At 44.2% G+C, this 115343-nt stretch carries 115 protein-coding genes, 2 pseudogenes and 2 other annotated features (2 of these 119 cut by a window edge); of the genes and pseudogenes, 93 read left to right on the top strand and 24 right to left on the bottom strand.

Going from position 1 to position 115343, the window contains the following annotated elements:
* Positions 1 to 208 carry the 5' portion of a YtzH-like family protein gene (locus NSQ09_RS20740; RefSeq protein ID WP_003237926.1) on the bottom strand. The gene continues 71 nt to the left of window position 1, outside the view, so only the first 208 of its 279 coding nucleotides appear in the window; the start codon lies at positions 206 to 208; the stop codon falls past the left edge of the window.
* Positions 209 to 414: 206 nt separating this feature from the next.
* Here NSQ09_RS20740 and trmB point away from each other — a divergent pair, with 206 nt between their 5' ends.
* The 3 genes from trmB to NSQ09_RS20755 all read left to right on the top strand — a co-directional run bounded on the left by trmB (position 415) and on the right by NSQ09_RS20755 (position 3755).
* Positions 415 to 1056 carry a tRNA (guanosine(46)-N7)-methyltransferase TrmB gene (gene trmB, locus NSQ09_RS20745; RefSeq protein ID WP_014477684.1) on the top strand — a complete coding sequence of 214 codons (642 nt, stop codon included), beginning with the start codon at positions 415 to 417 and terminating at the stop codon, positions 1054 to 1056.
* Positions 1057 to 1126: 70 nt separating this feature from the next.
* Positions 1127 to 1972 carry a YtnP family quorum-quenching lactonase gene (locus tag NSQ09_RS20750; RefSeq protein ID WP_014477683.1) on the top strand — a complete coding sequence of 282 codons (846 nt, stop codon included), beginning with the start codon at positions 1127 to 1129 and terminating at the stop codon, positions 1970 to 1972.
* Positions 1973 to 2054: 82 nt separating this feature from the next.
* Positions 2055 to 3755, top strand: a complete 1701-nt coding sequence (locus tag NSQ09_RS20755; RefSeq protein ID WP_003229258.1) for an NAD-dependent malic enzyme — start codon at positions 2055 to 2057, stop codon at positions 3753 to 3755.
* Between the two features lie 52 nt (positions 3756 to 3807).
* Here NSQ09_RS20755 and NSQ09_RS20760 read toward each other — a convergent pair whose 3' ends face one another.
* Entirely contained in the window at positions 3808 to 4125 is a 318-nt protein-coding gene (locus NSQ09_RS20760) for a PepSY domain-containing protein (protein WP_014477682.1), read from the bottom strand.
* A 158-nt stretch (positions 4126 to 4283) separates the two neighbouring features.
* On the opposite strand from NSQ09_RS20760, the gene NSQ09_RS20765 reads away from it, so the two are divergent.
* Positions 4284 to 5357, top strand: a complete 1074-nt coding sequence (locus NSQ09_RS20765) for a M42 family metallopeptidase (protein WP_341032605.1) — start codon at positions 4284 to 4286, stop codon at positions 5355 to 5357.
* A gap of 54 nt (positions 5358 to 5411) precedes the next feature.
* Here NSQ09_RS20765 and NSQ09_RS20770 read toward each other — a convergent pair whose 3' ends face one another.
* On the bottom strand, positions 5412 to 5858 hold the full coding sequence (locus tag NSQ09_RS20770) for a YtoQ family protein (protein ID WP_003229263.1): 447 nt from the start codon (positions 5856 to 5858) through the stop codon (positions 5412 to 5414).
* A 78-nt stretch (positions 5859 to 5936) separates the two neighbouring features.
* Here NSQ09_RS20770 and NSQ09_RS20775 point away from each other — a divergent pair, with 78 nt between their 5' ends.
* The 13 genes from NSQ09_RS20775 (at position 5937) to motS (ending at position 18037) form a co-directional block, all read left to right on the top strand.
* Positions 5937 to 6053, top strand: coding sequence for a hypothetical protein (locus NSQ09_RS20775; protein WP_004399150.1), 117 nt, complete (start codon positions 5937 to 5939; stop codon positions 6051 to 6053).
* A 38-nt stretch (positions 6054 to 6091) separates the two neighbouring features.
* Positions 6092 to 6415: a thioredoxin family protein gene (locus NSQ09_RS20780; RefSeq protein WP_003229265.1), complete on the top strand. Its 324-nt coding sequence runs from the start codon at positions 6092 to 6094 to the stop codon at positions 6413 to 6415.
* A 14-nt stretch (positions 6416 to 6429) separates the two neighbouring features.
* The gene (locus tag NSQ09_RS20785) at positions 6430 to 7239 is read left to right on the top strand and encodes a DUF1444 domain-containing protein (RefSeq protein WP_326045833.1); all 810 of its coding nucleotides are present in this window, start codon (positions 6430 to 6432) and stop codon (positions 7237 to 7239) included.
* Between the two features lie 15 nt (positions 7240 to 7254).
* Positions 7255 to 7860, top strand: coding sequence for a YtpR family tRNA-binding protein (gene ytpR / locus NSQ09_RS20790; protein ID WP_041339760.1), 606 nt, complete (start codon positions 7255 to 7257; stop codon positions 7858 to 7860).
* Positions 7861 to 8019: 159 nt separating this feature from the next.
* Positions 8020 to 10878, top strand: coding sequence for a DNA translocase SftA (gene sftA, locus NSQ09_RS20795; RefSeq protein ID WP_341032608.1), 2859 nt, complete (start codon positions 8020 to 8022; stop codon positions 10876 to 10878).
* 249 nt (positions 10879 to 11127) lie between these two features.
* Positions 11128 to 12426: a UDP-N-acetylmuramate--L-alanine ligase gene (gene murC / locus NSQ09_RS20800; RefSeq protein WP_003229274.1), complete on the top strand. Its 1299-nt coding sequence runs from the start codon at positions 11128 to 11130 to the stop codon at positions 12424 to 12426.
* A 161-nt stretch (positions 12427 to 12587) separates the two neighbouring features.
* Complete coding sequence (locus NSQ09_RS20805) at positions 12588 to 13010, top strand: DUF948 domain-containing protein (RefSeq protein WP_003229276.1); 423 nt, start codon at positions 12588 to 12590, stop codon at positions 13008 to 13010.
* A 30-nt stretch (positions 13011 to 13040) separates the two neighbouring features.
* Positions 13041 to 13496, top strand: coding sequence for a YtxH domain-containing protein (locus tag NSQ09_RS20810; RefSeq protein ID WP_004398549.1), 456 nt, complete (start codon positions 13041 to 13043; stop codon positions 13494 to 13496).
* 23 nt (positions 13497 to 13519) lie between these two features.
* Complete coding sequence (gene ytxJ, locus NSQ09_RS20815) at positions 13520 to 13846, top strand: bacillithiol system redox-active protein YtxJ (RefSeq protein ID WP_015714529.1); 327 nt, start codon at positions 13520 to 13522, stop codon at positions 13844 to 13846.
* Positions 13847 to 14081: 235 nt separating this feature from the next.
* The gene (locus NSQ09_RS20820) at positions 14082 to 15158 is read left to right on the top strand and encodes a bifunctional 3-deoxy-7-phosphoheptulonate synthase/chorismate mutase (protein WP_003223454.1); all 1077 of its coding nucleotides are present in this window, start codon (positions 14082 to 14084) and stop codon (positions 15156 to 15158) included.
* A gap of 275 nt (positions 15159 to 15433) precedes the next feature.
* Positions 15434 to 16438 carry a catabolite control protein A gene (gene ccpA, locus NSQ09_RS20825; RefSeq protein ID WP_017695488.1) on the top strand — a complete coding sequence of 335 codons (1005 nt, stop codon included), beginning with the start codon at positions 15434 to 15436 and terminating at the stop codon, positions 16436 to 16438.
* A 62-nt stretch (positions 16439 to 16500) separates the two neighbouring features.
* The gene (gene motP, locus NSQ09_RS20830; RefSeq protein ID WP_014477672.1) at positions 16501 to 17319 is read left to right on the top strand and encodes a flagellar motor protein MotP; all 819 of its coding nucleotides are present in this window, start codon (positions 16501 to 16503) and stop codon (positions 17317 to 17319) included.
* On the top strand, positions 17309 to 18037 hold the full coding sequence (gene motS / locus NSQ09_RS20835; protein ID WP_017695489.1) for a flagellar motor protein MotS: 729 nt from the start codon (positions 17309 to 17311) through the stop codon (positions 18035 to 18037). Before motP ends, motS begins: the two co-directional genes overlap by 11 nt.
* A gap of 10 nt (positions 18038 to 18047) precedes the next feature.
* Here the strand turns inward: motS and NSQ09_RS20840 are convergent.
* From NSQ09_RS20840 to acuA, 3 genes and pseudogenes are all read right to left on the bottom strand, one after another.
* Positions 18048 to 19210: pseudogene (locus tag NSQ09_RS20840) on the bottom strand (acetoin utilization protein AcuC).
* Positions 19207 to 19851 (bottom strand): acetoin utilization AcuB family protein, encoded by a 645-nt coding sequence (locus NSQ09_RS20845; protein WP_017695491.1) that lies wholly within the window; start codon positions 19849 to 19851, stop codon positions 19207 to 19209. Before NSQ09_RS20845 ends, NSQ09_RS20840 begins: the two are co-directional and overlap by 4 nt.
* Before the next feature lie 26 nt (positions 19852 to 19877).
* Positions 19878 to 20510: an acetoin utilization protein acetyltransferase AcuA gene (gene acuA / locus NSQ09_RS20850; protein WP_003229296.1), complete on the bottom strand. Its 633-nt coding sequence runs from the start codon at positions 20508 to 20510 to the stop codon at positions 19878 to 19880.
* 160 nt (positions 20511 to 20670) lie between these two features.
* Between acuA and acsA the strand changes: the two genes are divergently transcribed.
* The 3 genes from acsA (at position 20671) to sr7p (ending at position 24259) form a co-directional block, all read left to right on the top strand.
* Positions 20671 to 22389: an acetate--CoA ligase gene (acsA, locus tag NSQ09_RS20855; RefSeq protein WP_004399030.1), complete on the top strand. Its 1719-nt coding sequence runs from the start codon at positions 20671 to 20673 to the stop codon at positions 22387 to 22389.
* Positions 22390 to 22443: 54 nt separating this feature from the next.
* Positions 22444 to 22680 (top strand) — a binding site (T-box leader).
* Positions 22681 to 22730: 50 nt separating this feature from the next.
* Positions 22731 to 23999 (top strand): tyrosine--tRNA ligase, encoded by a 1269-nt coding sequence (gene tyrS, locus NSQ09_RS20860; protein WP_014480566.1) that lies wholly within the window; start codon positions 22731 to 22733, stop codon positions 23997 to 23999.
* Positions 24000 to 24130: 131 nt separating this feature from the next.
* Complete coding sequence (gene sr7p, locus NSQ09_RS20865; RefSeq protein WP_014480565.1) at positions 24131 to 24259, top strand: small protein SR7P; 129 nt, start codon at positions 24131 to 24133, stop codon at positions 24257 to 24259.
* Positions 24260 to 24280: 21 nt separating this feature from the next.
* Here the strand turns inward: sr7p and rpsD are convergent, their stop codons facing one another.
* Positions 24281 to 24883 (bottom strand): 30S ribosomal protein S4, encoded by a 603-nt coding sequence (gene rpsD, locus NSQ09_RS20870; protein ID WP_003229304.1) that lies wholly within the window; start codon positions 24881 to 24883, stop codon positions 24281 to 24283.
* 294 nt (positions 24884 to 25177) lie between these two features.
* On the opposite strand from rpsD, the gene NSQ09_RS20875 reads away from it, so the two are divergent.
* On the top strand, positions 25178 to 26917 hold the full coding sequence (locus NSQ09_RS20875; RefSeq protein WP_041340255.1) for a diguanylate cyclase domain-containing protein: 1740 nt from the start codon (positions 25178 to 25180) through the stop codon (positions 26915 to 26917).
* Between the two features lie 52 nt (positions 26918 to 26969).
* On the opposite strand, the gene NSQ09_RS20880 is transcribed toward NSQ09_RS20875, so the two are convergent.
* Positions 26970 to 28159 (bottom strand): IS3 family transposase gene (locus tag NSQ09_RS20880; protein WP_088272564.1). Its coding sequence is split into 2 segments (ribosomal slippage): positions 26970 to 27859 and positions 27859 to 28159, totalling 1191 coding nucleotides; the frame shifts between segments, so codons are not numbered across the junction.
* 109 nt (positions 28160 to 28268) lie between these two features.
* Positions 28269 to 28760 carry a GAF domain-containing protein gene (locus NSQ09_RS20885; protein ID WP_014477664.1) on the bottom strand — a complete coding sequence of 164 codons (492 nt, stop codon included), beginning with the start codon at positions 28758 to 28760 and terminating at the stop codon, positions 28269 to 28271.
* Positions 28761 to 28886: 126 nt separating this feature from the next.
* Here NSQ09_RS20885 and refZ point away from each other — a divergent pair, with 126 nt between their 5' ends.
* Positions 28887 to 29510, top strand: a complete 624-nt coding sequence (refZ, locus tag NSQ09_RS20890) for a transcriptional regulator RefZ (RefSeq protein ID WP_014477663.1) — start codon at positions 28887 to 28889, stop codon at positions 29508 to 29510.
* Here refZ and hisJ read toward each other — a convergent pair.
* A complete protein-coding gene (hisJ, locus tag NSQ09_RS20895; RefSeq protein ID WP_017695724.1) occupies positions 29507 to 30313 on the bottom strand; it encodes a histidinol-phosphatase HisJ in 807 nt (268 codons plus the stop codon). The genes refZ and hisJ overlap by 4 nt on opposite strands.
* A gap of 196 nt (positions 30314 to 30509) precedes the next feature.
* Here hisJ and ezrA point away from each other — a divergent pair, with 196 nt between their 5' ends.
* On the top strand, positions 30510 to 32198 hold the full coding sequence (ezrA, locus tag NSQ09_RS20900) for a septation ring formation regulator EzrA (protein ID WP_032726414.1): 1689 nt from the start codon (positions 30510 to 30512) through the stop codon (positions 32196 to 32198).
* Between the two features lie 95 nt (positions 32199 to 32293).
* On the opposite strand, the gene brnQ is transcribed toward ezrA, so the two are convergent.
* Complete coding sequence (gene brnQ, locus NSQ09_RS20905; RefSeq protein WP_017695726.1) at positions 32294 to 33631, bottom strand: branched-chain amino acid transport system II carrier protein; 1338 nt, start codon at positions 33629 to 33631, stop codon at positions 32294 to 32296.
* A 194-nt stretch (positions 33632 to 33825) separates the two neighbouring features.
* On the opposite strand from brnQ, the gene NSQ09_RS20910 reads away from it, so the two are divergent.
* The 5 genes from NSQ09_RS20910 to NSQ09_RS20930 all read left to right on the top strand — a co-directional run bounded on the left by NSQ09_RS20910 (position 33826) and on the right by NSQ09_RS20930 (position 39859).
* Positions 33826 to 34971 (top strand): cysteine desulfurase family protein, encoded by a 1146-nt coding sequence (locus NSQ09_RS20910; protein ID WP_021480314.1) that lies wholly within the window; start codon positions 33826 to 33828, stop codon positions 34969 to 34971.
* A 3-nt stretch (positions 34972 to 34974) separates the two neighbouring features.
* A complete protein-coding gene (thiI, locus tag NSQ09_RS20915) occupies positions 34975 to 36180 on the top strand; it encodes a tRNA uracil 4-sulfurtransferase ThiI (protein ID WP_017695728.1) in 1206 nt (401 codons plus the stop codon).
* 93 nt (positions 36181 to 36273) lie between these two features.
* Positions 36274 to 36483 carry an alpha type acid-soluble spore protein SspA gene (sspA, locus tag NSQ09_RS20920; RefSeq protein WP_095843875.1) on the top strand — a complete coding sequence of 70 codons (210 nt, stop codon included), beginning with the start codon at positions 36274 to 36276 and terminating at the stop codon, positions 36481 to 36483.
* Between the two features lie 177 nt (positions 36484 to 36660).
* On the top strand, positions 36661 to 38250 hold the full coding sequence (gene mbcS / locus NSQ09_RS20925; protein ID WP_017695730.1) for an acyl-CoA synthetase MbcS: 1590 nt from the start codon (positions 36661 to 36663) through the stop codon (positions 38248 to 38250).
* 19 nt (positions 38251 to 38269) lie between these two features.
* On the top strand, positions 38270 to 39859 hold the full coding sequence (locus NSQ09_RS20930; protein WP_041333685.1) for an amidohydrolase: 1590 nt from the start codon (positions 38270 to 38272) through the stop codon (positions 39857 to 39859).
* Between the two features lie 31 nt (positions 39860 to 39890).
* On the opposite strand, the gene NSQ09_RS20935 is transcribed toward NSQ09_RS20930, so the two are convergent.
* Positions 39891 to 40694 (bottom strand): NAD kinase, encoded by an 804-nt coding sequence (locus NSQ09_RS20935; protein WP_341032614.1) that lies wholly within the window; start codon positions 40692 to 40694, stop codon positions 39891 to 39893.
* Between the two features lie 185 nt (positions 40695 to 40879).
* Between NSQ09_RS20935 and sppA the strand changes: the two genes are divergently transcribed.
* From sppA to NSQ09_RS21005, 14 genes are all read left to right on the top strand, one after another.
* Positions 40880 to 41887: a signal peptide peptidase SppA gene (gene sppA / locus NSQ09_RS20940; RefSeq protein ID WP_017695733.1), complete on the top strand. Its 1008-nt coding sequence runs from the start codon at positions 40880 to 40882 to the stop codon at positions 41885 to 41887.
* A 12-nt stretch (positions 41888 to 41899) separates the two neighbouring features.
* On the top strand, positions 41900 to 42394 hold the full coding sequence (locus NSQ09_RS20945) for an RDD family protein (RefSeq protein WP_076458259.1): 495 nt from the start codon (positions 41900 to 41902) through the stop codon (positions 42392 to 42394).
* Positions 42395 to 42468: 74 nt separating this feature from the next.
* Positions 42469 to 43149 carry a DUF2953 domain-containing protein gene (locus NSQ09_RS20950; protein ID WP_041333691.1) on the top strand — a complete coding sequence of 227 codons (681 nt, stop codon included), beginning with the start codon at positions 42469 to 42471 and terminating at the stop codon, positions 43147 to 43149.
* 13 nt (positions 43150 to 43162) lie between these two features.
* The gene (ytfJ, locus tag NSQ09_RS20955; protein WP_041053350.1) at positions 43163 to 43609 is read left to right on the top strand and encodes a GerW family sporulation protein; all 447 of its coding nucleotides are present in this window, start codon (positions 43163 to 43165) and stop codon (positions 43607 to 43609) included.
* A gap of 108 nt (positions 43610 to 43717) precedes the next feature.
* Positions 43718 to 44221: a thiol peroxidase gene (gene tpx / locus NSQ09_RS20960; RefSeq protein ID WP_003223506.1), complete on the top strand. Its 504-nt coding sequence runs from the start codon at positions 43718 to 43720 to the stop codon at positions 44219 to 44221.
* Positions 44222 to 44281: 60 nt separating this feature from the next.
* Complete coding sequence (locus tag NSQ09_RS20965; protein WP_041333695.1) at positions 44282 to 45271, top strand: class I SAM-dependent methyltransferase; 990 nt, start codon at positions 44282 to 44284, stop codon at positions 45269 to 45271.
* The gene (locus NSQ09_RS20970) at positions 45243 to 45446 is read left to right on the top strand and encodes a hypothetical protein (RefSeq protein ID WP_121591055.1); all 204 of its coding nucleotides are present in this window, start codon (positions 45243 to 45245) and stop codon (positions 45444 to 45446) included. Before NSQ09_RS20965 ends, NSQ09_RS20970 begins: the two co-directional genes overlap by 29 nt.
* Before the next feature lie 172 nt (positions 45447 to 45618).
* The gene (locus NSQ09_RS20975) at positions 45619 to 46806 is read left to right on the top strand and encodes an acetate kinase (RefSeq protein WP_003223511.1); all 1188 of its coding nucleotides are present in this window, start codon (positions 45619 to 45621) and stop codon (positions 46804 to 46806) included.
* A gap of 84 nt (positions 46807 to 46890) precedes the next feature.
* The gene (locus NSQ09_RS20980) at positions 46891 to 47403 is read left to right on the top strand and encodes a MogA/MoaB family molybdenum cofactor biosynthesis protein (RefSeq protein WP_041333697.1); all 513 of its coding nucleotides are present in this window, start codon (positions 46891 to 46893) and stop codon (positions 47401 to 47403) included.
* A 169-nt stretch (positions 47404 to 47572) separates the two neighbouring features.
* Positions 47573 to 48784 carry an argininosuccinate synthase gene (locus tag NSQ09_RS20985; protein ID WP_017695739.1) on the top strand — a complete coding sequence of 404 codons (1212 nt, stop codon included), beginning with the start codon at positions 47573 to 47575 and terminating at the stop codon, positions 48782 to 48784.
* Positions 48781 to 50166 (top strand): argininosuccinate lyase, encoded by a 1386-nt coding sequence (argH, locus tag NSQ09_RS20990; protein ID WP_017695740.1) that lies wholly within the window; start codon positions 48781 to 48783, stop codon positions 50164 to 50166. The genes NSQ09_RS20985 and argH overlap by 4 nt, the downstream gene beginning before the upstream one ends.
* 61 nt (positions 50167 to 50227) lie before the next feature.
* A complete protein-coding gene (locus tag NSQ09_RS20995) occupies positions 50228 to 50362 on the top strand; it encodes a hypothetical protein (RefSeq protein ID WP_004399018.1) in 135 nt (44 codons plus the stop codon).
* A 126-nt stretch (positions 50363 to 50488) separates the two neighbouring features.
* Positions 50489 to 51256, top strand: a complete 768-nt coding sequence (locus NSQ09_RS21000; protein ID WP_017695741.1) for an SDR family oxidoreductase — start codon at positions 50489 to 50491, stop codon at positions 51254 to 51256.
* Positions 51257 to 51318: 62 nt separating this feature from the next.
* Positions 51319 to 52002 (top strand): metal-dependent hydrolase, encoded by a 684-nt coding sequence (locus tag NSQ09_RS21005; RefSeq protein WP_003245964.1) that lies wholly within the window; start codon positions 51319 to 51321, stop codon positions 52000 to 52002.
* Between the two features lie 50 nt (positions 52003 to 52052).
* On the opposite strand, the gene ytlI is transcribed toward NSQ09_RS21005, so the two are convergent.
* The gene (gene ytlI / locus NSQ09_RS21010; protein ID WP_004398915.1) at positions 52053 to 52979 is read right to left on the bottom strand and encodes a LysR family transcriptional regulator YtlI; all 927 of its coding nucleotides are present in this window, start codon (positions 52977 to 52979) and stop codon (positions 52053 to 52055) included.
* A 152-nt stretch (positions 52980 to 53131) separates the two neighbouring features.
* Here ytlI and snaA point away from each other — a divergent pair, with 152 nt between their 5' ends.
* The 13 genes from snaA (at position 53132) to NSQ09_RS21075 (ending at position 64617) form a co-directional block, all read left to right on the top strand.
* The gene (snaA, locus tag NSQ09_RS21015) at positions 53132 to 53668 is read left to right on the top strand and encodes an N-acetyltransferase SnaA (protein WP_015251464.1); all 537 of its coding nucleotides are present in this window, start codon (positions 53132 to 53134) and stop codon (positions 53666 to 53668) included.
* Positions 53669 to 53681: 13 nt separating this feature from the next.
* A complete protein-coding gene (tcyJ, locus tag NSQ09_RS21020; RefSeq protein ID WP_015251465.1) occupies positions 53682 to 54491 on the top strand; it encodes a sulfur-containing amino acid ABC transporter substrate-binding protein TcyJ in 810 nt (269 codons plus the stop codon).
* Between the two features lie 13 nt (positions 54492 to 54504).
* Positions 54505 to 55317 carry a sulfur-containing amino acid ABC transporter substrate-binding protein TcyK gene (gene tcyK, locus NSQ09_RS21025; RefSeq protein ID WP_144452700.1) on the top strand — a complete coding sequence of 271 codons (813 nt, stop codon included), beginning with the start codon at positions 54505 to 54507 and terminating at the stop codon, positions 55315 to 55317.
* 21 nt (positions 55318 to 55338) lie between these two features.
* Positions 55339 to 56058: a sulfur-containing amino acid ABC transporter permease TcyL gene (gene tcyL / locus NSQ09_RS21030; protein ID WP_004399112.1), complete on the top strand. Its 720-nt coding sequence runs from the start codon at positions 55339 to 55341 to the stop codon at positions 56056 to 56058.
* Between the two features lie 29 nt (positions 56059 to 56087).
* Positions 56088 to 56795: a sulfur-containing amino acid ABC transporter permease TcyM gene (tcyM, locus tag NSQ09_RS21035; protein ID WP_015714510.1), complete on the top strand. Its 708-nt coding sequence runs from the start codon at positions 56088 to 56090 to the stop codon at positions 56793 to 56795.
* Entirely contained in the window at positions 56792 to 57571 is a 780-nt protein-coding gene (gene tcyN / locus NSQ09_RS21040; protein WP_004398701.1) for a sulfur-containing amino-acid ABC transporter ATP-binding protein TcyN, read from the top strand. The genes tcyM and tcyN overlap by 4 nt, the downstream gene beginning before the upstream one ends.
* Positions 57568 to 58572 (top strand): LLM class flavin-dependent oxidoreductase, encoded by a 1005-nt coding sequence (locus NSQ09_RS21045; protein WP_017695744.1) that lies wholly within the window; start codon positions 57568 to 57570, stop codon positions 58570 to 58572. The genes tcyN and NSQ09_RS21045 overlap by 4 nt, the downstream gene beginning before the upstream one ends.
* Positions 58573 to 58586: 14 nt before the next feature.
* The gene (locus NSQ09_RS21050; RefSeq protein WP_017695745.1) at positions 58587 to 58868 is read left to right on the top strand and encodes a glutaredoxin family protein; all 282 of its coding nucleotides are present in this window, start codon (positions 58587 to 58589) and stop codon (positions 58866 to 58868) included.
* The gene (locus tag NSQ09_RS21055) at positions 58865 to 60193 is read left to right on the top strand and encodes an LLM class flavin-dependent oxidoreductase (protein WP_341032618.1); all 1329 of its coding nucleotides are present in this window, start codon (positions 58865 to 58867) and stop codon (positions 60191 to 60193) included. Before NSQ09_RS21050 ends, NSQ09_RS21055 begins: the two co-directional genes overlap by 4 nt.
* Before the next feature lie 46 nt (positions 60194 to 60239).
* A complete protein-coding gene (gene ribR / locus NSQ09_RS21060; protein WP_041351308.1) occupies positions 60240 to 60932 on the top strand; it encodes an RNA-binding riboflavin kinase RibR in 693 nt (230 codons plus the stop codon).
* Between the two features lie 17 nt (positions 60933 to 60949).
* Positions 60950 to 62200: an S-alkyl-N-acetyl-metabolite deacetylase SndA gene (sndA, locus tag NSQ09_RS21065; protein ID WP_121591051.1), complete on the top strand. Its 1251-nt coding sequence runs from the start codon at positions 60950 to 60952 to the stop codon at positions 62198 to 62200.
* An 18-nt stretch (positions 62201 to 62218) separates the two neighbouring features.
* Positions 62219 to 63121 (top strand): sulfite exporter TauE/SafE family protein, encoded by a 903-nt coding sequence (locus tag NSQ09_RS21070; protein ID WP_341032621.1) that lies wholly within the window; start codon positions 62219 to 62221, stop codon positions 63119 to 63121.
* A gap of 176 nt (positions 63122 to 63297) precedes the next feature.
* Entirely contained in the window at positions 63298 to 64617 is a 1320-nt protein-coding gene (locus tag NSQ09_RS21075) for a CBS domain-containing protein (protein ID WP_004398641.1), read from the top strand.
* An 18-nt stretch (positions 64618 to 64635) separates the two neighbouring features.
* On the opposite strand, the gene NSQ09_RS21080 is transcribed toward NSQ09_RS21075, so the two are convergent.
* Positions 64636 to 64938: a YtpI family protein gene (locus NSQ09_RS21080; RefSeq protein WP_003229401.1), complete on the bottom strand. Its 303-nt coding sequence runs from the start codon at positions 64936 to 64938 to the stop codon at positions 64636 to 64638.
* 130 nt (positions 64939 to 65068) lie between these two features.
* Between NSQ09_RS21080 and nrnA the strand changes: the two genes are divergently transcribed.
* Entirely contained in the window at positions 65069 to 66010 is a 942-nt protein-coding gene (nrnA, locus tag NSQ09_RS21085) for a bifunctional oligoribonuclease/PAP phosphatase NrnA (protein ID WP_004398971.1), read from the top strand.
* Between the two features lie 17 nt (positions 66011 to 66027).
* Here the strand turns inward: nrnA and NSQ09_RS21090 are convergent, their stop codons facing one another.
* The 3 genes from NSQ09_RS21090 to ytrH all read right to left on the bottom strand — a co-directional run bounded on the left by NSQ09_RS21090 (position 66028) and on the right by ytrH (position 67162).
* Entirely contained in the window at positions 66028 to 66219 is a 192-nt protein-coding gene (locus NSQ09_RS21090; RefSeq protein ID WP_003229407.1) for a hypothetical protein, read from the bottom strand.
* A gap of 101 nt (positions 66220 to 66320) precedes the next feature.
* On the bottom strand, positions 66321 to 66824 hold the full coding sequence (gene ytrI / locus NSQ09_RS21095) for a sporulation membrane protein YtrI (RefSeq protein ID WP_003229408.1): 504 nt from the start codon (positions 66822 to 66824) through the stop codon (positions 66321 to 66323).
* A complete protein-coding gene (ytrH, locus tag NSQ09_RS21100; protein ID WP_003229410.1) occupies positions 66821 to 67162 on the bottom strand; it encodes a sporulation membrane protein YtrH in 342 nt (113 codons plus the stop codon). The genes ytrI and ytrH overlap by 4 nt, the downstream gene beginning before the upstream one ends.
* Before the next feature lie 139 nt (positions 67163 to 67301).
* Between ytrH and dnaE the strand changes: the two genes are divergently transcribed.
* The 7 genes from dnaE to NSQ09_RS21135 all read left to right on the top strand — a co-directional run bounded on the left by dnaE (position 67302) and on the right by NSQ09_RS21135 (position 77606).
* Entirely contained in the window at positions 67302 to 70649 is a 3348-nt protein-coding gene (gene dnaE, locus NSQ09_RS21105) for a DNA polymerase III subunit alpha (protein ID WP_341032623.1), read from the top strand.
* A gap of 136 nt (positions 70650 to 70785) precedes the next feature.
* Positions 70786 to 72018 carry an NADP-dependent malic enzyme gene (gene maeB / locus NSQ09_RS21110; RefSeq protein WP_014664951.1) on the top strand — a complete coding sequence of 411 codons (1233 nt, stop codon included), beginning with the start codon at positions 70786 to 70788 and terminating at the stop codon, positions 72016 to 72018.
* 334 nt (positions 72019 to 72352) lie between these two features.
* A complete protein-coding gene (gene accD, locus NSQ09_RS21115; RefSeq protein WP_017695750.1) occupies positions 72353 to 73225 on the top strand; it encodes an acetyl-CoA carboxylase, carboxyltransferase subunit beta in 873 nt (290 codons plus the stop codon).
* Positions 73210 to 74187 (top strand): acetyl-CoA carboxylase carboxyl transferase subunit alpha, encoded by a 978-nt coding sequence (accA, locus tag NSQ09_RS21120; protein WP_003229417.1) that lies wholly within the window; start codon positions 73210 to 73212, stop codon positions 74185 to 74187. Before accD ends, accA begins: the two co-directional genes overlap by 16 nt.
* A gap of 183 nt (positions 74188 to 74370) precedes the next feature.
* Positions 74371 to 75330 carry a 6-phosphofructokinase gene (gene pfkA, locus NSQ09_RS21125; RefSeq protein WP_017695751.1) on the top strand — a complete coding sequence of 320 codons (960 nt, stop codon included), beginning with the start codon at positions 74371 to 74373 and terminating at the stop codon, positions 75328 to 75330.
* Positions 75331 to 75372: 42 nt separating this feature from the next.
* Entirely contained in the window at positions 75373 to 77130 is a 1758-nt protein-coding gene (gene pyk / locus NSQ09_RS21130; protein ID WP_024573339.1) for a pyruvate kinase, read from the top strand.
* Positions 77131 to 77222: 92 nt separating this feature from the next.
* Positions 77223 to 77606, top strand: a complete 384-nt coding sequence (locus tag NSQ09_RS21135; protein ID WP_014480543.1) for an FxsA family protein — start codon at positions 77223 to 77225, stop codon at positions 77604 to 77606.
* A 32-nt stretch (positions 77607 to 77638) separates the two neighbouring features.
* Here NSQ09_RS21135 and ytvI read toward each other — a convergent pair whose 3' ends face one another.
* Entirely contained in the window at positions 77639 to 78754 is a 1116-nt protein-coding gene (ytvI, locus tag NSQ09_RS21140) for a sporulation integral membrane protein YtvI (RefSeq protein WP_004399115.1), read from the bottom strand.
* 96 nt (positions 78755 to 78850) lie between these two features.
* Here ytvI and NSQ09_RS21145 point away from each other — a divergent pair, with 96 nt between their 5' ends.
* Positions 78851 to 79315 carry a DUF441 domain-containing protein gene (locus NSQ09_RS21145; protein WP_004398695.1) on the top strand — a complete coding sequence of 155 codons (465 nt, stop codon included), beginning with the start codon at positions 78851 to 78853 and terminating at the stop codon, positions 79313 to 79315.
* 129 nt (positions 79316 to 79444) lie between these two features.
* Here the strand turns inward: NSQ09_RS21145 and NSQ09_RS21150 are convergent, their stop codons facing one another.
* Positions 79445 to 80797: an IS1182 family transposase gene (locus NSQ09_RS21150; RefSeq protein WP_014478984.1), complete on the bottom strand. Its 1353-nt coding sequence runs from the start codon at positions 80795 to 80797 to the stop codon at positions 79445 to 79447.
* Between the two features lie 428 nt (positions 80798 to 81225).
* Between NSQ09_RS21150 and citZ the strand changes: the two genes are divergently transcribed.
* The 9 genes and pseudogenes from citZ (at position 81226) to coaE (ending at position 92575) form a co-directional block, all read left to right on the top strand.
* Positions 81226 to 82344, top strand: coding sequence for a citrate synthase (citZ, locus tag NSQ09_RS21155; protein WP_004398810.1), 1119 nt, complete (start codon positions 81226 to 81228; stop codon positions 82342 to 82344).
* A gap of 164 nt (positions 82345 to 82508) precedes the next feature.
* Positions 82509 to 83780, top strand: a complete 1272-nt coding sequence (gene icd / locus NSQ09_RS21160) for an NADP-dependent isocitrate dehydrogenase (RefSeq protein ID WP_014477637.1) — start codon at positions 82509 to 82511, stop codon at positions 83778 to 83780.
* Between the two features lie 43 nt (positions 83781 to 83823).
* A complete protein-coding gene (mdh, locus tag NSQ09_RS21165; protein WP_003237775.1) occupies positions 83824 to 84762 on the top strand; it encodes a malate dehydrogenase in 939 nt (312 codons plus the stop codon).
* Between the two features lie 211 nt (positions 84763 to 84973).
* The gene (phoP, locus tag NSQ09_RS21170; protein WP_003229442.1) at positions 84974 to 85696 is read left to right on the top strand and encodes a two-component system response regulator PhoP; all 723 of its coding nucleotides are present in this window, start codon (positions 84974 to 84976) and stop codon (positions 85694 to 85696) included.
* Complete coding sequence (gene phoR / locus NSQ09_RS21175) at positions 85689 to 87428, top strand: sensory box histidine kinase PhoR (RefSeq protein ID WP_121591048.1); 1740 nt, start codon at positions 85689 to 85691, stop codon at positions 87426 to 87428. The genes phoP and phoR overlap by 8 nt, the downstream gene beginning before the upstream one ends.
* A 243-nt stretch (positions 87429 to 87671) precedes the next feature.
* Positions 87672 to 90314: a DNA polymerase I gene (gene polA, locus NSQ09_RS21180; protein WP_129134348.1), complete on the top strand. Its 2643-nt coding sequence runs from the start codon at positions 87672 to 87674 to the stop codon at positions 90312 to 90314.
* A 22-nt stretch (positions 90315 to 90336) separates the two neighbouring features.
* Positions 90337 to 91167: a DNA-formamidopyrimidine glycosylase gene (gene mutM, locus NSQ09_RS21185; RefSeq protein ID WP_341032629.1), complete on the top strand. Its 831-nt coding sequence runs from the start codon at positions 90337 to 90339 to the stop codon at positions 91165 to 91167.
* 148 nt (positions 91168 to 91315) lie between these two features.
* A pseudogene (gene ytaF, locus NSQ09_RS21190) lies at positions 91316 to 91966 on the top strand (sporulation membrane protein YtaF); the annotation flags it as partial.
* Between the two features lie 15 nt (positions 91967 to 91981).
* A complete protein-coding gene (gene coaE, locus NSQ09_RS21195; RefSeq protein WP_017695757.1) occupies positions 91982 to 92575 on the top strand; it encodes a dephospho-CoA kinase in 594 nt (197 codons plus the stop codon).
* Between the two features lie 38 nt (positions 92576 to 92613).
* Here coaE and ytbE read toward each other — a convergent pair whose 3' ends face one another.
* On the bottom strand, positions 92614 to 93456 hold the full coding sequence (gene ytbE, locus NSQ09_RS21200) for an aldo/keto reductase YtbE (RefSeq protein WP_341032631.1): 843 nt from the start codon (positions 93454 to 93456) through the stop codon (positions 92614 to 92616).
* A 23-nt stretch (positions 93457 to 93479) separates the two neighbouring features.
* Entirely contained in the window at positions 93480 to 94670 is a 1191-nt protein-coding gene (locus NSQ09_RS21205; protein WP_041338058.1) for an MFS transporter, read from the bottom strand.
* A gap of 183 nt (positions 94671 to 94853) precedes the next feature.
* Between NSQ09_RS21205 and NSQ09_RS21210 the strand changes: the two genes are divergently transcribed.
* The 9 genes from NSQ09_RS21210 to thrS all read left to right on the top strand — a co-directional run bounded on the left by NSQ09_RS21210 (position 94854) and on the right by thrS (position 104233).
* Positions 94854 to 95234 carry a winged helix-turn-helix transcriptional regulator gene (locus NSQ09_RS21210; RefSeq protein WP_003229458.1) on the top strand — a complete coding sequence of 127 codons (381 nt, stop codon included), beginning with the start codon at positions 94854 to 94856 and terminating at the stop codon, positions 95232 to 95234.
* Between the two features lie 205 nt (positions 95235 to 95439).
* Positions 95440 to 96462, top strand: coding sequence for a glyceraldehyde-3-phosphate dehydrogenase (locus NSQ09_RS21215; protein WP_003229459.1), 1023 nt, complete (start codon positions 95440 to 95442; stop codon positions 96460 to 96462).
* A 238-nt stretch (positions 96463 to 96700) separates the two neighbouring features.
* On the top strand, positions 96701 to 97081 hold the full coding sequence (speD, locus tag NSQ09_RS21220; RefSeq protein WP_003223584.1) for an adenosylmethionine decarboxylase: 381 nt from the start codon (positions 96701 to 96703) through the stop codon (positions 97079 to 97081).
* 273 nt (positions 97082 to 97354) lie between these two features.
* Positions 97355 to 97813, top strand: a complete 459-nt coding sequence (nrdR, locus tag NSQ09_RS21225; protein WP_003223586.1) for a transcriptional regulator NrdR — start codon at positions 97355 to 97357, stop codon at positions 97811 to 97813.
* A gap of 114 nt (positions 97814 to 97927) precedes the next feature.
* Positions 97928 to 99346 (top strand): replication initiation membrane attachment protein DnaB, encoded by a 1419-nt coding sequence (gene dnaB, locus NSQ09_RS21230; RefSeq protein WP_341032632.1) that lies wholly within the window; start codon positions 97928 to 97930, stop codon positions 99344 to 99346.
* A gap of 27 nt (positions 99347 to 99373) precedes the next feature.
* Complete coding sequence (gene dnaI, locus NSQ09_RS21235) at positions 99374 to 100309, top strand: primosomal protein DnaI (protein WP_003229466.1); 936 nt, start codon at positions 99374 to 99376, stop codon at positions 100307 to 100309.
* Positions 100310 to 100341: 32 nt separating this feature from the next.
* Positions 100342 to 100983: a TVP38/TMEM64 family protein gene (locus tag NSQ09_RS21240; RefSeq protein ID WP_041336283.1), complete on the top strand. Its 642-nt coding sequence runs from the start codon at positions 100342 to 100344 to the stop codon at positions 100981 to 100983.
* A gap of 78 nt (positions 100984 to 101061) precedes the next feature.
* Positions 101062 to 101907, top strand: a complete 846-nt coding sequence (gene ytxC / locus NSQ09_RS21245) for a putative sporulation protein YtxC (RefSeq protein WP_048654956.1) — start codon at positions 101062 to 101064, stop codon at positions 101905 to 101907.
* Between the two features lie 394 nt (positions 101908 to 102301).
* Complete coding sequence (thrS, locus tag NSQ09_RS21250) at positions 102302 to 104233, top strand: threonine--tRNA ligase (protein ID WP_014480529.1); 1932 nt, start codon at positions 102302 to 102304, stop codon at positions 104231 to 104233.
* Between the two features lie 40 nt (positions 104234 to 104273).
* Here the strand turns inward: thrS and NSQ09_RS21255 are convergent, their stop codons facing one another.
* Positions 104274 to 105056, bottom strand: coding sequence for an HAD family hydrolase (locus NSQ09_RS21255; protein WP_341032635.1), 783 nt, complete (start codon positions 105054 to 105056; stop codon positions 104274 to 104276).
* A gap of 166 nt (positions 105057 to 105222) precedes the next feature.
* Here NSQ09_RS21255 and lytS point away from each other — a divergent pair, with 166 nt between their 5' ends.
* The 4 genes from lytS to lrgB all read left to right on the top strand — a co-directional run bounded on the left by lytS (position 105223) and on the right by lrgB (position 108998).
* A complete protein-coding gene (lytS, locus tag NSQ09_RS21260; protein ID WP_015251492.1) occupies positions 105223 to 107004 on the top strand; it encodes a two-component system sensor histidine kinase LytS in 1782 nt (593 codons plus the stop codon).
* Positions 106982 to 107707, top strand: a complete 726-nt coding sequence (gene lytT / locus NSQ09_RS21265) for a two-component system response regulator LytT (protein ID WP_015251493.1) — start codon at positions 106982 to 106984, stop codon at positions 107705 to 107707. The genes lytS and lytT overlap by 23 nt, the downstream gene beginning before the upstream one ends.
* A gap of 133 nt (positions 107708 to 107840) precedes the next feature.
* Complete coding sequence (gene lrgA, locus NSQ09_RS21270; protein ID WP_014477620.1) at positions 107841 to 108281, top strand: antiholin-like murein hydrolase modulator LrgA; 441 nt, start codon at positions 107841 to 107843, stop codon at positions 108279 to 108281.
* A gap of 21 nt (positions 108282 to 108302) precedes the next feature.
* Complete coding sequence (lrgB, locus tag NSQ09_RS21275) at positions 108303 to 108998, top strand: antiholin-like protein LrgB (RefSeq protein WP_003229482.1); 696 nt, start codon at positions 108303 to 108305, stop codon at positions 108996 to 108998.
* Between the two features lie 31 nt (positions 108999 to 109029).
* Here the strand turns inward: lrgB and NSQ09_RS21280 are convergent, their stop codons facing one another.
* Positions 109030 to 109659: a hypothetical protein gene (locus tag NSQ09_RS21280; RefSeq protein ID WP_014480525.1), complete on the bottom strand. Its 630-nt coding sequence runs from the start codon at positions 109657 to 109659 to the stop codon at positions 109030 to 109032.
* A 256-nt stretch (positions 109660 to 109915) separates the two neighbouring features.
* Positions 109916 to 110046 (top strand) — a sequence feature (ribosomal protein L20 leader region).
* Between the two features lie 58 nt (positions 110047 to 110104).
* Here NSQ09_RS21280 and infC point away from each other — a divergent pair.
* From infC to NSQ09_RS21300, 4 genes are read left to right on the top strand one after another with little or no spacing between them, the layout of a single operon-like run.
* Complete coding sequence (gene infC, locus NSQ09_RS21285; protein WP_010886591.1) at positions 110105 to 110626, top strand: translation initiation factor IF-3; 522 nt, start codon at positions 110105 to 110107, stop codon at positions 110624 to 110626.
* Between the two features lie 12 nt (positions 110627 to 110638).
* Positions 110639 to 110839, top strand: coding sequence for a 50S ribosomal protein L35 (gene rpmI, locus NSQ09_RS21290; RefSeq protein ID WP_003222418.1), 201 nt, complete (start codon positions 110639 to 110641; stop codon positions 110837 to 110839).
* A gap of 31 nt (positions 110840 to 110870) precedes the next feature.
* On the top strand, positions 110871 to 111230 hold the full coding sequence (rplT, locus tag NSQ09_RS21295; protein ID WP_003222420.1) for a 50S ribosomal protein L20: 360 nt from the start codon (positions 110871 to 110873) through the stop codon (positions 111228 to 111230).
* 56 nt (positions 111231 to 111286) lie between these two features.
* Positions 111287 to 111556, top strand: coding sequence for a DUF1294 domain-containing protein (locus tag NSQ09_RS21300; RefSeq protein ID WP_003229490.1), 270 nt, complete (start codon positions 111287 to 111289; stop codon positions 111554 to 111556).
* A gap of 15 nt (positions 111557 to 111571) precedes the next feature.
* Here NSQ09_RS21300 and ysdB read toward each other — a convergent pair whose 3' ends face one another.
* A complete protein-coding gene (gene ysdB, locus NSQ09_RS21305; protein ID WP_003229493.1) occupies positions 111572 to 111964 on the bottom strand; it encodes a sigma W pathway protein YsdB in 393 nt (130 codons plus the stop codon).
* A gap of 183 nt (positions 111965 to 112147) precedes the next feature.
* On the opposite strand from ysdB, the gene NSQ09_RS21310 reads away from it, so the two are divergent.
* The 3 genes from NSQ09_RS21310 to araA all read left to right on the top strand — a co-directional run.
* On the top strand, positions 112148 to 113233 hold the full coding sequence (locus tag NSQ09_RS21310) for a M42 family metallopeptidase (RefSeq protein ID WP_003229495.1): 1086 nt from the start codon (positions 112148 to 112150) through the stop codon (positions 113231 to 113233).
* Between the two features lie 196 nt (positions 113234 to 113429).
* Positions 113430 to 114401 carry an arabinan endo-1,5-alpha-L-arabinosidase AbnA gene (gene abnA, locus NSQ09_RS21315; RefSeq protein ID WP_015251497.1) on the top strand — a complete coding sequence of 324 codons (972 nt, stop codon included), beginning with the start codon at positions 113430 to 113432 and terminating at the stop codon, positions 114399 to 114401.
* Positions 114402 to 114578: 177 nt separating this feature from the next.
* A protein-coding gene (araA, locus tag NSQ09_RS21320; protein ID WP_134156533.1) for an L-arabinose isomerase crosses the window boundary here: on the top strand, positions 114579 to 115343 show its 5' portion. The gene runs 726 nt beyond the window's last position; the window shows 765 of its 1491 coding nt (coding positions 1-765); its start codon is at positions 114579 to 114581; its stop codon lies off the right edge, out of view.

The raw sequence follows: 115343 nt of genomic DNA on the forward strand, positions 1-115343 counted from the left end.
TGGATTTGGACGATATTCCTGATTGGCTGTAGCGGTAAACATCTTCAAGCACGTTTTTGAAATTTGAATCAAGCTCGGTGTTTGCCATCAGTGATTTAATCACACGCTCAAGCTGCTCGTACTCTGCGACTGTTCCGCAGCAGTCCAATTGATGGTCAGTCAATATATCCTTCAATAAATGAACTTGATGCTCATAATGTAAACCCATAACGGTACACATCCCTTCAGTATCATACGGGTTAAATTGTTCAAAACAGAGCGTTTTTATACATGTGAAAGGAGTGTTCCAGCAGATGGGACCCTCTTTTTTTATGCGCTCGGCCTTAAGAGAGATACACTGGAAAAACGAGCTTGCGGGTCTTTTTAATTCATGGTATGTTGTTAGTCGAAATAATAGATAGAGGTGTCAATCATATGAGAATGCGCCACAAGCCTTGGGCTGATGACTTTTTGGCTGAAAACGCAGATATTGCCATCAGCAATCCTGCTGATTATAAAGGGAAATGGAACACAGTGTTTGGCAACGACAATCCGATCCATATCGAGGTTGGTACAGGAAAAGGCCAATTTATTTCTGGTATGGCCAAACAAAATCCCGACATCAATTATATTGGTATTGAGTTATTTAAAAGCGTCATCGTGACAGCCGTCCAAAAAGTAAAAGACAGCGAAGCGCAGAATGTAAAGCTTCTGAATATAGATGCGGACACGCTGACGGATGTGTTTGAGCCGGGGGAAGTGAAACGGGTCTACTTGAACTTTTCTGATCCTTGGCCGAAGAAACGGCATGAAAAACGCCGCCTGACATATTCCCACTTCCTCAAAAAATATGAAGATGTAATGGGCAAAGGCGGAGCGATTCATTTTAAAACGGACAACCGAGGTTTGTTTGAGTACTCTTTGAAGAGCTTCTCTGAGTACGGCCTCCTGCTGACATACGTCAGTCTCGATTTGCATAACAGCAATCTGGAAGGCAATATTATGACAGAATATGAAGAAAAATTCTCTGCACTCGGCCAGCCGATCTATCGGGCTGAGGTTGAATGGAGAACGTAAAGACAGACTCTGACAGGAGTCTGTTTTTTTTATGGGCCGTTTGCTACCATGATGACAGGGGGGGATGAAAATGGAAACAATGAAAATTGGAAACATCACGTTGACCTGGCTTGACGGAGGCGTGACGCATATGGACGGAGGCGCCATGTTCGGCGTTGTGCCAAAGCCGCTTTGGTCTAAAAAATATCCAGTCAATGAAAAAAACCAGATTGAACTAAGGACAGACCCTATTTTGATTCAAAAGGATGGGCTCAATATCATCGTTGACGCCGGAATTGGGTCCGGCAAGCTGACTGATAAACAAAAACGAAACTATGGTGTGACACAAGAGTCGAACGTGAAACCCTCATTAGCTGCACTCGGATTAACGGTTGCCGATATAGATGTGATCGCAATGACACACCTTCATTTTGATCATGCATGCGGCTTAACGGAGTATGAAGGTGAACGGCTTGTCTCTGTCTTTCCGAATGCAGTGATTTATACATCAGCTGTTGAATGGGACGAAATGCGCCATCCGAATATCAGGTCGAAAAATACGTATTGGAAAGAAAATTGGGAGGCTGTAGCTGGCCAAGTCAAAACCTTTGAAGACACCTTAACGATCACAGAGGGTATTACAATGCATCACACCGGAGGCCATAGCGACGGACACAGTGTCCTGATATGCGAGGATGCAGGTGAAACTGCCGTACATATGGCAGATCTGATGCCGACACATGCCCACCGCAATCCGCTATGGGTGCTGGCTTACGATGATTATCCGATGACCTCTATCCCGCAAAAGCAGAAATGGCAGGCGTTCGCAGCAGAAAAAGACGCTTGGTTTATTTTTTACCATGATGCCGAGTATCGCGCCCTTCAATGGGAGGAGGACGGAAGCATCAAAAAGTCAGTTAAGCGAATGAAGCAATAGCATATTTTTAAGTTTACCCTGCATGTTTTCCGGCTAATAATGCAAACCTAGTACTAATTATGCTCAGAAAGGAAGAGGCAGGGTGAAACAATTCAGAGTAACAAACGAAGGAGACATTCAAACAACATTAAGAGGCCTTGAAGTGCTCTCTGTTCCTTTTTTGAACAAAGGTGTTGCTTTTACTGAGGAAGAAAGAAAAGAACTTGGCTTAAAAGGCTTTCTGCCGCCCAAGGTATTAACAATTGATGATCAGGCGAAAAGAGCGTATGAACAATATTCCGCACAGCCTGACGATTTGAGCAAAAATGTCTATTTAACGGCGCTGCACGATCGGAATGAAACGCTGTTTTACCGCCTGTTAAATGACCATTTAGGGGAAATGCTCCCGATTGTCTACACACCGACAGTCGGAACGGCAATCCAGAGATACAGCCATGAATACAGAAAACCACGAGGGCTCTATCTGTCAATCGATGACCCGGACGGTATGAAAGAAGCATTTAAACAGTATAAAGATCAAAGCGATACGATCGATTTAATTGTTGCAACTGATGCGGAAGGAATTTTAGGAATCGGTGACTGGGGCGTCGGAGGAATCGCGATTTCTATTGGCAAGCTGGCGGTTTATACAGCGGCTGCGGGCATTGATCCGAGCAGAGTGCTGGCTGTTGTTTTAGATGCGGGGACAAATCAGGAGAGCCTATTGAACGACCCGCTTTATGTCGGCAACCAGCATTCTAGAGTGCGCGGGGAACGCTATGACCAATTTATTGACGACTACGTTGCGCTGGCGAGAGAAACATTTCCGAATGCATTGCTGCATTGGGAGGATTTCGGGGCGAAAAACGCGCGAAGCATTTTGAAACGCTATAAAGATAAAGTGTGTACCTTCAATGATGATATCCAAGGAACTGGCGCTGTTTCTTTGGCCGCAGTCTTATCCTGTGCAAAAGCGTCTAAAGTTCCATTGAGGGATCACAGAGTTGTTATATTCGGAGCGGGAACGGCAGGAATCGGAATTGCCGAACAGCTGCGGGAAGCATTGGTGCGCGAGGGACTGAGTGAAGAAGAATCATACAAGCGCTTCTGGTGCATAGACAGAAACGGGCTGTTAACAGATGATATGGATCAGCTTCTTGATTTCCAAAAGCCGTATGCTCGTTCGGCTGATGAAGTGAAGGATTATCAGCGGAACGGAGACGGCGGAGGCATTGATCTTCTTGAAGTGGTCCGGCAGGCGAAACCGACGATCCTGATCGGCACATCTACGGTTTCCGGCGCTTTCACTGAAGAAATTGTAAAAGAAATGGCGTCACATGTGAAACGGCCCGCGATTTTGCCAATGTCAAATCCGACAACTCTTTCTGAAGCAAAACCGGAGGATTTAATCGAATGGACAGAAGGCCGTGCGCTGATCACGACAGGAAGCCCGTTCCCGCCAGTTGAATATAACGGAGTTACGTATCATATCGGGCAGGCAAACAACGCGCTTGTCTTCCCTGGTCTCGGTCTTGGAACGATTGTTACCAAATCAAAATTAATTACCGACGGCATGTTTGAAGCATGTGCCCGGGCAATCGCAGGTATGGTCAATGTCGGGGTGCCTGGCGCGCCGATGCTTCCGAAAGTTGAAGATTTGCGCACTGTTTCGGCAACCGTTGCGGTTGAAGTCGCAAAAACCGCGATGAAGGAAGGCGTTGCTACGGAAGAGCCAGAAGACATTATACAGGCAGTGCAGGATGCGATGTGGTATCCGGTATACAAACCGATTCGCGCGATATAATTAAAAAGAGCCTCTGCGTTGGCAGCGGCTTCTATTTTTTGCTTGTCCGGTGTTAAGAGGCGATTGTATCAATGACATCAACAATTTCTCCCGTTTTCGCATCCACCATGACTTCATACTGTTCTAATTCTCCGAAAGCTGATCGTGTAATGCCGGTTTTGTATACCTGTACCGTTTCTCCGTTAATATTGTAAGGCTCCGGCTGGGTGTAAATCCATGATCCGTCAATCGGGCCCCGCTGCTTAAAAGCAGATTTTACAATTCGAAGCGCTTTTTCTGAAGAAATATAAGGCTTCATCACATATTGTTTCACAACGACAGCCGTACAAATTCCAAGTCCTGCTCCTAAAAGAAGATGACGCAATTTCAAAATAAAGCACCTCCTGGTTGATCGTACTTTTCATTATACAGAAACAGCCAAATCCTGTTAAGCAATACGCGGGTGATCGAGCAGATTGGGTCAGGGTGCTTGGAAAACTTCATTGTTTCTAATAAAATAAAAGGACTACATAGAAATGAGGGGAAAACATGAATCAAGAAACGAAAGCGCTTTTCCAAACACTGACGCAGCTTCCCGGCGCGCCGGGCAATGAGCATAAGGTTCGTGCTTTTATGAAGCAGGAGCTAGCCAAATATGCCGATGACATCGTTCAGGACAGACTGGGAAGTGTTTTCGGAGTCAGACGAGGCGGAGAGGACGCACCGAGAATTATGGTAGCCGGGCACATGGACGAAGTCGGCTTCATGGTGACATCCATTACAGACAACGGGCTGCTCAGATTCCAGACGCTCGGAGGCTGGTGGAGCCAGGTTTTGCTTGCGCAGCGGGTTGAAATTCAAACAGATAACGGGCCGGTTCCGGGTGTGATTTCAAGCATACCGCCGCATTTATTGACAGATGCGCAGCGAAACCGTCCGATGGATATCAAAAACATGATGATCGACATTGGAGCGGATGATAAGGAAGACGCCATCAAAATCGGCATTAAACCGGGACAGCAGATCGTGCCTGTTTGTCCGTTTACGACGATGGCGAATGAAAAGAAAATTTTATCAAAAGCATGGGATAACAGATATGGATGCGGCTTAAGCATTGAACTTCTGAAGGAATTACACGGTAAAGAGCTTCCGAATACACTCTATGCGGGTGCAACGGTTCAGGAAGAAGTAGGGCTAAGGGGCGCGCAGACGGCTTCTCATATGATTAAACCGGACTTGTTTTTCGCCCTTGACGCCAGCCCGGCAAACGATATGAGCGGAGACAAAAATGAATTCGGCCAGCTTGGAAAAGGCTTTTTGCTGCGCATTCTTGACAGAACGACAGTCATGCATCGCGGAATGAGGGAATTCGTTCTTGATATGGCTGAAACGCATGATATTCCATATCAATATTTTGTATCCGGCGGGGGAACAGACGCAGGCAAGGTTCATATTTCGAACAGCGGTGTGCCGTCAGCGGTTATCGGAATATGTTCCCGCTATATTCATACAAACGCTTCTATCATTCATATTGATGATTATGCTGCTGCTAAAGAAATGCTCATCAAACTTGTAACAGCCTGCGATAAGCAGACGGTGGATGCGATTAAAGAAAATATGTAGGTTTCATAAAAGCTTGTTGAACGAGCAGTAAGCCCGGATCGACAAGCTTTTTTCTTATTCTGTTTCAAATAGATAGGAAAGGGCCTTAATGGCTTGGTTAACGGTTTCAACCGTAATATTCGCTTTATTGGAAAGCTCTTTTAAAGGATGGTGGAGCGATTCCGGCCGGATGATAATCAGGGGTTTTCCTTTTGCGATCGCATATGATGCATCCATTGCCGTGTTCCACTGTTTGTACTTTTCGCCAAACAGGGCGATCACAAAGTCTGCTTTATTCATCAGGACGGCGGTTCTGAAGTTGTTGATGTCAGAGGCTTTGTCATCCTTTAAAACGGCATTTGGCTGTACGCCCATAATTTCTTCACCAATATTGTCTGAGCGGTCATGATTCTCCATCGGGCCAACAAACGTAATCGGGAGCTTCAGTGATTTTGTTTTCTCTTTAATTTCCTCGCGCCAATTGCTGTGGATTTCTCCTGCTAAATAGACGATAAACTCCATATAAAAATCCCTCCTTATGTATGTCCATCTGTAAATTTTACCCTCATGTACACGATGTTAAACGAAACGAGCTTGATAATGCAAATAAAATATGATAATGATAATGGGAAAGCCAATCTTACATATTCATTCGTTGCATATAAGTGGTTTTGCCTCAAGCAGTTTGGTATGATCCAAATGGACGAGTATCGATAAAAAACATGTAAGAACATAAACAACTGGAGGGATATGAAATGAAAAAAATTGAATCAACTCAAGAGCTGGAAAAAGCGGTAAAGGATGATTGGTCTGTATTTATGTTTTCAGCCGATTGGTGCCCGGATTGCCGTTTTGTAGAGCCTTTCCTGCCTGAATTGGAAGCGAATTTCCCTGAATTCACCTACTACTACGTAGACCGTGACAAATTCATTGATACATGTGCAGAGTGGGAAATTTACGGAATCCCAAGCTTTGTGGTGTTTAATGAAGGAAAAGAAGTAAATCGTTTTGTGAGCAAAGACCGCAAAACAAAAGAAGAAATTGAACAGTTTTTAACAGACTCTCTCGCTAAAGCGTAAAGGAGGACATCGGTTTGAAAATGACCTCAAGGAAGCTGTCAAATATACTAAAGCAGCGCCTTCAGCACGAGAATCGCTCCTTTCTGTTTGACAGAGAAAAAGACACCCTCCGTGTTGAGGATCAAACGACTAAAAAAGGGATTACACTCGATTTGCCGCCGATTATTGCAAAATGGGAACTAAAAAAAGACGAAGCCATTGATGAGATCGTGTACTATGTCTCCGAAGCGATGACGGCAATGGAAGGGAAGGCTCAGGAAATGACCGGGAAAGAAACTCGCATTTATCCGGTCATCCGCTCGACTTCCTTCCCGGACAAGTCCAGCGAAGATATCCCGCTCATTTATGACGATCATACCGCAGAGACAAGAATTTATTACGCGCTAGATCTCGGGAAAACCTACCGTTTAATTGACCAGCGCATGCTTGAGAAAGAAAACTGGACAAAAGAGCGGATCAGAGAGACGGCCGCATTTAATCTCCGTTCCCTGCCGACGGTTGTCAAAGAGGATACGGTTGCCGGCAATTACTTTTATTTCTTCAGGGCAAACGACGGATACGATGCAAGCCGGATTTTGAACGAAGCGATCTTAAATGAGTATAAGCAGCATGCAGAAGGGGAGCTGGCGATCTCTGTTCCTCATCAGGACGTTTTGATTCTTGCTGACATCCGGAATGAATCGGGGTATGATATTCTAGGACAAATGTCGATGAGCTTCTTTGCAGGCGGCACCGTCCCGATTACCGCCCTTTCATTTTTGTACAATGAAGGAAAGCTGGAACCGGTGTTTATCCTGGCGAAAAGCCGTCCGAAAAAGGATTAGAAAGGATTTTTACTTATGAACGCTTTTTATAATAAAGAAGGTGTGGGAGACACGCTCCTGATCTCTCTTCAAGATGTGACACGCGAACAATTAGGCTATGAAAAACACGGCGACGTCGTCAAAATTTTCAATAGCGAAACAAAAGAAACAACGGGCTTCAACATTTTCAACGCGTCTTCTTACTTGACCATTGATGAAAACGGCCCTGTTGCGCTCTCAGAAACATTCGTGCAAGATGTGAATGAGATTTTAAACAGAAACGGCGTTGAAGAAACATTAGTCGTTGATTTATCTCCGAAGTTTGTTGTGGGGTATGTAGAATCAAAAGAAAAACATCCGAATGCGGATAAATTAAGCGTATGTAAAGTCAACGTAGGAGAAGAAACGCTTCAGATCGTCTGCGGCGCGCCTAACGTTGACCAAGGCCAAAAAGTTGTCGTCGCCAAAGTCGGTGCTGTGATGCCTAGCGGACTTGTCATTAAGGATGCAGAGCTTCGCGGCGTTCCGTCAAGCGGGATGATCTGCTCAGCGAAAGAGCTTGATTTGCCGGATGCCCCTGCTGAAAAAGGAATCCTTGTGTTAGAAGGAGACTATGAGGCGGGAGACGCATTTCAGTTTTAGACTCCCATAAATCCGCTAAAAAAAACGAATCATGTGAAAAGCCGCTAAGCCCTTGTTTAGCGGCTTTGTTTCTGCTGATAGCTTAATCTTTTCTGGGCCGACCAGCAGTGGTATACTAAAAACCGTCCCAGAAAACTATAAGGGAGTTAGAGATAAATTATGAGTTGGCTTCATAAATTTTTTGATTTGTTTTTAGGCGAAAGCGAAGAGGATGCTGAACGGGAGACAAAACCCGCTCAAATTCCGCAGCAACAAGAAGTACATCATCCTGAAGGACAATTAAAAAGATTGGAAGATCCTAAAATATATTATGAATATCCAAAAGGCAAATTTCGTTTTCCAGTCGTGCCTGACGGATACAAAAATCATGACCTGAGAAGGCGCCGCACATCATCGGACGAACCGAAATCCGCGCCTCGTCCAAGTGCTGCACCTTACAGAGAGCGTCCCAGAAATGAAGAAGAGCAGCATACATATCAAGCAGCAGAGCCGGCGAAGAAACCGTTTAAACCGACAAATATCCCTTCGCCTGTCTATGGATTCAATCAAAAACCATCTGTTAAAAAGGATGTGCCGAAAAAGCCTTCTGAAACATTGCACGAACCGGATAAATCGGTAAAAGAGAAGGTAACACTGCTGTCAGAAGAGATCGAACGTGAACGCGGCTATCCTGCTTCAGACACACAGGCGCATTCCAAAAAAGAAAGTCCTTTCTTCCCGGATACCCAATTTGAAAAACAGCCTTCTGGCGTTTTAAACAGAAAGGATACGGAGAATGATGAGGCGCTGGCGAAACGGCCAGCCGAGCCGTCAGGTAACAAAGTGCCATTTGAGTCAGGCGTTCAACAGCCGGAAAAAGAGGAGCCTTCCTTCCCAGCTGAACATGCCGAAGAGCAAACACCGTCTGAGATGCTCACAGATACGGCGGCTGAAGGGCTTTCAGACAGTGAAGTAGGCCGCGAAGAGCCTGCAACGGCTAAGGAAGAACAAAGGGAGCAGCAGTCAGAGACATTTGAAGAGCCTGTTTTCTCCGCTGAACTTGATGAAGAGCAAACAGCTCCTGAATCTCAGACTGAGTCAGTATCTGAGGATGAAAAAGCAAAAGAGCCGTCAGACAGCTCAGTATACAATCATCATGAAAACGCGGCAGAAGGTGCTGAGTCCCCGTTCGTTCAAGAAGAACAAATGGACATTCGTCAGGAAGAGCCTTTATTTACTGATCATGAGTATTCATCAGAGGCTCTGGCTCAAGCAGAAGCTGTGGCAAAAGAAACAGAAGAGCCATCAGACAGCATAATAAATAATCATTATGACATCCTGGGAGAGGCTCAGGAAACGAAGATAGATGTTCAACCAGACAGCCATACAGAGCTTGAGAAAACTGAACACATGGAGCAGGGTTCCAAATCGTTTTCTGCAACCCTTGAAAACCAGCAGGAAATTCGCGCAGACAAACCTCGCGAAGCTTCAGAAGAGCCGAAAAAAAGGCCTGGTGTACAGGAGAAATGGACTGAACAAAGCGCATCTTCTCAAAAAGGGCCATCCGTTCCTTTTAATGTGATGATGCTGAAAAGAGATACGCATAAACAGCAAAAAGCAGAGGAGCGCCGCGGCAGCTATGTATTTCCGAATGTTGCACTGCTTGATGTCCCGCCAGCGCAGGTTCAAGATGATACTGCGTGGATCGAAGAACAGCGTCAGCTTCTTGATTTAACCTTGAAAAACTTCAATGTCCGCGCCAATGTGGTCCATGTAACCCAGGGGCCGTCTGTCACGAGATTTGAAGTGCATCCTGAACCAGGTGTAAAGGTGAATAAAATCACCAACTTGTCCGATGATATTAAACTCAGTCTCTCAGCTAAAGATATTCGGATTGAAGCGCCGATTCCGGGGAAAAACACGATCGGAATTGAAGTGCCGAACCGCACGAGCAAGGTGGTTGATTTGCGCCAAATGATTCGCAGCTCAGCTTTCAGGACAAGCAAGTCACCGCTCACAGCTGCGCTGGGATTAGATATTTCAGGAAATCCTGTTGTTATCGACTTGAAGAAAATGCCGCATGGCTTGATTGCCGGCGCTACAGGCTCCGGAAAAAGCGTATGTATCAATACAATATTAGTCAGCCTGCTTTATAAAGCTGACCCGAGTGAGGTAAAGGTGCTGCTGATTGATCCGAAAATGGTAGAGCTGGCCCCTTACAATAAAATTCCTCACCTCGTCAGCCCGGTCATTACTGATGCTAAAGCGGCTACAGCTGCTTTGAAATGGGTCGTTGAGGAAATGGAGCGCCGCTATGAGCTTTTTGCCCATTCAGGTGTCCGCGACATTGACCGCTTTAATCAATTAACCGCTGAACACCAAATGGGTGAAAAGCTGCCATATTTAGTTGTCATTATTGATGAGCTTGCAGATTTGATGATGGTGGCTCCAAACGATGTGGAAGAAAGCATTGCGCGGATCGCCCAAAAAGCCAGAGCGTGCGGTATCCATCTTCTCGTCGCCACTCAGCGTCCGTCAGTCGATGTCATTACAGGTCTGATTAAGGCGAATATCCCAACGAGAATCGCCTTTTCTGTTTCAAGCCAGGTTGATTCCCGAACAATTATTGACATAGCCGGTGCAGAAAAGCTTCTCGGAAAAGGGGATATGCTCTTTTTGGAAAACGGATCGGGAAAACCGGTACGTCTGCAAGGTAACTTTGTGTCAGACCGGGAAATCGACCGCGTCGTTTCCCACGTCAGAAGCCAAATGCCGCCGACCTATTTATTTGAACAAGAAGAGCTCGTAAGACAAGGATCAGCCCTGAAAGAAGAGGACGAACTGTTTTACGAAGCGTGTGAGTTTGTTGTAGAGCAAAACAGTGCGAGCACTTCAAGCCTGCAAAGAAGATTCAGAATCGGTTACAATCGTGCGGCAAGGCTGATCGACATGATGGAAGCGGAAGGCATGATCTCTGAGGCAAAAGGAAGCAAGCCTCGAGAGGTGCTGATCACAGCAAGTGATTTAATAAACGAATAATATGGGTTCATTTTCACACCAAACATGGTATGATAGTGTTTAGAGCATTTAACAGCTATGCCGCTTTACAGCAGCTGTGCATAGACAAATCTTGATATCTGGGTTTAATCGGAAAGAAATAACCTGATACTAAACATAACAAAACATATAAAATACGCCGCTAAGGGAGGCTTTTCAGCCGCCGCGGTCGCAAATTGAAATGAGCGTCATATACTGGGGAACAGATAGACGTTTGTTGGAGGTACAATTATGACTGTTTATCATTTTGTTGGAATAAAAGGGACCGGTATGAGTCCGCTTGCCCAAATACTTCATGATAATGGATATACTGTCCAAGGATCGGATATCGAAAAATTTATTTTTACGCAAACAGCGCTTGAAAAAAGAAATATTACGATTCTTCCTTTTAGCGCGGAAAATATTAAACCCGGCATGACAGTCATCGCCGGAAACGCATTCCCAGACACGCATCCTGAAATAGAAAAAGCGATGTCTGAGGGAATTCCGGTGATACGTTATCATAAGTTTTTAGGCGACTACATGAAAAAATTCACGAGTGTTGCCGTTACGGGCGCACACGGCAAAACGTCGACTACGGGTCTGCTGGCTCACGTGATCCAAAACGCAAAACCGACGTCTTTCTTAATCGGAGACGGAACAGGCCAGGGAAATGAAAACAGCGAATACTTTGTGTTTGAAGCGTGCGAATACCGCCGCCATTTCTTAAGCTATCAGCCGGATTACGCGATTATGACGAATATTGATTTTGATCATCCTGATTACTTCTCAAGCATTGACGATGTATTTGACGCTTTCCAAGAGATGGCTCTTCAGGTCAACAAAGGCATTATTGCCTGCGGAGACGATGAGCATCTGCCGAAAATCCATGCGAACGTCCCGGTTGTGTATTACGGCACGGGGGAAGAAAATGATTTTCAAGCCAGAAACATCGTAAAAAGCACGGAAGGGACAACTTTTGATGTCTTTGTCCGCAATACGTTCTATGATACGTTTTATATTCCTGCGTACGGCCACCACAATGTATTAAACTCATTGGCGGTCATTGCGTTATGCCATTATGAAGAAATTGATTCCAGCATCATTAAGCATGCTCTCAAATCCTTTGGGGGCGTCAAACGCAGATTCAATGAGAAGCAGCTTGGGGATCAAGTGCTGATCGATGACTATGCTCATCATCCGACAGAAATAAAAGTGACAATCGAGGCGGCAAGACAGAAATATCCTGATCGGGAAATTGTCGCGGTATTCCAGCCTCATACATTTACACGGACGCAGCAGTTCCTTGACGAATTTGCAGAAAGTCTGAGCGGCGCTGACTGTGTGTATTTATGCGATATTTTCGGCTCAGCCCGTGAGAATGCCGGAAAGCTGACGATCGGCGATCTCCAGGGAAAAATTCATAATGCCAAGCTGATTGAAGAAGATGACACATCTGTTTTAAAAGCTCATGATAAAGCCGTTCTCATCTTCATGGGAGCAGGAGATATCCAAAAATATATGAGAGCCTACGAAAACGTCATGGCATAATAAAAAGCAGTGATCTCACTGCTTTTTATTTATCTGATGGAAAAGCTTATTAAAGGATTTTCTTACATAACGGAGAATAGTATGTATACAGCCCAGTACACATGTTTATGATTGAAGAAAACGGGTAAACAGCAGTATATCCTGCAGCAAGGAGGTTTGAGATGATTATTATTCTTTATTTGAGCGTTGCACTCATCGCAGTTGCATTTCTCGTATTAGTGATCTACTTGTCTAAAACATTGAAGTCACTGCAGCTGACACTAAAAAACGTCGCATCCACTCTTGAAGGGCTGGAGGGACAAATGAAGGGCATCACAACTGAAACAGCCGAGCTTTTACATAAGACCAACCGCCTGGCTGAAGATATTCAGGAAAAATCAGAAAAGCTGAACACGGTCGTTCATGCTGTTCAAGGAGTGGGAGCTTCTGTACAGCAGTTCAATACATCCATGAAACAAGCGGCAGGGTCTGTATCGGCATCAGTTAGAGAAAATCAAGATAAGATCAATCAAGTTGTCACATGGAGTCAAGCAGCAATGGAAATTTGGGAGAAATGGAAGCAAAAGAAAAAATCAGCCCTGTAAGAGAAAAAAATACTAAGAGGAGGAATAATGATGAGCAAAGATGGAATTAATAGTAAAGATTTTTTAATCGGAACTTTAATCGGGGGAATCATCGGTGCCACTACAGCTCTTTTTCTAGCGCCTAAATCAGGCAAAGAACTTCGCGACGATCTCGGCAGCCAAGCTGTTGCTTTACGGGACAAAACTGATAAAATGACGGCAGATGCGAAGGAAAAAGGCACGCAATATGTCAGCATCGCAAAAGACAAAACTTCCAACATCACACAGCTTGTAGCGGATCAGTCTGGGCAGATCATGAACAAGGTAAAGGATTTAAGAGACCGTTCCAAATCTGACAAAACGGATTCATCGACTGCAATGCAAGATATGAGGGAAGAAGCGATGCAGGCGGCTGATGAAACAAAAGATCAAGTCCTCCAGACGAAAGAAGATGTAAAAGACGAACTGAAAGATGCACAAAAACAGGCTGAGCAGTTGAATCGCTGAGCAGGGAAGGAAGAGCTTGAGTCATGGCTAAACAGCTTATTCAATCTGAGGAAGAATTTAAACGGATTGCAGAACAGGAAGGCGTTTTCGTCTTCTTTAAACACAGCACCACATGCCCGATCAGCCAGGCAGCATTTCATGAGTTTGATGCCTTTGCAAATCAGCATGAGGATGTGCCGGCTTACTATCTTCAAGTACAAGAAGCCCGGCCGCTGTCCAATTTCATTGCAGAAACATATGGGGTCAAGCATGAAAGCCCTCAGGTATTCATCATTCAGAACGGTGAAGTGAAATGGCATACCTCACATTCACAAATTACAGAAGCCGCTATTGAGCAGCATTTGTCATAGAAAAAAGCGTCCAGATATCATCTGGCGCTTTTTTTTGTAAAAAACCCTTGAACATTGCCCTCACATCATGTAGGATAGCTTCATAGATTACTTTATCACTTAAAAGCGTTTGGGTAATAAAGTAGAGTTTTTATAAAATTTTTTGTATTTCAGTATTTCCATTTGGAATTACTTATAGTAAGATGCATGATAACTACAAAATAAAAAATGAATGTGCAGGGAAAGGATGAAAAAAATGAGCAACACAGAGTTAGAGCTTTTAAGGCAGAAAGCAGACGAATTAAACCTACAAATTTTAAAACTAATCAACGAACGCGGAAATGTTGTAAAAGAGATCGGTAAAGCGAAGGAAGCACAGGGTGTCAACCGATTTGACCCTGTCAGAGAACGCACAATGTTAAACAATATCATTGAAAACAATGACGGGCCGTTCGAAAATTCAACCATCCAGCACATTTTTAAAGAGATATTCAAAGCCGGTTTAGAGCTTCAGGAAGAAGATCACAGCAAAGCGCTGCTTGTCTCCCGCAAGAAAAAACCTGAAGATACAATTGTTGATATCAAAGGCGAAAAAATCGGAGACGGCCAGCAAAGATTCATTGTCGGCCCATGTGCGGTAGAGAGCTATGAGCAGGTAGCTGAAGTCGCTGCAGCTGCGAAAAAACAAGGGATTAAAATTTTGCGCGGTGGAGCCTTTAAGCCTCGTACGAGCCCATACGATTTCCAAGGACTCGGTGTTGAAGGCCTTCAAATTTTAAAACGTGTAGCGGATGAATTTGATCTGGCGGTTATCAGTGAAATCGTAACTCCGGCTCATATCGAAGAAGCGCTGGACTACATTGATGTCATTCAAATCGGAGCGCGCAACATGCAAAACTTCGAATTGCTGAAAGCGGCCGGCGCCGTGAAAAAGCCAGTGCTTCTGAAGCGCGGTCTTGCTGCAACGATCTCTGAATTCATCAATGCTGCTGAATACATCATGTCACAAGGAAATGACCAAATTATCCTTTGTGAGCGCGGAATCAGAACATATGAAACAGCAACGAGAAACACGCTGGATATTTCAGCTGTGCCGATTTTGAAACAAGAAACGCATTTGCCAGTCTTTGTTGATGTTACGCATTCAACAGGCCGCCGTGACCTCTTGCTTCCGACAGCTAAAGCCGCTTTAGCGATCGGTGCAGATGGCGTAATGGCTGAGGTTCACCCTGATCCGTCAGTCGCACTTTCTGACTCTGCTCAGCAAATGGCGATTCCTGAATTCGAAAAATGGCTGAATGAACTGAAGCCAATGGTGAAAGTCAACGCTTAATTGAACAATCCAAAAGGCCGCGCCTGCGGCCTTTTTTTATGCTTTCTCGTTTATTTAGTTATAAAAACCAAGTATACGTTTTCATCATCTATAAAAACGTGTATAATTTCATGAGAAGTAATTAAATTTGATGAATAATGAAAAATAATGTACACTACTGACTTACGCTTACAAATCATAAACGACATAAATTCGGACATTATGACATTTCTCTACATAAAGTGTTTATGCTATAGATAAGGATAAGTGTATCCAGTAAAAGGAGTGGTTTTAGGATGAGCAATATTACGATCTACGATGTAGCGAGAGAAGCTAATGTAAGCATGGCAACCGTTTCCCGTGTCGTGAACGGCAACCCGAATGTAAAACCGACAACGAGGAAAAAAGTCTTGGAAGCCATTGAACGTCTCGGTTACCGTCCAAACGCGGTGGCAAGAGGACTGGCAAGTAAAAAAACAACAACTGTAGGTGTCATCATTCCCGATATCTCAAGCATTTTCTATTCAGAGCTTGCGCGCGGAATTGAAGATATCGCGACAATGTATAAATACAATATTATTTTGAGCAACTCTGACCAAAACATGGAGAAAGAGCTGCACTTGTTAAACACAATGCTCGGCAAACAAGTGGACGGCATCGTGTTTATGGGCGGAAACATTACGGACGAGCATGTGGCGGAATTTAAGCGTTCCCCAGTGCCGATTGTACTTGCCGCTTCTGTAGAAGAGCAGGAGGAAACACCGTCAGTCGCTATCGATTACGAACAGGCGATTTATGATGCTGTGAAGCTTTTGGTTGATAAAGGACATACAGACATCGCGTTCGTTTCCGGACCAATGACAGAACCGATCAACCGTTCGAAAAAACTCCAAGGCTACAAACGTGCGCTTGAAGAAGCGAACCTTCCGTTTAATGAACAATTTGTAGCTGAAGGGGATTACACATATGATTCCGGACTCGAAGCACTGCAGCATCTGATGAGCCTGGATAAAAAACCGACAGCCATTCTTTCTGCAACTGATGAAATGGCACTCGGCATTATCCATGCCGCTCAGGATCAGGGCTTATCCATTCCGGAGGATCTCGACATTATCGGCTTTGATAATACAAGATTAAGTCTCATGGTTCGTCCGCAGCTGTCGACAGTTGTTCAGCCGACATACGATATTGGCGCCGTTGCGATGAGACTGCTGACGAAGCTCATGAATAAAGAGCCGGTTGAAGAGCATATCGTCGAACTGCCGCACCGTATAGAGCTAAGAAAGTCAACCAAGTCATAAGAAAAACAAAGAGCAAGCTTCACCTTTATGGTGAATTCTTGCTTTTTTCATGGGGAGAAATGATGAAACGTTTTGATTATCTTACACCTGTTGGATTTGTGTTAGGAACGATTATTATTGTTATCGGGATTATTTCGGGATCGGGAGTAAGCGGTTTCCGCTCTTTTCTTGATCTGACCTCTTTCTTCATCGTAACAGGGGGACTTTGCGCCGCTGTTTTTATCAGTTTTCCGCCAAGAGAGCTGAAAAAAGCGCCCTCTGTGTTAAAGCAGGCATTCATCCGCCAGGAAGACAATGTGAAAGATCTTGTGAAAACCTTTGTCTCCCTTTCCGATCACGCGCGAAAACACGGGCTTTTATCATTGGATGATCAGGCTCGGGAAATCAAAGATCCATTCTTGAAAAAAGGGCTGCTTTTAGCGATTGACGGCTGGGATGAAGAAACGATTCGGCTCGTCATGGATTCAGAAATCGCAGCAATGGAGGAACGGCACCGAAAAGGGCGGCGAGTTTTTGAAAAAGCGGGAGAATTCGCTCCGGCGTGGGGAATGATCGGAACACTCGTCGGGCTTGTGCTGATGCTCAAAAACTTAAATGACCCGCATATGCTTGGACCAAATATGGCCATTGCGCTTCTGACGACTTTGTATGGTTCATTACTGGCAAATATGGTCTTCAACCCGATCGCGGCTAAGCTTGAAGAGAAAACAGAAAGTGAAATTTTCATCAAGCAGGTAATGGTGGAAGGGATTATCGGTGTTCAATCCGGAAAAAACCCGCGCAACCTTGAAAGCCAGCTGGTCGTTTTCAGCTCACGGGAAGAATGGCAGAAGCAGCCAAAACAAGTAAAAACAAAAAAGGGATCTGTACATGAAGCTTAGAAGAGAACGTTTTGAAAGAAGGAATGGAAGCGCAAAAAACAGTCAATCTTCATCCAGTTGGATGGTAACCTTTACAGATCTGATCACCTTGATCCTTGTGTTCTTTATTTTACTCTTTTCAATGTCCCAAATCGATCTGCAAAAATTCAAAGCGGCAGTGGACTCGATCCAGAAGGAAGGCAACGGGCTTCAGCCGGACCAAACATCCATAGAAAAAAAGAATACATCCCCATCTGATACGAAGAAGCAAGAGGATCAGCAGGATCAGCTTCTCAAGAAAGTAAATACATATATAAAAGACAATCATTTGAAGGCCCAAATGACAGCCAAACGGGATGAACGCGGTGTCGTGCTCGTTCTTCAGGAGGCTGTGCTGTTTGATACAGGTGAGGCAAAGGTGCTGAAAAATGCCGAAACACTTCTTCACCAAATTGCTGTTCTTCTTCAAACAATTCCAAATGACATTCAGGTGGAGGGGCATACAGACAGCCGAAACATTTCGACATACAGATACCCGTCGAATTGGGAGCTATCAGCAGCACGGGCAAGTGGAGTGATTCAATACTTCACGTCAAAAGAGAAGCTTCCCTCCAAGCGCTTTATTGCTGTCGGTTATGCGGATACAAAGCCGGTGAAGGATAACAAGACAAATGAACACATGAAGGAAAATCGGCGTGTGGAAATAGTGATCAAAAAATCAAAAACGACCTCTTCGTAAAGGTCGTTTTTTACTTTGTTCTTTGCTGTTCAGAACGTATCGCATATAATGCTTTGCTGACAGTTTGGGCATTTTTTTCTGTAATTTCAGGCTTGCGGGGAATCGGAGGATATAAATCAGCCGGATCGCTCCAGCTCGACGGAAGGGCCACGGGGCATTGTTTTTGCCATTTAGCAATCCATTCCGGCGGGATCTCGTATCCCGGATCAATTCCCTTCATTTCAAGCCATATTCTGGCCCAGGCGCGGGGCACGACACGCCAAATATCATATCCGCCGCCTCCGACTGCAATCCATTTCCCTCCGCAATATTGATGAGCCAAAGTGTGTGCAAGACGGGGGATTTCTTCGTATATATTGATTGTTGCTGATAAATGCGTCAGCGGGTCGTAGTAATGGGCATCGGCGCCGTTTTGGCTGATAATGACATCAGGCTCGAAATACGCGGCGACTTCTGAAGCTGCTGTCCGGTAAGCCTCAAGAAAAGAATCATCCTCTGTAAAAGCGTCAAGCGGAATATTAAAGGAATAGCCATATCCTTTTCCGCTGCCTTTTTCTTGGATCTGACCGGTTCCAGGGAATAAATACCTTCCTGTTTCATGAATGGACAGCGTGCATACGTCAGGATTATCGTAAAATGTAAATTGCACACCGTCCCCGTGGTGGGCGTCCGTATCAATATAAAGCACTCTGGCGCTATATTTTTTCTGGATATATTGAATAGCCACAGCGCTGTCGTTGTATATGCAGAATCCTGATGCTCTCCCGCGAAAGCCGTGATGAAGCCCTCCGCCAAGGTTTGCCGCATGCAGGGCTTGTCCTGACATGACCCAGTCTGCGGCCGTTAAAGTGCCGCCGACCAAGAGTGATGCCGCTTCGTGCATGCCGGCAAAGACGGGTGTGTCTTCAGTGCCGAGCCCGTAGCTTTCTCCTTCTTCAGCGGGAAGCTTTCCGGCGCCCGCAAGCTTTACGGCCTGAATGTAATCGTCCGTGTGGACAAGGGAAAGCTCCTCTTCTGAAGCGAGTCTGGGGTGACAATGTCTCCATCATCAAAGGCATTGATCGTCTTAAGCAAATCATATGTTAACAGAACCCGCTGCTGATTAAAGGGATGCTCCTGATGAAACATATAGGTTTGGTAGGATGGAGAATAGATAAATACACTGTCTCTCATAGCAGATCCCTTTGCTCTGACGGCCATACGACGTGGTGTCCATTTCTTTGTAATGCCTGCAAAAACGGCAGCGGATTCATCGTTTTTACACGGAAGACAAGGACTTTTACACCGGGATCGTCATGCGGATAAACAAGCACGCTTAATATTTTGACTTGAAGGTCTTGGCAAAGACTGCTGATCTCAGCGAGGCTTTTGGTGATGTCGTTTACTTTTATCTCAATTTGCGAGCCCGGCTGGTCAGCGCCTGTCAATTTGACAAACGTCCGCAGCAAATCGGTTTTTGTTAAAATGCCTATTAATTTTTGATGGTGTACCACTGGAAGGCAGCCGATGCCATGCTCGTAGAACACGGCTGATATTTCTTCGACAAAATCTAACGGATGGGCGCAGACAACATCCTTTTTCATAATTGAATCTACGCTTCGTGTGAGAAATAGGCTTCGTTTGTTTTCTTCAAAAATACTCGGGCTGGCCTGTTTCATGTCCCTGTCTGTAATCATGCCGATCACGTGTCGTTCTTCATCTACAACAGGCAGATGCCTGATATGGTATTCCTTCAGTTTGCATATGGCTGTTTCAAGCGTATCCGTCTTCGTTAATGTAATGACATCTCTTTTCATGATTTGCTCAACAATCATTATTTTTTCCCCTTTGTCAGTGTCAGTTAATACATATAACGATGATAAAAACGGAGCCTGTCAAATTGCTCAATTGATTCTTGGCTGACGTTTTTTCCAATGCGGGCCATCAGACAGTTTGCAGGGTGGGAGCTGATCTCCGGCTCATCCGTTGCAAACCAGACCAATCCGCCTGCATTCATCATCTTTTCCATGATCTTTCTGTATTCCCACACATCTTTTTTCATCCCTTTTAAATCCCAATGCCAGTAATATTCTGTCGTCATCACAATGTAGTTTTCCATTTGTTCATCCATCATGCTGACGGTCAGGAGCGTCTTTCCGACAGCGCATCCCCGATAGTCCGGCGCTACTTCGATGGCTCCGAGCTCAATCAAATCCTCCATATTTCCTTCAGACCATCTTTCGAGCGGGTCAGGATATAAATACGTGACATAGCCGACAATGGTTCGGCCGTCTCTGGCAATAATAATGCGCCCTTCGGGAAGGCCTGCAATGTCGACTAGCGCTTCATGCTGCTCGCGAGGCGGGCGAAATGCGGTTAAATCTTTATGAAACTCATAACCTGCCAAATCCTCTGGAGAGACAGGCCCTTCTATCAGTAAAGAGCCGGTTGCTGTTTTGATGTTTGCTGAATGGTATGTTTTATGATGTTCCACTAATTCACCGTCCCATCAATTCTTATCAAAAATAGATGCCTTCTTTAAGAATACCAAATTATAAAGCGTTTTCAACATGGTTTATATTTTAAAAATTGAGAACAATATGAATATATACTATAATAATTGTGACAACTTCAGCAAAGGGGGATGTTTGGGCATGAATTTGAAAGCGTTACCAGCAATAGAGGGGGATCATAACTTAAAAAACTATGAAGAAACGTACCGGCATTTTGATTGGGCCGAGGCAGAGAAACATTTCTCTTGGCATGAGACAGGGAAACTGAATGCGGCGTATGAAGCGATTGACCGCCATGCCGAATCGTTTCGAAAAAACAAAGTAGCGCTTTATTATAAAGACGCAAAAAGGGATGAAAAATACACATTTAAAGAAATGAAGGAAGAATCAAACAGAGCCGGGAATGTGCTGAGACGGTATGGAAATGTGGAAAAAGGGGACCGCGTTTTTATTTTTATGCCGAGATCACCCGAGCTTTATTTTATTATGCTTGGCGCAATCAAAATTGGCGCCATCGCCGGGCCGCTGTTCGAAGCATTTATGGAGGGAGCGGTGAAAGACCGGCTTGAAAACAGTGAGGCAAAGGTTGTTGTCACAACACCTGAGCTGCTGGAGAGAATACCGGTAGACAAACTGCCTCACTTGCAGCATGTCTTCGTAGTCGGGGGAGAGGCTGAGAGCGGCACGAATATCATCAATTATGATGAAGCAGCGAAACAGGAAAGCACAAGACTGGATATCGAATGGATGGATAAAAAAGACGGCTTTCTGCTTCACTATACATCAGGTTCCACTGGTACGCCAAAGGGCGTGCTGCATGTCCATGAAGCGATGATTCAGCAATATCAAACAGGAAAGTGGGTCCTTGATTTAAAGGAAGAAGACATTTATTGGTGCACGGCTGATCCAGGCTGGGTGACAGGTACGGTATACGGCATTTTTGCACCGTGGCTGAACGGAGCGACAAATGTCATCGTCGGCGGACGTTTCAGCCCGGAAAGCTGGTATGGTACGATTGAACAGCTTGGCGTCAATGTCTGGTACAGCGCGCCGACTGCTTTTCGGATGCTGATGGGAGCGGGAGATGAAATGGCTGCGAAATATGATCTAACTTCACTCCGGCATGTGCTCAGTGTCGGTGAGCCGCTAAATCCGGAAGTCATCAGATGGGGACATAAAGTTTTTAACAAACGAATCCATGATACCTGGTGGATGACCGAAACGGGCAGTCAGCTCATCTGCAACTATCCTTGCATGGATATTAAACCGGGTTCAATGGGTAAGCCGATTCCAGGAGTGGAGGCGGCGATCGTTGACAATCAAGGCAACGAGCTTCCGCCGTACCGAATGGGCAATCTCGCCATCAAAAAGGGCTGGCCTTCCATGATGCATACCATTTGGAATAACCCTGAAAAGTATGAATCGTATTTCATGCCGGGCGGCTGGTATGTGTCTGGGGATTCTGCTTACATGGATGAAGAGGGATACTTTTGGTTCCAAGGCAGAGTTGATGACGTCATCATGACCTCCGGTGAGCGCGTCGGCCCATTTGAAGTGGAAAGCAAGCTGGTCGAACATCCGGCTATTGCAGAAGCAGGCGTAATCGGAAAACCTGACCCGGTGCGTGGAGAAATCATTAAAGCCTTTATTGCACTCAGGGAAGGATTTGAGCCTTCTGATAAACTGAAAGAAGAGATCCGCCTATTCGTAAAGCAGGGTCTTGCAGCCCATGCGGCTCCGCGTGAGATCGAATTTAAAGATAAGCTTCCGAAAACCCGAAGCGGAAAGATCATGAGGCGCGTGCTGAAGGCATGGGAGCTTAATCTTCCTGCTGGAGATCTGTCAACAATGGAGGATTAAAAGGCGGCGTTGACACAGGATTTTATTTATGTTAAAAATGATATAGCTTCATATGAAAAGGTAAAGATTGAGACAAGTAGAATATCCTTACGTTCCAGAGAGCTGATGGCCGGTGAAAATCAGCACAGACGGATATATCGAATACACTCATGAACCGCTTTTGCAAACAAAGCCGGCCAGGCTTTCAGTAGTGAAAGAACGGACCTGATCCGTTATCAGGCAAAGTGATAAGACGAATGTTTGCATTCTCTTATTAGTAGGGTGGTACCGCGATAATCAATCGTCCCTTCGTGTAAACGAAGGGGCGTTTTTTATTTTAATCAAAAAAGGAGCTTTATCTTATGACAAACTTACTTGAAGACTTATCCTTCCGCGGATTGATTCAGCAAATGACAGATGAAGAAGGGTTAAATAAACAGCTGAATGAAGAAAAAATCCGCTTGTACTCAGGCTTTGACCCGACAGCAGACAGCTTGCATATCGGACACCTGCTGCCTATTTTAACACTTCGCCGTTTTCAGCTTGCGGGGCATCATCCGATTGCGCTTGTGGGCGGCGCGACGGGCCTCATCGGTGATCCAAGCGGAAAAAAAGCAGAGCGTACATTAAACACTGCTGACATCGTATCCGAATGGTCCCAAAAAATCAAAAACCAGCTGTCCAGATTTCTAGATTTTGAAGCAGCAGAAAACCCAGCTGTCATCGCGAACAACTTTGACTGGATCGGCAAAATGAATGTGATCGATTTCCTTCGTGACGTTGGTAAAAATTTCGGCATCAATTACATGCTGGCAAAAGATACGGTCAGCTCAAGAATTGAATCAGGCATCTCGTACACTGAATTCAGCTACATGATTCTTCAATCTTATGATTTCTTAAATCTTTACAGAGACAAAAACTGTAAACTGCAAATCGGCGGAAGCGATCAGTGGGGCAATATCACAGCGGGTCTTGAACTGATCAGAAAATCAGAAGAAGAAGGAGCAAAAGCGTTCGGCCTAACGATTCCGCTTGTCACAAAAGCAGACGGCACGAAGTTCGGAAAAACGGAAGGCGGCGCGATCTGGCTTGATAAAGAAAAAACATCGCCATATGAATTCTATCAATTCTGGATCAACACAGACGACCGTGACGTTGTCAAATACTTGAAATACTTTACGTTCCTTTCAAAAGAGGAAATTGAAGCATACGCTGAAAAAACAGAAACGGCGCCAGAAAAACGTGAAGCGCAAAAACGCCTGGCAGAAGAAGTGACATCACTTGTTCACGGACGCGAGGCGCTGGAGCAAGCCATCAACATCTCCCAAGCGCTGTTCAGCGGCAATATTAAAGAGCTTTCTGCTCAAGACGTAAAAGTAGGCTTTAAAGATGTTCCTTCTATGGAAGTTGACAGCACCCAAGAGCTTTCACTTGTAGATGTGTTGGTGCAATCTAAATTATCTCCTTCTAAACGCCAAGCGCGTGAAGACATCCAAAACGGAGCTGTTTACATTAACGGCGAACGCCAAACAGAAATAAATTATACCCTATCGGCTGAAGACCGCATCGAAAATCAATTTACTGTTCTGCGCCGCGGGAAGAAAAAATACTTCCTTGTGACGTATAAATAAGAAAAAGATCCTTTGCCACTGAAGGCAAAGGATCTTTTTGTTTACCGCATAAGAATGAAAGGAAAAGAGTATATTAGATAGGGCAAACACGATCAACCACATCACCTTTTAAAAGAAAGGAGCGCTAAAGCGTGAATCTCATGTGCACGATTGCAAAAGAACGGATACAGCGGGATTATTGGGAGCGGCAGGCGCAAGATAGTGTTGGCCAGCAAGAGGCGAATGACGAAACAGACGATAAAAAAACCCCGACCGCATAGCGGCAGGGGTTTTTAAAACGATTAACGAGAGTAGAACTCAACGATAAGCGCTTCGTTAATTTCCGGAGCAAGTTCAGAACGCTCAGGAAGACGAGTGAAAGTACCTTCAAGCTTTTCAGCGTCGAAAGTAAGGTATTCAGGAACGAAGTTGTTCACTTCAACAGATTCTTTGATGATAGAAAGGTTTCTTGATTTTTCGCGAACACCGATTGTTTGACCAGGTTTCACTAGGTAAGACGGGATGTCAACGCGGCTTCCGTCTACAAGAATGTGACCGTGGTTAACCAATTGGCGAGCTTGACGGCGAGTACGTGCTAAACCTAGCTTGTACACAACGTTATCAAGACGAGAATCTAAAAGAATCATGAAGTTTTCACCGTGTTTACCAGCTAGTTTGCCAGCTTTGTCAAACAAAGTGCGGAATTGACGTTCGTTTACACCGTACATGTGACGAAGCTTTTGCTTTTCTTGCAATTGCAAACCGTATTCTGATAATTTTTTACGTTGTCCTGGGCCGTGTGGACCTGGAGCGTAAGGGCGTTTTTCTAATTCTTTTCCTGTACCGCTAAGAGAGATTCCTAGACGGCGGGACAGTTTCCAAGATGGACCTGTATAGCGAGCCATAATGTGACTCCTCCTTTGGTTTTATTTTTGTGGAAAATAAAAACCGTCTGCTCTATTCGACCATGCACATTTTGTTTTCATGTATCCTCGCTCCAGCAGCAGAGAGTTACACGATACACCTTATTGATAAGGAACAAAATGAAAACATAGAAGCTGAACAAAAAGGCTGCAATATTTCACACAAAGGTCATTATATAATTTATTTGTTTTGAAGTCAACCATTTCTCCATTATTGCTTCACCGTTTATGATATAATAAACAAAAATTAGTGGTAAACTTTTAGGTGATAAAAACATGGTAGAACAAACTAAAGATCAATTATCCGCCTTTCATTATCATATGCTTGATTTTTTATTAACCAAATCTGAAAAAGTCACATTCACCGACTCTTTAATATGGCTGACTTCGGCTATTCAAACCTATTTTTCAACCCTTTGTGTTTCGCTTACACCGTCATCATCAGACTTTGTGACAAAACAGGCAGATGGAGAAGCGCGTTTTTCCGCTTCAAAAATAAACGCTTCATGTTACCTGATTGAGGACGGCTCCGGCAGGTGTTTCCATCTTGCGTGCAGGCAGGATGAAGAGATTCCTGAAGGGCTTCCGGACGTGGTTGCTTCGTTTTTAAACCAGTCGATGAAACAGGAAAGACTCTATAATAAAACGATCTACCAAAAAAAGATATACAAAATGACGGAGCTGTTCCATTCACTGCTTGATCAGACAGATGTGCTGAAGCAGCTTTTAGAAAGCTTGACCAGCACATTTTCTCTTTTTGAGTTTTCTTTATTTATATCGCACGATCAAGACCAATGTTTAGGGATTCCTGCAAAAGAGCTGTATATGGAAGGGGAAAAATCCGATTCCTTTGCGCTCAAAGTGTATTTGTCCGGAGACATTTTGCGGAAAAATGAATCTGCCGCCTATATTCCGATCAAAGGACAGCAGGGCACATACGGGGTGTTGAAGGCTGAAGGAACGGGTGACAGCTTTCTTGCTGATGCCTGCCTTGATGAAATGTCGATGTTAGCAAACGCCGCGGGAAAAGCGTTTGAAAATGCCCAGCTCTACGAACAATCCAAAGCAAGCATCGCAAATTTGGAATTGATTAATGAAACATCACGACGCCTGAATCAGCGGCTGACATTGACTGATACAATGAATGATCTGGCTGTGAGAATGGCAGAATCGTTTCAGGCAGAAGAAGTGGGATTTTTTCATATAGACCATTTTGAAAACCTAACATTGCTCCCAGGCAGCACAGCATTTTTTAAAGAAGCGAAGCAGTCAGATTTTTATAATGAGCTGAAAGAAAAGCTGTATGAAGGTGAAAAAGGGGTTTTCATCGGGAATGGCCAGTCTGTTTTTGGGAAGGCGGGGTACGGCTCGCTGATGGCTGCTCCGATGATTCAAAACGACCGGCTTTTAGGCTTTGCGGTTTTATTGAAACAGGAGCTGTACGCTTTTACATTTGAAATGTACAAGCTGTTTCAGGCGCTGATTCATCACGCGACACTGGCTGTAACCAATTCAATGCTTCGCGACCGCCTTGAGCATCTCGTGAAAACAGATCAGCTGACTGAACTGTTTTCACGAGCGTATTTAGATGAAAAAATCCAATACAGCATGAAAATCCACCAAAAGGGTGTTTTTATTCTTGTTGATATTGATAATTTTAAAAATGTAAATGATACGTACGGCCATCAGACTGGGGACGAGATTTTAATTCAAGTCGCTTCAGTGATTAAAAGCAACATCCGAAAGCATGATGTCGGTGCCCGCTGGGGAGGCGAGGAACTGGCGATTTATTTGCCAAATGTGCCGGTTGCAGTGGGGAAACGGATTACCGAGCGACTGGTTTACGCAGTCAGAAAAAATACGAAACCCGAGGTAACCATTTCCTGCGGTATATCCTGCTGGACGACAGAAACAAAAAAGTCGCTGAAAGAGCTTGTGCATGAGGCAGATGAAGCGCTCTACAGCGCGAAACGGAGCGGGAAAAACCGCTTGATGATTCATGACTCAATAAAATAAAAAAAGCCCAAAACGTGGTCTTACCCCTGTCAAGTAGACAGCCATAAAAAGCCTAAGCAACCAGTGTGTTACGGTATTCTACCGGAGCACACTGGTTTAATTTTTTCTGGAATCGTTCGTGATTATAGAACTGGATGTAATCTTTAATGCTTTTGTGGAGCTCTTTTTCAGTTTGGCATGAAGAAAAGTATGTATTCTCTGTTTTGAGGTGCGAGAAAAATGATTCGATACAGGCGTTATCCAGGCAGTTTCCCTTACGGGAATGGCTGCCCTTCAAACCAACGGTTTCAAGTCGCTTTTGATATGCTTTTGTTGTGTATTGGAATCCTTGATCAGAGTGGAGAATGGCCCCTTGGACATCCCGTTGAGCTGTTAAACTTTCCACTGTTTTCATCACCAGTTCAAGATCATTTCGCTTTGACAGTTTCCATGCGACAACCTCATTGTTGTAAAGATCTTGTACTGCAGAAAGATAATAGAATCGTTGTCCGCAAGCAATATAGGTAATATCGGTTACATATAACTGATTAGGCTGATTGGTTTGAAATTCTCGGTTAAGCCGGTTTGGCAGGACAACCGATGCCTTTCTTCCAAAATAACGACGCTTTTTTCGAATAATCGAGTGGATGTTCATCTCTCTCATCAATCTGTAAACACGCTTATGGTTGACGCAGAAACCTTCTTTCTTTAAAGCGACAGTAATCCGAGGATAGCCATAGAAAGGGCGTGAATGATGAATCGCCATGATGTGCTCTTTTATGATCTGATCTCTCTGTTGCCTTGCCATTCGAAACCTTTGAGCCTTGCGCCATTTATAGTACCCTGACCGTGACACTTTGGCGATACATACCAGCCATGTAATCGGATAACGGTCCTTCAATTCGTGAACAGCTTCAAATCGTGCTGCCTTCAAAATCCGTCCTCCCCATGCAGATTTGGATAGCGCTTTTTTAGGTATTCGACCTGTGCCTTTAAATAATCTCGTTCTTCCTCAACACTTTTAAACGTTGTTTTAGGGCGTCCAATAAAAGGATTGTCTGACTTTGTATCTTTTCCCCTTTGATCATCAAAAGACTTGCCTTCCCGATATGTTTTCACCCAATTTTTGAGCTGGGTTGAACTTCGAAGCCCTAATTCTTCAGCTAACGTGTTATAGCTTTTGTTTCCTTCCTCGTACATTTTGACAGCTTTCATCTTAAATTCTTTCGTATAGTTCTGAAAGTGTTGCCCTTTTCTCGCCATAAAAAATCCCCTCCACGTATAGTGTAACAGCCACTTTTGAAAAGCGGGCTTTTTACACTGTCTACTTAGAGGGGATAATATCAAACGATATCAGTTTTGGGCTTTTATATTACTGCGCTAACGCTTTTTCTAGCGTTTCGGCAAATTGAGTTAAGTATTTTTCATCAATTTCGTCGAAACGGTTTTTCACTGGGCTGTCGATGTCCAAGACGCCGACAATTTTTCCGTCTACACGAATCGGAAGCACAATTTCTGATTGAGACGCTGCATCGCAGGCGATATGTCCGGGAAACGCGTTTACATCCTCAACACGTTCCACTTTTCCGTTTGCGTACGCTGTGCCGCAAACCCCTCTGCCGAAAGGAATCCGAACACATGCCGGCAGGCCTTGGAACGGACCTAACACAAGCTGTCCATCCTCTTCTTTGGCAAAATAGAAACCCGCCCAGTTGACTTCAGGCAGCGAATGATACAGCAGTGCTGAGGCATTTGCATAGTTAGCTATTTGGTCTGTTTCGTCTTCGGTCATAGCTTCGAGCTGTTTTAGCAGAAGCTGATAGTCTTTTTCTTTATCTCCAGATTGTTTTTCGACATGGAACATGGAAAACCCTCACTTTTTCTATAATATAAAACAAAGTTCCGGCTTTTCTGCCGGCATTTGTCGATAAGTTCTTACAGGAACAGCGGCTTTCTGCTTGAATAGTATCAAGAGGAAGGAGTGAGCCGTATGAAAGTAAGCACCAAAGACAAAATTATTGAATCTGCTGTCATGCTTTTTAACCAAAAAGGATTTTCTGGCACGTCTGTCCGTGAAATCGCAAAGTCAGCTGATGTAAATGTTGCGCACATCTCCTACTATTTTAAAGGCAAAGGAGGCTTGATGGAACACTTAGTTTCAGAGTTTTACGAAGGCTACAGCAAAACGCTTGAAACAGCGGCAAGCAATATCTCTTCTCAAAGCACGCAGGAACAGCTTCTTCAATTGGTTTTCGATATTTTATCCTATCAGCATAATCATCGTCAATTAACTCGTTTTGTCTACCGGGAAGTCACAATTGACTCCACATTAATCAGGGAAATTATGTCGACATATCTAATGAAGGAAAAGTATATCTTCCAGCTGATCATTGAGGAAGGAGAAAAACAGCGTGAATATTTAACGCTGCCGCTGCCTCATTTTATTCTCCAATTAAAATCTCTCTTGATGATGCCCTATCTCCAGCCTCAATATATTTCAGAAGTACTCTACATGCAGCCGCACGAGCCGTATTTTTATAAAATGTATTTTGAAGAAATCAAGATTTGGATCAGAAGCGTCTTCAGGACAGGAGACGTGGCGCTCACCAACTAGCACCGTTCCAAAAACGCCTCATACGCGTATCCGACATCTCCCGCTTGATGGGCATCTGACCCAAACACAAGCGGGATCTTCTTTTGCTTCGCTTCATTCAGCATCCAATCCTCGATATAAATACCGCCAGCGTAAGTTTTTCTTAAGCCGGAAGTATTGAAGTCGAGCTCCATTCCGTTTTCTTCAATGGCATTCAGGCACAGGGAAACGAGGCCGCGAATATGCTCTGACATGCTGTATGGAAACAGCTTGATGAATTTTTGGACGAGTGTGATGTGACCGACTCTTTTTGGCTTATAGCTGCCGAGAGATGCTACAATGGAAGAATATACACTCCGGTAATATTGTTCGTATACAGCTTCAATGCTTCCGCAGGCTGAAATCAGCTCTTTGAAGGTATGCTCGTCATAATCAAGGCATAGATAGGAAGAGTCTGTGCGCAAAAAATGAACGGATAAGATGCTGTCATCTAAATATGGCCCGTATGTGTCCAGGAATAATGTAATTTCGTCTTCAAATTCAGCGATATAATCGACTTCAAGACCTGTCCGTATGCTAAGCTGTCCGCGATATTCTTTTTTTAATCCGGAAATTTCATGAATATAGCGTTCCAAAGAAGCTTGCGCCATCGCGCTGTCTTTCAGCGGCGTGGGATCGGTAAAAGAGGGCGGCAATGGGGCGTGTTCGGTAAAAGTAATCGATTCGAACCCTTTTTTTAAGGCTTCTTCTGCATATTGTCTGAGTGTGTCATTGGAGCCGTGAGGGCAAAATGGTGTGTGAATATGTCCGTCTCGCTTTTGCATTGATGTCACCCCATGAAAAAATAGTCAAATCCTGCCGATTTTGCACAAAAAGTTTTTGATTTCTGGTCAAAAAATGTTTGTTACATGGTATCATAATAACAATGAAAACGACAGTTTTTCTCAATACATATCCTGAAATCTTTCTGAATAAATAAAACACCCTGACAGATTAAGGTAAACAGCAAGGGGGCTCATTATGGAGTTTGTCATTGGATTATTAATTGTACTGCTTGCGCTGTTTGCGGCAGGCTACTTTTTCAGGAAAAAAATCTACGCCGAAATCGACCGGCTGGAATCGTGGAAGATTGAAATTCTGAATCGGTCGATCGTGGAAGAAATGTCTAAAATAAAACATTTAAAAATGACGGGTCAGACAGAAGAGTTCTTTGAGAAGTGGCGTGAAGAATGGGACGAGATTGTCACAGCCCACATGCCGAAAGTTGAAGAGCTCCTTTATGATGCCGAGGAAAATGCAGACAAATACCGGTTTAAAAAGGCCAATCAAGTGCTCGTTCATATCGACGACCTGCTGACAGCGGCTGAATCAAGCATTGAAAAGATTCTTCGGGAAATCAGCGATCTTGTCACAAGTGAGGAAAAGAGCCGTGAAGAGATTGAACAGGTGAGGGAGCGCTATTCGAAATCTCGAAAAAACCTGCTGGCTTACAGCCACCTTTACGGGGAGCTTTATGACAGCCTTGAAAAGGATCTGGACGAAATTTGGAGCGGCATCAAACAATTTGAAGAAGAAACAGAAGGCGGAAACTATATTACTGCACGAAAAGTACTGCTTGAGCAGGACCGCAATCTTGAACGGCTTCAGTCATACATAGATGATGTGCCGAAGCTGTTAGCTGACTGTAAACAGACGGTGCCCGGGCAGATTGCAAAGCTCAAGGATGGCTATGGCGAAATGAAAGAAAAAGGGTACAAGCTTGAGCATATCCAGCTTGATAAGGAATTAGAAAATCTGTCAAACCAGCTGAAACGAGCGGAACATGTCCTGATGACTGAGCTGGATATTGATGAAGCATCAGCAATCCTGCAGCTCATTGACGAAAATATTCAATCTGTTTATCAGCAGCTGGAGGGCGAAGTTGAAGCCGGTCAATCCGTACTAAGCAAAATGCCTGAATTGATTATTGCTTACGACAAGCTTAAAGAAGAGAAAGAGCATACGAAGGCGGAAACTGAGCTGGTGAAGGAAAGCTACAGGCTGACAGCCGGTGAGCTCGGCAAACAGCAGGCTTTTGAAAAGCGCCTTGATGAAATTGGGAAGCTGCTATCATCCGTTAAAGATAAGCTCGATGCAGAGCATGTCGCCTACTCACTTTTAGTAGAAGAAGTTGCTTCAATAGAGAAGCAAATTGAAGAAGTGAAAAAAGAGCATGACGAGTATCGTGAAAATCTGCAAGCGCTGAGAAAAGAAGAGCTTCAGGCGAGGGAGACGCTCAGCAATTTGAAAAAAACAATTTCTGAGACAGCAAGACTGCTGAAGACTAGCAACATTCCAGGCATTCCGAGCCATATTCAAGAGATGCTGGAGAACGCGCATCATCATATTCAAGAAACAGTCAATCAACTAAACGAACTTCCATTAAATATGGAAGAAGCCGGAGCCCATTTGAAACAAGCAGAAGAAATCGTCAACAGGGCAAGCCGGGAATCAGAGGAACTTGTCGAGCAGGTCATCCTCATTGAAAAAATCATTCAGTTCGGAAACCGGTTCAGAAGCCAAAATCACATTTTATCTGAACAGCTGAAAGAAGCGGAAAGACGTTTTTATGCTTTTGATTATGACGACTCTTATGAAATTGCAGCTGCCGCTGTAGAAAAGGCTGCGCCAGGTGCAGTTGAAAAAATCAAAGCTGACATATCCGCTTAGATAATCACGACCATGAAAAAGAGCCCGCAGTGTAATGAGCAGGCTCTTTTTTTCATTACAAAACGCCTGCGCAATAACGCAGGCGTTTTGTGACATTAACTTATTTCATTAAGCTGTTTGGATGGTCCGATGAATAAGGTCAGCACATAGCCGATAACCGCTCCGACGATTCCTGGAAGCACCCAGCCGATGCCGAGGCTGTAAAGAGGAAGATTCGCATTTAGAAACGCATCTAAAGATCCAAGTGAAAAACCGGCTGCTTTGATACCGTCTAAAATACTGAAAAGTCCTGTACCGATCAAGCATGCGATGTACACTTCGCGTCTTTCTTTAAAGATCTTATCGATGAAGGAAAGAACGATAATGACAATGGCAAGCGGATAGATAGCTGATAAAATAGGAACAGAAAACGCGATAATTTGCGCGAGTCCGAAATTCGCAATGATCAAGCTGAATAACGTGACAATCGTAACGACAATTTTATATGATAATGCCGGAATAAGTTTTGAAAAATATTGGCCGCAAGATGTGACAAGGCCGATGCTTGTTGTTAAACATGCGACTGTAATCGCTGCTCCGAGTACGATGTTGCCTAATGAACCGAATAAATAATGGGAAGACGCAGATAAAATTTTAGCTCCTTCACCAACAGGACCGATGGCATTTGTGCTTGTTGCACCTAAATAAGCAAGGGATACATAAATGAAAGTCAGCCCTAAAGCGGCAATCACACCTGCTTTAATGCATGCTGCAGCAAGAGCTTTAGACTGTGTAACGCCTTTGCTTTTTACAGCATTTACAACGACAACGCCAAATACAATTGAAGCAAGTGCGTCCATTGTTTTATAGCCTTCTAAAAATCCTTTAAAAACCGGTGTTCCTTTATATGCTTCTGTCACGGCGCCCAATCCGCCCATCGGCGTGAAGATGGCTTTGAGAACAATGATTAAAATAATTGTGAATTTGATGGGAGTCAGAATTTTTCCGACTCGATCGACAACCTTGGATGGGTTTAACGCTAAATAGTACGTAACGCCGAAAAAGATAAGTGTAAATATTAATAAAGAAAGTCTTTCTGGTACGCCAGTCAAAAACGGAACAGCGCCAATTTCATATGAAACAGTTCCTGTTCTCGGGATGGCGAATAATGGTCCGATTGATAAATAAAGCACCACAGTAAAGATTGTGCCGAAAACAGGGTGCGCTTTGTCAGCAAGGCCTTTAGCGTCCTTACCGGTTAATGCGATGGCGATAATGCCGAGAAGCGGCAGGCCTACCCCTGTCAGTAAAAATCCGCCGATGGCCTTCCAGACGTTGTGTCCGGCTGCTTGTCCAAGTTCCGGCGGATAAATCATATTTCCTGCTCCAAAGAATAACGCAAATAGCATGAAACCAATAATAATGGTATCTTTGACAGGCAGTGAGTGTTTCATGAAAAAAATCCTCCTAATAATTATGTTAAAATATTCTGTCAATTAATTGTCAGATAATATGACGAAACGAACAAATCTTATTATATGGTAAAAAAATTAGAAGTCAATACTAGTTTTTCGTAATTTTCTATTAAATTTTGTTATGGTAACATAAATATCATACCTTGTACCGCTTTCATAAAGGAGTAAAAAAGATGATATATTTAGATAATAGTTCAACGACGAAGCCTTACGATGAAGTCTTGAACGTATATGAACAGACAAGCAGCCGATACTTTGGCAATCCTTCATCTTTGCACCGATATGGAGCCGAAACGGAACAGCTGCTTCAAGCAGCCAAAAATCAAATCAAAAGGTCCTTAGGCCTAAAAAAATATGATATTGTATTTACGTCAGGCGCCACAGAAGCCAATAATGCGGCTTTAAAAGGAGCGGCTTTGTCAAAGATAAAAACAGGCAAACATATCATTGCCACTTCTATTGAACATCCATCCGTTACGGAATCGTTAGAACAGCTGAAAGAATTGTTCGGGTTTGATATCACTTATCTTTCTGTGAATGAAGACGGATTTGTTTCTATTGAAGATCTAAAAGCAGCCATCCGTCCCGATACCGTGCTTGTCAGCATGATGCATGTGAACAATGAAGTCGGTTCCGTGCAGCCGATTGAAGCGGCAGGGGAAGTGCTGAAGAAGCACCCGAACATTTTGTTTCACGTCGATTATGTGCAGGGCATCTATAAAGTGCCCTTGGCAATTGAAAAAGCCGGCATTGATCTATGTTCAATTTCCGGGCATAAATTTCACGGCCTAAAGGGGACAGGCGCACTTATTGTAAAAGAAGGAACACGCCTTATTCCGCTCATAACGGGAGGCTCTCAGCAAAAAGGCATACGGGCCGGAACAGAACATACTGCTGGTGCGGTTTCGCTTGCCAAGGCCATTAATCTTGCCTCTGCTGATTTTGACACACGGCTTGACACGATGACTGCCGCAAAGGAATTGTTTATGAAAAGGCTGAGTGAAATTGAGGGCGTCGTTATCAACACGCCTCAAATGAATAGCGCGCCGCACATTATTAATTTCTCTGTACCGGGGATTAAAGCGGAAGTGCTTTTACACATGCTTGAGGAACAGGATATTTTCGTCTCCACAACATCGGCTTGCTCGGCAAAAGAACATAAACCCAGCAAGGTTCTCTTAGAGATGGGCAAAGGTGAGCAGATTGCCGGAAGCAGCATCAGAATCAGTTTAAATTACAGCCAGACAAGCGATGTGGCAGAACCGTTTATGAACGCGCTTCGTCCTGGCATCAAAAAATTAAGGAAAATGATGAGGTAGAACATGAATTACGATCATATATTAATTCGTTTTGGGGAAATTTCGACCAAAGGCAAAAACAGAAAAAGCTTTATTGAGCGCTTAAAACAAAACATCAGACTCGTTTTGAAAGACTATCCGAATTTAAAATACTTTTCCAACAGGGATCGTATGACGATTACATTAAATGGAGAGGATCCTGAGGCTCTTTTTCCTCATTTAAAGCAAGTGTTTGGGATTCAAAGCTTCAGCCTGGCAATTAAATGTGACAGCCGCCTTGATGATATTAAGGCAACCGCACTAAAGGCTATCAAAGATCAGTATAAACCAGGTGATACGTTTAAAGTCGCGACAAAGAGAGCGTATAAACAATTTGAATTAGATACAAACCAGGTGAACGCTGAAATCGGCGGCCATATTTTGCGAAATACAGAAGGATTGACGGTCGATGTTCGCAACCCAGACATCCCGCTCAGAATCGAAATCAGGGAAGAAGCAACATTTTTGACAATTCGTGATGAAAAAGGTGCAGGCGGGCTGCCAGTTGGTTCAGCAGGAAAAGCGATGCTGATGCTTTCTGGCGGTTTTGACAGCCCTGTGGCCGGTTTTTATGCGATGAAACGGGGACTGTCGGTAGAAGCTGTTCATTTCTTCAGCCCGCCATACACGAGCGAGCGCGCAAAGCAAAAGGTAATGGATCTGGCGAAATGTCTGTCCCGTTTTGGGGGAAGCATGACACTTCATATTGTTCCATTTACAAAAACGCAAGAGCTCATCCAAAAACAAATTCCTGAAAATTACACAATGACGGCAACCCGCCGCCTCATGCTTCAGATCGCCGACAGAATCAGAGAAAAGAGAAACGGGCTTGCCATTATTACGGGAGAAAGCCTCGGTCAGGTAGCGAGCCAAACGCTTGAAAGCATGTATGCAATTAATGCGGTGACGTCAACACCGATTTTGCGTCCGCTAATCGCCATGGACAAAACAGAAATCATCGAAAAATCACGGGAAATTGGCACATATGAGACAAGCATTCAGCCGTTTGAAGACTGTTGCACGATCTTTACACCGCCAAGCCCGAAAACACGCCCTAAAAAAGAGAAAATTGAACACTTTGAAAGCTTTGTTGATTTCGAGCCGTATATTCAAGAAGCGGTAGATAACATTGAGACAATGACCCTGTATAGCGAACAAGAAGCTAACGATAAATTCGCTGAACTCTTTTAAATCAATTTTCAGCTCCTGTATACAATTACCAAAGTTTTTCTGAATGAAGCCATGTGTTTTGACACATTCTATACTCACAAGGAGGTGAGACACATGGCTAACAATAACTCAGGTAACAGCAACAACCTTTTAGTACCAGGAGCTGCTCAAGCGATCGACCAAATGAAATTAGAAATCGCTTCTGAATTCGGTGTAAACCTTGGAGCAGACACAACTTCTCGCGCTAACGGTTCTGTCGGAGGAGAAATCACAAAACGTTTAGTATCTTTCGCTCAGCAGCAAATGGGCGGAGGACAATTCTAATTTACAATTTCACATAATGGCTTAGGAGTGGGGTATCCCCACTCTTTTTCATTTTTTACATATAAAAAAGGACCAGCGGCCTATAAAATCTATGTTTACAGAGGTTGCTTTTAGGCATATTCTTACGGAAAGAGCCTGTATTTATGTATAATGGGTGGAGAAAGTGAGGAGTTGTTCGTGTTAAAACGTGAAGATTTAATTGCCCCTGTGCAATATAATTTAGTGAATGAAATGGAAAAGTTCAGTGCTGCTGGACAAAAAACCGCTCTTCTGTGGGAGGACGAGTCGGGCAAGCAAGAATCTTGGTCGTATGAAAAGCTGATGGAAGAAACAAATAAAATCGGAGCGGCCTTAGCTGATCTTGGATTTAAAAAGGGAGACAAGCTGATTGTAATGGTACCGCGGGTGCTTGAAGCCTATGCTGTTTATTTGGCTATCCTGAAATCAGGAATGGTTGTCATTCCGTGCTCCGAAATGCTTCGCGCGAAAGATCTTGAATACCGGATTGAACATGCAGAGGTAAAAGGCGCTATCGTCTACTCCGAATTTATTGGCGCTTTCCGGGATGTCAGTACGGCTGACAAACTGATTACACTGTCTATTGGTGAAAATGATGCCGGCTGGAAAAACCTCTTATCAATTGAAGCGGACGGAAGCCAATTTAAAACAGCTGACACAACAAGAGATGATATGGCTTTCTTATCTTATACATCCGGGACAACAGGTCAGCCGAAAGGTGTTGTACATACACATGGATGGGCATTTGCTCATTTAAAAACATCTGCCGGCGCTTGGCTTGATATTTCTGAAAAGGATATCGTCTGGGCAACTGCTGCCCCTGGCTGGCAAAAGTGGGTATGGAGTCCGTTTTTAGCGGTGCTTGGCAGCGGAGCAACCGGTTTTGTGTACCACGGCAGATTCAAAGCAGAAAAATATCTAGAGCTTTTAAATCGCTACAAAATCAATGTTTTCTGCTGCACGCCGACAGAATACCGCTTAATGGCGAAGGTTGAAGGCTTGGACCGCTTTGATCTTTCTGCCCTGCACAGCGCTGTTTCCGCAGGTGAGCCGCTCAATCGAGAAGTCATTGATGTTTTCCAAAAGCACTTTGGCATTAAGGTACGGGACGGATATGGCCAAACAGAAAGCACGCTTTTGGTTGGTGTTTTGAAAGATACGCCTATTAAACCGGGAAGCATGGGAAAACCGACACCGGGAAATCAGGTGGAGATCATAAATGAAGACGGTGAAATCTGCAAACCTGGTGAGGTTGGCGATATCGCTGTTCACCTCAGTACGCCTGCGCTCTTTAAAGAGTATTTTAAAGATCCGGAAAGAATGAAAACACAAATTCGCGGCGATTATTTCCTAACGGGAGACAGAGCAAGAAAAGATGAGGAAGGTTACTTCTGGTTTGAAAGCCGAAATGACGATATTATTATCAGCTCCGGCTATACGATCGGGCCTTTCGAGGTGGAAGACGCGCTTGTTAAGCACCCAGAAGTAAAAGAATGTGCTGTTGTCGCGAGCCCTGATGAAATCAGAGGCTCCATTGTAAAGGCATATGTTGTCCTGCAAAATCATGAAAAACGCAGTGATGAGCTTGTCAAAATGCTGCAAAACCATGTGAAGACGATTACCGCTCCATACAAATATCCTAGAGAAATTGAATTTGTGGAAAGCCTGCCGAAAACGGCTTCTGCAAAAATCAGACGAGTGGAATTAAGAAAACGTGAAGAACAGCTCAAAGCCAATAAAAAGGCGTAAAGAAAGAGAGTGAACGTGAATGAAGGCGATATGGCACGGCGGTTTCATTTATACGATGCTCGAAGAAGGCGATCGGACTGAGGCAGTTTATGTGGAGGATGGTGTCATAAAAGGCACCGGCAGCTATGAACGTTTGAAGGAAAAGTACGGGTCGCCGGAAACAGAAGAAATCAGCCTGAACGGTGCAGTGATGTTCCCCGGTTTTGTTGACAGCCATCTACATTTGATCGGCCACGGTGAGAAACAGCTTCAGCTCGATCTGTCCGCACTGACGTCGAAAGATTCAATTTTACAGGCTGCGAAGGAAAGAGAGCGGCAGCTTCCTAAAAACGATTGGCTCATTGGAGAGGGCTGGAATGAAAATCAGTTTGAGACACCTGACTACTTGACTAAGCATGATCTTGATCGCCTGTTTCCTGACAGGCCTGTCTTGCTCAAGCGTATATGCCGGCATGCAATAGCTGTCAATTCTGCGGCTCTTCAAGCAGCGGGAATTTCAAGAAATACTCCTGATCCTGACGGCGGAGTCATCGTAAAAGATGCAAATGGCGAGCCGACCGGACTCCTGTTTGATAAGGCGCAGGATTTGATTCTGAACGCTGTCCCGCCAGTCTCACAGCACTATGTTGATGAGGCATTAACGGCTGCAATAAAGGATTGCTGGACAAAAGGCCTGACGGGCGGTCATTCGGAAGACTTGTCCTATTATGGTGATGTTTCGGTGCCGATGAAAGCTTATGAGAAAGCTGTCGCTGGCGGAAAGTATCCGTTCCGCTGCCATTTGCTCGTTCATCATGAAGCGGTCGATCGATGGGAGCAGCTGGAGAAACCGTCCGGCCCGTATGTGGAGTTTGGTGCGATGAAAATCTTTGCGGACGGGGCGCTTGGCGGGAGAACGGCTTTGTTGAAAGAACCATATCAGGATGATCCATCAACAAATGGTGTTCAGGTTCACGATGACGAAACCCTTGGCCGGCTCATTCGCAAAGCGAGAGAAAAAGGGATGGAGGTTGCTGTTCATGCAATCGGAGATCTTGCTTTTGAAAAAGTGCTGAACGCAATTGAAAAGCATCCGCCCAAAAACGGCCGGCATGACCGGCTTATTCATGCCCAAGTGCTTGATAACGAATTAATCGAGAGAGCAGCACGCATGCCGATCGCACTTGATCTTCAGCCGCATTTCGTTGCAAGCGACTTTCCGTGGGTCATTGACCGTCTCGGAAAAGACCGGATGAAGACTGCATTTGCCTGGAAAACCCTCATATCTAAAGGCATTTTATGCGCGGGCGGTTCAGACGCCCCGATTGAGCCTGTTGACCCGCTTCTAGGGATCCAGTCCGCGGTCCTCCGGAAAAGCAGTCATGAGCAAAACGGGCCAAGCTATAATGAAAGTGAATGTTTACCTGTACATGAAGCGATAAAGCTTTATACAGAAGGTAGCGCCGGTATCATTTATAAAGAGAAGTCACGCGGGAAAATTGCGGAAGGCTATGACGCGGATTTTACAGTTCTCAGTGGTGATCCGTTTGCCATTGACCCCGCACAGCTTCATCTTTTAGATATTAAAAAAACCGTGATTAACGGCCAGATTGTATATGAGAAATCATAAAAGGACAGGCAGCAGCCTGTCCTTTTATTTTCTATAAAAAAGTACGCTTCACTTTCTCCCAAAATGAATTGTCCTTTAGTTTGACCGTTTTGATTTTTTTGTCAGACAGTTTAATTTCAATCGTTTTCACATTTCTCGTGCTGAGTGCTTCATTGTCCAAGCCGATAATTGGGTGCTCATTTCCGTCTTGCACCACACGAAGGGTCAGCTTTCGGTCAGAGCTGAGGACAAATGGCGAGCCGAGTGTCCGGTAGGTGTTATTGTTAAGGGATGCAAGCTCTGATACCTGCATGCATGGAAGCAATGGATCAACAACCGCTCCTGCAACAGACTTGTTATAGGCGGTGCTCCCTGTAGGCGTTGAGATAATCATTCCGTCACCTCTAAACGTTTCAAAGTGCAGATCGTCAATCAGCACGTCCATCACAAAGGTTTTGATGATGCTTGAACGGATGGATACCTCGTTTAAGCAGTGAAAAGGACTGGCTTGATCCACTGTCACTTCAATCAGCGGGTATTTTCTCACTTCAATTTGTTCAAACGTCATTGCATCGACCATTTTTTCTCGCTCATCACTATGAAAGTCGCAATATAAATGAGCTTTCCCCTTTTTGGTAATGCCGACGTACAAGCAGTCGTCACGAAAATTCGTCTTTCTGACTGCCTGCAAAAATGTGCCGTCCCCGCCAATGCTAGCGATAATATTGGCGTCTGAGTGCTGGTTTACAACGGTAAATCCATGCTCTTCCGCCAATTGTGTTAACGAGCGGGCTTGTTCGTTCGTTTCCTGATCCTGTTTGTGAAAAAAATAAACATTATGGCGTTGATCGGTCATATCCCATTTCCCCTTTGCTGTCATATTTAAGTTTTTCTGCCATCCAGTATTTGTGATAAAATACCTTTGGCCATAAGTGTACCACGTTTGCCGGCAGCCCGTTAAGCCGGAGCTTTCTCATGAAGTGAAACATTTTTCATAGTGAATCGTATAATGAGAGAGTTTAGGAAAAAGGAGGAGAAAAAATGAATGCAAAAAGATGGATTGCATTAGTGATTGCTCTGGGGATTTTCGGCGTGTCTATTATCGTCAGCATCTCTATGAGTTTCTTTGAAAGCGTCAAAGGCGCTCAAACGGATCTCACATCACTGACGGATGAATCGCAGGAAAAAACGCTGGAAAACGGCAGTCTCTCAAGTAAAATTGCCGTATTAGAGGTCAGCGGCACCATTCAGGATAATGGGGACTCAAGCAGTCTGCTTGGTGCAGACGGATATAACCACAGAATGTTCTTAAAAAACCTTGAGCGCGCAAAAGATGACAAGACGGTCAAAGGTATCGTTCTGAAGGTGAATTCTCCGGGTGGCGGAGTGTATGAAAGTGCTGAAATACATAAGAAACTGGAAGAAATCAAGAAAGAAACGAAAAAACCGATTTACGTGTCAATGGGTTCGATGGCAGCATCCGGAGGCTATTACATCTCTACAGCGGCTGATAAGATTTTTGCGACACCGGAAACCCTGACAGGGTCACTCGGCGTCATTATGGAAAGCGTCAATTATTCAAAGCTTGCCGATAAGCTTGGCATTTCTTTTGAAACGATTAAGAGTGGGGCCCATAAGGACATTATGTCTCCTTCCCGTGAGATGACGAAAGAAGAAAAAAACATCATGCAATCGATGGTTGATAATTCGTATGAAGGCTTTGTTGATGTCATTTCAAAAGGGCGCGGCATGCCGAAAGCAGAGGTAAAGAAAATTGCGGACGGCCGCGTGTATGACGGACGGCAGGCGAAAAAACTGAACCTCGTTGATGAGCTTGGTTTTTATGACGATACCGTTACGGCCATGAAAAAGGATCACAAGGATTTGAAAAACGCCTCTGTCATTTCTTATGAGGAAAGCTTCGGATTAGGTTCACTGTTTTCCATGGGCGCGAACAAAATGTTTAAAAGTGAAATTGATTTTTTGAATATGAGAGAAATTCTATCGCAATACGGTTCGCCGAGAATGATGTATCTCTATGCGAAGTAGGAGGGAACAATAATGGACGCGACATATGAAGAGTTAGAGCGCAATGACATCAAAGGCCCGCAAGAAGCGGAGCTGCTGACACATGCCTATGCTGGCTTTTGGGTTCGTTTCTGGGCTTTCCTGCTTGATTGGCTCGTGATATGGGGATTAAACCATTTGCTCGTTTCTCCCCTCTTTACCGTATTGGATCTGCCGAAAACATCCGGCATGTTTACCTTCTCGGCCTACAGTGTGACAACGCTTATTGTGTATCTTGCCTATTTCGCACTAATGACAAAATACTTCAGGCAGACGCTTGGTAAAATGGTGTTCGGCCTCAAAGTGGTTTCTGTGAAGCAAGATTGCAAGCTGACATGGAGTACAGTCATTTTTCGTGAAGTGGTTGGACGGTATATTGATAAGATTTGGATTTTATATATCGTCATTGCTTTTTCACCTACAAAACAAGGGATTCATGATTACATCGCGGATACCACCGTGGTGCATGAAAAATTATACCGCAAATAACCGATAACCCGGACCACCGTCCGGGTTTATTTTTTTAGGAATTGGCGATAATGCTCCTAGAGGAAGTGAAGAATATGGTGTATGTACTGATAGCCATTCTTATTCTCATAGGGATCGTACTGCTTCTCAGAATGAAAATCCATGTCGCGCTGGAGTATCTTCATGCCGCTGATAATGACAAATTGACCTTGAAGATTACGGCGCTGTTTGGCCTTATAAGGATCAAAAAAACAATCCCGGTGATTAAGGTGAACAAAGAAGACGGAACCGTGGATATCAAACAAAAAACTGAATCCAAAATGAAAAAAAGCAGCCGAAAGAAAAAAATTACACAAAACGATGTGCAGCAAAGCATTAATAAAATCGAAATGCTTTTGCATCAGGTCACCAGACTACGGAAAATCAGCGCGTCTTTTCTCGCGCATTTACATATCACAAAACTAGAATGGGTTACAGTAATCGGAATTCAGGACGCGGCAGTGACAGGTGTGTTAACAGGTGCTGTATGGGGTGTGAAGGGCGGTATCGCAGCAATGCTCTACGACCACCTGGACTTTGTGAATAAACCTGTCTATGAGGTGATCTCGTCGTTTCAAGTCCCTGTTTCCAAGACCCATTTTCAGTGTATATTCTTTTTTCGCTTTGGACATGCTATGCTTGCAGCTTTCAAGTTCGTCAAATACGGACGGGAGCTATCCGTATTAAAGAAGAATCCGTCGGCTAGAATGACTTCAAAGAATGATTCATCAGTTTAAGGAGGAAACGTATATGGCAGACCATCCCATCCAAGGTTTAATGAAAACCGCAATGGAAAACTTGAAGGAAATGATTGATGTTAACACCATCATCGGAGATCCAGTAGAAACGCCTGATGGAAGTGTGATTTTAACTGTTTCTAAAGTTGGATTCGGATTCGCCGCAGGCGGAAGCGAGTTTGGCGGAAAGCCGGCCGAAAAAGACGATGAGACAAGAGAACAGAAACTTCCTTTCGGAGGCGGAAGCGGGGGCGGTGTGTCCATTACGCCGATCGCGTTTTTAATTGTCGGATCGACAGGCATCAGAATGATTCATTTAGATGAAAATACCCATTTAATAGAGAAAATTTTAGACGCAGCCCCTCAAACACTCGAGCGCATCCAGCAAATGTTCAAGAAAAATAACAAAAACCAAGGTCAGGGCCAAAATCAAAACCAAATGAACAATATGAATTATTAAAAAAGGTTAACTGCGCTGGCCGCAGTTAACTTTTTTTTGGCATAAACTTTGCAGTTTGCAGGAAACTTTACTATGATAGAGACATACATACAAAAGGGAGGAATTATAATGGCTGAAATTACATTCAAAGGCGGTCCGGTTACACTTGTCGGACAAGAAGTGAAGGTAGGAGATCAAGCTCCTGATTTCACAGTGCTGACTAACAGCCTTGAAGAAAAATCGTTAGCTGACATGAAAGGAAAGGTAACGATTATTTCTGTTATCCCTTCAATTGATACAGGTGTTTGTGATGCACAAACACGCCGTTTTAACGAAGAAGCTGCAAAGCTTGGAGATGTCAACGTCTACACAATCAGTGCAGACCTTCCATTCGCGCAAGCGCGCTGGTGCGGCGCTAACGGAATTGACAAAGTGGAAACACTGTCTGACCACAGAGATATGTCATTTGGCGAAGCGTTCGGTGTGTATATTAAAGAACTTCGTCTGCTTGCTCGTTCCGTATTTGTCCTTGATGAGAACGGAAAAGTCGTTTACGCTGAATATGTAAGCGAAGCAACAAACCACCCGAACTATGAAAAGCCAATTGAGGCTGCTAAGGCATTAGTGAAGTAAGCAGGGAAAAAAGCTCCAGGCTGCCGCCGGAGCTTTTTTCATGGCAAGGAGGAACACAATATGCAAAAAGACCATGTAGGTGCGGTGTATGAGCTGTTAAACGAAGCCGCGATTATGATAAAGAATGAATTGCAGATTTCATATATAGAGGCGCTGGCCGAAGCAGGAGAAATGTATTTTCTTGAAAAAACGGATCAGCTGAAACTGCCTGTTGATCAGAAAACCAAACAACTTCAGGCTCTGCTTGAAAAAGCGGAATTCGGTTCGTATGAGCCTGAGTGGGTACGCAAGGCTTTTCAGCTTGCCGTTCTTAAAGGAATGAAAGATATCTCCCATCCAAACAGACAAATGACGCCGGATACGATCGGGCTTTTGATCAGCTATTTGGTGAATAAGTTTATGGCGGACAAAAAGGAACTGACCATTCTTGATCCAGCCTTGGGAACTGGGAACCTTCTGTTTACCGTGCTGAACCAGCTGTCTGAAAAAACGGCAAACAGCTTTGGCATTGAAATTGATGATGTGCTCTTGAAGATCGCCTATGCCCAAGCGAACCTTCTGAAAAAAGAGCTTGAGCTTTTCCACCAGGACAGCCTTGAGCCGTTGTTTATCGATCCAGTTGACACGGTCATTTGTGATCTGCCCGTCGGCTATTATCCGAATGACGAAGGAGCAGAAGCGTTTGAGCTCAAAGCTGACGAAGGCCATTCCTTCGCTCATCATCTGTTTATTGAACAGAGCGTCAAGCATACCAAACCGGGCGGCTACTTATTTTTTATGATTCCGAATCATTTGTTTGAGAGCTCCCAAAGCGGCAAGCTGAAACAGTTTTTCAAAGACAAGGTTCATATCAACGCACTGTTGCAGCTGCCAAAATCTATTTTTAAAGACGAAGCTCATGCCAAAAGCATCCTTGTGCTTCAGAAACAAGGAGAGAATACGAAAGCGCCGGGGCAAATTCTGCTTGCGAATCTTCCGTCTTTCTCCAATCAAAAGGCGATGCTTGATATGATGGCTCAATTTGATGAATGGTTTAAAAAAGAAAAGTAAGTGTTTTAAAAGCAGCTTAGGCAGCCGTATGAGGTCGATGCCTAAGCTGCTTTTATTTATGCTTTTGAAGACCGGACTTGACGAATTGAATCCAGCTTTGGAACACAAAATACAGAGGGAAAAACCGCAAATTGTAAGCGTTCATCAATACAAAACCTATAGGGAATGTGTCTGAAAATAACGACTTCTTATTGTAAGCGTTATCAATACGCGAGTTGACTTGAAAAGCCGACATGACAATGTTTAAATGGAAAAGTCAGATATTTTTCGGAGAAGATGTTGATATTCACCGGGAAAAAAGTACGAAAAACGAAGTTGTTGATACAGAGTATAAAGGAGCGTCAATCATGTCCAAAATTATTGCAATTAACGCAGGAAGCTCGTCTTTGAAATTTCAGCTTTTCGAAATGCCTTCAGAAACCGTTTTAACGAAGGGTTTAGTTGAACGAATCGGTATCGCCGACAGCGTATTCACAATTTCTGTGAACGGCGAAAAAAATACAGAAGTAACTGATATTCCAGATCATGCGGTAGCTGTTAAAATGCTGCTGAATAAGTTAACGGAATTCGGCATTATTAAAGACTTGAATGAAATTGACGGAATTGGCCATCGTGTCGTTCACGGCGGAGAAAAATTCAGCGATTCTGTTTTATTAACGGATGAAACCATTAAGGAAATCGAAGATATTTCTGAATTGGCACCGCTTCACAATCCGGCAAATATCGTTGGAATTAAAGCGTTCAAAGAAGTGCTTCCAAATGTTCCTGCGGTAGCTGTATTTGATACAGCATTCCACCAAACAATGCCTGAGCAGTCTTACCTTTACAGCTTGCCGTATGAATACTATGAAAAATTCGGCATCCGTAAATACGGCTTCCACGGCACTTCACATAAATATGTAACTGAGCGTGCGGCAGAGCTTCTCGGCCGTCCGTTAAAAGACTTGCGCCTGATTTCCTGCCACCTTGGAAACGGAGCAAGTATTGCCGCTGTTGAAGGCGGAAAATCTATTGACACATCCATGGGCTTTACGCCGCTTGCCGGTGTAGCAATGGGCACACGCTCTGGAAACATCGACCCTGCCCTGATCCCATACATCATGGAGAAAACAGGCCAAACGGCTGACGAAGTACTGAATACATTAAACAAAAAAAGCGGACTGCTCGGCATTTCCGGTTTCTCAAGCGATCTTCGTGACATCGTTGAAGCAACGAAAGAAGGAAATGAGCGCGCGGAAACAGCTCTTGAAGTATTCGCAAGCAGAATCCACAAATACATCGGTTCTTACGCTGCAAGAATGAGCGGTGTAGATGCGATCATCTTTACTGCCGGTATCGGTGAAAACAGTGTGGAAGTCAGAGAACGCGTTCTTCGCGGTTTAGAATTCATGGGCGTATACTGGGATCCTGCGCTTAATAACGTGCGCGGCGAGGAAGCTTTCATCAGCTATCCGCATTCTCCAGTAAAAGTCATGATCATTCCGACTGATGAAGAAGTCATGATTGCGCGCGACGTTGTTCGTTTAGCAAAATAAATAGCATGAAAGCACATTCTCTTGAATGTGCTTTTTTGTTGATGCATGATAGTGACAGACAGAAAACATAAAAGAGGTGGGCCAATGAGCGTTCAAGAGCATAGACAAGAAGCTCCCGATATCGTTCGGTGCAAAGTGATTACTGTCAGTGACACGAGGACAGAGGAAACCGATAAAAGCGGTAAGCTGATGATCTCATTTTTAGAAGAAGCCGGTCATCATATTGCCGCATATGAAATTGTAAAAGACGAAAAGGATGCTTTGCAACGGTCAGTGCTTGCGGGCTGCATGGATGAACAGACAGACGCGGTACTCTTAAACGGAGGGACAGGCATAGCAGATCGGGATGTCACAATTGAAGCCATAACGCCGCTGTTTTCGAAAGAACTGCCCGGCTTTGGAGAAATATTCAGGATGCTGAGTTATACAGAGGATATCGGCTCTGCCGCAATCATGTCGAGAGCAACTGCCGGCGTCATTCAGCATACCGCTGTTTTCTCAACGCCAGGCTCAAGCGGCGCGGTAAAGCTGGCAATGAATAAGCTGATTATTCCCGAACTTGCACATGTGGTCAGAGAAATCAGAAAAGACAAGTAAATGAATAAATACTACGAAACTTCACCTGAAATTTAGGTGAAGTTTTTTTTATAAAAGGCTTGAAAAAACGAAACGTACTTGTTAAAGTGTATACATACAAAATGTATTTTTATTAAATATAATTTATTTTTATACAAAATAGAAACACGGTTGAGAGGGGATTTTTATCATGTCAGAACAGAAAAAAGTCGTATTAGCATACTCAGGGGGTCTTGATACTTCCGTCGCAATAAAATGGCTTCAGGAGCAAGGATATAATGTAATCGCCTGCTGCCTGGATGTCGGTGAGGGCAAAGATTTGGCATTTGTTCAGCAGAAAGCGCTTGAAGTCGGCGCGACAAACTCCTACGTGATCGATGCAAAAGAAGAATTTGCACAGGATTACGCGCTTATTTCTTTGCAGGCCCACACGATGTATGAAGGAAAATACCCGCTCGTTTCGGCATTATCTCGGCCGCTGATCGCGAAAAAGCTGGTTGAAATAGCGGAAAAAGAAGATGCACAGGCGATTGCCCACGGATGCACAGGGAAAGGAAATGACCAGGTTCGTTTCGAAGTCTCCATTAAATCATTAAACCCTGACCTTGAAGTCATCGCGCCGGTTCGCGAATGGCAGTGGTCACGTGAAGAAGAAATTGAATATGCGGCTAGCCGCGGCATTCCGATTCCGATCAATCTTGACAGCCCGTATTCTATCGACCAAAACCTCTGGGGACGCGCCAATGAGTGCGGCATTTTAGAAGATCCATGGGCGGCGCCGCCAGAAGGTGCATACGATTTAACAGCTCCGCTGGAAAAAACGCCGGACACGCCGGAAGTGATTGAAATTGCATTTGAACAAGGCGTGCCTGTCTCCATTGATGGTGTTTCCTACTCGCTTTCTGAGCTGATCTTGAAGCTGAATGAATTGGCGGGCGCGCACGGTGTCGGACGTATCGACCACGTGGAAAACCGCCTCGTCGGCATTAAATCCCGGGAAGTATACGAATGCCCTGGTGCGATGACACTGATCAAAGCGCATAAAGAATTAGAAGATTTGACACTGGTGAAAGAGGTAGCCCACTTTAAACCGATCATCGAGCAAAAAATGTCAGAAATCATTTACAACGGCTTATGGTTCTCACCGTTAAAAGATGCGCTGCACGCTTTCTTAAAAGAAACGCAAAAGCATGTCACAGGCATTGTCCGCGTGAAGCTGTTTAAAGGCCATGCAATTGTAGAAGGACGTAAATCAGAATACTCTCTATATGATGAAAAACTTGCAACATATACAAAAGACGATGCATTTGATCACCATGCAGCAATTGGATTTATCGAGCTTTGGGGACTTCCGACAAAAGTGAACAGCATCGTGAAAAAGAAGGAGCAGATTAAAGCATGAAGAAGCTCTGGGGAGGCCGATTTCAAAAAACACCGGAAAAATGGGTCGACGAGTTCGGCGCGTCCATATCATTTGACCAAAATTTAGTTGCTGAAGACATTACAGGGTCTCTCGCACATGCTGCCATGCTGAAAAAATGCGGTATTCTGACAGCAGAAGAAGAGTTGAAAATCCGAGAGGGCCTGAATACCCTTTTGCAAAAAGCAGAGGAGGGAGCATTGGAATTCTCAGTCGATTATGAGGATATTCATTTGAACATTGAGAAAATGCTCATTGACGAAATCGGTCCTCTTGGCGGCAAGCTGCATACCGGCAGAAGCCGGAATGACCAGGTGGCGACTGACATGCATTTATACTTGAAGAATCATGTCGGCCACATCATCGAGCTGATTGAGGCATTCCAAAGTGCGCTCATTGAAAAGGCGGAAGCGAACGTTGAAACGATTCTGCCGGGCTACACACATCTGCAGCGCGCCCAGCCGATTTCATTCGCTCACCATCTGCTTGCGTATTTCTGGATGCTTGAACGCGACAAGGAGCGTTTTCAGGATTCGATGAAGCGGATTAACAAATCTCCGCTCGGCTGCGGGGCGCTCGCGGGAACAACCTTCCCAATCGACCGTGATTATTCAGCGGAACTGCTCGGCTTTGATGCCATTTATGAAAACAGCTTGGACGGCGTCAGCGACAGAGACTTCATTTTGGAGTTTTTAAGCAACAGCAGTATGCTGATGATGCACCTATCCCGTTTCTCTGAAGAAATCATTTTATGGTGCTCGCAGGAGTTTAAATTCATCGAGCTTGACGATACGTACGCAACAGGAAGCAGCATGATGCCGCAAAAGAAAAACCCTGATATGGCAGAGCTGATCCGCGGCAAAACAGGACGCGTATACGGCGATATGATGGGTCTGTTTACGATCATGAAAGGACTTCCGCTCGCTTACAACAAAGATCTGCAGGAAGACAAAGAGGGCATGTTTGACACGGTAAAAACGGTGGAAGGCAGCCTGCAAATCTTCACAGGCATGATCCAAACAATGACTGTAAACAAAGACGTCATGAAGCAAGCGACAAAACAAGACTTTTCAAATGCGACGGAACTGGCCGATTATTTAGCTAAAAAAGGAATGCCGTTCAGAGAAGCGCATGAAGTGGTCGGGAAACTTGTGTACACATGCATCGAAAGAGGGATCTATTTAAGCGATATGCCGTTTGGCGAGTTTCAGCAGGCGAGCACACTATTCGAAGAAGATATTTACACTGTGTTAGACCCTTACTACGCAGTTGAAAAAAGAATGAGCGCCGGGGGCACCGGATTTAAACAGGTAAAGCAGGCGCTTGAAAAAGCGAAAGCTTGCGTGGCAGCTGGAGTTTGTTAAAATTTCCTTCATAGTATCCCGTCATTATAGCCAACCTACCTCTATAATGATGGGAGGCAGAATGATGAAAAAAGAACCGGAACGCTATATTTATGATGAACAAGAAAGCCAGGAGACAACAAGGCTCATTTCAGAAGCATATCAAAGCGGTTATGTCGATATGCCTGATCAGGAGTCTTCATCTCCTGCAGAATAAGCTGTCTGTACAGGCAGCTTTTTTTGTATGCCAAAGTGTAAAAAGTGATATTGCAAGCCTTTTATAGTAAAGTAGAAGAAGAAACACTTTATTGAAAGCGGCGACGTTGCTTTGGGAGGTATTCATGTGCGACATGCTTTAATTACTGCCGGTTCGAAGGGTTTAGGCCGCAAAGTGACTGAAACGTTGCTTGCAAAGGGGTATTCAGTAACAGTCAATTACAGACAGGATGAGGAGGCAGTCAGCCGCCTGAAGGAAGCCTGTCCCGATTGTCTTGACCGGCTGCAATTTGTAAAAGGTGATGTCACCAAAAAAGAAGATCTGCTGCGTATTGCAGAGGCTGCCTTAAACCGCTTCGGAAGGATCGACTTTTTGATTAACAACGCGGGACCATACATATTTGAACGTAAAAAGTTAGCCGATTATACTGATGATGAATGGTATGGCATGCTGGAAGGAAATTTAAGCGCCGTCTTTCATTTATTCAAAGCGGTTATTCCTATTATGAGAAAACAGCAATTTGGACGCATCATTACGTACGGATTCCAAGGTGCGGCTCACGCGCCCGGCTGGCTTCACCGATCGGCATTTGGCGCTGCGAAAGTGGGCTTGGCTTCTTTGACGAAGACAATCGCCATTGAAGAAGCCGAATTCGGCATAACCGCCAACATGGTTTGCCCGGGAGACATTGTCGGCGACATGAAAGAAGCATCGATAGAGGAAGCCAGAATGCGAATCGGCAAAGAAAAAACGCCGATAGGAAGATCCGGTACTGGCGAGGATATCGCCCGGATTATCGCTTTCTTGTGTGAGGAGAACTCAGACCTTGTGACAGGGACAGTCATTGAAGCCACCGGAGGCCTCAATGTCATTAACAAGAATCAAATAACATAAGTTTTTCAGCTTTTTAAAAAGGGAAAATAAAAAAATCAAAATCATGTGACGAGGTGAAAGAAATGAAAGTGACATATCACGGACATTCTGTAATCACAGTGGAAACGAAGGACCATCATATTATTTTTGATCCGTTTTTAACAGGGAATTCATTAACGGATATAAAGCCGGAGGATGTAAAAGCGGATGTCATCTTGCTAACGCACGGACACAATGACCATGTCGGTGATACTGAACAAATCGCCAAGCAAAATAACGCGCTGGTTATAGCCCCGAACGAGCTCGCTGTGTACTTAGGCTGGAAAGGCTTGAATGTTCATCCAATGCATATTGGCGGCTCCCGCCAGTTCGATTTTGGAAAAGTGAAGCTCACACAGGCCTTTCATGGATCAGCCATCACAGATGAAGAAAACAAAACGATCACTTACACAGGCATGCCTGCCGGTATTTTGCTGACTGTAGAAGATAAAACGATATTCCACGCGGGCGATACGGCTCTTTTCTCTGATATGAAACTCATTGGCGAATTGAATCATATCGACCTTGCTTTCCTTCCGATTGGCGATAACTTTACGATGGGGCCTGAAGACGCCAAGCTTGCCGCTGAATGGCTGCGCGCAAAACAGGTCGTGCCGGTGCATTACAATACATTCCCGGTCATCGAACAAGACCCAGAAGCATTCGCTGACAGCCTGCCGGGCGGAGTCGGCAAAGTCATGTCGGTCGGTGAGACGATCGAGCTTTAAGCGGTGAAACCATCTCCTGATGAATCAGGAGGTGGTTTTTATTTTTTCAGTTATCCTGTAATGGTCTTATCAGAGGTTCCTTCCAATTCTTTGCTGCGCTGCTGAAAACGTTTGGTTATCCGGGCGATCAAGTCCTTCGTGGCGCGGTCAAAATGAACTTCTTTTTGATTTGTCAACAGCCCTATGGGCGGGGTGATATCCAGGTTCAGAATTGGAATGACTTTAGTGCCGTTGAACGGTTTAGAATGTGCGGTGCTGGTAAAGATTGAAATTCCGATGTTTTCACGTACGTAATATTCATGTGACATGCTGCTTGTGAGCTCCATTTTTTTGTAGCGATTCCCGAGTTCTCTATGTAAATGCTGTTCAATTTGTAAGCGAATGGGGCAATTGGCGGGCGTAAATATGAAGCGCTCTTCTGCTAAATCAGACAAATGGACAGCCTTCTTCTCAGCGAGCGGATGTTGATCAGATACAATCACATTTAATGTGTCATAAAAAAATGGATGGTAGTAATTTTCAAGAATCAGCTCCGGCTCGCCGCAGACTGCAAAATCAATCGTCCCGTCTAAGAGCTTTTGACTGCAGGTATTGGCGTCATCAACCTTGATATTAACCGTTATCTTTGGGTAATCCATTAAGAAATCCTTTAAAATCTCGGGGAATATCAGACTGGCGGTTGGCTCTGAAACCCCTATGTTGATAATGCCTGCCTCTTCTTCCTTTAAGTCGGAGAGGTTGTGTTTAAGCGCCTCGTATTGCATCAAAAGATCTCCTGTTCGTTCATAAAAAAGCTTCCCTGCTTTTGTCAACTGCAGGCTTTTTCCTCTTTCAAACAGCAGTACGCCTAAATCCTGCTCCAATTGCTTCATACGCATCGATATCGTCGGCTGCGAGTAGTTGAGTATTTCTGCAGCTTTATAGAAGCTTCCAAATTTTACAATCGTATGAAACGTTTTGATTGAGCGTAACTCCAATGTGCTCCCTCCTGTTTTTCATCATTAAAATTACTGAAGTGAAGGTTTACTTTTTTTGATTAGTCAAAGATCAGAGTATGCTTTATAGTATAAACAATAAAAGCTTAGTAAACAAATAGGAATTATATATTTTATGAAGAGGAGTGACAAAAATGAGTGAGGATATTTTTCGACTGGCAACTGTTGAAGATGCATCGGAGCTGTTGAAACTGGTTAACAGCGCATTTCAGCCCATTCGGCAGCTGGATATTGATTGGCCATCCACGAGAGCTGATATCCAAATGGTATCAGAAAATATTGAACATCATTCAGCGATTGTGCTGGAGCGGGATGGGAAGCTGATTTCAACGATTACAATCAGGTTCCCGTGGGAGAGTGAGACGCCTCCTTCAAAATATCCATTTGTGTGGTGGTTTGCGACACTGCCGGAATATAAAGGGCAAGGCGCCGGAAGTAAGCTGCTTACGTATGTTGAAGAAAAAGTGCTTCGAGATATGCTGAAGGCTCCTGCGCTGACACTCGGCACATCGGCGCGCAAGCATCCTTGGCTTGCTGACATGTACAGAAGGAGAGGGTATGAAGTGTATTTTGAGCAGGAAAAAGACGGGGACATAGGTGTGATGATGCACAAGGTTCTGATTCCGGAACGATTTAACCCAACGCTTTTAGGTGCGCCCAGCTGGGCATGATGTGAGGCAGCCTATGAATAAGCGTAAAGGATTGGTTTTGCTGCTGTCAGTGTTTGCATTACTTGGCGGGGGATGTTCGCAAACAAATAACAAAACAGATCGTCAGGCTCAAACGGTCATAGTCGGCACTGGAACAGATTTTCCGAATATTGCGTTTTTAAATGAAAAAGGCGATTTGACCGGGTATGACATTGAAGTGATGAAAGCCATCGATAAGGAGTTGCCTCAATATACATTTGAATTTAAAACGATGGATTTCTCAAATTTGCTGACGAGTCTCGGAAATAAAAAAATTGATGTGATTGCTCACAATATGGCCAAAAATAAAGAACGAGAAAAGCGTTTTTTGTATCATAAAGTCCCATATAACTACTCGCCGATGTACATCACGGTGAAAGAGGATAATCACAAGATTCATACATTAAAAGACTTGCACGGAAAAACAGTCATAGTTGGCGCCACGTCAAATGCGGCAGATTATATTACAAAGTACAACAAAACGCACGGCAGCCCGATTCATTTGAAATATGCGGGACAGGGAAGCAATGACACCGCCAATCAAATTGAAACCGGGCGCGCAGATGCAACGATAGCTACACCGTTTGCCGTCGATTTTCAGAATAAAACGCACGCCTTCCGCCAAAAGACAGTCGGTGACGTGTTATTAGATACCGAGGTGTACTTTATGTTTAATAAAGGCAGCCAAACCTTGGCGGATGACACGGATCAAGCGATTAAAAAGCTGGAGAAAAACGGAACGCTAAAAAAACTAAGCCGAAAATGGCTCGGGGCAGATTATTCAAAATCAAGTTTTGAAAAATAAATGGGGCGATGAGATGAAAACGAAAGCAGCATTCATGGCAATATTATTTTCGCTTATAACAGTTCTGTCAGCTTGCGGTGCAGGCAGTCAAACGACGGGAGCCGGGCAAAAGAAGGTACAGACGATCACGGTCGGAACTGGAACCCAATTTCCGAATATTTGCTTTATCGATGAAAAAGGCGATTTAACCGGTTATGATGTCGAACTGATCAAAGAGCTTGATAAGCGCCTGCCACATTATAAATTCACATTTAAAACGATGGAATTTTCCAACCTGCTTGTCAGCCTCGGACAGCATAAAGTCGATATTGTGGCACATCAAATGGAGAAAAGCAAAGAGCGTGAGAAAAAATTTCTGTTTAACAAGGTTGCTTACAACCATTTTCCTTTAAAAATTACTGTGCTTCAAAATAACGATACGATCCGTAGAATTGAAGACTTAAAAGGAAAACGGGTGATTACGAGTGCAACCTCCAACGGAGCGCTTGTACTGAAAAAATGGAATGAGGATAATGGACGGCCGTTTGAGATTGCCTATGAGGGCCAAGGCGCAAATGAGACTGCGAATCAGCTGAAATCGGGGCGTGCGGACGCAACGATCTCAACGCCTTTTGCAGTAGACTTTCAAAACAAGACGAGCACTATTAAAGAAAAAACCGTCGGTAATGTGCTTTCAAATGCCAAAGTGTATTTTATGTTTAACAAAAATGAACAAACGTTAAGTGACGATATTGATAAAGCCTTACAGGAAATCATTGATGACGGAACGTTGAAAAGGCTCAGTTTGAAATGGCTTGGTGACGACTATTCCAAAGAGCAGTATTAGGTAAAAAGAGAGGGAGCAGTGATGGAAAAAGCGTTTGATATGAACATGATTGGAGATTTTGTGCCGACGTTAACCGCTTATTTACCGGTTACATTATACATTTTAACACTGTCCTTGCTTTTCGGTTTTGTATTAGGACTCTTTCTGGCACTGCCCCGCATCTACAATATTCCAATTGTAAATCAATTGGCAAAAGTGTATATCTCATTTTTCAGGGGAACGCCTATCATGGTGCAGCTTTTCATCGTGTTTTACGGAATCCCGGCGCTTACGGGGCTTATCGGGATTGATACATCAAAAATGGACCCGTTTTATGCTGCTGTCGCAACCTATGCGTTAAGCAATGCAGCGGCAGCCGCAGAAATCATTCGAGCGGGGGTGGGCAGTGTAGATAAAGGCCAAACGGAAGCGGCGTACAGTATTGGCTTAAGCGGTAGTCAGGCCTTCAGGCGAATCGTTCTGCCCCAGGCACTTGTCCAGGCGTTTCCGAATATGGGAAACATGGTGATCAGTTCTTTAAAAGATACGTCTCTAGCCTTTTCAATAGGTGTTATGGATATGTCCGGAAGGGGCCAAACACTGATTACCTCAAGCAACCATTCTCTTGAAGTTTACATTGCGCTATCGATTGTTTATTATGCTGTAGCGGTTTTATTCGAATGGTTCTTTCGAGTGGCAGAAAAACGAATCAAGAAGAATCAAACAAGGATTGTTACTGTTTTTGACATGAACATACATTGATATATTTCTTCGGATGAGGGGGGAGAAGATTGCAATTTGACTTTCCATTTATCGTTTCCGCCATGAAAGAAATGGTAAAGACCATTCCTCTGACATTGATGATGGCTGTTTTGCCGATTGTGTTTGGATTTCTCGTGGCTCTTGGAAATATAATTGTTAGAATTTTTAGAATTAAGGGCTTGGTGGCTTGCTCAAGGTTTTATGTGTCTTTCTTTCGAAGTACACCTGCAATCCTTCACATTATGTTGATTTATTTAGGGATACCGCCTGTTGCAGATCAAGTCAGCAGTTTTTTTCATCTCGGCTGGTCCGCCAATGAGATACCGGTCTCCATGTTTGTCATCATGGCCTTGTCTTTAACTGCCGGAGCTTATCTCACAGAAATCATCCGGTCAGGCATTCTGGCGATGGATACCGGACAGGTCGAAGCGGCTTATTCAATCGGCTTGACACACAGCCAAACCTTTCGGCGTGTAATATTGCCGCAGGCGCTGATGGTTTCCATCCCAAACTTCACAAATTTGGGTATCGGCTTTTTGCATACCACCTCTATCGCGGCTATAGTGGCTGTCCCAGAGATTACAGGGACGGCGACTATCGTTGCTTCTGATAATTATGCATTTTTAGAAGCGTTTATCGGAGCAGCGATTATCTATTGGGTGCTGACTCTGATCCTAGAATCCGTAAATGGAGTATTAGAGAGAAAGGCAGCCAGATTTCAAGGGGGCACTTTATGATTGAGATTAAAAATATCCATAAACAGTTTGGCATCCACCATGTATTAAAAGGGATAAATCTCACGGTACGCAAGGGAGAAGTTGTGACGATTATCGGGCCGAGCGGATCAGGGAAAACCACCTTTTTACGGTGCCTGAATTTATTAGAACGTCCAGACGAAGGGATCATTTCTATACATGACAAAGTGATTAATTGCCGCTTTCCGTCCAAAAAAGAGGTTCACTGGCTCAGAAAACAGACGGCAATGGTATTTCAGCAATACCACCTGTTTGCTCACAAAACGGTGATTGAAAATGTCATGGAGGGCTTGACGATTGCCCGGAAAATGAGAAAACAAGACGCGTATGCCGTAGCGGAAAATGAACTGAGAAAGGTCGGGCTTCAAGATAAATTGAACGCTTATCCGAGTCAGTTATCGGGAGGACAAAAGCAGAGGGTAGGGATAGCAAGGGCGCTTGCCATTCATCCTGATGTGCTGCTGTTCGATGAGCCGACGGCAGCGCTTGACCCGGAGCTGGTCGGTGAAGTGCTTGAGGTAATGCTGGAAATCGTGAAAACCGGAGCCACCATGATTGTTGTTACACATGAAATGGAGTTTGCAAGAAGGGTCTCTGATCAAGTTGTTTTTATGGATGAAGGAGTCATTGTTGAACAAGGAACCCCGGAGGAAGTCTTCCGCCATACCAAAAAAGACAGAACGAGGCAGTTTCTCCGCCGTGTTTCGCCGGAATATTTATTTGAACCAAAAGAACACATAAAGGAGCCGGTGATATGATCCGCTTAAGTATTTTAGACCAAAGCTTGATTGGTGAAGGGGAGACAGCAGCTGATACATTACAGCATACAGTGAACTTGGCACAAATGGCTGAAGAGTGTGGATATCACCGATTTTGGGTGGCCGAACATCACAACAATGATGAGATTGCAGGGTCTGCACCCGAGGTTCTTTTAGGCTATCTTGCTGCAAGCACAAGAAAAATTCGTTTAGCATCAGGCGGAGTGATGCTGCAGCATTACAGCTCTTATAAAGTAGCGGAGCAATTCCATCTTCTATCAGCGTTAGCTCCCGGCCGTATAGATCTTGGAGTGGGCAAAGCGCCCGGCGGGTTTCAGCTGTCCACAGACGCGCTGCAGGCCGAATATAAAAAACCGGTGCGTCAGTTTGATGAAAAACTGGAGGAGCTTACTCATTTCGTTCGGGATGATTTTCCTGATACCCACCGCTATGCCGCATTGCGTCCTATGCCGCAGGTTGATCGGAAGCCGGGTATTTTTCTATTGGGAGGAAGCGCAGAGAGTGCCATTTCGGCTGCAAAACTGGGAATCTCTTTTGTCTTTGCTTACTTTATTAACGGTGAAGAGGAAGTGCTGAAGGAAGCCCGCCGAGCATTTGACGCGCATCTCCCGCCAGGATCTAAGGCTGAATTTCATCTTGCCCCCGCTGTTTTTGCGGCACATACAAAAGAAGAAGCGGAAAAACATATTGTGTCGCGTGAATCGATAAAAGTGGTTTTGAAAGACGGGCGTAAGGTCAACGTCGGTTCCCGCGAACAGGCTGAGGCCTATCTGGAAAACGTCACAGAGCCCTATGACATCATCGTGCAAAAAACCGGGATTATTGCCGGAACAAAGGAAGAAGTGGCAGAAGAATTAACACGTTTATCAGGCACATACAAAATCAATGATTTTGTTATTTTTACACCGATCAAAAATGCTGAAGAAAAACAGCTGTCTTATCAGCTGCTGAGCGATACAGTTTTAGCTGCAAAACGTTAAGGAGGGACAGAAGAATGAGTGATGTTTTGAACATTGTGGTTTGGAGTAAAAAAGGCTGTTCGTATTGTGAGGAAGTCAAGAATTATTTGAATGAAACAGGGTTCCCGTTCCAAAATATCGATGTTTCAGAGAAAGAGGAACTTCGAGATATTTTACAGGCGAAATATGGGGTACGCCATGTGCCTGTGGTCGAAATCGGGCGCGGCAATCACTATCAAGGGATAACTGAAATCGGCATTGAACACCTTGATCTTGCACTTGCGAATCATGCACAGATAAAGGAGGCAAAAAGATGACACGTTCAGATTTTATCCAGTTTGGAGCCATGATTCACGGTGTCGGGGGAACAACTGACGGCTGGCGTCATCCCGATGTTGATCCCTCGGCCAGCACAAATATTGAATTTTACATGAAAAAGGCGCAAACAGCTGAAAAAGGTTTGTTTAGTTTTATTTTCATTGCAGACGGCTTATTTATTTCTGAAAAATCGATTCCTCATTTTTTAAACCGTTTTGAACCGATCACCATTTTATCTGCGCTGGCATCGGTTACCAAAAATATTGGTTTAGTAGGGACGTTCTCTACATCTTTTACTGAGCGATTCACTATCTCCAGACAATTGATGTCGCTGGACCATATCAGCGGGGGCAGGGCAGGCTGGAATCTTGTTACTTCTCCACAGGAAGGAGCGGCACGCAACCATAGTAAGTCTAATTTGCCAGAACACACTGAACGTTACGAGATCGCACAAGAGCATTTGGATGTTGTGCGCGGGCTGTGGAATTCCTGGGAGCATGACGCATTTATACACAATAAGAAAACAGGGCAGTTTTTCGATCCGGCGAAGCTTCATCGCCTGAATCATAAAGGAAAGTATTTTCAAGTAGAGGGGCCCTTGAATATCGGGCGCTCTAAGCAGGGAGAGCCTGTAGTGTTTCAAGCGGGCTCATCAGAAACAGGCCGGCAGTTTGCTGCTAAAAATGCGGATGCGATTTTTACCCATTCCAATTCATTAGAAGAGACAAAAGCGTTTTATGCGGATGTGAAAAGGCGAGCTGCTGATGAAGGGCGTGATCCTTCAAGTGTGCGGATTTTTCCAGGAATCAGCCCGATTGTGGCAGATACGGAAGAAGAGGCGGAAAAGAAGTATCGTGAATTTGCAGAATTGATACCGATTGAAAATGCTGTTACTTATTTGGCTCGTTTTTTTGATGATTATGATCTGAGTGTTTACCCGTTGGATGAGCCATTTCCCGATATTGGCGATGTGGGAAAGAATGCGTTTCAAAGCACAACAGACCGGATTAAGAGAGAAGCAAAAGCCAGAAATCTGACATTGCGGGAGGTAGCACAGGAAATGGCTTTTCCACGGACTCTATTCATCGGAACACCAGAGCGTGTCGCATCCTTAATTGAAACTTGGTTCAACGCTGAGGCGGCGGATGGGTTTATCATTGGGTCGGATATACCGGGTACACTTGATGCTTTTGTAGAAAAGGTGATTCCGATTCTTCAAGAAAGAGGGCTTTATCGTCAAGATTATCGCGGCAGGACCTTGCGGGAAAATCTCGGTCTTGGCATTCCGCAGCATCAATCCGTTTTACATTCATCACATCAATAGGTTTCGTCTGATCGAATGCGGAAGCTGAGAGGGGAGGCTGACTTTTTTGACGATCATTGCCGGTACGGTTGTGAAAGGAAAACAATTAGGCAGAAAGCTTGGATTCCCCACGGCAAATGTAGATGCAAAAATGCATGGGCTGCGTAATGGAGTTTATGGGGTTCTGGCGACAGTCAATCACCAATTTCATTTAGGGGTTATGAATAGCGGTGTGAAACCGACGGTGGGCTCTAACCTTAAAAGGACATTGGAGATTTTTTTGTTTGACTTTCATAGAGACATCTATGGAGAAAAAATCGAATGCAGCATTCTCTTTAAAATTAGAGAAGAAAGAAGGTTTGATTCTTTGGAGTCTTTAACAAAGCAAATTAAAAAGGATATTTCGTGCGTTGCAAAACGCTTTGAGCTGATTGGGATTATGGCACCGAACAAAAAAGAAAGCCTGCTTTCCCATCAGGAGTTAAATCTTCCGGATCTCTGCTTTTACAAGAAATGTAACAACCTATATGGCGTCAACCGAGGCGTATACAATGTCATTGATAACTGGTTTTTTGAGTACGGAATTACACAAGTAGCTTACAGGCGCATTTATATTTTATCTTTTTTAAGCTTTTTGAAAGAAGATAATCCGAAAGTTTCCAGCAAGTATATAAGATTTGGGGCGGGCGGTCTTGCTGATAAATTGAACCGATTTATTTCATCTTATGTTGAAGAGTCTGAAGAAAATATATTGGGATAGGGAAAGGAGCGGAACATATGTCTTTGGATTATTGGAGAAATATAGAAGGCTCCTATCCATATCAGACTACAGGAAATGACATCCTGACGTTGAAAGAGGAGTCTAATCCCGTAAATCTCTCAACGCTAGAAAAGCAGCTCATCGGCATTCGCCGGCACCTGCACCAATATCCTGAACTGTCAAAAGAAGAATTTGAAACAACTGCTTTTATAAAAAAATGCCTTAAAGAAAAGGGGATACAGATTCGCCCTACTGCTCTAAAAACGGGTGTGTTCGCAGACATAGCAGGGGAGTCAGAAGGTCCGGCGATTGCTTTGAGGGCTGATATTGACGCCTTGCCAATTGAAGAAAAAACAGGATTGCCTTATGCGTCTAAACATAAAGGGATCATGCATGCGTGCGGTCATGATTTTCATACGGCAGCGCTTCTTGGTGCGGCCTTTTTATTGAAGGAAAATCAAGACAGTCTGAAAGGAAAGGTTCGTTTATTATTTCAGCCGGCAGAGGAAGCGGGTGCAGGCGCTGCAAAAGTGATAGAGGACGGCCAACTGGATGGCATTGATGCGGTTATTGGACTTCACAATAAACCGGATATCGCGGTTGGGACTGTAGGGTTAAAAACAGGCCCGCTTATGGCTGCTGTTGACCGATTTAAAGTAGAGATAGAAGGGAAAGGTGCTCATGCAGCATTGCCGCATAATGGTTTTGATCCAATTGTCGGCGCCTCTCAGCTTATTGTCGCCCTGCAAACGATTGTAAGCAGAAATGTAAACCCGCTGCAAAGCGCGATTTTAACCGTAGGGAAAATCAACGGCGGCAGCACTTGGAATGTCATTCCGGATACAGTTGTCATTGAGGGCACTGTTCGTACATTTGATTCAGAGGTTCGTAATCAAGTGAAACAGCGTTTTTTGGCAGTCACAGAGCAGATTTCTGCTGCTTTCTCGTTAAAGGCAAATGTGAAGTGGCATTCCGGACCGCCGCCGCTTTGTAATGATGAGGCAATTACGGGGCTGGTGCGAGACGCTGCACATAAAGCGAAACTTCAAGTCATTGATCCCGCCCCATCAACCGCGGGGGAAGATTTTGCTTATTATCTTGAGCATATTCCGGGATCCTTTGCGTTTTTTGGAACAGACGGTGATCATGATTGGCACCACCCTGCATTTACAATTGATGAAACTGCCATTATCAAAGCCTCTTATTTTTTATATGAAAGCGCCAAGAGATTGTTAGATTCGAATGAAGAGTCAAAAATATCTGATTGATATAGATGGGGTGTTCTGATGAAGAAATTAATCGTTTTTGCATTTATTGGTTTATTGTCGCAGTTAATAGACGGTTCGTTAAGTATGGCTTATGGGGTTACCTCAACTTCTTTGTTATTGGCGTTTGGCATCACACCTGCTGTGGCTTCAGCTTCTGTCCATTTAGCGGAAGTCGTAACGACTGCCGCATCGGGAGTGTCGCATATTAAATTTGGCAATGTTGACAAACAAACCGTTTATCAGCTTGTCATTCCCGGCTCTATAGGCGCTTTTTTAGGCGCGGCATTCCTCAGCCAATTACCTGGAGATGTGGCGAAACCCTATATTTCTTTGTTTTTGCTCCTTCTGGGCGGATATGTATTGATCAGGTTTTTATTTCAATATAAGCCGGCTCTTGAGAAGAAGCATGTGCCGTTAAACCGAAAACAATCCATCCCATTGGGCGTGATCGCTGGTTTTGCAGATGCCACAGGCGGAGGCGGCTGGGGACCGGTGACCACTCCGATTTTATTATCCCGCAAAGGCTTGAGCCCGAGGAAAGTTGTCGGGACTGTAGACACAAGTGAATTTGCCATCGCCGTATCTGCAACCGCCGGTTTTCTTATTTCATTAGGATGGGAGGACGTCAATTGGTTATGGGTGTTTTCACTAATGGCCGGCGGAATTATCGCTGCCCCTATCGCAGCATGGCTGGTGCAGAAGTTTCATCCGCAATTGATGGGTGTGCTTGTAGGAGGATTTATTATTCTGGTAAATGCCAGAACATTAATAAATGAATGGATCGCAAATACAGCTGTTCATCCATTGATCTATACGGCCATAGGGGCGATATGGCTATCCGCAGTTTTATTTGTTTTATCTAAAATAGGGAATCGAAATATTGTTAATACAGCGGTTGATGTCCATTTAAAAGAAAAATAAAGGGTTTTTCCGCTTTACGATGTAAAAGGAGCCACGGGGTCCTTGCGCTTGACTGGAACGAAATCAACGCTGTAAGAAGCCGGTCGGGCTTCTTTTTTATTTTCCAGCCTCATTGCGTATAAATCCTTTGAAACCTTATAATAAAAACAAGAAGACTGTCCTTAGAGGTGAAAGGCTTGGCAACGAAGCATGAACAAATTTTAACGTATATCGATTCACTGCCTGTCGGTGAAAAAATTTCTGTCCGAAGAATTGCAAAGGAAATGAAAGTAAGCGAAGGAACCGCGTACAGAGCGATCAAGGAAGCAGAGAATAAAGGGTTTGTCAGCACGATTGAACGTGTGGGCACAATCAGAATTGAACAAAAGAAAAAAGAGAACATTGAAAAGCTTACCTATGCAGAGGTTGTAAATGTTATAGACGGACAAGTGCTCGGAGGCAGGGCAGGGCTCCATAAGACATTGAATAAATTCGTCATCGGCGCGATGGAGCTTGACGCGATGATGCGTTACACCGCAGCGGGGAATCTTTTGATTGTCGGAAACAGAATCAATGCACACAGGCAGGCGCTTGAAGCGGGCGCGGCCGTATTGGTGACCGGGGGCTTTAACACGGATGACAGCATTGTGCAGCTGGCAGATGAGCTTGAACTGCCGATTTTATCCACGAGCTATGACACCTTTACAGTTGCCGCGATGATTAACCGGGCAATATATGACCAGCTGATCAAAAAAGAAATTGTTTTGGTGGAGGACATCCTAACACCTGCTGACCGCACGGTATATCTTTCGCCTAAGGATAAACTTGAAAAATGGTATGAGAAAAATTTTGAAACGGGGCACGGCCGCTTCCCGGTTGTCGACGATCAAATGAAAATCCATGGCATTCTGACATCAAAAGATATTGCTGGCCATGACCGAAATGCATCTATAGAAAAAGTCATGACCAAAAATCCCGTCACGGTTATTGGGAAAACATCTGTCGCTTCAGCTGCGCAAATGATGGTATGGGAAGGGATCGAAGTGCTTCCCGTCACTGACGGCCACCAAAAACTCATCGGCATGATCAGCCGCCAAGACGTATTGAAAGCTCTTCAAATGATTCAAAAGCAGCCGCAGGTCGGGGAGAAGCTTGATGATATCGTTTCAAGGGGGTTTAAAGATGAGGGTGATGATAAAGAAGATCAAACGGTTTACGAGTATGAAGTCACGCCGCAAATGACAAATCAGCTTGGAACCATTTCTTATGGCGTATTTACGACCATTTTGACGCAAGCGGCAAACCGATTTTTGCGCTCGAAAAAGCGCGGCGAACTCGTCATAGAGAGCATCACCATCTTCTTTTTGAAGCCTGTGCAGATGGAATCAGTCATCGAAGTCAAACCTCGCATCTTGGAGGCCGGCAGAAAGTTCGGGAAAATGGAAGTGGAAGTGCACAGCCAAGGTCATATCGTGTCTAAAGCGATGCTGATGGTTCAGCTGATGGAAAGAAGCTAAGGGACGTTCAGGCGCCCCTTACGCGTGATCTCTTTCAGCTTCTTTGGCGTGAAGGGGATTGTAATGCCTGAAGGCTTTATAACCTGCCCAAGCGCTTCCTGCTCCTATGACGATAAAGATACCGCCGATTACTAACGTTAATACTGAATGGAATAATATCATTTGGTTGAGCCCGTAGAATAGGACTAGTGACCCTAAGGCCATGCTTGATTTTGCTGAACATATTTCTTTTGCCAAAGATGGCTTTGCCCGTACGCCTTTTACTTTATAGTACACATAAAAGCAGGCTGAAAGCCCAATCAAAAAAACAAGAACCAGCATAAATGAAATCCTCCATCGTAAAAGTTTACAAACCCATTTTATACAAAAACGGGCTTGGTTTTGACGTTATTTTTCTTTTCCGTCGGCAGAGAATGTGATTTAATGAATAAAAACAATAAAGGAGTATCAAATGAAAACAGAATTGATCAGAACCATATCATTATATGACACGATTATCTTACATAGACATGTGCGTCCTGATCCGGATGCCTACGGATCACAGTGCGGGCTTACGGAAATCCTGCGTGAAACATATCCTGAAAAAAATATTTTTGCGGTCGGCACGCCTGAACCGTCCCTCTCTTTCTTATATTCCCTTGATGAGGTGGACAATGAAACATATGAAGGCGCACTTGTCATTGTCTGCGATACGGCAAATCAGGAAAGAATCGATGATCAGCGTTATCCTTCAGGCGCCAAACTAATGAAAATCGACCACCATCCGAACGAAGATCCATACGGTGACCTTCTCTGGGTCGATACAAGCGCCAGCTCAGTAAGTGAAATGATTTACGAGCTGTATTTAGAAGGAAAAGAGCACGGCTGGAAGCTGAATACGAAAGCGGCAGAGCTGATCTACGCCGGCATTGTTGGAGATACCGGACGCTTTTTATTTCCGAATACCACTGAAAAAACATTAAAATATGCAGGCGAGCTCATTCAGTATCCATTCTCTTCCTCAGAGTTATTTAATCAATTGTATGAAACAAAACTGAATGTGGTGAAGCTTAACGGCTTTATCTTTCAAAATGTGTCTTTGTCCGAAAACGGGGCTGCTTCTGTTTTCATCAAAAAGGATACGCTTGAAAAATTCGGCACAACGGCTTCTGAAGCGTCACAGCTTGTCGGGACGCTTGGCAATATCTCAGGTATTCGCGCCTGGGTGTTTTTCGTAGAAGAAGACGATCAAATCAGAGTCAGATTCCGTTCGAAGGGGCCTGTCATTAACGGACTTGCCCGGAAATATAACGGCGGAGGGCATCCGTTAGCTTCAGGCGCCTCTATTTACAGCTGGGATGAAGCTGATCGGATTTTAGCTGATCTGGAAACATTATGTAAAGAACACGAGTAGAGGGGAGACCCTCTCTCTTAGTGTTCATCTGTGACGGGGATGAACCAGCAGCCAAAATCAGTAAGGTCCTCGTAGACTTGGAGATTGTGTGATTGAAGTTCTTTTTTGATGAGGGAAGCGAGTGAGTTTGTTTCGGCATATGCAGAAAAACCTTGTCTGAGACGGGCTGCTTGATCTTTTGCTAACTGACGGTCACTGTAAACCTCCATTTCCCTTCCTCCTTCCTTTCGCCATTAAGCCTCACATATAGTTTATAAAAAAGAATGGGGAAAAGCGACAGAAGTTTGGAGAATTTGAAAAAAATCCATAATTATGTGGCGAAAGATATTTCAAGTTCCACTGTCAGCCTCGTATAAATAATCAATTCTCTGACGGTTGCCTCGTATTTTTTTTCATTGATCATATAGACTTTATTTTCAATTGTCCGCTTCAAGAGATCCTTTGTTTGATAGACGCTCTCTATGTCTTTTGTAATCACCTCTGAAATATCATCCTTTACATGCTCCTCGAATTTCGTTTTATCCGGCTGTGATATTTTATATTTATCTCCATTCAGCAATTTGACGCTGACGCTTTGAATCAGCAGTTTTCTTTTATTATCTTCATTCAGTTTATGGAGGTCTTCCTGATAGATCGAAATTTGATTGTTCAAGTCTTTTACATGCTCTTTTTGCTTTTCGATGAGGCTGACCTGCTCCTCTTGGAATGTTCCGTAGGTAAACAGGAAAAAGAACCAGCTGATTACGGCCCCGCACATCATTCCCGCGAAAAAACGCTGCCATCCCGGTTTTTTGTAATGTTGGGGGACCCTCATGAAGAAAGATGCTCCTGGGTCAGCCATGATATAATAAGCCAGCCGCTTTGCGCGCCCCCCATGGCCGAAATAATTAAAAGAAGCTGTTTAAAGATATCTCTCGTATTGCCTTCGAGTATGCCGCGTTCAAAGCTGTATACCGCATCAAAGGTGCCTCCGATAGCTGCGACAAGCGCCCATATTTTTAACCGGTTGGCAAGCTTTGTAATGGCTGTAAGCGGGGGTTCGCCTGCCAAATATGCTCCGAGCCCTCCGATGAGTGCGCCCCCGATCAGCACCCCTAACGCAATGAAGTAGCTATTGATAAAATTCACCATAAATCCTGCTTCCTGATCCATCTTTATCACCTCACCTTTTATATCATATTGAGCTTACAGGACAAGTATGATGATGAGTCAAAAAAGAACATTTGTTTCTTTTGGAAACCGGCCTTATAATGAAGGAAGAAATGGATCGTAATGAGAAAGAGGTGATAGCATGTCTTTTGTTCACCTGCAAGTGCATAGCGGGTACAGCCTGCTAAACAGCGCCGCGGCTGTGGAAGAGCTCGTCAGTGAAGCTGACAGGCTCGGATATGCGTCTTTGGCGCTGACAGATGATCATGTCATGTACGGAGCTATTCAATTTTATAAAGCTTGCAAGGCGAGAGGGATCAACCCAATAATCGGTTTGACGGCTTCTGTTTTTACGGATGACAGCGAGCTTGAAGCATACCCGCTCGTCCTGCTGGCAAAATCAAATACAGGCTATCAAAACCTGCTGAAAATCAGCAGCGTTCTGCAATCTAAATCAAAAGGCGGACTGAAGCCGAAATGGCTTCACAGTTATCGAGAAGGGATTATCGCAATAACGCCCGGTGAAAAAGGATATATTGAAACGCTTCTTGAAGGAGGGCTGTTCGAACAGGCTGCTCAAGCCTCGCTGGAATTTCAGTCTATATTCGGAAAGGGAGCTTTCTATTTCTCCTATCAGCCTTTTAAAGGGAATCAAGTCTTGTCTGAGCAGATTCTAAAGCTGTCAGAAGAAACGGGTATCCCTGTTACGGCCACAGGCGATGTGCATTACATAAGGAAGGAAGATAAGGCTGCCTACCGTTGTCTGAAAGCGATTAAAGCGGGGGAAAAACTGACGGATGCACCCGCTGAAGATTTGCCTGATCTCGATTTGAAACCACTCGAAGAAATGCAAAACATTTATCGAGAGCATCCCGAGGCACTGCAAGCTTCTGTAGAGATCGCGGAACAATGCCGGGTTGACGTCAGTCTCGGGCAGACCCGTCTACCGTCTTTTCCGACCCCAGACGGAACGTCCGCTGATGATTATTTAACGGATATCTGTATGGAGGGACTCCGCAGCCGTTTCGGTAAGCCTGATGAACGATACCTTCGCCGTCTTCAATATGAGCTTGATGTCATCAAGCGGATGAAGTTCAGCGATTACTTTCTGATCGTGTGGGATTTTATGAAGCACGCCCATGAAAAAGGGATTGTTACAGGACCGGGAAGGGGTTCTGCGGCAGGTTCTCTTGTGGCATATGTGCTGTATATCACAGATGTTGACCCGATTAAGCATCACCTTCTGTTTGAAAGATTTTTAAATCCCGAACGCGTCAGCATGCCGGATATTGATATTGACTTTCCCGATACTAGAAGGGATGAAGTCATTCAATATGTTCAGCAGAAATACGGTGCAATGCACGTCGCACAGATTATCACCTTTGGAACACTTGCGGCAAAGGCGGCGCTCCGGGACGTCGGCAGAGTATTCGGCGTCAGCCCGAAGGAGGCAGATCAGCTTGCAAAACTCATTCCTTCAAGACCGGGCATGACGCTGGATGAAGCGAGACAGCAGTCACCGCAGCTGGATAAGCGGCTTCGGGAGTCAAGCCTGCTTCAGCAAGTCTATTCAATTGCCCGGAAAATAGAAGGGCTGCCAAGGCATGCATCAACCCACGCAGCGGGCGTTGTCCTGAGTGAAGAACCGTTAACCGATGTTGTTCCGCTTCAAGAAGGGCATGAAGGGATCTATTTAACGCAATACGCGATGGACCATCTTGAAGACTTGGGCCTTTTAAAAATGGATTTCTTAGGTTTGAGGAATCTGACACTTATTGAATCCATCACTTCAATGATTGAAAAAGAAGAAAATATTAAAATAGATCTTTCAAGTATTTCCTACAGCGATGACAAAACGTTCTCCTTGCTGTCAAAAGGGGATACGACAGGCATTTTCCAGCTTGAATCTGCAGGGATGAGAAGCGTCTTGAAACGGCTGACACCTTCGGGCCTAGAAGATATTGTGGCGGTCAATGCACTGTACCGGCCGGGTCCGATGGAAAATATTCCGTTATTTATCGACCGTAAACACAACCGGGCGCCTGTTCACTATCCTCATGAAGATTTAAGGAGCATTTTGGAAGATACATATGGCGTCATTGTGTATCAGGAACAAATTATGATGATTGCTTCCCGTATGGCGGGGTTTTCTTTAGGCGAAGCGGACCTATTGAGAAGGGCGGTCAGCAAAAAGAAAAAAGAAATCCTGGACAGAGAGCGAAGCCATTTTGTTGAAGGGTGCTTAAAAAAGGAGTATTCTGTAGACACTGCAAATGAGGTCTACGATTTAATCGTCAAATTCGCAAACTATGGCTTTAACAGAAGCCATGCGGTGGCATACAGCATGATCGGGTGCCAGCTTGCGTATTTGAAAGCTCATTATCCGTTATATTTTATGTGCGGATTGCTGACAAGCGTCATTGGCAATGAGGATAAAATCTCTCAATATCTTTACGAAGCAAAGGGGAGCGGGATTCGTATCCTTCCTCCGTCAGTGAATAAAAGCAGTTTTCCGTTTACAGTTGAAAACGGATCTGTCAGATACAGCCTCCGCGCGATAAAAAGTGTAGGCGTCTCAGCAGTCAAAGATATATATAAAGCAAGAAAAGAGAAACCATTTGAAGATCTTTTCGATTTCTGCTTTCGTGTGCCGTCAAAAAGCGTAAATCGCAAAATGCTTGAAGCACTTATCTTTTCTGGTGCGATGGACGAATTCGGCCAAAACCGGGCCACGCTGCTCGCATCCATTGATGTTGCTTTGGAACATGCTGAGCTATTCGCCGCGGACGATGACCAAATGGGATTGTTTTTAGATGAATCGTTTTCAATTAAGCCGAAGTATGTGGAGACGGAGGAGCTTCCTCTGGTGGATTTACTTGCGTTTGAAAAGGAAACGCTTGGCATTTATTTTTCAAATCATCCCCTCTCCGCCTTCCGAAAACAGCTCACTGCGCAAGGAGCAGTCTCCATTCTGGAGGCTCAGCGGGCAGTCAAAAGGCAGCTTTCACTAGGCGTTCTGCTGTCGAAGATCAAAACGATTCGGACGAAAACAGGTCAAAACATGGCGTTTTTAACGCTCAGTGATGAAACCGGTGAGATGGAAGCCGTAGTCTTCCCTGAACAATTCAGACAGCTTTCTCCCGTTTTAAGAGAAGGCGCTCTTTTGTTCACAGCGGGGAAATGTGAAGTTAGACAAGATAAGATCCAATTCATCATGTCCCGGGCAGAATTATTAGAAAATATGGATGCAGAAAAAGCGCCATCGGTTTATATAAAAATAGAAAGCAGTCAGCACAGCCAGGAGATCCTGGCTAAGATTAAGCGCATTTTGCTGGAGCATAAAGGGGAAACAGGCGTTTATCTCTATTATGAAAGGCAAAAACAGACGATTAAGCTACCTGAGTCGTTCCATATCAATGCAGATCACCAGGTGTTATATCGCTTAAAAGAGCTGTTGGGTCAAAAAAACGTCGTTTTAAAACAGTGGTAACGATTCGCTTTTTGTTATACAATTGGAGCAATTATGTGATCCTGTTTAAATATTCAGATAGATTTACTCCGCAGAATGCACCAATCAACGCAGCAGTATACGAATCAAAAAATATCCATAAGGAGTGTTTAGAAGAATGTCATTAAGAGAAGAAGCATTACACTTGCATAAAGTCAACCAGGGGAAACTGGAGTCTAAATCAAAAGTAGAGGTCAGAAATGCGAAAGATCTAAGCCTCGCGTATTCTCCGGGTGTTGCAGAACCGTGTAAGGATATTCATGAAGACATTAACAAAGTATATGATTATACAATGAAGGGGAACATGGTAGCAGTTGTAACTGACGGTACAGCTGTGCTTGGCCTTGGAAACATCGGCCCTGAAGCGGCGCTTCCTGTTATGGAAGGGAAAGCAGTTCTTTTCAAAAGCTTTGCGGGCGTAGATGCGTTCCCGATTGCTTTAAACACAAACGATGTTGATAAAATCGTTGAAACTGTAAAATTGCTGGAACCGACATTTGGCGGCGTCAACCTTGAAGATATTGCAGCGCCAAATTGCTTTATCATTGAAGAGCGCCTCAAAAAAGAAACAAACATCCCGGTTTTCCATGATGATCAGCACGGTACTGCCATTGTAACCGTAGCAGGTCTTGTGAACGCGCTGAAACTGTCTGGAAAATCCATGTCATCCATTAAAGTTGTCGCAAACGGCGCGGGTGCGGCTGGCATTGCGATTATCAAGCTTCTTCATCATTATGGCGTTCGCGACATTGTGATGTGCGATTCCAAAGGGGCCATTTATGAAGGGCGCCCGAACGGCATGAACGATGTCAAAAATGAAGTGGCGAAGTTCACGAACCAAGATCGAAAAGACGGTTCTCTGAAAGATGTCATCGTTGATGCTGACGTATTTATCGGTGTCTCTGTAGCAGGCGCGTTAACAAAAGAAATGGTTCAAAGCATGGCAAAAGATCCGATTATCTTTGCAATGGCAAATCCAAATCCGGAAATCATGCCGGAAGATGCGCGTGAAGCCGGAGCAAGCGTTATCGGAACTGGCCGTTCTGACTTCCCGAACCAAGTAAACAATGTTCTTGCATTCCCTGGTATTTTCCGCGGAGCACTTGATGTGCGTGCCACTCATATTAACGAGGAAATGAAAATCGCAGCGGTTGAAGCCATTGCTTCACTGGTTTCAGAAGATGAGCTTAGCGCAGACTATGTCATCCCTGCACCGTTTGATAAACGTGTTGCGCCTGCTGTTGCGAAGGCTGTGGCAAAGGCTGCGATGGAAACAGGTGTTGCAAGAATCACTGTTGACCCTGAGGAAGTCGCAGAAAAAACAAGAAAACTTACGATTATTGGTGAATAATTTTAATTCATTCCAAAAATGGCAGCGCGTTGGCGAAGACCGGCGCGCTGTTCTCAAGTTAAACTGACGGCTGAAATTTTTTTAGGGGGTTAGGCTTAAAAAAATTTCAGCCGGGTTTAACATTATTTTTGAATGCGCTGTCAACCTTGTCGTTTCAACACCTTATCTGAATTCATACAAGCCTTTCCGAGCACGTCATCGAATAAAAAGTTGTCGAATTGAGGATGACAGCGTTTGACAAAAAAAGTACAATAGTTTCGGTAAAGTTATTAGCAAGTCTATCTGTTTGATGACATGCGGTGAAGAGAACCCTTCACAAAAGGGAGGTAATCATTTGTTAAAGGATATATTCACGAAAAAGAAAAAGTATGCTTCCGTACCATCTGAACAAGCGAAGCACGATGTTCCGGAAGGCATTATGACAAAATGTCCTAAGTGTAAAAAAATCATGCTCACTAAAGAGTTGGATAAAAATATGCGGGTATGCATGAACTGCGATTATCATTTCCCAATGAACGCAAAACAGCGTATCGAAAGCTTGATGGATGAACAATCCTTTGAGGAATTCAATCAGGGAATGCTCTCGGAAAATCCGCTTGGTTTCCCGGGATATCTGGAAAAGCTTGAAAAAGATCGCGAGAAAACATCCTTAAACGAGGCTGTTGTGACAGGCAAGGGCACCATCGGCGGACACCCGGCTGTTGTCGCCGTCATGGACTCTTCATTCAGAATGGGCAGCATGGGTTCAGTCGTCGGTGAAAAAATCACGCTTGCGATTGAAAAAGCAAAAGCTGATAAAGTTCCGTTTATTATTTTTACGGCTTCAGGCGGCGCTAGAATGCAGGAAGGCGTATTAAGTTTGATGCAGATGGCTAAGACAAGCTCTGCGTTAAAACTGTTCAGTGAAGAACAGGGTCTTATTATTTCAGTAATGACGCATCCGACAACCGGGGGCGTATCAGCAAGCTTTGCATCCCTTGGCGATTACAATTTTGCTGAGCCTGGCGCGCTGATCGGTTTTGCCGGAAGACGGATTATTGAACAGACAATAGGAGAAAAACTGCCTGAGGACTTCCAAACGGCTGAATTTTTATTAAAACATGGACAGCTTGATGCGGTTATTCATCGCGACGATATGAAAAAAACGTTAGAAAATCTGCTGGATATGCATCAAACAGGAGGTGACATTGAGTGGCTCCAAGATTAGAATTTGAAAAACCGGTGATTGAACTGCAAACCAAAATCGCCGAACTAAAAAAATTCACCCAAGATTCCGATATGGATCTAAGTGCGGAAATCGAACGGCTCGAAGACCGTCTCGCTAAGCTTCAGGATGATATTTACAAAAATTTGAAGCCATGGGACCGGGTTCAAATCGCGCGTCTGGCGGACCGTCCGACAACTCTTGATTATATCGAACACCTGTTTACCGACTTTTTTGAATGTCACGGAGACAGAGCGTACGGGGACGATGAAGCCATTGTCGGCGGGATTGCGAAGTTCCACGGCCTCCCTGTAACGGTAATCGGGCATCAGCGCGGCAAAGACACGAAGGAAAACCTAGTCCGTAATTTTGGGATGCCGCATCCAGAAGGCTACAGAAAAGCGCTTCGTCTGATGAAACAGGCTGACAAATTTAACAGACCAATTATCTGTTTTATTGATACGAAGGGGGCATACCCTGGACGAGCAGCTGAAGAAAGAGGACAAAGTGAAGCTATTGCCAAAAACCTGTTTGAGATGGCCGGCCTTCGAGTGCCTGTTATCTGCATCGTCATCGGTGAAGGCGGAAGCGGCGGAGCCCTTGGTCTGGGTGTAGGGAATCACTTGCATATGCTGGAAAACTCTACTTATTCTGTTATTTCTCCGGAAGGTGCCGCGGCACTTTTATGGAAGGACTCCAGTCTTGCTAAAAAAGCAGCAGAAACAATGAAAATCACTGCGCCGGATTTAAAAGAATTAGGTATTATAGATCATATGATTAAAGAAGTAAAAGGCGGAGCGCACCATGATGTGAAGCTGCAGGCAAGCTATATGGACGAAACCCTTAAACAATCGTTAAAAACTTTGCTGAAGCTGAGCGAAGAAGAATTAGTTCAGCAGCGCTATGAAAAATATAAAGCAATTGGCAAAGTCTCGGTTGAAGATCAATATATCGGGGTAAACTAAATAAACGTGAAGCCTTTGGCTCACGTTTATTTTTTGTGACATTCCTTAAATTTTATTTAAAAACAATTTATTTAATTGTATAATAGGTAAGGTTTCATAGGGAGGATGGAGATCCCTTTTCATTGTTTTTAGGGCAATGATCATGTTATGTTTAATCATATATGTTGCTGAGGTGAATGGAGAATGAAACGTATAGGGGTATTAACGAGCGGCGGGGATTCCCCGGGAATGAACGCAGCAGTTCGCGCAGTAGTCAGAAAAGCGATCTATCATGACGTTGAAGTTTACGGTATTTACAACGGATACGCGGGATTGATCAGCGGAAAGATTGAAAAGCTTGAACTCGGATCAGTAGGCGATATTATACATCGTGGAGGAACTAAGCTTTATACGGCAAGATGTCCTGAATTCAAAACAGTTGAAGGCCGTGAAAAAGGGATAGAAAACTTGAAGAAGCTTGGTATTGAAGGCCTTGTTGTTATCGGCGGAGACGGTTCATATATGGGTGCGAAAAAATTAACGGAACACGGGTTTCCATGTGTAGGTGTACCGGGTACAATTGATAATGACATTCCGGGCACTGATTTTACAATCGGTTTCGATACAGCTTTAAATACAGTAATTGACGCAATTGATAAGATTCGCGATACAGCGACTTCTCATGAACGTACATATGTAATCGAAGTAATGGGCCGTCATGCCGGCGATATCGCATTGTGGGCCGGTCTTGCAGGGGGCGCGGAATCGATCTTAATCCCTGAGGCAGACTATGACATGCACGAAATCATTGCCCGCTTAAAACGCGGCCACGAACGCGGCAAGAAGCACAGTATTATTATTGTTGCCGAAGGTGTAGGCAGCGGTGTTGAATTCGGGAAACGCATTGAAGAAGAAACAAATCTTGAAACTAGGGTATCTGTATTGGGCCATATCCAGCGCGGAGGTTCTCCGAGTGCTGCTGACCGTGTGTTAGCAAGCCGTCTCGGCGCATATGCAGTTGAACTGCTGCTTGATGGAAAAGGCGGACGCTGTGTAGGTATACAAAACAATAAGCTTGTAGACCATGATATTATAGAAATACTTGAGACAAAACACACAGTTGAGCAAAACATGTATCAGCTTTCAAAAGAACTGTCTATCTAATGTGCAGATGAAGGCTGAAGATTTCAGAAGGAAGTGAACCAAATGAGAAAAACTAAAATTGTTTGTACCATCGGTCCGGCAAGTGAAAGTATTGAAATGCTTACGAAATTAATGGAGTCAGGAATGAACGTGGCTCGATTAAACTTTTCTCACGGAGATTTTGAGGAGCACGGTGCAAGAATTAAAAATATCCGCGAAGCAAGCAAAAAACTTGGCAAGAACGTTGGAATTCTGCTTGATACAAAAGGTCCTGAAATCCGCACACATACAATGGAAAACGGCGGTATTGAGCTTGAAACAGGCAAAGAGCTCATTATTTCAATGGACGAGGTTGTAGGAACAACAGATAAAATTTCAGTGACATATGAAGGTTTAGTCCATGACGTTGAACAAGGTTCAACGATTCTGTTAGATGACGGCCTTATCGGTCTTGAGGTACTTGATGTAGATGCCGCTAAACGCGAAATCAAAACAAAAGTATTAAACAACGGAACACTCAAAAATAAAAAAGGTGTTAACGTACCGGGCGTAAGTGTCAATCTTCCGGGTATTACTGAAAAGGATGCGCGAGACATCGTTTTCGGTATTGAGCAAGGAGTAGACTTCATCGCACCATCTTTCATTCGACGTTCTACGGATGTGCTCGAAATCCGTGAGCTTCTTGAAGAGCACAACGCTCAGGATATTCAAATCATCCCTAAAATCGAAAACCAAGAGGGCGTTGACAACATCGATGCGATTCTCGAAGTGTCTGACGGCTTAATGGTTGCACGCGGAGACTTAGGTGTGGAAATTCCAGCTGAAGAAGTGCCGCTTGTGCAAAAAGAACTGATCAAAAAATGCAACGCGCTGGGCAAACCTGTTATTACAGCGACACAAATGCTTGACAGCATGCAGCGCAACCCTCGTCCGACTCGTGCGGAAGCAAGTGACGTTGCAAACGCGATCTTCGACGGAACAGATGCGATCATGCTTTCTGGTGAAACTGCTGCCGGAAGCTATCCGGTTGAAGCAGTTCAAACCATGCATAACATCGCGTCCCGTTCTGAAGAAGCTTTAAATTATAAAGAAATTCTCTCAAAACGCAGAGATCAAGTGGGCATGACAATTACAGACGCAATTGGACAATCTGTCGCGCATACGGCGATTAACCTGAATGCTGCTGCGATCGTAACGCCGACAGAAAGCGGCCATACAGCACGTATGATTGCAAAATACCGTCCGCAGGCTCCGATTGTTGCGGTTACTGTAAATGACTCTATTTCCAGAAAGCTTGCCCTCGTATCTGGCGTATTCGCGGAAAGCGGCCAAAATGCGAGCTCAACAGATGAGATGCTTGAGGATGCTGTCCAAAAATCATTGAACAGCGGAATTGTAAAACACGGCGATCTTATCGTTATTACAGCAGGCACTGTCGGTGAGTCCGGCACTACGAATTTAATGAAGGTTCATACTGTCGGTGATATCATCGCTAAAGGCCAAGGCATTGGACGCAAATCAGCTTACGGTCCGGTTGTCGTTGCACAAAATGCAAAAGAAGCTGAGCAAAAAATGACTGACGGTGCGGTACTTGTTACCAAAAGCACTGACCGTGATATGATTACATCCCTTGAAAAAGCGTCTGCTCTTATTACAGAAGAAGGCGGTTTGACTAGCCATGCGGCGGTAGTCGGATTAAGCCTTGGCATCCCGGTTATCGTGGGTCTGGAAAATGCGACATCTATTTTGACAGATGGCCAGGATATTACAGTTGACGCTTCCAGAGGTGCAGTCTATCAAGGCCGTGCGAGCGTTCTTTAATTACAGGTGAAAATGGAAGGGGAATCCCTTCCTTTTCTCTTTATCATGCCTTTTGTTGAACAGAACGTGTTACACGTGTGGGGGGCTTGGATATGAGATTATTGTTTTTGCTTTTTATTGTGTTTCCGGCAATAGAAATCGGCATATTCCTATTTTTAGGCAAGCTGATTGGCATTTTACCGACAGTTCTATTCATGATTCTGACGGGCATTATCGGCGCAGCAGCTGCAAAAAAACAAGGAACCGAAGTGTATTATAAGGTTCAGCGTGATCTTCAATATGGCAAAATGCCGGGAGAAGCGATTGCTGACGGTCTGTGCATTTTCATTGGCGGTCTATTGCTGATGCTTCCGGGCTTTTTATCAGATTTGGCCGGCGCCTGTCTTCTTATCCCGTTTACCCGCGGCTGGTGTAAGCCGATTCTGTTCAAATGGCTGAGAGGTATGTCGAAGAATAAGCGGATCATCATCAAATAAAAAGCGGCAGCCATGAAAAAACGGCTGCCGTTTTATTTTTGCTGAACGGTGATATAGGACCATATTTCTTTTAATGCGCCTGTTGTGATGAAAGCTTGGATGATGACGAGTACAGCGGGTCCCGCAATCAGTCCTAAAAACCCGAATAATTTAAAGCCGGCAAACAGGGCGATGAGCGTTGCCAGCGGATCGATCCCGATAGATTTACTTAGTATCTTGGGCTCTGTCAGCTGCCGCTGAATAAGAACGACGAGGTACAGGATACCGATTCCGATCGCTTGGGGCAGCTGGCCCGTAATCGATAAATACAAAATCCAGGGTACAAATACGGAGCCGGCACCTAAGTAAGGGAGAAGATCTACAAGCCCGATTAAAAAAGCAATTGTTGCGGCGTGTTCAACCTTTAAGAGAGAAAGGCCGATAAATACAATCACCATCGTGATGAAAACGAGGACGGCTTGTGCTTTGATAAAACCAGTCATTGCTTTTTTTAATTCGCTGCTGATTGCTTTGCTGTTAGCTGTCACACGATCCGGCAGAATTAAAACAAGCATGGCTTTCAGCTTATGCCAATCCTTTGTCATAAAAAAGGTTGCCAGAAGAGAAAAAATCAGAACCGCCGCCGTATTGGGAAGAAGAGCGAAAAATCTCGGGATCATCTCTAGAATGTGGGACAGCAGGAGCCCGGCATTTTTAGCGGCAGAATCTCCGAGTGTCTGGATATGAGTGACGATGGAAGCCTGCTGGTTCGTTTCCAATTCTTGAAACAAAAGAGTTAACTCGTTATAGAGCGGCTGAATATGAGTGGTAAACAATTTTTCGCAATATGAAATAAACGTGCTGATATGCGGAGGCAGCGTTTTTGCTAGATAGGCTGTTCCCGTTACGATTTCGGCTACCAGAATGGTGAGCACACCGAAGGCTGCGAGCAGAAAAAAAGCAAGAACGCCCAGAACATTTATCGTTCGGGGGAATCCTGTCACTTTGTCCAAATAATCGACAACAGGATGAATCACTGAAGAAAGAATAAGGGCGATCAGGAACGGATAAGTTAACGGAAACGAATAATAGGCCGCAGCTATCGACCCTGCGGTCATTGATATGACAAAGAGGGTTCTGAAAAAAATAGTGATATAAGATTGATTCACGAAAACGGTCCTCCTCTCGTCAGCATGTCCTATTTTTTATATGTATTCACGCTGTTGCTGAATATGAATACATTCATCTTAAAGGAGGGATGGCATGTGTTTACACAAGCGAATTTATTTTTAATTTTACTCTTGGCTATCGCACTTATCGCAAAAAACCAATCATTGCTCTTTGCTGTATCCGTCCTTTTGATCATCAAAATCGTTGGACTTGATCAGAAATTATTTCCGACCATCCAGTCAAAAGGCATTAACTGGGGTGTGACCATTATTACCATCGCCGTTCTTGTCCCGATTGCCACGGGAGAAATCGGATTTAAGCAGCTTGGAGAAGCAATGCGGTCTTCCTACGCATGGATCGCCCTTGGAGCGGGGATCGCAGTGGCGCTGATTGCAAAAAACGGCCTGACCCTGCTTGAAAATGATCCGCATATTACAACTGCTCTCGTGATCGGGACCATTCTTGCGGTTGCGCTTTTTGGAGGAGTTGCGGTGGGACCGCTGATCGGAGCGGGGATTGCTTATTTAGCCATGCAGATCGTAAAACTGTTCACTTCATAAAAAAAAAGCGGCCTTAAAGCCGCTTCAGCTTGTAGAGAAAACGATGTTTTTTCTACAAGCTTTTTTGTTTTATACTGTTTCTTTAGATATTCACCAGGTTTCAGATGCAGAAAAAGCGCTCCCACATGCCTAGCCTTGCTTGGCTAGGTATGTGGCAATCTTCTTCATGTTCTGGCATGCGGCTGTGAGGAGAACTTGTTCACTCACATTTCGTTTTCCCCTCAACCTGCAATAGCGAAGCCCATGCAGCTGTTTTGAATCTGCAAAGCTTCGCTCTATTTTTTCTTTTCTTTTTTTGTAGAGGTTTTTTCCTGAAACAGACAAGCGATTTTGTCTGACCTTTTCTTTATGATCTTCCCATACATGTCGAGTAATCACTTTCTGCCGATTCTTTGATTTTGTACAGTTTTCAAGCAGTGGGCATGAGGAACATATTTCAGGATTTGATTTATATGACCGGTAGCCTTTTCGGTCAGTTGTTGAGTATGTAAGTGTTTGGTGATTTGGACAAATGTATCTGTCTTGTTCACTGTCATAATGAAATTTCCATTTTGGAAACAAGCCTCGGATAGGGTGATAACGTCTATGTGCGATGACACCAAAGATTTGGCGGTCAGATAATCCTTTACAGATCGGAGTCGTTAAATATCCGGAATCAAGGGCGACGGCTTCTACTTGAAAACCAAATCGTGCGATTTGGTGGTCTAATCGGTCAAGATAAGGCACAGAATCATGGACATTTCCAGGTGTGACGTAGGCATCGGTGATAATGTTGTATTTCATATCTGTTGTGCGGTGATCTAAATAGAAAAAACCTTCTGGTTTGTTTTCACGATACAGATAGCCACTTTCCGGATCGGTTGTACTGTGGCGGATCTCTTTTTCAGCTTTCACCTCCTCTTTGGCTGTTAATGGTTTTTTTCCGTGTTCCTCCCGATCCTCTTGAATGGCTTCATTTAAATCCTTGATATAGTTTTGGGTATCCTGCGCAATTGTTTTTCTTGTGTATTTATGCTTGTTGGCATTGGCTTTAAGGTGTGTGGAGTCGGTGAATAGGACTCGTCCGCCCACCATGTCATGATTGATGGCCTGAAGAACGATCTCATCAAAAATGTCTTGGAAGATGGTTGTATCTTTAAAGCGTGTGCGTCTGTTCCAGCTGATGGTGGAGTGGTGTGGAACCGGGTCGTTTATGTTCAATCCGAGAAACCATCTGTACGCCATATTGTAGTAAATTTCTTTTTCAAGCTGTCTTTCTGAACGGATACCATAGAGGTATCCGATAAACATCATTTTAAATAAAATAAGCGGATCAAGTGAGGGGCGGCCTTTGTTTTCACTGTAGTAAGGTTTCACCTTTTCAATGATGAAAGAGAAGTCTATGTGTTTATCAATTTTCCGAAGCAGGTGATCCTCTTCAACGAGTTGGTCAAGCAGAACAAATTCGGCTGTGTTTTGAGAAGAGTTTCTTGTGTGGAACATGAGAAAGACACCGTCCTTTTAAGTCTTTCTTTTATTTTATTACAGAAGAATGGATATTTTAAGGAAAAATAAAGGCTGACGAGATTTTCTCGACAGCCTGAAGCGGCCTTAAAGCCGCTTTTTTTTATGCAAAAACCCGCAAATAAAGGCGTTTTTTCGGGGAAATCACAGAATGAAAAAAAAAATTATAGGTAAACATTTAACAAATGTCTGATTATTGTTTATAATGAGAATAGGCTTAAACTTAAATAAGCTTATAAGAATTTGTTATGTTCTTTCATAAGCAAAGGGTTTTAGTTCCAGCAACCAGTAAAATGTAAGCATTTTCTTTTTGGGGGAGAGAAATACTTGCATCGTGCTTTTTAAGTAAGCCTCATGTTTTTACAACACTCTTAAAGGGGAAATTTATTGAAAAGGAGATGTTATATATGACAGCGACACGCGGTCTTGAAGGGGTTGTAGCAACAACATCATCTGTTAGTTCTATTATTGATGATACCCTTACATATGTGGGGTATGATATCGATGATTTGACAGAGAATGCAAGTTTTGAAGAAATCATCTACTTGCTTTGGCATCTAAGGCTGCCAAACAAAAAAGAGCTTGAAGAGTTAAAGCAGCAGCTTGCAAAGGAAGCTGCCGTTCCGCAAGAAATTATTGAGCACTTCAAATCTTATTCCCTCGAAAATGTTCATCCCATGGCTGCTCTTCGGACAGCAATTTCATTACTAGGCCTGCTAGACAGCGAGGCTGATACCATGAACCCGGAAGCCAACTACAGAAAGGCGATCCGCCTTCAGGCAAAGGTGCCTGGCCTGGTTGCAGCATTTTCCAGAATTCGCAAGGGTCTTGAGCCTGTTGAACCGAGAGAAGATTACGGTATTGCGGAGAATTTTCTCTACACATTAAACGGTGAAGAGCCTTCACCAATTGAAGTTGAAGCCTTCAACAAAGCATTGATTTTACATGCTGACCATGAGCTGAACGCGTCAACGTTCACAGCGAGGGTCTGCGTCGCAACACTTTCTGACATCTATTCAGGCATTACTGCAGCAATCGGCGCGCTGAAAGGGCCTCTTCACGGCGGAGCGAATGAAGGCGTTATGAAAATGCTGACAGAAATCGGTGAAGTGGAAAACGCTGAGCCGTACATCCGCGCTAAACTTGAAAAGAAAGAAAAAATCATGGGATTCGGCCACCGTGTGTATAAGCATGGTGATCCGCGCGCGAAGCATCTGAAAGAAATGAGCAAGCGCCTGACCAACCTGACAGGCGAAAGCAAATGGTATGAGATGTCGATTCGTATAGAAGACATCGTCACATCAGAGAAAAAGCTTCCGCCTAACGTTGATTTCTATTCGGCTTCTGTATATCACAGCCTCGGTATTGACCATGATTTGTTTACACCGATTTTTGCTGTAAGCAGAATGTCCGGCTGGCTCGCTCATATTCTTGAGCAGTATGACAACAACCGTCTGATCCGCCCGCGGGCAGATTACACAGGCCCTGACAAACAAAAATTCGTTCCGATTGAAGAAAGAGCCTAAAGAACCATTGGAGGCTGGCTTGCGTCAATGAGGTTAGCCTCTTGTTCAGAACATCAAAATTGGGTTACACTTTAAATTGAATATTGGGAAAAATCATTTTGTTTTCTATATAAGAAAAATAAAATGTTTTCTAAATATGAATTACATACTGGGAGGTTTTTATTGTGGCACAAGGTGAAAAAATTACAGTCTCTAACGGAGTATTAAACGTACCAAACAACCCGATTATCCCATTTATCGAAGGAGACGGAACCGGTCCTGATATTTGGAACGCGGCTTCGAAGGTTTTGGAAGCAGCAGTAGAAAAAGCATACAAAGGCGAAAAGAAAATTACATGGAAAGAAGTTTACGCCGGAGAAAAGGCTTATAATAAAACAGGTGAGTGGCTCCCTGCTGAAACATTAGATGTGATCCGCGAATATTTCATCGCGATTAAAGGCCCGTTAACGACACCTGTCGGCGGCGGTATCCGTTCTTTGAACGTAGCGCTCAGACAAGAGCTTGACCTATTCGTCTGCTTAAGACCTGTAAGATACTTTACTGGAGTGCCGTCACCGGTAAAACGCCCTGAAGATACTGATATGGTCATCTTCCGTGAAAATACAGAAGATATTTACGCAGGCATCGAGTATGCAAAAGGCTCTGAAGAAGTGCAAAAGCTTATCAGCTTCCTTCAAAATGAGTTAAACGTCAATAAAATCCGTTTCCCTGAGACATCAGGTATCGGCATTAAGCCTGTTTCAGAAGAAGGAACAAGCCGCTTGGTCAGAGCTGCCATTGATTATGCGATCGAGCATGGCCGCAAATCTGTAACGCTTGTTCACAAAGGAAACATCATGAAGTTCACAGAAGGCGCGTTCAAAAACTGGGGCTATGAACTTGCTGAAAAAGAATACGGAGATAAAGTCTTCACATGGGCTCAATATGACCGCATTGCTGAAGAAGAAGGAAAAGACGCTGCCAACAAAGCGCAAAGCGAAGCGGAAGCAGCAGGAAAAATCATTATCAAAGACAGCATTGCTGACATTTTCCTTCAGCAGATCTTAACGCGTCCAAACGAGTTTGATGTCGTTGCGACAATGAACTTGAACGGAGATTACATTTCTGATGCTCTTGCTGCGCAAGTCGGCGGAATCGGCATTGCTCCTGGAGCGAACATCAACTACGAAACAGGACATGCGATTTTCGAGGCGACGCACGGAACGGCTCCTAAATATGCAGGCCTTGATAAAGTAAACCCATCTTCGGTTATTCTTTCAGGCGTTCTGCTTCTTGAGCATTTAGGATGGAACGAAGCGGCTGATTTGGTTATCAAATCTATGGAAAAAACAATCGCTTCTAAAGTCGTAACTTACGATTTTGCTAGATTAATGGACGGGGCGACTGAAGTGAAATGTTCAGAGTTCGGAGAAGAACTGATCAAAAACATGGACTAAGCAAGGAAAAAGCCTAAAACTAGCCATAAAGGAGAAGAGAGACATGGGAAATACTCGTAAAAAAGTTTCTGTTATCGGAGCAGGTTTTACCGGAGCTACAACTGCATTTTTAATCGCTCAAAAAGAGCTGGCAGACGTTGTTCTTGTTGACATTCCGCAATTGGAGAACCCGACAAAGGGAAAAGCGCTTGATATGCTTGAAGCAAGCCCGGTTCAAGGCTTTGACGCAAAAATTACGGGAACATCCAATTACGAGGATACAGCTGGCTCTGACATTGTTGTCATTACAGCCGGTATCGCAAGAAAACCTGGTATGAGCAGAGATGATCTGGTCTCTACAAACGAAAAGATTATGAGAAGCGTTACGCGGGAAATCGTGAAATATTCTCCTGACTCTATTATTGTGGTGCTGACAAATCCTGTTGATGCAATGACATACGCGGTGTACAAAGAATCAGGCTTCCCTAAAGAGCGTGTAATCGGCCAGTCAGGTGTGCTTGATACGGCAAGATTCAGAACATTTGTGGCAGAGGAATTAAACCTGTCAGTGAAAGATGTGACTGGTTTCGTACTCGGCGGACACGGTGACGATATGGTTCCGCTTGTGCGTTATTCTTATGCTGGCGGTATCCCGCTTGAAACTCTTATTCCGAAAGAACGGATTGACGCAATTGTGGAGCGCACTAGAAAAGGCGGAGGCGAAATCGTGAATCTTCTTGGAAACGGAAGCGCGTATTATGCGCCTGCGGCTTCTCTAACAGAAATGGTCGAAGCGATCTTGAAAGATCAGCGCCGCGTCCTTCCTACAATTGCTTATCTTGAAGGGGAATACGGCTATGAAGGCATCTACCTTGGTGTTCCTACAATTGTAGGCGGCAACGGTCTTGAGCAAATCATTGAACTTGAACTGACAGACTATGAAAGAGCGCAGCTGAATAAATCAGTTGAATCTGTCAAAAATGTCATGAAAGTATTATCCTAATAAAAAGAGAGAAAGGCTTGCTTAATACAGCCTTTCTCTTTTTACTATAAATGAAAGCGCTATCATAAACGTCTTTATTTCTTTTAAAAATGATGTAAAAGGCGAATTGTCGGAATGTCCTGCTTTCGCTAAAATAAAATCATGAAACATGTTAAGATGACATAAAATAGAGAAATAGGATGTCGGGGAATTATAATACTGGAGGCACAGCATGAACAAGAAAATTTTAGTTGTGGATGATGAAGAATCTATTGTTACTCTTTTACAGTACAATTTGGAACGGTCAGGCTATGATGTCATTACCGCCTCGGATGGGGAAGAAGCACTAAAAAAAGCGGAAACAGAGAAACCTGATTTGATTGTGCTTGATGTGATGCTTCCAAAATTGGACGGAATCGAAGTATGCAAGCAGCTGAGACAGCAAAAACTGATGTTTCCCATTTTAATGCTGACAGCGAAGGATGAGGAATTCGACAAAGTATTAGGGCTGGAGCTCGGTGCTGATGATTATATGACCAAGCCGTTCAGTCCAAGGGAAGTAAATGCGAGAGTCAAAGCGATTTTAAGGCGTTCGGAAATAGCTGCGCCCTCTAGTGAGATGAAGAACGATGAAATGGAAGGCCAGATCGTAATCGGCGATCTGAAAATCCTGCCTGATCATTATGAAGCGTACTTTAAAGAAAGTCAGCTTGAACTGACACCGAAAGAATTCGAACTGCTGCTCTATTTAGGCAGACATAAAGGCAGAGTTCTGACAAGAGACCTGCTGCTGAGCGCAGTCTGGAATTATGATTTTGCCGGAGATACGAGAATTGTTGATGTGCACATCAGCCATCTTCGCGACAAAATTGAAAACAATACCAAAAAACCGATCTACATTAAAACGATTAGGGGATTGGGGTATAAACTGGAGGAGCCAAAAATGAATGAATAAATACCGTGTGCGCCTTTTTTCTGTATTCGTTGTCTGTATGATTCTGGTGTTTTGTGTCCTCGGGCTGTTTTTACAGCAGCTTTTTGAAACATCTGATCAAAGAAAAGCAGAGGAACACATTGAAAAAGAAGCAAAATACTTGGCTTCGCTTCTTGATGCCGGCAATCTAAATGATCGAGCAAATGAGAAAATCATTAAAGATGCAGGCGGCGCGCTTGATGTGAGCGCATCCGTTATCGATACAGACGGCAAGGTGCTGTATGGATCAAACGGAAGAGCGGCTGATTCCCAAAAGGTGCAGGCGCTTGTTTCCGGCCATGAGGGTATTCTGTCAACAACAGATAACAAGCTTTATTACGGACTTTCACTTAGAAGCGAAGGTGAAAAAACAGGATATGTGCTGCTTTCCGCCTCTGAAAAAAGCGACGGCTTAAAAGGCGAATTGTGGGGGATGCTGACGGCCAGTCTTTGTACCGCATTTATCGTCATTGTTTATTTTTATTCCAGCATGACCTCACGTTATAAAAGGTCAATTGAGTCAGCGACAAATGTAGCCACAGAACTCTCTAAGGGCAACTACGATGCACGGACGTACGGCGGCTATATTAGGCGTTCTGATAAGCTAGGACATGCGATGAACAGCCTTGCCATTGATCTGATGGAAATGACGCGAACGCAGGAAATGCAGCGGGATCGGCTGCTGACAGTCATTGAAAACATTGGCTCCGGGCTGATTATGATCGACGGAAGAGGCTTTATTAATCTCGTAAACAGGTCTTACGCCAAACAGTTTCATATCAATCCGAATCATATGCTGCGCCGTCTTTATCACGATGCATTTGAACATGAAGAAGTGATCCAGCTTGTCGAAGACATTTTTATGACGGAGACAAAGAAATGCAAGCTGTTAAGACTTCCGATCAAAATAGAACGGCGTTATTTTGAAGTGGACGGCGTTCCGATTATGGGGCCGGACGATGAATGGAAAGGAATTGTGCTCGTTTTCCATGACATGACGGAAACAAAGAAATTAGAGCAGATGAGGAAGGATTTTGTGGCCAATGTTTCTCATGAGCTGAAAACGCCGATTACGTCCATAAAAGGGTTTACGGAGACGTTATTGGACGGGGCGATGGAGGACAAAGAGGCGCTTTCTGAATTTCTCTCTATTATTCTTAAGGAAAGCGAAAGGCTTCAGTCTTTGGTTCAGGATTTGCTCGATCTCTCAAAAATTGAGCAGCAAAATTTCACGCTCAGTATCGAAACGTTTGAGCCGGCCAAAATGCTTGGTGAGATTGAAACGCTTCTGAAGCATAAGGCGGATGAGAAAGGCATCTCCTTGCAACTGAATGTCCCGAAAGACCCTCAATATGTATCTGGTGACCCGTACAGGCTGAAACAGGTATTTCTTAATCTCGTAAACAATGCGTTAACCTACACGCCTGAGGGGGGCTCCGTGGCTATCAATGTAAAGCCCAGAGAAAAAGACATTCAGATTGAGGTTGCCGATTCCGGAATCGGAATTCAGAAAGAAGAAATTCCGCGCATCTTTGAACGCTTTTACCGCGTTGATAAAGACAGAAGCAGGAATTCGGGCGGGACCGGGCTGGGCCTTGCGATTGTCAAGCATTTAATAGAGGCTCATGAAGGGAAAATTGATGTCACAAGCGAGCCTGGACGGGGAACTGTCTTTACCGTGACGCTGAAACGGGCCGCTGAAAAGTCCGCCTAATGTTTACAAAGGTTTAACAATATCTTCATGCACTGTTAAACCTATGCTGGTAGGATGTAGTAGAACCCCTTCATCCAAGGAGCCAATTTTGACGGCGGGAACCTATTTGTGTTCCCGTCCTTTTTTGTGTCTTCTCTTATAGTTCACGTATTTTCCTTTCAAATTGAACTTTGTTAAAATAAGAGGAGCTAATGACTATGTAAGAGATGAATGGAAGCCTGAGGCTTCTTAGGAGGAAATTGAATGACGGAACGAAAAAAATTAGTGCTTGTAGACGGAAACAGTCTGGCTTACCGGGCGTTTTTTGCATTGCCGCTGTTAAGCAATGATAAAGGTGTTCATACAAATGCTGTATACGGCTTTGCGATGATTTTGATGAAAATGCTTGAGGATGAAAAACCGACGCACATGCTGGTTGCGTTTGATGCCGGGAAAACAACATTTCGTCACGGCACATTTAAAGAATATAAAGGCGGCAGACAGAAAACCCCGCCTGAGCTTTCCGAACAAATGCCGTTTATCCGCGAGCTGCTGGATGCCTATCAGATCAGCCGCTATGAACTGGAACAATATGAAGCAGATGATATTATCGGCACACTGGCCAAATCGGCTGAAAAAGACGGATTTGAAGTTAAGGTTTTCTCAGGAGATAAGGATTTAACACAGCTGGCAACGGACAAAACGACAGTTGCCATTACGAGAAAGGGAATTACCGATGTTGAATTTTACACACCGGAGCATGTCAAAGAGAAATATGGGCTTACGCCTGAACAAATCATTGACATGAAGGGTCTGATGGGCGATTCCTCAGATAATATTCCGGGTGTGCCCGGCGTCGGAGAAAAGACTGCGATTAAGCTTTTAAAACAATTTGATTCCGTTGAAAAGCTGCTGGAGTCCATTGACGAGGTGAGCGGAAAGAAATTGAAGGAAAAGCTTGAGGAGTTTAAGGATCAGGCATTGATGAGTAAGGAGCTTGCGACAATTATGACGGATGCTCCGATTGAGGTATCTGTTTCCGACCTGGAATATCAAGGCTTTAATCGTGAACAGGTCATTGCCATCTTTAAAGATCTTGGCTTCAACACGCTTCTTGAACGGCTTGGAGAAGACAGTGCAGAAGCAGAACAGGATCAATCGTTGGAAGACATTAATGTCAAAACAGTCACAGACGTGACAAGCGATATATTGGTTTCTCCATCCGCATTTGTCGTTGAACAGATTGGCGATAATTATCATGAAGAGCCGATCCTCGGATTTTCGATCGTAAATGAAACGGGAGCTTATTTCATTCCGAAAGACATTGCCGTTGAGTCTGAGGTGTTTAAAGAATGGGTGGAAAATGACGAGCAGAAGAAATGGGTCTTCGACAGCAAGCGGGCTGTTGTCGCTTTGCGCTGGCAGGGCATTGAGCTGAAAGGAGCCGAGTTTGATACGCTCCTTGCGGCTTATATCATCAACCCGGGCAATTCATATGACGACGTCGCGAGTGTGGCTAAGGATTACGGCCTGCATATCGTTTCAAGTGATGAATCAGTTTATGGAAAAGGAGCAAAACGGGCAGTGCCGTCAGAAGACGTACTGTCTGAGCACCTTGGCCGAAAAGCGTTAGCGATTCAAAGCCTTCGGGAAAAGCTCGTTCAGGAGCTGGAAAACAACGACCAGCTTGAACTGTTTGAAGAGCTGGAAATGCCTCTTGCGCTTATTCTTGGCGAAATGGAATCAACTGGCGTCAAGGTCGATGTTGACCGTTTAAAACGGATGGGTGAAGAACTGGGTGCGAAGCTGAAGGAATATGAAGAAAAAATCCATGAGATTGCAGGAGAGCCGTTTAACATCAATTCTCCGAAACAGCTAGGCGTCATCTTGTTTGAAAAGATCGGCCTTCCTGTCGTAAAGAAAACGAAAACAGGCTATTCTACGTCTGCAGATGTGCTTGAAAAGCTGGCTGACAAGCATGATATTGTCGACTATATTTTACAGTACAGACAAATTGGCAAGCTTCAATCAACATATATCGAAGGGCTTTTAAAGGTGACGAGACCGGATTCGCATAAAGTGCACACGCGATTTAACCAGGCCTTAACGCAAACTGGCCGTCTCAGCTCGACTGATCCGAACCTGCAAAACATTCCGATCAGGCTTGAGGAAGGGCGGAAAATTCGCCAAGCTTTTGTGCCGTCTGAAAAAGACTGGCTCATTTTTGCAGCCGATTATTCACAAATCGAGCTGCGGGTGCTTGCCCATATTTCAAAGGATGAAAATCTGATCGAAGCTTTTACAAATGATATGGATATTCACACGAAAACGGCAATGGATGTGTTCCATGTCGCTAAGGATGAAGTGACATCTGCGATGAGACGCCAGGCGAAAGCGGTCAACTTTGGCATTGTTTACGGGATCAGCGATTACGGTCTGTCACAGAACCTCGGCATTACTCGGAAGGAAGCGGGAGCATTTATCGACCGCTATCTGGAAAGCTTCCAAGGCGTAAAAGCGTACATGGAAGATTCAGTACAGGAAGCGAAGCAAAAAGGATACGTAACAACGCTTATGCATCGCCGCCGCTACATCCCTGAGCTGACGAGCCGGAACTTTAATATCCGAAGTTTTGCGGAGCGGACGGCCATGAATACGCCGATTCAAGGAAGTGCCGCTGATATTATCAAAAAAGCCATGATTGACATGGCTGCCAAGCTGAAAGAAAAACAGTTGAAAGCAAGGCTTCTGCTTCAAGTACACGATGAATTGATTTTTGAGGCGCCAAAGGAAGAAATTGAAATTCTTGAAAAGCTTGTTCCTGAAGTGATGGAGCATGCGCTTGCATTAGATGTGCCGTTAAAGGTGGACTTTGCATCAGGCCCATCTTGGTACGATGCGAAATAAACAGAGATAGGAAGTGATGGATGTGCCGGAATTACCAGAGGTTGAGACGGTCCGGCGCACTCTGACCGGGCTTGTAAAGGGAAAAACAATCAAATCGGTAGAGATCAGATGGCCGAATATCATCAAACGGCCTGCCGAACCGGAGGAATTTGCGCGAAAACTAGCAGGAGAAACGATACAGTCCATCGGAAGACAGGGAAAGTTTTTACTGTTTCATTTAGATCATTATGTTATGGTTTCTCACCTTCGAATGGAAGGAAAATACGGTCTTCATCAAGCCGAGGAGCCTGACGATAAACACGTGCATGTCATATTCACGATGACGGATGGAACCCAGCTTCGGTACAGGGATGTGCGGAAATTTGGAACCATGCACTTATTTAAACCGGGAGAAGAAGCGGGCGAGCTCCCGCTTTCTCAGTTAGGTCCGGAGCCGGATGCAAAAGAATTTACGAGTGCGTATTTAAAAGAACGGCTTGCGAAAACAAACCGTGCTGTCAAAACTGCCCTGCTGGATCAAAAAATGGTAGTTGGACTTGGGAACATTTATGTGGATGAGGCTCTTTTCAGAGCGGGTGTCCATCCCGAGACAAAAGCAAATCAATTATCAGATAAAACAATCAAAACCCTTCACGCTGAAATCAAAAACACCCTGCAGGAGGCGATTGATGCGGGCGGAAGCACAGTCCGTTCATATATCAACTCCCAAGGGGAAATCGGAATGTTCCAGCTGCAGCATTTTGTGTACGGAAAAAAAGACGAGCCATGCAAAAATTGCGGAACGATGATTTCGAAAATTGTCGTTGGAGGAAGAGGCACGCATTTTTGCGCAAACTGCCAGAAAAAAAAGTAGCATAATGCTTCATTGTCCAAGCTGTCGGTGCATATATCAGTAACTCTGTAATGGAGGATGCCATTTTCGAAACACGGATTTTTCACTTTCCCATATATATGATTGTGATGAATCCCGGGCATTTCACATCTGATACAAGAGCACCAACAGAAAGGAAGAAACGGATATGCAAATGGTTTCTATACTGCTGCTGGCGTTGGCTGTCAGCTTGGACAGTTTTTCAGTCGGATTTACGTACGGATTGAGAAAAATGAAAATACCGTTTAAAGCGATTTTGGTTATCGCCTGCTGTTCCGGTGCTGTCATGTTTATATCCATGCTGATCGGAAGCTTTCTCACGAAGTTTTTTCCTGTATATGTGACGGAGAAGCTTGGCGGTTTGATATTGGTTGGAATCGGTGCGTGGGTTCTGTATCAATTTTTCAAACCGGCAAAAGATAAAGAATACCTATTGCATGAAAAAACGCTGCTTAATTTAGAGGTTCGGTCATTAGGGATTGTGATTCATATTTTGAGAAAACCCATGAGTGCGGATATCGACAAATCGGGTGTGATCAACGGAATTGAGGCGGTCTTATTGGGATTTGCCTTATCAATTGATGCCTTTGGAGCAGGTATAGGCGCAGCCATTCTCGGTTTTTCACCGTTTGTGATGAGCATCGCCGTGGCAATCATGAGCTCGCTGTTTGTATCAATTGGAATCAATGCCGGCCATTTTCTGTCTAAGTGGAAATGGATCGATAAAATGGCGTTTTTGCCGGGGCTTCTATTAATCACGATTGGGCTCTGGAAATTGTAAAAAGGAGTGGATCTCTTGACCTTAGTCATTGGTTTAACGGGAGGAATAGCTAGCGGCAAAAGCACGGTAGCCAATATGCTGATTGAAAAAGGAATAACAGTTATAGATGCAGATATCATTGCAAAACAAGCGGTAGAAAAAGGGATGCCGGCCTACCGGCAAATCATTGACGAATTCGGTGAAGACATACTGCTCTCAAATGGCGATATAGATCGAAAAAAGCTTGGAGCGCTGGTATTTACAAATGAACAAAAACGTCTCGCTTTAAATGCAATTGTTCATCCCGCAGTCAGGCAGGAAATGCTCAATCGCCGTGATGAAGCCGTTGCAAATCGGGAGGCATTTGTTGTATTGGATATCCCGCTATTGTTCGAAAGCAAATTGGAATCATTGGTTGATAAAATTATTGTGGTCAGTGTGACAAAAGAGCTTCAACTGGAACGTCTGATGAAGCGCAATCAGCTGACGGAAGAAGAAGCAGTCAGCCGTATCCGCTCTCAAATGCCCTTAGAGGAAAAAACAGCAAGAGCAGATCAAGTCATTGATAACAGTGGCACGCTTGAAGAGACCAAAAGGCAGCTTGATGAAATCATGAACAGCTGGGTATAATCAAAAAACACCGTTCATATTGAACGGTTTTTTTTGAATTAAAAATCAAAGTTGTCCGGATCAGGACCGACGCGCAAGTTTTCATTCAGTGCATCGATTCGGTTCATGTCATCCTGCGTTAATTCAAAGTCAAATACGCTTGCGTTTTCTTTAATGCGGTGTTCCTTCGTTGATTTAGGAATCGTAATGATGCCATTCTGCAGATCCCAGCGCAAAATAATTTGTGCGACAGATTTATTGTATGTTTGAGCGATGTCAGCCAATACAGGGTGATCCAGCAGCTGCCCCTGCATTAAAGGTGACCAAGCCTCCATCTGGATGCCCTGATTTTGGCTGTATCTTATCAACTCTTTTTGTGTGAGGCGCGGGTGAAATTCCACTTGGTTAATCATAGGCTTAATTTCAGCTGCCGTCATCAGATCTTCAAGATGGTGAATTTGGAAGTTGCTTACGCCAATCGCTTTGATACGGCCTTCTTTATACAGCGTTTCAAGCGCTCTCCAAGCTTCTTTATACTTTCCTTCTACAGGCCAGTGGATGAGGTATAGATCCAAATAATCCAGACCGAGTTTTGACAGGCTTGTCTCAAATGCGGCGAGTGTTGCCTCGTAGCCTAAATCTGCATTCCATACTTTTGATGTAATAAACAGATCCTCTCTTGAGATGCCAGTCTCTTCAATGCCCTGCCTAATTCCTTCTCCGACTCCAGCTTCATTTCCATAAATAGCTGCGGTGTCAATACTGCGGTACCCGTGAACAATGGCAGTTTTAACTGCGTTTACCAGTTCAGATCCTTCTTCCACTTGGAACACGCCGAGGCCGAACCAAGGCATTTCTACCCCATTATGAAGTGTTGCTTTTGCTTGTAAATGTGTTGTCATGTTCATTTCCTCCTTTAAAATTGTCAGGCTTCCTGCCGATCTCGTTTTTCCATTAAGCGGCTCCAGCCTGTTAAAATGACTGCACCGACCACCATTAACCCGCCTATCCAAGCGGTATGAATCAATCCGATTGAATCGGTGATCACACCGCCAAGGTATGACCCAAGCGCGATTCCTGCATTAAAGGCAGCGATATTCATCGCGGATGCGACGTCAACTGCACTCGGGACAAAACGCTCAGCCAGCATGACGACATACACCTGAAGGCCGGGCACGTTCATAAAGGCCAGCAATCCCATACAGAGAATGGTAATGAGCCCTGCTGCTTGATACGGGGCTGTAAATGTCAATACAAATAGAACGATTGCCTGTACGATAAACATATAGAATAAAGCGGCAATCGGATTTCGGTTTGACAGCTTTCCGCCAATCATATTGCCGATAGCAATAGCTATTCCGTATCCGAGCAGAATCACTGCAACAGTCCCGGCTTTGAAGCCTGTTACTTCCTGAAGCAGGGGAGACAGATACGTGAACACAACGAATGTTCCTCCGTATCCAAGCGCTGTAATGACAAATAAAAGCAATAGCCGGATGTTTGTCACAAGCTTCAATTGATCCCGCAACGTTGTTTTCGTCCCTTTTCGTAATTTGGACGGTACAAGAATGCCATTTGTAATGAAAGCAATGATTCCGACGGCGATAATGACCATAAAGGCGAAACGCCAGCCGAACTGCTGGCCGATAAATGTCCCAAAAGGAACTCCGGTTACAGTTGCCACAGTGAGGCCGGTAAACATAATTGAAATCGCGCTAGCCCTTTTATCTTCCGGGACAATATCCGCTGCGATTGTCGAACCGATCGACATAAACACACCGTGCGAAAATGCCGATATCACACGTGCTGCTAGTAAAATCCCGATGCTTGAAGCGGTTGCTGCCATCGTATTACCGGCAATAAAAATAAACATGATCCAAAGCAATAGTGTCTTACGTGACATGCTTGAGGTCAATGAAGTTAATATAGGTGCCCCAAATGTAACGCCGAGCGCATAAAGGGAAACGGTCAATCCTGCTGTCGTGACTGGAATATCCAGGTCATCAGCAATGAGCGGCAAAAGGCCGACACTGATAAATTCAGTTGTCCCTATTGCGAATGCACTTACGGCCAAAGCCAGTAGTGCAGGAATACTGCTTTTATTGGCTGAAGTCATTATGTTCCTCCTTTGTAAGATGTGTTGTATGATTGAAATTCTGCCGAGTAAGCTATATAAATAAAAAAGAGCAGATTCAAATCAGCCGGCAAATGTGATTATGAAACATATCGTTAAGAAATAAAAGTACGTACTTTGAAGTGCTATAGTCACTTTTTGGTGCCTGTGAGGAGAATGGATTGTATGGAGAAGAAAAAATATAACATTTCTGTTGAAGCGACTCTTGAAGTGATCGGTGGGAAATGGAAATGCGTCATTTTATGCCATCTGACGCACGGAAAAAAACGCACAAGTGAATTAAAACGCCTAATGCCCAACATCACGCAAAAAATGCTGACTCAGCAGCTGCGCGAGCTGGAAGCGGACGGTGTCATTAACCGAATCGTATATAATCAAGTTCCTCCCAAAGTGGAATACGAGCTCAGCGAATACGGCCGCAGCTTAGAAGGGATTTTAGATATGCTGTGTGCTTGGGGAGCGAATCATATTAACAGAGTGTACGGGGATACATTTTCTGTGCTAGAAGAAAGTGTGCTCAATGATAAGTTAAAACAGGAATCATAAAGCATGAGGGCAGTCAGTGCGGAGCGCTGGCTGCTTTTTGGTTCTTACGCCTGATATTCTGTGCAAGAAAACATAAGATGCATCATAAATTAGCGTTATAATCGTTGATTTTTATCAATATGTACTGGCGAATTTGTTTTAATGTGTTATACTAATTTTAGATAGTAACAAATTAGGATGGCATAATTGATAAGGGGTGTCCAACATGAAGGTAAAAGTAGCGATCAACGGGTTTGGAAGAATCGGAAGAATGGTTTTTAGAAAAGCGATGTTAGACGATCAAATTCAAGTAGTGGCCATTAACGCCAGCTATTCCGCAGAAACGCTGGCTCATTTAATAAAGTATGACACAATTCACGGCAGATACGACAAAGAGGTTGTGGCTGGTGAAGACAGCCTGATCGTAAATGGAAAGAAAGTGCTTTTGTTAAACAGCCGTGATCCAAAACAGCTGCCTTGGCGGGAATATGATATTGACATAGTCGTCGAAGCAACAGGGAAGTTTAATGCTAAAGATAAAGCGATGGGCCATATAGAAGCAGGTGCAAAAAAAGTGATTTTGACCGCTCCGGGAAAAAATGAAGACGTTACCATTGTGATGGGCGTAAATGAGGACCAATTCGACGCTGAGCGCCATGTCATTATTTCAAATGCGTCATGCACGACAAATTGCCTTGCACCTGTTGTAAAAGTGCTGGATGAAGAGTTTGGCATTGAGAGCGGTCTGATGACTACAGTTCATGCGTATACGAATGACCAAAAAAATATTGATAACCCGCACAAAGATTTGCGCCGGGCGCGGGCTTGCGGTGAATCCATCATTCCGACGACAACAGGAGCGGCAAAGGCGCTTTCACTTGTGCTGCCGCATTTGAAAGGAAAACTTCACGGCCTCGCCTTGCGTGTCCCTGTTCCGAACGTCTCATTGGTTGATCTCGTTGTTGATCTGAAAACGGATGTTACGGCTGAAGAAGTAAACGAGGCATTTAAACGCGCTGCCAAAACGTCGATGTACGGTGTACTTGATTACTCAGATGAACCGCTCGTTTCGACTGATTATAATACGAATCCTCATTCAGCGGTCATTGACGGGCTTACAACAATGGTAATGGAAGACAGGAAAGTAAAGGTGCTGGCGTGGTATGACAACGAATGGGGCTACTCCTGCAGAGTTGTTGATCTGATCCGCCATGTAGCGGCACGAATGAAACATCCGTCTGCTGTATAAAATAAGGTCATGGACACATTTTAAAGAAAAAACCCTTAACAGCATATTTCTGAAAAAACGCACCTTGCAAATTAGACTTAAACACAGTATACTATTTTTCGTGAACTTCTTGCTTGAGACTGTTTCGGAATTACTTAAAGGGTTAGGACCTCTCCGGACTAACTTTCCCCCGTGGTAAATGGCCGACCCAGTTGTTGGAATTTCACTTTTTAATTCTTGTTAAGGGGGGTCCATGACTATGGAAACAATGGGGCGTCACGTTATCTCCGAGCTATGGGGATGCGATTTTGATAAGCTGAATGACATGGATTTTATTGAAAAAACGTTTGTAAATGCTGCTCTAAAATCAGGTGCTGAGGTGCGCGAGGTTGCATTTCACAAATTTGCACCGCAAGGCGTAAGCGGAGTTGTGATTATTTCTGAATCACACTTAACGATTCACAGTTTTCCTGAGCACGGATATGCGAGCATTGATGTTTATACTTGTGGAGACTTAGATCCTAATGTCGCTGCTGATTACATTGCAGAGGCATTACATGCTGATACAAGAGAAAACATTGAAATACCAAGAGGAATGGGGCCTGTGCAAATTAAACAGGCGCAAGCGAAAGTACTATAAAGTAAATTGCGAACACAAAGGGAGCTGAAGCTAGAAAGCCATTATGCGCTTTTTAGCTTATGCTCCTTTTATTTTTATAAAGAAACGAGAGTGTCAGCTTTTTCTTTTTTCATTTTTTTTGTAAAATAAGAAGGAGATTTTCACAAACCACCTAATGCTATAGAAACAAATTTAACAACGGCTCTCCCGACAGATGCTGTCACATCTATTTTTAAAAGGCGGAGGCTGCCGAAAATACATTGCAGGGAACGATATAGTTGGGAGCTGATTTTATTGAAATGTCCTTCATGCCAGCATAACGGAACACGAGTCCTTGATTCACGGCCTGTGGATGACGGAAAGTCGATTCGCCGAAGACGCGAGTGCGAATCCTGCCACTACCGGTTTACGACCTTTGAGAAAGTGGAGGAAACCCCGCTCATCGTCGTGAAAAAAGAAGGTGTGCGTGAGGAATTCAGCAGAGAAAAAATGCTGCGCGGCCTCATAAAAGCATGTGAAAAAAGGCCTGTTTCACTCAAAACGCTTGAAGACATGTGCTTTGATATTGAAAAAGAACTTCGCAATCAAGGCTGCTCCGAGGTGAAGAGTGAGCTCGTCGGAGAAATGGTCATGGACCGGCTGGCTAAGATTGACGAAGTCGCATATGTGCGGTTCGCGTCCGTCTATCGGCAGTTTAAAGATATAAACGTCTTTATCGATGAATTAAAAGACTTAATAAAGAAAGAGCGTTAAAAGAGCTAAGAGGATTCTTCTAGCTCTTTTCTCATGTGCAAAATTGGCATTTGATAGATATAAGAAACGGTGTAAAATGAAAGGTAGAAACAAATTCGGAAGGTTTGAGAATGTATGGCTGACTATTGGAAAGATGTACTGCCTGTAGACCCGTATGTGGTTAAAAGCAGATCGGTGCTGCAGGATATTGACAGACAAATTATTACACAACTGTACCAGCCCTTAATCGGCCCTGTTGCATTCTCTCTTTATATGACATTGTGGGGAGAGCTTGAACAAAACCGTCTGTGGGGCGGAGAGTCCACACATAGACAGCTGATGGGGATGACACAGTCCAACTTAAAAACGATCCATCAGGAACAGGGGAAGCTCGAGGGCATCGGATTGCTGAAAGTATATATGAAAGAATCCGAGCGGCAGGAGCGCCTCTTTATATATGAACTCCTTCCGCCGCTCAGACCAAATGAATTTTTTGAAGACGGAATGCTGAATGTTTTTCTGTATAATAGGGTCGGAAAAACGAAATATCAGCAATTAAAACAATTTTTTACGCACCCGGCCATTTCAGAAGATGCGAAGGACATTACGCGTCCGTTTAATCATGCGTTTGAATCGCTGCAGCCGAGTGAATGGAAGCTCACATCCGATATGGAGGAAATGGTAAGGCTTGCCGAGGGGTCCGAGTATACTTCTGTCGGACAGTCTCCGTCCTACACCATAACGGAGGATGTGTTTGATTTTGATTTGTTTTTAGCGGGACTTTCTGAGACGATGATACCGAGAAAAGCGATGACCCAGCAGGTGCGGGACACAATCAAAAAGCTTTCTTATCTGTACGGAATTGACCCTTTGCAAATGCAAAATGTTGTGATGAGCGCAATTGATGAGCGTGACGTCATTACGACGGAGGCATTAAGAAAAGCGGCGAGCGACTGGTATCAAATTGAAAGAAACGGACAGCTGCCCGATTTGGTGGAAAAAACACAGCCGGTGCATCTGCGTGAAGGCGAAAAACCGGCAGAAGAGGATTCTCTGGATGGGAAGCTGATTGCATTGCTGGAGGCGATTTCCCCGAAGAAGCTTCTGCAGGACATTGCTGACGGAACAGAGCCGTCAAAAGCTGATCTGAAGATCATAGAAGAAATTATGTTCGAACAGAAGCTCGAGCCAGGCGTCACAAATGTGTTAATTTATTATGTCATGCTGAAAACCGACATGAAGCTGTCCAAAAACTATATCCAAAAAATCGCTTCGCATTGGGCACGCAAAAAGGTAAAAACGGTCAGGGAAGCGATGAAGCTCGCAATAGAAGAAAACCGCCAGTATCTTGAATGGGCTGAAGGAAAAACAAAGTCTTCGAAACGAAACCAAAAAGTGATTCGTGAAGAAAAGCTTCCTGATTGGATGACAGAAAAGGAAACAGCGTCTGATTCAGAATCCGGACAGCAGAAGCTGCATCCGCAGGATTTGGAAGAACAGAAGAAAAAGATGATGGAAGAAATGCAAAAACTGAAAAAATACTCTGCCTATTAAAGACAGAGATGCGGGGTGAAGGAATAGATGGAACCAATCGGCCGTTCCCTGCAGGGCGTAACCGGCAGGCCGGATTTCCAAAAACGTCTTGAACAAATGAAGGAAAAAGTCATGAAAGATCAAGATGTTCAAGCATTTTTGAAGGAAAACGAAGAAGTGATTGACCAAAAAATGATCGAAAAGAGCTTAAATAAGCTTTATGAATATATCGAACAAAGCAAGAATTGCTCCTATTGTTCGGAAGATGAAAACTGCAACAATTTGTTGGAGGGCTACCATCCGAAGCTTGTTGTCAATGGGCGGTCTATTGATATCGAGTATTATGAATGTCCAGTCAAACGGAAGCTCGACCAGCAGAAGAAACAACAGTCTCTTATGAAAAGCATGTATATCCAGCAGGATCTTCTCGGAGCGACGTTCCAGCAAGTTGATATCAGTGACCCGAGCAGGCTCGCGATGTTTCAGCATGTTACAGACTTCCTGAAAAGCTATAATGAGACGGGAAAAGGGAAAGGATTATATTTATACGGGAAATTCGGGGTAGGAAAAACGTTTATGCTCGCTGCGATTGCCAATGAGCTGGCGGAAAAAGAGTATTCCTCCATGATTGTTTATGTGCCTGAATTTGTGAGAGAGCTTAAGAATTCGCTGCAAGACCAGACATTGGAAGAGAAGCTCAATATGGTAAAGACCACACCCGTATTGATGCTTGATGACATCGGAGCAGAATCAATGACAAGCTGGGTAAGGGATGAAGTCATCGGAACGGTGCTTCAGCACAGAATGTCCCAGCAGCTGCCTACTTTCTTTTCTTCTAATTTCTCACCTGACGAGCTGAAGCATCATTTTACGTATTCGCAGAGGGGAGAAAAAGAAGAAGTAAAAGCTGCAAGATTAATGGAGCGGATATTATATTTGGCTGCTCCGATCCGCCTTGACGGAGAAAACCGCCGACATCCATAATTGCTGTGTTCAAAGGGGAAGGAACTGAGGGTATGAAACGAAAAACGGCTGTCAAATGGCTGGCAGTGCTTGCAGGTGCTGGTTTACTCTATTGGGGAAATAAAACGTATTTGAATGTATCGCCGAAAGAAATCAGGGTATGGGTATTGTCGTTCGGAGTCTTTGCACCTCTGATGTTTATCGGGATATCCATCGTCAGGCCACTTGTTTTATTTCCGGTATCTGTTATTTCAATAGCTGGCGGACTTGCGTTTGGCCCGCTTCTCGGTACGCTTTATACGTTATTCGGTTCGATGTGCGCTTCAGCTGTTTCGTTTTTTGCGGCCGGTTTGTTTTCGGCGAAAAAGAACGGGCATTACGAAAGGCTTGAAGCCATACAGAAGCAAATGGAGGATAACGGATTTTTCTATATCTTTCTTTTGAGAATCCTGCCGATCAATTTTGATTTCGTCAGCTATGCGGCAGGCCTTTCCAATGTCAAAGCGCTGCCGTATTTTGCCGCAACGGCTGTGGGAATCATCCCTGGGACGATTGCGCTTAATGTGCTGGGAGCAAGCTTTTTGACTGGCAATCTGCCAGCTTTCTTACTTGTCCTCGCTCTATATATCGTGTTTATCTCGCTGCCATTTATCTTCAGAAAGAAAATGCAAAACTTGTTCCAGGAATCAAATTAAGATTTGCCAATGACCTTTACGTCTATTTTAAAAACATCCCCCATATACTTGTAACAGATGCCGTAAGGGGGGACAAACATGCTTGAAATAATCTTTGAAGATGACCATGATGCAGCCGCTTTTTTACATCTCATTCAGCATTCGGACGATCGGAACAATATCATTGTCCGTGAAGGCATACGAAAAATCGGGATTGAAAAAGCGAATCCGGCTTTTCCTATTCAGCGTTTTATGGAGCCGATTCTGGTCAAATTTTTTTTGGAATGCAAAGAAGACGAGCATATGCTGTCATTGATTGAGGAAACTTATTGTTTCACGGACCAGGATGAACAGCAGCAAATCCTTCAGCTCGCACACAGTATTATTGAAGGTGAAGCAGCCGATCTTCCGTTTGAGCCGCTGAAGCTTTCACGGAAACAATCTATTTTGGATGAACTCCAAACGATCTGTTTAGAGGAAGGAGTATTTTACATTCGCTCCTTTCAGACCTTCCGACTTGGATCATACTATAAGCAGCTGAGAGATATTACAGAAGCAGCGATTGATGAATATAAGATGGAACAGGAATATCAAAACTTTATTCAAACACTCAGAGACTATGTAAACGCCAAACAGCCGCGAATCAAAAAAGTGCATATTGTCCATGATGGTTCCTTTACATTATGGGAGCTGCGCTATGTGCCGGAACGGGAAAAAATGAAATACATAGACAGAAGATTTGTCCGGGATCATCCTATGTATATTGATTCTCATTTGCTCGCGCCGCTGATTTCCATTGCGCCTGATGAAGTCGTGCTTTATACCGACCAGCCCGAGCACATGATGGCAAGGACCATTCAAAACGTATTTCAAGAGAGAGTGGAAATGCTCCCGCTTCATGCTTTTACAGATGCAGAAATACCGGTGAAGCACTCGGAAGGATGAGGGCCGGCAGCCTGTCTATATAAGGCTGTCGGTTTAAAAAAGGAAACGCGATCGTGTTGATTTTTTGGATTGAACAATTTATAATACATAGGAGATTAAGAAAGACACACGTATTGATAAGGACACGAAGGAATGATACCGGCTCAAAGAGAGGGAAGCCCTGGCTGCAAGCTTCCCAGCTAAGGACCATTCGCTTTACCGCCTTTGAACTTCAGCTGTGAACCTCTTGAAAAGGAACAGTAATGGCTGACGGGAACTCCCGTTACAGAGCTTAGAGCCGCAGGTGCCGTGTATTGGCTTTGCGGAAAAAAGGGTGGAACCACGATTCCGTTTATTCAACCTCGTCCCTTTCATAGGGGCGGGGTTTTTATATGCAAAAAAAGGAGTGACAAAGATGTCAGATATGGTAAAAATCACATTTCCTGATGGAGCAGTCAAGGAGTTTGCGAAAGGAACAACAACAGAAGATATCGCGGCATCCATCAGTCCGGGATTAAAGAAAAAATCATTAGCCGGAAAACTGAACGGAAAAGAAATCGATTTGAGAACGCCGATCAATGAAGACGGTACAGTGGAAATCATTACAGAAGGCTCAGAAGAAGGTCTTCAAATTATGCGCCACAGTACGGCTCACTTGCTGGCTCAAGCGATTAAACGCATCTACAAGGATGTTAAATTCGGCGTCGGTCCGGTTATCGAAAACGGGTTTTACTACGATGTAGAAATGGACGAAGCGATTACACCGGAGGATCTGCCGAAAATCGAGAAAGAAATGAAAAAAATCGTTAATGCGAACCTTCCGATCGTTCGAAAAGAAGTCAGCCGTGAAGAAGCGAAAGCCCGTTTTGCGGAAATCGGCGACGACCTGAAGCTTGAACTATTGGATGCGATTCCTGAAGGAGAAACCGTTTCGATCTATGAGCAAGGCGAATTCTTTGACCTGTGCCGCGGCGTCCACGTTCCTTCAACCGGAAAAATCAAAGAATTTAAGCTGTTAAGCCTTGCAGGCGCATACTGGCGCGGCGACAGCAAAAACCAAATGCTTCAGCGCGTATATGGTACAGCTTTCTTCAAAAAAGCTGATCTTGAAGAGCATCTTCGTATGCTAGAAGAAGCGAAAGAACGCGACCACAGAAAGCTCGGCAAAGAATTAAAACTGTTTGCAAACTCTCAAAAAGTCGGACAAGGCCTGCCGCTTTGGCTGCCAAAAGGCGCGACAATCCGCCGCGTCATCGAGCGTTACATTGTCGATAAAGAAATCAGCCTCGGCTATGAGCACGTATACACACCTGTGCTTGGCAGCAAAGAGCTGTATGAAACATCAGGACATTGGGATCATTATCAGGAAGGCATGTTCCCTCCGATGGAAATGGACAATGAAACACTTGTATTGCGTCCGATGAACTGTCCGCACCATATGATGATTTACAAACAAGACATTCACAGTTACCGCGAGCTTCCGATTCGTATTGCGGAGCTTGGAACGATGCACCGCTATGAAATGTCAGGTGCGCTGTCAGGGCTTCAACGGGTACGCGGAATGACGTTAAATGATGCACACATCTTTGTGCGCCCGGATCAAATTAAGGATGAGTTTATCCGTACAGTCCGTTTAATCCAGGATGTTTATGAAGACTTCGGTTTAAGTGATTACACATTCCGTCTGTCTTACCGCGATCCGGAAGATACAGAGAAATATTTTGATGACGATGAAATGTGGAACAAAGCGCAATCCATGCTGAAAGAGGCAATGGACGAAATCGGCCACGACTATTACGAAGCAGAAGGTGAAGCGGCATTCTACGGCCCTAAACTTGATGTTCAGGTGAAAACTGCGATCGGAAAAGAAGAAACACTGTCTACGGTTCAGCTTGATTTCTTATTGCCGGAACGTTTCGACCTGACATACATCGGTGAGGACGGCAAGCAGCACCGTCCGGTTGTCATTCACAGAGGTGTCGTTTCAACAATGGAACGCTTTGTTGCCTTCTTAATCGAAGAACACAAAGGCGCGCTGCCGACATGGCTTGCACCGGTTCAGTTCCAAGTCATCCCGGTTTCTCCGGCTGTGCATTTAGACTACGCGAAAAAAGTGCAGGAACGCCTGCAGCGTGAAGGCCTGCGTGTTGAAGTCGACAGCCGCGATGAAAAAATCGGCTACAAAATCCGTGAAGCGCAAATGCAAAAAATCCCGTACATGCTGGTGGTCGGTGACCAAGAAGCAGAAAACGGAGCGGTAAACGTGCGTAAATACGGAGAACAGAACTCTGAAACCATTTCACTTGATGAGTTTGTGAAAAAGGCAGTAGCTGAAGCGAAAAAATAAAATAAAAAAGCATGATCTCATTGAAGAGATCATGCTTTTTTTATTTCTCTAATATAGGAAACAAATCATGAAGGCTGCTGATGATGTAATCAGGCGTTACGTCAGTTTCGTTTTTCTTATCCGTCCGGTTGATCCAAACGGTTTTGATTCCGGCTCTTGAAGCGCCTAAAATATCAGTATTCAAATTATCGCCGACCATGATGGCATCGTCTTTTTCAATATTCATCAGCTTAAGGCAGTGTTCAAAAATTGAAACATCCGGCTTGCCCTTGCCGAATGCGCCCGAGATGACGATTTCATTGAAGTAAGGAGCGAGCTCAGGCACGCCGGCAAGCTTCTCCTTTTGCAGACTCGGATCGCCATTTGTCAAAAGCAATAATTCATACTTGCCTTTTAATTGATCGAGTACAGCAAATGTTTCATCATATACAAACGGGCGCTTTCTGCGCTCTGCCGCAAAAAACTCTCCCAAGTATTCGCCATATGCAGGATCATCGATCCCAAGCGCTTTCAGTCCGTTTGTCCATGCATTTCTTCTGTACTCCGGCACAATATTGTTCAGCTTTTGAAAGCCTTCACTGATTGGCTCTGAGAAATTGGACCACAGTCCTTCAAACGGGTTAATGCCGATCATCACTGTATATGGATACGTCTCATATGACATGTACAATTCTCTCGCTGCTTCGCGAACAGCTGCTTCGAATTCCTCAGGGTCAAGGCCATATTTTTTCTCCGCCTGTAAGCAAGTTTCTGCAAATGTTGTTCTGACGCTTTTTTCGTCCCAAAGTAGTGTATCATCTAAATCAAAAAATACGGCTTTCATGATCTTCTCCTCTGCTTCAGATTCAAATCTTTCTGCCAAAAGGCTCATGTTTTATTTTACAATAGATAAAAGCCTTGTGAAATATGTTTTCAGACGATTTTAAAAAAACAGTCAGCCGTAAAACGAAAACATGCTAGAATGAAAACGGAAAGAACAGGTGACATGAATGATTCATTTAATGATTATGATGCTGGAGAGAGTGGGGATTATTGTTATATTAGGGTTCATTCTCGCCCATACGAAACTTTTCAGACAAGCTCTTCAGAATCAGGACGGCTATAAAGGAAAAGCGATTTTAATTTCAATTTTTTCTCTTTTCAGCATCATCAGCAATTATACAGGCATCGAAATTCAAAGAAATATGATTGTAAACAATGACTGGGTGTTTACGATAGATCCATCGGGCTCTATCGCGAATACCCGTATTTTGGGCGTGGAAATCGGGGGCCTTCTCGGAGGTCCGTTTGTAGGGGCCGGGATCGGCATACTGGCGGGCCTGCATCGTTTTTCACTCGGTGGCAGCACGGCTTTAAGCTGTGCCGTATCATCTATTTTAGCGGGTGTTCTTGCAGGCTTGATCGGCAGGTATTTTACGAAGCGATATCGAATGCCGACACCGCGCATCGCCGCTCTTGTGGGAATCGGCATGGAGTCACTGCAAATGATCATTATTTTGCTGATGGCAAAGCCGTTCAGTGACGCTTGGGAGCTTGTCAGCATGATCGGAATTCCGATGATACTCATCAATGGAACAGGCAGTTTTATTTTTCTGTCTATTATTCAAGCGATCATTCGCAAGGAAGAACAGGCAAGAGCTCTCGAAACGCATCGAGTGCTGACGATTGCTGATCAGACACTTCCATTTTTTCGCCAAGGATTAAATGAAAACTCCTGTAAAAGTGTAGCGGCTATTATCCATAAGCTGACAGGAACAGATGCGGTGTCTCTCACTGATAAAGAAAAGATCCTTGCGCATGTCGGTGCGGGAATGGATCACCACATCCCATCGAAAAGTTTGATCACCGGCCTGTCCAAAAAGGTGATTAAAACAGGGCATATTATGAAGGCGATTTCGCAGGAAGAGATTGAATGCACGCATGCTGAATGCCCTTTGCACGCTGCAATTGTCCTGCCGCTGACATCGAACGGCAATACAATCGGCACCTTAAAAATGTACTTTAAAAGCCCGGCAGGCCTGAGTCAGGTAGAGGAGGAACTTGCCGAGGGGCTGGCCATGCTGTTTTCGACACAGCTTGAGCTTGGGGAAGCAGAGCTGCAAAGCAAACTTCTCAAGGATGCTGAAATTAAAGCGCTTCAAGCACAGGTGAATCCGCATTTTTTATTTAATGCGATCAACACGATTTCTGCGCTATGCCGTACAGATGTTGAAAAAACCCGTAAGCTCCTATTGCAGCTCAGTGTTTATTTTCGTTCAAACCTTCAAGGAGCGAGACAGCTGCTGATTCCGCTCTCAAAGGAGCTGAACCATCTTAACGCCTATTTGTCATTAGAACAGGCGCGTTTTCCCGGGAAATATAAAATTGAGCTTAATATCGACAGCAGACTGGAGCAGATTGAAATCCCTCCGTTTGTTTTGCAGGTGCTTGTCGAGAACGCGCTTCGGCACGCGTTTCCGAAAAAACAAGACATATGCAAGGTTACAGTCTGTGTCTTATCTGATAACGCATCCGTCTATATGAAGGTGGCGGATAACGGACGCGGAATTCCGCCGGACGTCTTGCCGGAACTGGGGAAGAAACCGTTTCCGTCTAAGGAGGGAACCGGTACAGCGCTTTATAACCTAAATCAGCGGCTGATCGGTTTATTCGGACAGCAGGCTGCACTGCATATCAGCAGTGAGGTTCATAAAGGGACAGAGGTTTCCTTTCAAGTGCCAATGCAACAGATGAAAGAGGGAGAAGAACATGCTCAGGGTGTTAATAGTTGATGATGAGATGCTGGCAAGGGATGAACTGGCTTACTTGCTTAAGCGGACCAATGAGGAAATGGAAATCAATGAAGCGGAAAATATCGAATCCGCTTTTGACCAAATGATGGATCAAAAACCTGATTTGCTGTTTTTAGACGTTGATTTATCCGGAGAAAACGGTTTTGATATCGCAAAGCGATTGAAGAAAATGAAGCATCCTCCTGCTGTTGTGTTTGCGACAGCGTATGACCAGTATGCACTCAAAGCGTTTGAGGTGGATGCTCTTGATTATTTAACCAAGCCATTCGATGAAGAAAGAATTCAGCAAACGCTGAAAAAATATAAAAAAGTCAATCGGGATATTGTAGAAACAGAGCAAAACAGCCATGCCGGCCAGCACAAGCTCGCGCTATCTGTGGGGGAATCGATTGTGATTGTGGATACGAAGGACATTATCTATGCCGGAACAGAAGATGGTCATGTCAATGTAAAAACCTTCGATCATTCTTATACGGTCAGCGATACACTCGTTGTGATTGAGAAAAAGCTGCCGGATTCTGATTTTATCCGCGTCCATCGGAGCTTTGTCGTGAATACCGAATATATTAAAGAAATTCAGCCATGGTTTAATTCAACGTATAATTTGATCATGAAAGACGGATCGAAAATACCGGTCAGCCGGACATATGCGAAGGAATTGAAAAAGCTGCTCCATATTTGATGGGCGGCTTTTTGCATTTCAGCCATTTGATTCTGCAACTCAGACCCGCTATTCGGCATGTTATCTTGTAAGCGCTTTATAACAGGGAATTCTTATTTATAATGGGGGTACCAAAGAGAAAGAGGTGAAGAAAATGAGTGCTAAAAAAGTGTACGGGTTTTTAACACAAGCATTTATTTTTGCCGTCATTATGCTGGTTTCAAATATGATTGCCGCTATTGTCCCAATACCTATCCCGGCATCGGTTGTAGGGTTGGTCTTATTATTTCTCCTATTATGTTTGAAAGTCATTAAACTGGAACAAGTGGAGACGCTCGGAACGTCTTTGACCTCTCTGATCGGATTTTTATTTGTTCCGTCAGGTATATCTGTTATGAATTCGCTTGGTGTGATGCAGCAATACGGCCTGCAAATTGTTCTTGTCATTCTGCTCGCAACGATTATTTTGCTGGGGGCTACGGGATTGTTTTCTCAGCTGATTCTTTCGCTGAGCGGAAAACGCAAAACCGCAGCGGACATGAAAACAAAAACAGTGCAAAGCCCGCAGAACAATAACGAACTCGTTCACCATTAAGGGAAACAGGAGGTTCTTCGCATGGAAAGCACAATGAGTCCTTATTTTGGGATTGTCGTATCACTTGCTGCATTCGGCATCGGCACCTTTTTATTTAAGAAAACGAAAGGCTTCTTCCTTTTCACTCCTTTGTTTGTTGCCATGGTGCTGGGGATCGCATTTTTAAAAATCGGCGGTTTTTCCTACGCGGATTATAATAACGGGGGAGAGATCATTAAGTTTTTCCTTGAACCGGCAACTATCGCATTTGCAATTCCTTTGTACAAACAAAGAGATAAGCTTAAAAAATACTGGTGGCAAATCATGGCCTCCATTATTGCCGGCTCTATCTGCTCTGTCACGATTGTTTATTTGCTCGCTAAAGGCATTCATCTCGATTCGGCCGTAATGAAAAGCATGCTTCCGCAGGCGGCTACAACGGCAATTGCGCTTCCTTTATCAAAAGGCATCGGGGGCATCAGCGACATCACAGCCTTTGCGGTCATCTTTAACGCTGTCATCGTATATGCGCTCGGAGCATTGTTCTTGAAGGTGTTTAAAGTGAAAAATCCGATTTCTAAAGGATTGGCTCTTGGAACATCCGGACATGCACTTGGTGTAGCGGTCGGGATTGAGATGGGAGAAGTTGAAGCTGCGATGGCAAGTATTGCTGTTGTCGTAGTAGGAGTGGTAACGGTTCTGGTCATCCCTGTGTTCGTGCAGCTGATCGGTGGATAAGCCAAGGCTGAATGCCTTGGCTTTTTTTATTTTATGGTGCGTCTTCGGGATCGATATACCCTTGTTTAATGCCCCATTCTACTTGATCGTCATGCCACTTTTTTCGTTCTTCATAACCATAACCATCGTCATCAGGAAGCTCTGAAGCTGGCTGTTGAATGGTTTTATCTGTCTGACTCGAGGAAGATGGTGGATCTTGACTATTAGATGGGGGTGCCTCAGTCTGCTGCCGTTGTGCCTGCGATTGCCGCTTTTTCTCAGCGTTCGCTTTCTGCTCTTTTTGGATTGCTGCCTGCCGCTGTCTTTCAAGTTCAGCTTGTCTTTCCGCTTCGGCTAATCGCTGTCTCTCCGCTTTTTCCTCCTGCTGTTTCTTTCGTTTCGCCTCCCGCTCTTTTTCAAGCTTTTTCTCGGCAGCGATTTGTCTTTGCTTTTCAGCTTCTTCTTTTGCCTTCCGCTTTCCTAACTCAGTAGCAAGTGGACTCTCGAACTTCATGTCCAATGAAACGGGTTTTAGTTTTTTTAGCTCTTTCTCCAGCCCCTTTTGAGGAAATGCTGCAGCTGTCTTAACAGTTTCAGCTTTTGGTTCGGAAGATGCGCTGCTATTCGTGCAACCGGTTAATATCAATGTGAAAAATAAAGCAAGCTGTATCAGTTTGTTCATGTGTCAGGCTCCCTTCTGCTTCTTATATCGGTCAGAGATTAACTTTGTTTTACATTTCTTCCTGTCAGTGGTTTTGTTGTAAATTGCGAAATAAGGGGGAATGGTTGGTTCTTTGCATTCTGGGTGGGGATGAAAGATTTTCTTTTTCTCTCTTGCGCTCATAGAAAACCCATGTTACAATGTAAAAGTTGTTCCGGATAAGTCGTCCTTGACTAAAGATCCGGTATTGTGTAGAATAGTTATTGAATTGAATATAAATCACAAGCAGAAGCACCCGCTTCTCACCTGATTGACACATGCATGTAGTTGGCAGGTTGACCGTACATTTTTATTGATACAGATGTTCGTAGTGTGGGTGTTTTATAATGCCCACACTTTTTGTTTGCCTGCAAAATGCATTCAAAATGAGTTGTGAATCAATTCGAAGAAACTATGGAGGTGGCTCATTATTAGCAAAGATCAATTGGTTAATGAGGGTATCCGTGCACGTGAGGTCCGTTTAATCGGACAAAATGGCGACCAGCTTGGAATCAAGTCCCGTCAGGAAGCACTTGAAATCGCCGGCCGCGCAAATCTTGACCTTGTGTTAGTTGCAGCGAATGCAAAACCGCCTGTCTGCCGAATCATGGACTACGGTAAGTTCCGATTTGAGCAGCAGAAAAAGGAAAAAGAAGCACGCAAGAATCAAAAAATCATTAACTTAAAAGAAGTTCGGTTAAGTCCGACAATCGATGAGCATGACTTTAACACGAAATTGCGCAATGCGATTAAATTCCTTGAAAAAGGCGATAAAGTGAAAGCTTCTATCCGCTTTAAAGGACGCGCAATCACTCATAAAGAAATCGGTCAGCGTGTATTAGACCGTTTCTCCGAAGCATGTGCTGAGGTTGCGACAGTCGAAACAAAACCAAAAATGGACGGCCGCAGCATGTTCTTAATGCTCGCACCGAAAAACGAAAAGCAATAAGGAGGAAATCCCATGCCAAAAATGAAAACTCACCGCGGATCTGCTAAACGTTTTAAAAAGACAGGTTCTGGGAAGTTAAAACGTTCTCACGCGTACACAAGTCACTTATTCGCCAACAAATCTCAAAAGCAAAAGCGTAAGCTTCGCAAGAGTGCTGTTGTAAGCGCAGGAGACTTCAAACGTATCAAACAAATGCTTGCTAACATCAAGTAATCGGATAAGGAACAATTAGGAGGGAAATTCAATGCCAAGAGTAAAAGGCGGAACTGTTACACGTAAGCGTCGTAAAAAGGTTCTTAAATTAGCAAAAGGTTATTTCGGTTCAAAACATACATTATACAAAGTAGCTAACCAGCAGGTCATGAAATCTGGAAACTATGCTTTCCGTGACCGTCGTCAGAAAAAACGTGATTTCCGTAAACTTTGGATCACTCGTATCAACGCAGCTGCTCGCATGAACGGCCTTTCTTACAGCCGTTTAATGCACGGTCTTAAGCTTTCTGGTATCGAAGTAAACCGTAAAATGCTTGCTGATCTTGCTGTAAACGATCTTACTGCATTCAATCAGCTTGCTGATGCTGCTAAAGCTCAATTAAACAAGTAATCATATAGAGCCGCTCTCCAGCAGAGCGGCTTTTTCTATATAAAGGATGAGGCAACATGATTATTGCTGCTTATTTGGTGTTGATTAATCTGTGCGGTTTTTGGGTGATGGGCATTGACAAACGCAAAGCGCAGCAGCACAAGTGGAGAATTTCTGAAGACCGGCTGTGGCTGATAGCCATCGTGTTTGGAGCGCTCGGTGTCTGGCTTGGCATGCAAACCTTCAGACATAAAACGAAACACGCTTCTTTTAAGTACGGAGTACCGCTTCTTCTGGTAATAGAAGCGATTCTCATCGCTATTTACTACAGCCCGTTTGATTTATAAAAAGCAGAAAAGCGTTTAACGCTCTTCTGCTTTTTTTGCGAGTTTAATGGGCTGGTCCCAGTCAATCTTACAATTTGGATATCGTTCCAGCACTTTTTCTTCAATGTTCTCAAAATCTTTTGCAGAGAAATGTTTCAGCTTCTCAGGAGATTCTGTCCAGACAAAGATCGTGTGAATAAACAGCGGATGATCCTTGGAAGGAATATGCTTTTCTCCCTCAAAAAGCACGCCTTTATACGTCAGCTGAAAATTCTTCCGGGTATTGTTTTGTTCATCAATAATATAAAAATGTTCTTTTGATTGGGCCAGCTTAAGCCTTCTCTTAGGATTCGCGACATATTTGACCACGGCATAAATACAATAAGCAAAAAGTGCAAGCAAAATAATCCTTAGAACCATGACAAACATTGTGTGAAGGCACCTCCCTTATGGTGATGATCTGATGTAATACGAAAAGCATAGAAAAAGGTTTCACTTTTTCTAAAAGAAAGCTGTAAAAACATATACCCGATTTTCAAGTGAAATAGTCGTATGGTTAGCGCCATGTTTTGTATAATAAGAATGCAGGACTGATGAAGGAGGGTTTGGAACATGGCAAAATTAGATGAAACATTGACCATGCTGAAAGATTTAACAGATGCAAAAGGCATACCGGGCAATGAAAGAGAAGTAAGGCAAGTGATGAAATCATACATAGAACCATTTGCTGATGAGGTGACAACAGATCGCCTGGGCAGTTTAATTGCCAAAAAAACTGGTGCAGAAAACGGCCCGAAAATTATGATCGCCGGACATTTGGATGAAGTCGGCTTTATGGTGACACAAATCACAGATAAAGGCTTTATCCGTTTTCAAACCGTTGGCGGCTGGTGGGCTCAGGTTATGCTTGCCCAGCGCGTCACCATTGTCACAAAAAAAGGAGAAATCACAGGGGTTATCGGCTCTAAGCCGCCCCATATTTTGTCTCCTGAAGCAAGAAAAAAATCAGTGGAAATAAAAGATATGTTTATTGATATTGGAGCTTCAAGCCGGGAAGAAGCCTTGGAGTGGGGTGTACTTCCGGGAGATATGATCGTTCCGCATTTTGAATTTACGGTCATGAACAATGAAAAATTCCTACTCGCAAAGGCCTGGGACAACCGCATCGGCTGTGCGATTGCAATTGATGTGTTAAGAAACTTACAAAACACAGACCATCCAAATATAGTGTATGGCGTCGGAACCGTGCAGGAGGAAGTCGGGCTGAGAGGAGCGAAAACGGCTGCACACACCATTCAGCCTGATATTGCGTTTGGAGTTGATGTAGGAATAGCAGGAGACACGCCTGGCATTTCTGAGAAGGAAGCGCAGAGCAAAATGGGCAAAGGCCCGCAGATTATCGTTTACGATGCATCCATGGTCTCTCACAAAGGTTTGCGCGATGCAGTTGTAGCCACTGCGGAGGAAGCCGGCATTCCGTACCAATTTGATGCCATTGCCGGCGGCGGAACTGATTCGGGTGCCATCCATTTGACGGCAAATGGCGTTCCTGCGCTGTCCATTACCATTGCAACCCGCTACATTCATACGCACGCGGCCATGCTGCATCGTGATGATTATGAAAACGCGGTAAAGTTAATTACAGAAGTCATTAAGAAGTTAGACCGAAAAACGGTTGACGAAATTACGTACCAATAAAGATACGGAAGAATCCGCCTATTTAGGCGGATTCTATTTTTTTGTCTGTACAAATTACAGCATAGTGACTACAATAAAGGGGATACCGAAAATTTCCTGAACATGACGATATATGATACGCAGCTCGATTTGACAGGAAGGGAGGATAAACAATCTAATTTGTAAGCGCTTTCTAATTTAAAGGAGGTTGAACAAAATTAAAAAGAAAAAAACATGGAAACGCTTCTTACACTTTTCGAGTGCAGCTCTGGCTGCAGGTTTGATATTCACATCTGCTGCTCCCGCAGAGGCAGCGTTTTGGGGTGCATCCAATGAGCTGCTTCATGACCCGACTATGATTAAAGAGGGGAGCTCATGGTATGCGCTCGGAACAGGGCTTACTGAAGAACGGGGACTGCGGGTTTTGAAGTCTTCAGACGCTAAAAATTGGACCGTACAAAAATCCATTTTCACTACACCGCTATCGTGGTGGTCCAATTATGTGCCGAATTATGGCCAAAACCAGTGGGCGCCGGACATCCAATACTATAACGGCAAGTACTGGCTATATTATTCCGTTTCTTCTTTTGGAAGCAATACATCTGCCATTGGCCTGGCATCTTCAACAAGCATCAGTTCGGGGAGCTGGAAGGACGAGGGCTTGGTGATTCGTTCGACAAGCTCAAATAATTATAACGCCATTGACCCGGAGCTGACATTCGACAAGGATGGCAATCCGTGGCTCGCATTCGGCTCGTTTTGGAGCGGCATTAAGCTGACTAAGCTCGATAAGAGTACGATGAAGCCTACAGGCTCGCTCTATTCGATTGCAGCTAGACCGAATAATGGAGGTGCCTTAGAAGCTCCTACTCTTACGTATCAAAATGGCTATTACTATTTAATGGTTTCATTTGATAAATGCTGTGACGGGGTAAACAGTACGTACAAAATTGCTTACGGAAGATCCAAAAACATTACAGGCCCTTATCTTGATAAAAGCGGAAAAAGCATGCTTGAAGGCGGAGGCACCATTTTGGATTCGGGCAATGACCAATGGAAAGGACCTGGAGGCCAGGATATTGTGAACGGAAACATTCTTGTTCGCCATGCCTATGATGCCAATGACAACGGCATTCCAAAGCTTCTCATCAATGATTTGAATTGGAGCTCGGGCTGGCCGTCCTATTGAATCAAAAAGCCGGGCTCTGCCCCCGGCTTTTTTTAAAAGAAAAGATTGACAGTATAATAGTCAATTACTATAATAAAATTGTTCGTACAAATATTTATTTATAGGTTTACTTTCTATCATTAGTACGTATCTTTTGTATTTGAAAGCGTTTTATTTTATGAGAAAGGGGCAGTTTACATGCTTCAGACAAAGGATTATGAATTCTGGTTTGTGACAGGAAGCCAGCACCTATACGGGGAAGAGACGCTGGAACTCGTAGATCAGCATGCTAAAAGCATTTGTGAGGGGCTCAGCGGGATTTCTTCCAGATATAAAATCACTCATAAGCCCGTCGTCACTTCACCGGAAACCATTAGAGAGCTGTTAAGAGAAGCGGAGTACAGTGAGACATGTGCTGGCATCATTACATGGATGCACACATTTTCCCCTGCAAAAATGTGGATAGAAGGCCTTTCCTCTTATCAAAAACCGCTTATGCATTTGCATACCCAATATAATCGCGATATCCCGTGGGGTACGATTGACATGGATTTTATGAACAGCAACCAATCCGCGCATGGCGATCGAGAGTACGGTTACATCAACTCGAGAATGGGGCTTAGCCGAAAAGTCATTGCCGGCTATTGGGATGATGAAGAAGTGAAAAAAGAAATGTCCCAGTGGATGGATACGGCGGCTGCATTAAATGAAAGCAGACATATTAAGGTTGCCAGATTTGGAGATAACATGCGTCATGTAGCGGTAACGGACGGAGACAAGGTGGGAGCGCATATTCAATTTGGCTGGCAGGTTGACGGATATGGCATCGGGGATCTCGTTGAAGTGATGGATCGCATTACGGACGACGAGGTTGACACGCTTTATGCCGAGTATGACAGACTATATGTGATCAGTGAGGAAACAAAACGTGACGAAGCAAAGGTAGCGTCCATTAAAGAACAG

The organism is Bacillus sp. FSL W8-1202, assembly GCF_038006165.1.
GTDB lineage: Bacteria > Bacillota > Bacilli > Bacillales > Bacillaceae > Bacillus > Bacillus subtilis.

Coding starts and splice junctions, on each gene's coding strand:
- ytrH (WP_003229410.1), bottom strand. CDS start 67,162: ATGGATCAGGAAGCAGGATTTATGGTGAATTTTATCAATAGCTACTTC.
- NSQ09_RS20965 (WP_041333695.1), top strand. CDS start 44,282: ATGCAAAAAGACCATGTAGGTGCGGTGTATGAGCTGTTAAACGAAGCC.
- brnQ (WP_017695726.1), bottom strand. CDS start 33,631: ATGAAACACTCACTGCCTGTCAAAGATACCATTATTATTGGTTTCATG.
- motS (WP_017695489.1), top strand. CDS start 17,309: ATGAAGCTTAGAAGAGAACGTTTTGAAAGAAGGAATGGAAGCGCAAAA.
- NSQ09_RS20885 (WP_014477664.1), bottom strand. CDS start 28,760: ATGTTCCATGTCGAAAAACAATCTGGAGATAAAGAAAAAGACTATCAG.
- ytxJ (WP_015714529.1), top strand. CDS start 13,520: ATGGCTAAACAGCTTATTCAATCTGAGGAAGAATTTAAACGGATTGCA.
- speD (WP_003223584.1), top strand. CDS start 96,701: ATGGAAACAATGGGGCGTCACGTTATCTCCGAGCTATGGGGATGCGAT.
- NSQ09_RS20975 (WP_003223511.1), top strand. CDS start 45,619: ATGTCCAAAATTATTGCAATTAACGCAGGAAGCTCGTCTTTGAAATTT.
- rplT (WP_003222420.1), top strand. CDS start 110,871: ATGCCAAGAGTAAAAGGCGGAACTGTTACACGTAAGCGTCGTAAAAAG.
- sndA (WP_121591051.1), top strand. CDS start 60,950: ATGTCTTTGGATTATTGGAGAAATATAGAAGGCTCCTATCCATATCAG.
- ysdB (WP_003229493.1), bottom strand. CDS start 111,964: ATGTTTGTCATGGTTCTAAGGATTATTTTGCTTGCACTTTTTGCTTAT.
- NSQ09_RS20770 (WP_003229263.1), bottom strand. CDS start 5,858: ATGGAGTTTATCGTCTATTTAGCAGGAGAAATCCACAGCAATTGGCGC.
- tcyJ (WP_015251465.1), top strand. CDS start 53,682: ATGAATAAGCGTAAAGGATTGGTTTTGCTGCTGTCAGTGTTTGCATTA.
- NSQ09_RS20945 (WP_076458259.1), top strand. CDS start 41,900: ATGGACGCGACATATGAAGAGTTAGAGCGCAATGACATCAAAGGCCCG.
- ezrA (WP_032726414.1), top strand. CDS start 30,510: ATGGAGTTTGTCATTGGATTATTAATTGTACTGCTTGCGCTGTTTGCG.
- NSQ09_RS20950 (WP_041333691.1), top strand. CDS start 42,469: ATGGTGTATGTACTGATAGCCATTCTTATTCTCATAGGGATCGTACTG.
- NSQ09_RS21050 (WP_017695745.1), top strand. CDS start 58,587: ATGAGTGATGTTTTGAACATTGTGGTTTGGAGTAAAAAAGGCTGTTCG.
- lytS (WP_015251492.1), top strand. CDS start 105,223: ATGATTCATTTAATGATTATGATGCTGGAGAGAGTGGGGATTATTGTT.
- tcyL (WP_004399112.1), top strand. CDS start 55,339: ATGGAAAAAGCGTTTGATATGAACATGATTGGAGATTTTGTGCCGACG.
- argH (WP_017695740.1), top strand. CDS start 48,781: ATGAAGAAGCTCTGGGGAGGCCGATTTCAAAAAACACCGGAAAAATGG.
- snaA (WP_015251464.1), top strand. CDS start 53,132: ATGAGTGAGGATATTTTTCGACTGGCAACTGTTGAAGATGCATCGGAG.
- thrS (WP_014480529.1), top strand. CDS start 102,302: ATGTCAGATATGGTAAAAATCACATTTCCTGATGGAGCAGTCAAGGAG.
- NSQ09_RS21205 (WP_041338058.1), bottom strand. CDS start 94,670: ATGACTTCAGCCAATAAAAGCAGTATTCCTGCACTACTGGCTTTGGCC.
- sspA (WP_095843875.1), top strand. CDS start 36,274: ATGGCTAACAATAACTCAGGTAACAGCAACAACCTTTTAGTACCAGGA.
- NSQ09_RS21005 (WP_003245964.1), top strand. CDS start 51,319: ATGAAAGTGACATATCACGGACATTCTGTAATCACAGTGGAAACGAAG.
- NSQ09_RS21045 (WP_017695744.1), top strand. CDS start 57,568: ATGATCCGCTTAAGTATTTTAGACCAAAGCTTGATTGGTGAAGGGGAG.
- tpx (WP_003223506.1), top strand. CDS start 43,718: ATGGCTGAAATTACATTCAAAGGCGGTCCGGTTACACTTGTCGGACAA.
- lrgB (WP_003229482.1), top strand. CDS start 108,303: ATGGAAAGCACAATGAGTCCTTATTTTGGGATTGTCGTATCACTTGCT.
- hisJ (WP_017695724.1), bottom strand. CDS start 30,313: ATGCAAAAGCGAGACGGACATATTCACACACCATTTTGCCCTCACGGC.
- NSQ09_RS21135 (WP_014480543.1), top strand. CDS start 77,223: ATGAGATTATTGTTTTTGCTTTTTATTGTGTTTCCGGCAATAGAAATC.
- ccpA (WP_017695488.1), top strand. CDS start 15,434: ATGAGCAATATTACGATCTACGATGTAGCGAGAGAAGCTAATGTAAGC.
- lrgA (WP_014477620.1), top strand. CDS start 107,841: ATGAGTGCTAAAAAAGTGTACGGGTTTTTAACACAAGCATTTATTTTT.
- NSQ09_RS20995 (WP_004399018.1), top strand. CDS start 50,228: ATGATGAAAAAAGAACCGGAACGCTATATTTATGATGAACAAGAAAGC.
- ytrI (WP_003229408.1), bottom strand. CDS start 66,824: ATGAGGGTCCCCCAACATTACAAAAAACCGGGATGGCAGCGTTTTTTC.
- pyk (WP_024573339.1), top strand. CDS start 75,373: ATGAGAAAAACTAAAATTGTTTGTACCATCGGTCCGGCAAGTGAAAGT.
- tcyN (WP_004398701.1), top strand. CDS start 56,792: ATGATTGAGATTAAAAATATCCATAAACAGTTTGGCATCCACCATGTA.
- ytpR (WP_041339760.1), top strand. CDS start 7,255: ATGAACGCTTTTTATAATAAAGAAGGTGTGGGAGACACGCTCCTGATC.
- pfkA (WP_017695751.1), top strand. CDS start 74,371: ATGAAACGTATAGGGGTATTAACGAGCGGCGGGGATTCCCCGGGAATG.
- NSQ09_RS21150 (WP_014478984.1), bottom strand. CDS start 80,797: ATGTTCCACACAAGAAACTCTTCTCAAAACACAGCCGAATTTGTTCTG.
- NSQ09_RS21055 (WP_341032618.1), top strand. CDS start 58,865: ATGACACGTTCAGATTTTATCCAGTTTGGAGCCATGATTCACGGTGTC.
- NSQ09_RS20810 (WP_004398549.1), top strand. CDS start 13,041: ATGAGCAAAGATGGAATTAATAGTAAAGATTTTTTAATCGGAACTTTA.
- tyrS (WP_014480566.1), top strand. CDS start 22,731: ATGACAAACTTACTTGAAGACTTATCCTTCCGCGGATTGATTCAGCAA.
- NSQ09_RS21240 (WP_041336283.1), top strand. CDS start 100,342: ATGAAACGAAAAACGGCTGTCAAATGGCTGGCAGTGCTTGCAGGTGCT.
- NSQ09_RS20980 (WP_041333697.1), top strand. CDS start 46,891: ATGAGCGTTCAAGAGCATAGACAAGAAGCTCCCGATATCGTTCGGTGC.
- refZ (WP_014477663.1), top strand. CDS start 28,887: ATGAAAGTAAGCACCAAAGACAAAATTATTGAATCTGCTGTCATGCTT.
- acsA (WP_004399030.1), top strand. CDS start 20,671: ATGAATTTGAAAGCGTTACCAGCAATAGAGGGGGATCATAACTTAAAA.
- NSQ09_RS20820 (WP_003223454.1), top strand. CDS start 14,082: ATGAGCAACACAGAGTTAGAGCTTTTAAGGCAGAAAGCAGACGAATTA.
- sppA (WP_017695733.1), top strand. CDS start 40,880: ATGAATGCAAAAAGATGGATTGCATTAGTGATTGCTCTGGGGATTTTC.
- dnaB (WP_341032632.1), top strand. CDS start 97,928: ATGGCTGACTATTGGAAAGATGTACTGCCTGTAGACCCGTATGTGGTT.
- murC (WP_003229274.1), top strand. CDS start 11,128: ATGACTGTTTATCATTTTGTTGGAATAAAAGGGACCGGTATGAGTCCG.
- phoR (WP_121591048.1), top strand. CDS start 85,689: ATGAATAAATACCGTGTGCGCCTTTTTTCTGTATTCGTTGTCTGTATG.
- NSQ09_RS20750 (WP_014477683.1), top strand. CDS start 1,127: ATGGAAACAATGAAAATTGGAAACATCACGTTGACCTGGCTTGACGGA.
- NSQ09_RS21280 (WP_014480525.1), bottom strand. CDS start 109,659: ATGAACAAACTGATACAGCTTGCTTTATTTTTCACATTGATATTAACC.
- maeB (WP_014664951.1), top strand. CDS start 70,786: ATGTCATTAAGAGAAGAAGCATTACACTTGCATAAAGTCAACCAGGGG.
- NSQ09_RS21210 (WP_003229458.1), top strand. CDS start 94,854: ATGGAGAAGAAAAAATATAACATTTCTGTTGAAGCGACTCTTGAAGTG.
- NSQ09_RS20845 (WP_017695491.1), bottom strand. CDS start 19,851: ATGATTGTTGAGCAAATCATGAAAAGAGATGTCATTACATTAACGAAG.
- NSQ09_RS20985 (WP_017695739.1), top strand. CDS start 47,573: ATGTCAGAACAGAAAAAAGTCGTATTAGCATACTCAGGGGGTCTTGAT.
- nrnA (WP_004398971.1), top strand. CDS start 65,069: ATGAAAACAGAATTGATCAGAACCATATCATTATATGACACGATTATC.
- thiI (WP_017695728.1), top strand. CDS start 34,975: ATGAATTACGATCATATATTAATTCGTTTTGGGGAAATTTCGACCAAA.
- lytT (WP_015251493.1), top strand. CDS start 106,982: ATGCTCAGGGTGTTAATAGTTGATGATGAGATGCTGGCAAGGGATGAA.
- motP (WP_014477672.1), top strand. CDS start 16,501: ATGAAACGTTTTGATTATCTTACACCTGTTGGATTTGTGTTAGGAACG.
- NSQ09_RS21300 (WP_003229490.1), top strand. CDS start 111,287: ATGATTATTGCTGCTTATTTGGTGTTGATTAATCTGTGCGGTTTTTGG.
- NSQ09_RS20875 (WP_041340255.1), top strand. CDS start 25,178: ATGGTAGAACAAACTAAAGATCAATTATCCGCCTTTCATTATCATATG.
- NSQ09_RS20930 (WP_041333685.1), top strand. CDS start 38,270: ATGAAGGCGATATGGCACGGCGGTTTCATTTATACGATGCTCGAAGAA.
- NSQ09_RS20780 (WP_003229265.1), top strand. CDS start 6,092: ATGAAAAAAATTGAATCAACTCAAGAGCTGGAAAAAGCGGTAAAGGAT.
- sftA (WP_341032608.1), top strand. CDS start 8,020: ATGAGTTGGCTTCATAAATTTTTTGATTTGTTTTTAGGCGAAAGCGAA.
- NSQ09_RS20775 (WP_004399150.1), top strand. CDS start 5,937: ATGCAAATAAAATATGATAATGATAATGGGAAAGCCAATCTTACATAT.
- tcyK (WP_144452700.1), top strand. CDS start 54,505: ATGAAAACGAAAGCAGCATTCATGGCAATATTATTTTCGCTTATAACA.
- trmB (WP_014477684.1), top strand. CDS start 415: ATGAGAATGCGCCACAAGCCTTGGGCTGATGACTTTTTGGCTGAAAAC.
- citZ (WP_004398810.1), top strand. CDS start 81,226: ATGACAGCGACACGCGGTCTTGAAGGGGTTGTAGCAACAACATCATCT.
- dnaE (WP_341032623.1), top strand. CDS start 67,302: ATGTCTTTTGTTCACCTGCAAGTGCATAGCGGGTACAGCCTGCTAAAC.
- NSQ09_RS21310 (WP_003229495.1), top strand. CDS start 112,148: ATGGCAAAATTAGATGAAACATTGACCATGCTGAAAGATTTAACAGAT.
- NSQ09_RS21080 (WP_003229401.1), bottom strand. CDS start 64,938: ATGCTGGTTCTTGTTTTTTTGATTGGGCTTTCAGCCTGCTTTTATGTG.
- NSQ09_RS20910 (WP_021480314.1), top strand. CDS start 33,826: ATGATATATTTAGATAATAGTTCAACGACGAAGCCTTACGATGAAGTC.
- rpmI (WP_003222418.1), top strand. CDS start 110,639: ATGCCAAAAATGAAAACTCACCGCGGATCTGCTAAACGTTTTAAAAAG.
- ytfJ (WP_041053350.1), top strand. CDS start 43,163: ATGGCAGACCATCCCATCCAAGGTTTAATGAAAACCGCAATGGAAAAC.
- polA (WP_129134348.1), top strand. CDS start 87,672: ATGACGGAACGAAAAAAATTAGTGCTTGTAGACGGAAACAGTCTGGCT.
- NSQ09_RS20935 (WP_341032614.1), bottom strand. CDS start 40,694: ATGACCGATCAACGCCATAATGTTTATTTTTTTCACAAACAGGATCAG.
- NSQ09_RS21090 (WP_003229407.1), bottom strand. CDS start 66,219: ATGGAGGTTTACAGTGACCGTCAGTTAGCAAAAGATCAAGCAGCCCGT.
- rpsD (WP_003229304.1), bottom strand. CDS start 24,883: ATGGCTCGCTATACAGGTCCATCTTGGAAACTGTCCCGCCGTCTAGGA.
- NSQ09_RS21215 (WP_003229459.1), top strand. CDS start 95,440: ATGAAGGTAAAAGTAGCGATCAACGGGTTTGGAAGAATCGGAAGAATG.
- NSQ09_RS20765 (WP_341032605.1), top strand. CDS start 4,284: ATGAATCAAGAAACGAAAGCGCTTTTCCAAACACTGACGCAGCTTCCC.
- ytxC (WP_048654956.1), top strand. CDS start 101,062: ATGCTTGAAATAATCTTTGAAGATGACCATGATGCAGCCGCTTTTTTA.
- mdh (WP_003237775.1), top strand. CDS start 83,824: ATGGGAAATACTCGTAAAAAAGTTTCTGTTATCGGAGCAGGTTTTACC.
- NSQ09_RS20805 (WP_003229276.1), top strand. CDS start 12,588: ATGATTATTATTCTTTATTTGAGCGTTGCACTCATCGCAGTTGCATTT.
- NSQ09_RS21070 (WP_341032621.1), top strand. CDS start 62,219: ATGAAGAAATTAATCGTTTTTGCATTTATTGGTTTATTGTCGCAGTTA.
- dnaI (WP_003229466.1), top strand. CDS start 99,374: ATGGAACCAATCGGCCGTTCCCTGCAGGGCGTAACCGGCAGGCCGGAT.
- phoP (WP_003229442.1), top strand. CDS start 84,974: ATGAACAAGAAAATTTTAGTTGTGGATGATGAAGAATCTATTGTTACT.
- NSQ09_RS21255 (WP_341032635.1), bottom strand. CDS start 105,056: ATGAAAGCCGTATTTTTTGATTTAGATGATACACTACTTTGGGACGAA.
- ytbE (WP_341032631.1), bottom strand. CDS start 93,456: ATGACAACACATTTACAAGCAAAAGCAACACTTCATAATGGGGTAGAA.